109 protein-coding genes (1 of these 109 only partly in view) are annotated in these 112,845 nt (G+C 69.5%); 68 read left to right on the plus strand and 41 right to left on the minus strand.

Translation table 11 applies throughout. From position 1 onward, the window contains the following. Nucleotides 1-490 precede the first annotated feature (490 nt). The 5 genes from AAF430_10430 (at nt 491) to folE (ending at nt 3,313) form a co-directional block, all read left to right on the plus strand. Nucleotides 491-1,117: a hypothetical protein gene (locus AAF430_10430; protein ID MEM7410638.1), complete on the plus strand. Its 627-nt coding sequence runs from the start codon at nt 491-493 to the stop codon at nt 1,115-1,117. Nucleotides 1,118-1,181: 64 nt separating this feature from the next. Then, nucleotides 1,182-1,787: a transcriptional repressor LexA gene (gene lexA, locus AAF430_10435; GenBank protein ID MEM7410639.1), complete on the plus strand. Its 606-nt coding sequence runs from the start codon at nt 1,182-1,184 to the stop codon at nt 1,785-1,787. 103 nt (nt 1,788-1,890) lie between these two features. Beyond that, nucleotides 1,891-2,322: a 6-carboxytetrahydropterin synthase gene (locus AAF430_10440; protein ID MEM7410640.1), complete on the plus strand. Its 432-nt coding sequence runs from the start codon at nt 1,891-1,893 to the stop codon at nt 2,320-2,322. Then, complete coding sequence (locus AAF430_10445) at nt 2,319-2,735, plus strand: 6-carboxytetrahydropterin synthase (GenBank protein MEM7410641.1); 417 nt, start codon at nt 2,319-2,321, stop codon at nt 2,733-2,735. Before AAF430_10440 ends, AAF430_10445 begins: the two co-directional genes overlap by 4 nt. After that, a complete protein-coding gene (folE, locus tag AAF430_10450; protein ID MEM7410642.1) occupies nt 2,732-3,313 on the plus strand; it encodes a GTP cyclohydrolase I FolE in 582 nt (193 codons plus the stop codon). The genes AAF430_10445 and folE overlap by 4 nt, the downstream gene beginning before the upstream one ends. 223 nt (nt 3,314-3,536) lie before the next feature. Here the strand turns inward: folE and AAF430_10455 are convergent, their stop codons facing one another. Further along, nucleotides 3,537-5,045, minus strand: a complete 1,509-nt coding sequence (locus AAF430_10455) for a peptidylprolyl isomerase (GenBank protein MEM7410643.1) — start codon at nt 5,043-5,045, stop codon at nt 3,537-3,539. Nucleotides 5,046-5,409: 364 nt separating this feature from the next. Between AAF430_10455 and AAF430_10460 the strand changes: the two genes are divergently transcribed. The 6 genes from AAF430_10460 to AAF430_10485 are packed head-to-tail and all read left to right on the plus strand — an operon-like array spanning nt 5,410 to nt 11,599. Continuing rightward, nucleotides 5,410-6,447 carry a rod shape-determining protein gene (locus tag AAF430_10460; GenBank protein ID MEM7410644.1) on the plus strand — a complete coding sequence of 346 codons (1,038 nt, stop codon included), beginning with the start codon at nt 5,410-5,412 and terminating at the stop codon, nt 6,445-6,447. Between the two features lie 21 nt (nt 6,448-6,468). Beyond that, nucleotides 6,469-7,365: a rod shape-determining protein MreC gene (mreC, locus tag AAF430_10465; GenBank protein ID MEM7410645.1), complete on the plus strand. Its 897-nt coding sequence runs from the start codon at nt 6,469-6,471 to the stop codon at nt 7,363-7,365. Continuing rightward, on the plus strand, nt 7,362-7,898 hold the full coding sequence (gene mreD / locus AAF430_10470) for a rod shape-determining protein MreD (GenBank protein MEM7410646.1): 537 nt from the start codon (nt 7,362-7,364) through the stop codon (nt 7,896-7,898). Before mreC ends, mreD begins: the two co-directional genes overlap by 4 nt. Continuing rightward, nucleotides 7,895-9,802 (plus strand): penicillin-binding protein 2, encoded by a 1,908-nt coding sequence (mrdA, locus tag AAF430_10475; GenBank protein ID MEM7410647.1) that lies wholly within the window; start codon nt 7,895-7,897, stop codon nt 9,800-9,802. The genes mreD and mrdA overlap by 4 nt, the downstream gene beginning before the upstream one ends. After that, nucleotides 9,789-10,886: a rod shape-determining protein RodA gene (gene rodA, locus AAF430_10480; protein MEM7410648.1), complete on the plus strand. Its 1,098-nt coding sequence runs from the start codon at nt 9,789-9,791 to the stop codon at nt 10,884-10,886. The genes mrdA and rodA overlap by 14 nt, the downstream gene beginning before the upstream one ends. A 23-nt stretch (nt 10,887-10,909) precedes the next feature. Next, the gene (locus tag AAF430_10485) at nt 10,910-11,599 is read left to right on the plus strand and encodes an HAD family hydrolase (protein MEM7410649.1); all 690 of its coding nucleotides are present in this window, start codon (nt 10,910-10,912) and stop codon (nt 11,597-11,599) included. A 7-nt stretch (nt 11,600-11,606) separates the two neighbouring features. On the opposite strand, the gene AAF430_10490 is transcribed toward AAF430_10485, so the two are convergent. Continuing rightward, the gene (locus AAF430_10490) at nt 11,607-13,799 is read right to left on the minus strand and encodes a patatin-like phospholipase family protein (protein MEM7410650.1); all 2,193 of its coding nucleotides are present in this window, start codon (nt 13,797-13,799) and stop codon (nt 11,607-11,609) included. Between the two features lie 198 nt (nt 13,800-13,997). Continuing rightward, nucleotides 13,998-14,324, minus strand: coding sequence for a thioredoxin (trxA, locus tag AAF430_10495; GenBank protein MEM7410651.1), 327 nt, complete (start codon nt 14,322-14,324; stop codon nt 13,998-14,000). A 304-nt stretch (nt 14,325-14,628) separates the two neighbouring features. Between trxA and AAF430_10500 the strand changes: the two genes are divergently transcribed. The 7 genes from AAF430_10500 (at nt 14,629) to AAF430_10530 (ending at nt 20,625) form a co-directional block, all read left to right on the plus strand. Next, a complete protein-coding gene (locus AAF430_10500; protein MEM7410652.1) occupies nt 14,629-15,228 on the plus strand; it encodes an SIS domain-containing protein in 600 nt (199 codons plus the stop codon). Beyond that, nucleotides 15,225-15,779 carry a macro domain-containing protein gene (locus AAF430_10505; protein ID MEM7410653.1) on the plus strand — a complete coding sequence of 185 codons (555 nt, stop codon included), beginning with the start codon at nt 15,225-15,227 and terminating at the stop codon, nt 15,777-15,779. Before AAF430_10500 ends, AAF430_10505 begins: the two co-directional genes overlap by 4 nt. Before the next feature lie 77 nt (nt 15,780-15,856). Next, nucleotides 15,857-16,651, plus strand: coding sequence for a cytochrome c biogenesis protein CcsA (ccsA, locus tag AAF430_10510; protein MEM7410654.1), 795 nt, complete (start codon nt 15,857-15,859; stop codon nt 16,649-16,651). Continuing rightward, nucleotides 16,648-17,976 carry a glutamyl-tRNA reductase gene (gene hemA, locus AAF430_10515; protein ID MEM7410655.1) on the plus strand — a complete coding sequence of 443 codons (1,329 nt, stop codon included), beginning with the start codon at nt 16,648-16,650 and terminating at the stop codon, nt 17,974-17,976. The genes ccsA and hemA overlap by 4 nt, the downstream gene beginning before the upstream one ends. Beyond that, on the plus strand, nt 17,973-18,890 hold the full coding sequence (gene hemC, locus AAF430_10520; protein ID MEM7410656.1) for a hydroxymethylbilane synthase: 918 nt from the start codon (nt 17,973-17,975) through the stop codon (nt 18,888-18,890). Before hemA ends, hemC begins: the two co-directional genes overlap by 4 nt. Then, on the plus strand, nt 18,887-20,422 hold the full coding sequence (gene cobA, locus AAF430_10525) for a uroporphyrinogen-III C-methyltransferase (GenBank protein MEM7410657.1): 1,536 nt from the start codon (nt 18,887-18,889) through the stop codon (nt 20,420-20,422). The genes hemC and cobA overlap by 4 nt, the downstream gene beginning before the upstream one ends. Before the next feature lie 17 nt (nt 20,423-20,439). Beyond that, a complete protein-coding gene (locus AAF430_10530) occupies nt 20,440-20,625 on the plus strand; it encodes a DUF4177 domain-containing protein (protein ID MEM7410658.1) in 186 nt (61 codons plus the stop codon). On the opposite strand, the gene AAF430_10535 is transcribed toward AAF430_10530, so the two are convergent. Beyond that, the gene (locus AAF430_10535; GenBank protein MEM7410659.1) at nt 20,626-21,090 is read right to left on the minus strand and encodes a hypothetical protein; all 465 of its coding nucleotides are present in this window, start codon (nt 21,088-21,090) and stop codon (nt 20,626-20,628) included. A 103-nt stretch (nt 21,091-21,193) separates the two neighbouring features. Between AAF430_10535 and AAF430_10540 the strand changes: the two genes are divergently transcribed. From AAF430_10540 to AAF430_10605, 14 genes are all read left to right on the plus strand, one after another. Then, complete coding sequence (locus AAF430_10540) at nt 21,194-21,610, plus strand: CBS domain-containing protein (protein ID MEM7410660.1); 417 nt, start codon at nt 21,194-21,196, stop codon at nt 21,608-21,610. 150 nt (nt 21,611-21,760) lie between these two features. After that, nucleotides 21,761-23,293 carry an aldehyde dehydrogenase family protein gene (locus AAF430_10545; GenBank protein ID MEM7410661.1) on the plus strand — a complete coding sequence of 511 codons (1,533 nt, stop codon included), beginning with the start codon at nt 21,761-21,763 and terminating at the stop codon, nt 23,291-23,293. Nucleotides 23,294-23,311: 18 nt separating this feature from the next. Then, nucleotides 23,312-24,133 (plus strand): universal stress protein, encoded by an 822-nt coding sequence (locus AAF430_10550; protein ID MEM7410662.1) that lies wholly within the window; start codon nt 23,312-23,314, stop codon nt 24,131-24,133. A gap of 10 nt (nt 24,134-24,143) precedes the next feature. Then, entirely contained in the window at nt 24,144-25,163 is a 1,020-nt protein-coding gene (gene lpxD / locus AAF430_10555; protein MEM7410663.1) for a UDP-3-O-(3-hydroxymyristoyl)glucosamine N-acyltransferase, read from the plus strand. After that, nucleotides 25,160-25,963 (plus strand): ribonuclease HII, encoded by an 804-nt coding sequence (locus AAF430_10560; GenBank protein ID MEM7410664.1) that lies wholly within the window; start codon nt 25,160-25,162, stop codon nt 25,961-25,963. The genes lpxD and AAF430_10560 overlap by 4 nt, the downstream gene beginning before the upstream one ends. Then, on the plus strand, nt 25,960-26,970 hold the full coding sequence (locus AAF430_10565; GenBank protein ID MEM7410665.1) for a tRNA pseudouridine(13) synthase TruD: 1,011 nt from the start codon (nt 25,960-25,962) through the stop codon (nt 26,968-26,970). Before AAF430_10560 ends, AAF430_10565 begins: the two co-directional genes overlap by 4 nt. Nucleotides 26,971-26,994: 24 nt before the next feature. Then, the gene (gene cysK / locus AAF430_10570) at nt 26,995-27,957 is read left to right on the plus strand and encodes a cysteine synthase A (GenBank protein MEM7410666.1); all 963 of its coding nucleotides are present in this window, start codon (nt 26,995-26,997) and stop codon (nt 27,955-27,957) included. Further along, nucleotides 27,947-28,480 (plus strand): gamma carbonic anhydrase family protein, encoded by a 534-nt coding sequence (locus AAF430_10575; GenBank protein ID MEM7410667.1) that lies wholly within the window; start codon nt 27,947-27,949, stop codon nt 28,478-28,480. The genes cysK and AAF430_10575 overlap by 11 nt, the downstream gene beginning before the upstream one ends. Further along, entirely contained in the window at nt 28,477-29,136 is a 660-nt protein-coding gene (locus AAF430_10580; GenBank protein MEM7410668.1) for a TetR/AcrR family transcriptional regulator, read from the plus strand. The genes AAF430_10575 and AAF430_10580 overlap by 4 nt, the downstream gene beginning before the upstream one ends. Nucleotides 29,137-29,388: 252 nt before the next feature. Beyond that, complete coding sequence (gene acpP, locus AAF430_10585; GenBank protein MEM7410669.1) at nt 29,389-29,628, plus strand: acyl carrier protein; 240 nt, start codon at nt 29,389-29,391, stop codon at nt 29,626-29,628. 74 nt (nt 29,629-29,702) lie between these two features. Next, a complete protein-coding gene (gene polA / locus AAF430_10590; protein ID MEM7410670.1) occupies nt 29,703-32,369 on the plus strand; it encodes a DNA polymerase I in 2,667 nt (888 codons plus the stop codon). Between the two features lie 154 nt (nt 32,370-32,523). Beyond that, nucleotides 32,524-33,183: a sigma-70 family RNA polymerase sigma factor gene (locus AAF430_10595; GenBank protein ID MEM7410671.1), complete on the plus strand. Its 660-nt coding sequence runs from the start codon at nt 32,524-32,526 to the stop codon at nt 33,181-33,183. Beyond that, nucleotides 33,180-33,674, plus strand: coding sequence for a hypothetical protein (locus AAF430_10600; protein ID MEM7410672.1), 495 nt, complete (start codon nt 33,180-33,182; stop codon nt 33,672-33,674). Before AAF430_10595 ends, AAF430_10600 begins: the two co-directional genes overlap by 4 nt. After that, entirely contained in the window at nt 33,671-34,150 is a 480-nt protein-coding gene (locus tag AAF430_10605; GenBank protein ID MEM7410673.1) for a hypothetical protein, read from the plus strand. Before AAF430_10600 ends, AAF430_10605 begins: the two co-directional genes overlap by 4 nt. Before the next feature lie 338 nt (nt 34,151-34,488). Here AAF430_10605 and egtD read toward each other — a convergent pair whose 3' ends face one another. Then, nucleotides 34,489-35,484, minus strand: coding sequence for an L-histidine N(alpha)-methyltransferase (egtD, locus tag AAF430_10610; GenBank protein MEM7410674.1), 996 nt, complete (start codon nt 35,482-35,484; stop codon nt 34,489-34,491). A 110-nt stretch (nt 35,485-35,594) separates the two neighbouring features. Between egtD and AAF430_10615 the strand changes: the two genes are divergently transcribed. After that, entirely contained in the window at nt 35,595-36,206 is a 612-nt protein-coding gene (locus AAF430_10615) for a hypothetical protein (protein MEM7410675.1), read from the plus strand. A gap of 12 nt (nt 36,207-36,218) precedes the next feature. Here the strand turns inward: AAF430_10615 and grxD are convergent, their stop codons facing one another. Further along, a complete protein-coding gene (gene grxD, locus AAF430_10620; GenBank protein MEM7410676.1) occupies nt 36,219-36,836 on the minus strand; it encodes a Grx4 family monothiol glutaredoxin in 618 nt (205 codons plus the stop codon). Between the two features lie 88 nt (nt 36,837-36,924). Between grxD and AAF430_10625 the strand changes: the two genes are divergently transcribed. From AAF430_10625 to AAF430_10645, 5 genes are all read left to right on the plus strand, one after another. Continuing rightward, nucleotides 36,925-38,898 (plus strand): ABC-F family ATP-binding cassette domain-containing protein, encoded by a 1,974-nt coding sequence (locus AAF430_10625; protein MEM7410677.1) that lies wholly within the window; start codon nt 36,925-36,927, stop codon nt 38,896-38,898. A gap of 82 nt (nt 38,899-38,980) precedes the next feature. Next, nucleotides 38,981-39,757 (plus strand): enoyl-CoA hydratase-related protein, encoded by a 777-nt coding sequence (locus AAF430_10630; protein ID MEM7410678.1) that lies wholly within the window; start codon nt 38,981-38,983, stop codon nt 39,755-39,757. A gap of 23 nt (nt 39,758-39,780) precedes the next feature. Next, nucleotides 39,781-40,503 carry a spermidine synthase gene (locus tag AAF430_10635; GenBank protein MEM7410679.1) on the plus strand — a complete coding sequence of 241 codons (723 nt, stop codon included), beginning with the start codon at nt 39,781-39,783 and terminating at the stop codon, nt 40,501-40,503. Then, nucleotides 40,466-41,626: a PilZ domain-containing protein gene (locus AAF430_10640; protein ID MEM7410680.1), complete on the plus strand. Its 1,161-nt coding sequence runs from the start codon at nt 40,466-40,468 to the stop codon at nt 41,624-41,626. Before AAF430_10635 ends, AAF430_10640 begins: the two co-directional genes overlap by 38 nt. A 47-nt stretch (nt 41,627-41,673) precedes the next feature. Then, nucleotides 41,674-43,458 carry an EAL domain-containing protein gene (locus AAF430_10645; protein ID MEM7410681.1) on the plus strand — a complete coding sequence of 595 codons (1,785 nt, stop codon included), beginning with the start codon at nt 41,674-41,676 and terminating at the stop codon, nt 43,456-43,458. Here the strand turns inward: AAF430_10645 and AAF430_10650 are convergent. From AAF430_10650 to AAF430_10665, 4 genes are all read right to left on the minus strand, one after another. After that, nucleotides 43,455-44,957, minus strand: a complete 1,503-nt coding sequence (locus AAF430_10650; protein ID MEM7410682.1) for a tetratricopeptide repeat protein — start codon at nt 44,955-44,957, stop codon at nt 43,455-43,457. The two genes, AAF430_10645 and AAF430_10650, sit on opposite strands and share 4 nt — an antisense overlap. After that, the gene (locus tag AAF430_10655) at nt 44,954-45,202 is read right to left on the minus strand and encodes a hypothetical protein (protein MEM7410683.1); all 249 of its coding nucleotides are present in this window, start codon (nt 45,200-45,202) and stop codon (nt 44,954-44,956) included. The genes AAF430_10650 and AAF430_10655 overlap by 4 nt, the downstream gene beginning before the upstream one ends. Before the next feature lie 87 nt (nt 45,203-45,289). Further along, nucleotides 45,290-45,718 (minus strand): hypothetical protein, encoded by a 429-nt coding sequence (locus AAF430_10660; protein MEM7410684.1) that lies wholly within the window; start codon nt 45,716-45,718, stop codon nt 45,290-45,292. 1 nt (nt 45,719) lies between these two features. Then, complete coding sequence (locus tag AAF430_10665; GenBank protein ID MEM7410685.1) at nt 45,720-46,346, minus strand: methyltransferase domain-containing protein; 627 nt, start codon at nt 46,344-46,346, stop codon at nt 45,720-45,722. Between the two features lie 111 nt (nt 46,347-46,457). Between AAF430_10665 and AAF430_10670 the strand changes: the two genes are divergently transcribed. Next, on the plus strand, nt 46,458-47,135 hold the full coding sequence (locus tag AAF430_10670; GenBank protein MEM7410686.1) for a hypothetical protein: 678 nt from the start codon (nt 46,458-46,460) through the stop codon (nt 47,133-47,135). Here the strand turns inward: AAF430_10670 and AAF430_10675 are convergent. After that, on the minus strand, nt 47,129-48,715 hold the full coding sequence (locus tag AAF430_10675) for an alkaline phosphatase (protein ID MEM7410687.1): 1,587 nt from the start codon (nt 48,713-48,715) through the stop codon (nt 47,129-47,131). The genes AAF430_10670 and AAF430_10675 overlap by 7 nt on opposite strands. Beyond that, complete coding sequence (locus AAF430_10680; protein MEM7410688.1) at nt 48,712-49,470, minus strand: uracil-DNA glycosylase family protein; 759 nt, start codon at nt 49,468-49,470, stop codon at nt 48,712-48,714. Before AAF430_10680 ends, AAF430_10675 begins: the two co-directional genes overlap by 4 nt. Nucleotides 49,471-49,738: 268 nt before the next feature. Here AAF430_10680 and AAF430_10685 point away from each other — a divergent pair, with 268 nt between their 5' ends. Genes AAF430_10685 through AAF430_10705 form a run of 5 tightly spaced genes read left to right on the plus strand, consistent with a single transcriptional unit; the run spans nt 49,739 to nt 53,217 of the window. Next, entirely contained in the window at nt 49,739-50,518 is a 780-nt protein-coding gene (locus AAF430_10685; GenBank protein ID MEM7410689.1) for an ATP-binding cassette domain-containing protein, read from the plus strand. Continuing rightward, nucleotides 50,515-51,288: an MlaE family lipid ABC transporter permease subunit gene (locus AAF430_10690; GenBank protein ID MEM7410690.1), complete on the plus strand. Its 774-nt coding sequence runs from the start codon at nt 50,515-50,517 to the stop codon at nt 51,286-51,288. Before AAF430_10685 ends, AAF430_10690 begins: the two co-directional genes overlap by 4 nt. 22 nt (nt 51,289-51,310) lie before the next feature. Continuing rightward, complete coding sequence (gene mlaD / locus AAF430_10695; protein MEM7410691.1) at nt 51,311-51,769, plus strand: outer membrane lipid asymmetry maintenance protein MlaD; 459 nt, start codon at nt 51,311-51,313, stop codon at nt 51,767-51,769. A 40-nt stretch (nt 51,770-51,809) separates the two neighbouring features. Then, nucleotides 51,810-52,631, plus strand: a complete 822-nt coding sequence (locus AAF430_10700; protein ID MEM7410692.1) for a VacJ family lipoprotein — start codon at nt 51,810-51,812, stop codon at nt 52,629-52,631. Continuing rightward, nucleotides 52,624-53,217, plus strand: a complete 594-nt coding sequence (locus tag AAF430_10705; GenBank protein MEM7410693.1) for an ABC transporter substrate-binding protein — start codon at nt 52,624-52,626, stop codon at nt 53,215-53,217. The genes AAF430_10700 and AAF430_10705 overlap by 8 nt, the downstream gene beginning before the upstream one ends. 27 nt (nt 53,218-53,244) lie before the next feature. Here the strand turns inward: AAF430_10705 and AAF430_10710 are convergent, their stop codons facing one another. The 5 genes from AAF430_10710 to rarD all read right to left on the minus strand — a co-directional run bounded on the left by AAF430_10710 (nt 53,245) and on the right by rarD (nt 60,737). Beyond that, the gene (locus tag AAF430_10710) at nt 53,245-54,051 is read right to left on the minus strand and encodes a class I SAM-dependent methyltransferase (GenBank protein MEM7410694.1); all 807 of its coding nucleotides are present in this window, start codon (nt 54,049-54,051) and stop codon (nt 53,245-53,247) included. Nucleotides 54,052-54,183: 132 nt separating this feature from the next. Next, nucleotides 54,184-57,873, minus strand: coding sequence for a methionine synthase (metH, locus tag AAF430_10715; protein MEM7410695.1), 3,690 nt, complete (start codon nt 57,871-57,873; stop codon nt 54,184-54,186). Nucleotides 57,874-58,066: 193 nt separating this feature from the next. Continuing rightward, on the minus strand, nt 58,067-58,696 hold the full coding sequence (locus tag AAF430_10720) for an HAD family phosphatase (protein MEM7410696.1): 630 nt from the start codon (nt 58,694-58,696) through the stop codon (nt 58,067-58,069). Then, on the minus strand, nt 58,693-59,790 hold the full coding sequence (locus AAF430_10725) for an SMP-30/gluconolactonase/LRE family protein (protein MEM7410697.1): 1,098 nt from the start codon (nt 59,788-59,790) through the stop codon (nt 58,693-58,695). Before AAF430_10725 ends, AAF430_10720 begins: the two co-directional genes overlap by 4 nt. After that, a complete protein-coding gene (gene rarD, locus AAF430_10730) occupies nt 59,787-60,737 on the minus strand; it encodes an EamA family transporter RarD (GenBank protein ID MEM7410698.1) in 951 nt (316 codons plus the stop codon). The genes AAF430_10725 and rarD overlap by 4 nt, the downstream gene beginning before the upstream one ends. A gap of 89 nt (nt 60,738-60,826) precedes the next feature. On the opposite strand from rarD, the gene AAF430_10735 reads away from it, so the two are divergent. The 6 genes from AAF430_10735 to AAF430_10760 all read left to right on the plus strand — a co-directional run bounded on the left by AAF430_10735 (nt 60,827) and on the right by AAF430_10760 (nt 67,200). Continuing rightward, nucleotides 60,827-61,759, plus strand: a complete 933-nt coding sequence (locus AAF430_10735) for a lipopolysaccharide kinase InaA family protein (protein ID MEM7410699.1) — start codon at nt 60,827-60,829, stop codon at nt 61,757-61,759. Then, a complete protein-coding gene (locus AAF430_10740) occupies nt 61,756-62,910 on the plus strand; it encodes a glycosyltransferase family 4 protein (GenBank protein ID MEM7410700.1) in 1,155 nt (384 codons plus the stop codon). The genes AAF430_10735 and AAF430_10740 overlap by 4 nt, the downstream gene beginning before the upstream one ends. A gap of 94 nt (nt 62,911-63,004) precedes the next feature. Next, complete coding sequence (locus tag AAF430_10745; protein MEM7410701.1) at nt 63,005-65,185, plus strand: SUMF1/EgtB/PvdO family nonheme iron enzyme; 2,181 nt, start codon at nt 63,005-63,007, stop codon at nt 65,183-65,185. A 24-nt stretch (nt 65,186-65,209) separates the two neighbouring features. Continuing rightward, nucleotides 65,210-65,953 (plus strand): rhomboid family intramembrane serine protease, encoded by a 744-nt coding sequence (locus AAF430_10750; GenBank protein MEM7410702.1) that lies wholly within the window; start codon nt 65,210-65,212, stop codon nt 65,951-65,953. A gap of 48 nt (nt 65,954-66,001) precedes the next feature. Next, a complete protein-coding gene (locus AAF430_10755) occupies nt 66,002-66,292 on the plus strand; it encodes an antibiotic biosynthesis monooxygenase (protein ID MEM7410703.1) in 291 nt (96 codons plus the stop codon). Beyond that, nucleotides 66,289-67,200 (plus strand): PfkB family carbohydrate kinase, encoded by a 912-nt coding sequence (locus AAF430_10760; GenBank protein ID MEM7410704.1) that lies wholly within the window; start codon nt 66,289-66,291, stop codon nt 67,198-67,200. The genes AAF430_10755 and AAF430_10760 overlap by 4 nt, the downstream gene beginning before the upstream one ends. On the opposite strand, the gene AAF430_10765 is transcribed toward AAF430_10760, so the two are convergent. The 3 genes from AAF430_10765 to ahcY all read right to left on the minus strand — a co-directional run bounded on the left by AAF430_10765 (nt 67,184) and on the right by ahcY (nt 71,363). After that, nucleotides 67,184-67,459 (minus strand): BolA/IbaG family iron-sulfur metabolism protein, encoded by a 276-nt coding sequence (locus AAF430_10765; GenBank protein ID MEM7410705.1) that lies wholly within the window; start codon nt 67,457-67,459, stop codon nt 67,184-67,186. The genes AAF430_10760 and AAF430_10765 overlap by 17 nt on opposite strands. 29 nt (nt 67,460-67,488) lie before the next feature. Beyond that, the gene (locus AAF430_10770; protein MEM7410706.1) at nt 67,489-69,489 is read right to left on the minus strand and encodes a S41 family peptidase; all 2,001 of its coding nucleotides are present in this window, start codon (nt 69,487-69,489) and stop codon (nt 67,489-67,491) included. 422 nt (nt 69,490-69,911) lie between these two features. Further along, nucleotides 69,912-71,363, minus strand: coding sequence for an adenosylhomocysteinase (ahcY, locus tag AAF430_10775; protein MEM7410707.1), 1,452 nt, complete (start codon nt 71,361-71,363; stop codon nt 69,912-69,914). Nucleotides 71,364-71,527: 164 nt separating this feature from the next. On the opposite strand from ahcY, the gene AAF430_10780 reads away from it, so the two are divergent. After that, nucleotides 71,528-72,394: an AEC family transporter gene (locus tag AAF430_10780; protein ID MEM7410708.1), complete on the plus strand. Its 867-nt coding sequence runs from the start codon at nt 71,528-71,530 to the stop codon at nt 72,392-72,394. 6 nt (nt 72,395-72,400) lie between these two features. On the opposite strand, the gene apaG is transcribed toward AAF430_10780, so the two are convergent. Next, nucleotides 72,401-72,799, minus strand: a complete 399-nt coding sequence (gene apaG, locus AAF430_10785; protein MEM7410709.1) for a Co2+/Mg2+ efflux protein ApaG — start codon at nt 72,797-72,799, stop codon at nt 72,401-72,403. Next, on the minus strand, nt 72,787-73,683 hold the full coding sequence (locus tag AAF430_10790; protein ID MEM7410710.1) for an SDR family oxidoreductase: 897 nt from the start codon (nt 73,681-73,683) through the stop codon (nt 72,787-72,789). The genes apaG and AAF430_10790 overlap by 13 nt, the downstream gene beginning before the upstream one ends. 47 nt (nt 73,684-73,730) lie before the next feature. Here AAF430_10790 and AAF430_10795 point away from each other — a divergent pair, with 47 nt between their 5' ends. Beyond that, nucleotides 73,731-74,270 carry a gamma-glutamylcyclotransferase gene (locus AAF430_10795; protein MEM7410711.1) on the plus strand — a complete coding sequence of 180 codons (540 nt, stop codon included), beginning with the start codon at nt 73,731-73,733 and terminating at the stop codon, nt 74,268-74,270. A 52-nt stretch (nt 74,271-74,322) separates the two neighbouring features. Further along, entirely contained in the window at nt 74,323-74,751 is a 429-nt protein-coding gene (locus AAF430_10800) for a DUF3617 family protein (GenBank protein MEM7410712.1), read from the plus strand. Between the two features lie 30 nt (nt 74,752-74,781). Here AAF430_10800 and AAF430_10805 read toward each other — a convergent pair whose 3' ends face one another. From AAF430_10805 to AAF430_10830, 6 genes are all read right to left on the minus strand, one after another. Beyond that, complete coding sequence (locus AAF430_10805; GenBank protein ID MEM7410713.1) at nt 74,782-76,017, minus strand: ABC transporter permease; 1,236 nt, start codon at nt 76,015-76,017, stop codon at nt 74,782-74,784. Between the two features lie 4 nt (nt 76,018-76,021). Then, nucleotides 76,022-77,260: an ABC transporter permease gene (locus AAF430_10810; protein ID MEM7410714.1), complete on the minus strand. Its 1,239-nt coding sequence runs from the start codon at nt 77,258-77,260 to the stop codon at nt 76,022-76,024. Beyond that, nucleotides 77,257-77,946 (minus strand): ABC transporter ATP-binding protein, encoded by a 690-nt coding sequence (locus tag AAF430_10815; GenBank protein MEM7410715.1) that lies wholly within the window; start codon nt 77,944-77,946, stop codon nt 77,257-77,259. The genes AAF430_10810 and AAF430_10815 overlap by 4 nt, the downstream gene beginning before the upstream one ends. After that, the gene (locus AAF430_10820; protein MEM7410716.1) at nt 77,943-79,001 is read right to left on the minus strand and encodes an efflux RND transporter periplasmic adaptor subunit; all 1,059 of its coding nucleotides are present in this window, start codon (nt 78,999-79,001) and stop codon (nt 77,943-77,945) included. The genes AAF430_10815 and AAF430_10820 overlap by 4 nt, the downstream gene beginning before the upstream one ends. A 129-nt stretch (nt 79,002-79,130) precedes the next feature. Beyond that, entirely contained in the window at nt 79,131-79,298 is a 168-nt protein-coding gene (locus tag AAF430_10825; protein ID MEM7410717.1) for a hypothetical protein, read from the minus strand. Nucleotides 79,299-79,484: 186 nt separating this feature from the next. Then, nucleotides 79,485-80,420: a TIGR03560 family F420-dependent LLM class oxidoreductase gene (locus tag AAF430_10830; GenBank protein ID MEM7410718.1), complete on the minus strand. Its 936-nt coding sequence runs from the start codon at nt 80,418-80,420 to the stop codon at nt 79,485-79,487. 88 nt (nt 80,421-80,508) lie between these two features. Between AAF430_10830 and AAF430_10835 the strand changes: the two genes are divergently transcribed. The 4 genes from AAF430_10835 to AAF430_10850 are packed head-to-tail and all read left to right on the plus strand — an operon-like array spanning nt 80,509 to nt 83,575. After that, nucleotides 80,509-81,336, plus strand: a complete 828-nt coding sequence (locus tag AAF430_10835; protein ID MEM7410719.1) for an RNA methyltransferase — start codon at nt 80,509-80,511, stop codon at nt 81,334-81,336. After that, nucleotides 81,333-82,058, plus strand: a complete 726-nt coding sequence (locus tag AAF430_10840; protein MEM7410720.1) for a glutamine amidotransferase — start codon at nt 81,333-81,335, stop codon at nt 82,056-82,058. The genes AAF430_10835 and AAF430_10840 overlap by 4 nt, the downstream gene beginning before the upstream one ends. After that, nucleotides 82,055-83,071: a ketol-acid reductoisomerase gene (gene ilvC / locus AAF430_10845; protein MEM7410721.1), complete on the plus strand. Its 1,017-nt coding sequence runs from the start codon at nt 82,055-82,057 to the stop codon at nt 83,069-83,071. Before AAF430_10840 ends, ilvC begins: the two co-directional genes overlap by 4 nt. 33 nt (nt 83,072-83,104) lie before the next feature. Further along, nucleotides 83,105-83,575 carry a DCC1-like thiol-disulfide oxidoreductase family protein gene (locus tag AAF430_10850; GenBank protein MEM7410722.1) on the plus strand — a complete coding sequence of 157 codons (471 nt, stop codon included), beginning with the start codon at nt 83,105-83,107 and terminating at the stop codon, nt 83,573-83,575. 10 nt (nt 83,576-83,585) lie between these two features. Here AAF430_10850 and AAF430_10855 read toward each other — a convergent pair whose 3' ends face one another. The 3 genes from AAF430_10855 to AAF430_10865 form a co-directional block, all read right to left on the minus strand. After that, on the minus strand, nt 83,586-83,849 hold the full coding sequence (locus tag AAF430_10855) for a hypothetical protein (protein MEM7410723.1): 264 nt from the start codon (nt 83,847-83,849) through the stop codon (nt 83,586-83,588). A 116-nt stretch (nt 83,850-83,965) separates the two neighbouring features. Next, entirely contained in the window at nt 83,966-84,721 is a 756-nt protein-coding gene (locus AAF430_10860; GenBank protein MEM7410724.1) for a lysophospholipid acyltransferase family protein, read from the minus strand. Nucleotides 84,722-84,727: 6 nt separating this feature from the next. Then, a complete protein-coding gene (locus AAF430_10865; protein ID MEM7410725.1) occupies nt 84,728-85,462 on the minus strand; it encodes a gamma-glutamyl-gamma-aminobutyrate hydrolase family protein in 735 nt (244 codons plus the stop codon). A 44-nt stretch (nt 85,463-85,506) separates the two neighbouring features. Between AAF430_10865 and AAF430_10870 the strand changes: the two genes are divergently transcribed. Together AAF430_10870 and AAF430_10875 are read left to right on the plus strand one after the other, a co-directional pair. Further along, nucleotides 85,507-86,370, plus strand: a complete 864-nt coding sequence (locus AAF430_10870; protein MEM7410726.1) for an SDR family oxidoreductase — start codon at nt 85,507-85,509, stop codon at nt 86,368-86,370. Continuing rightward, nucleotides 86,367-87,518, plus strand: coding sequence for a pyridoxal phosphate-dependent aminotransferase (locus AAF430_10875; protein MEM7410727.1), 1,152 nt, complete (start codon nt 86,367-86,369; stop codon nt 87,516-87,518). Before AAF430_10870 ends, AAF430_10875 begins: the two co-directional genes overlap by 4 nt. Here the strand turns inward: AAF430_10875 and AAF430_10880 are convergent. Continuing rightward, on the minus strand, nt 87,515-88,033 hold the full coding sequence (locus AAF430_10880) for a gamma-glutamylcyclotransferase family protein (protein ID MEM7410728.1): 519 nt from the start codon (nt 88,031-88,033) through the stop codon (nt 87,515-87,517). The genes AAF430_10875 and AAF430_10880 overlap by 4 nt on opposite strands. Nucleotides 88,034-88,071: 38 nt before the next feature. Between AAF430_10880 and AAF430_10885 the strand changes: the two genes are divergently transcribed. Further along, nucleotides 88,072-88,761, plus strand: coding sequence for a peptidylprolyl isomerase (locus AAF430_10885; protein MEM7410729.1), 690 nt, complete (start codon nt 88,072-88,074; stop codon nt 88,759-88,761). A 16-nt stretch (nt 88,762-88,777) separates the two neighbouring features. Here the strand turns inward: AAF430_10885 and AAF430_10890 are convergent, their stop codons facing one another. The 7 genes from AAF430_10890 to AAF430_10920 all read right to left on the minus strand — a co-directional run bounded on the left by AAF430_10890 (nt 88,778) and on the right by AAF430_10920 (nt 96,150). Next, the gene (locus AAF430_10890; protein MEM7410730.1) at nt 88,778-89,326 is read right to left on the minus strand and encodes a hypothetical protein; all 549 of its coding nucleotides are present in this window, start codon (nt 89,324-89,326) and stop codon (nt 88,778-88,780) included. An 11-nt stretch (nt 89,327-89,337) separates the two neighbouring features. Continuing rightward, nucleotides 89,338-90,396 (minus strand): hypothetical protein, encoded by a 1,059-nt coding sequence (locus tag AAF430_10895; GenBank protein ID MEM7410731.1) that lies wholly within the window; start codon nt 90,394-90,396, stop codon nt 89,338-89,340. Between the two features lie 108 nt (nt 90,397-90,504). Next, nucleotides 90,505-91,953, minus strand: coding sequence for a hypothetical protein (locus AAF430_10900; protein MEM7410732.1), 1,449 nt, complete (start codon nt 91,951-91,953; stop codon nt 90,505-90,507). Between the two features lie 2 nt (nt 91,954-91,955). Next, a complete protein-coding gene (locus tag AAF430_10905) occupies nt 91,956-94,574 on the minus strand; it encodes a LysM domain-containing protein (protein ID MEM7410733.1) in 2,619 nt (872 codons plus the stop codon). 149 nt (nt 94,575-94,723) lie between these two features. Then, on the minus strand, nt 94,724-95,287 hold the full coding sequence (locus AAF430_10910; protein MEM7410734.1) for a hypothetical protein: 564 nt from the start codon (nt 95,285-95,287) through the stop codon (nt 94,724-94,726). A 56-nt stretch (nt 95,288-95,343) separates the two neighbouring features. Continuing rightward, the gene (bfr, locus tag AAF430_10915) at nt 95,344-95,814 is read right to left on the minus strand and encodes a bacterioferritin (protein MEM7410735.1); all 471 of its coding nucleotides are present in this window, start codon (nt 95,812-95,814) and stop codon (nt 95,344-95,346) included. Nucleotides 95,815-95,949: 135 nt separating this feature from the next. Continuing rightward, entirely contained in the window at nt 95,950-96,150 is a 201-nt protein-coding gene (locus AAF430_10920; protein ID MEM7410736.1) for a (2Fe-2S)-binding protein, read from the minus strand. Nucleotides 96,151-96,305: 155 nt separating this feature from the next. On the opposite strand from AAF430_10920, the gene AAF430_10925 reads away from it, so the two are divergent. From AAF430_10925 to asnS, 8 genes are all read left to right on the plus strand, one after another. Beyond that, entirely contained in the window at nt 96,306-99,554 is a 3,249-nt protein-coding gene (locus tag AAF430_10925; GenBank protein ID MEM7410737.1) for a PD-(D/E)XK nuclease family protein, read from the plus strand. After that, on the plus strand, nt 99,551-103,069 hold the full coding sequence (locus tag AAF430_10930) for a UvrD-helicase domain-containing protein (protein MEM7410738.1): 3,519 nt from the start codon (nt 99,551-99,553) through the stop codon (nt 103,067-103,069). The genes AAF430_10925 and AAF430_10930 overlap by 4 nt, the downstream gene beginning before the upstream one ends. A 146-nt stretch (nt 103,070-103,215) precedes the next feature. Next, nucleotides 103,216-104,862 carry an acetolactate synthase large subunit gene (locus tag AAF430_10935; GenBank protein ID MEM7410739.1) on the plus strand — a complete coding sequence of 549 codons (1,647 nt, stop codon included), beginning with the start codon at nt 103,216-103,218 and terminating at the stop codon, nt 104,860-104,862. 62 nt (nt 104,863-104,924) lie between these two features. After that, nucleotides 104,925-106,355: an aldehyde dehydrogenase family protein gene (locus AAF430_10940; GenBank protein MEM7410740.1), complete on the plus strand. Its 1,431-nt coding sequence runs from the start codon at nt 104,925-104,927 to the stop codon at nt 106,353-106,355. 279 nt (nt 106,356-106,634) lie between these two features. Continuing rightward, a complete protein-coding gene (locus tag AAF430_10945) occupies nt 106,635-107,888 on the plus strand; it encodes a VCBS repeat-containing protein (protein ID MEM7410741.1) in 1,254 nt (417 codons plus the stop codon). Between the two features lie 119 nt (nt 107,889-108,007). Beyond that, the gene (locus tag AAF430_10950) at nt 108,008-108,541 is read left to right on the plus strand and encodes an archaeosortase/exosortase family protein (GenBank protein MEM7410742.1); all 534 of its coding nucleotides are present in this window, start codon (nt 108,008-108,010) and stop codon (nt 108,539-108,541) included. Next, nucleotides 108,513-108,980, plus strand: a complete 468-nt coding sequence (locus AAF430_10955; protein ID MEM7410743.1) for a hypothetical protein — start codon at nt 108,513-108,515, stop codon at nt 108,978-108,980. The genes AAF430_10950 and AAF430_10955 overlap by 29 nt, the downstream gene beginning before the upstream one ends. Before the next feature lie 50 nt (nt 108,981-109,030). Further along, nucleotides 109,031-110,422 (plus strand): asparagine--tRNA ligase, encoded by a 1,392-nt coding sequence (gene asnS / locus AAF430_10960; protein ID MEM7410744.1) that lies wholly within the window; start codon nt 109,031-109,033, stop codon nt 110,420-110,422. Nucleotides 110,423-110,534: 112 nt separating this feature from the next. Here the strand turns inward: asnS and AAF430_10965 are convergent, their stop codons facing one another. Together AAF430_10965 and AAF430_10970 are read right to left on the minus strand one after the other, a co-directional pair. Beyond that, nucleotides 110,535-111,548 carry a glycosyltransferase family 2 protein gene (locus AAF430_10965; protein ID MEM7410745.1) on the minus strand — a complete coding sequence of 338 codons (1,014 nt, stop codon included), beginning with the start codon at nt 111,546-111,548 and terminating at the stop codon, nt 110,535-110,537. After that, on the minus strand, nt 111,545-112,845 hold the 3' portion of the coding sequence (locus tag AAF430_10970) for a CehA/McbA family metallohydrolase (GenBank protein ID MEM7410746.1). 709 nt of this gene lie beyond the right edge of the window; the window shows 1,301 of its 2,010 coding nt (coding positions 710-2,010); its start codon lies beyond the right edge, outside the window; it ends in the stop codon at nt 111,545-111,547. Before AAF430_10970 ends, AAF430_10965 begins: the two co-directional genes overlap by 4 nt.

A 112,845-nucleotide genomic window follows, 5' to 3' on the forward strand; every position in this document is an offset into this window, starting at 1 on the left:
ACGGCCACCACCTTGCCCTCCGAGGGCTTCTCCTTCGCCGTGTCGGGAATGATGATCCCGCCCTTCGTCGTCTCTTCCTCGTCGATCCGCTTGACGAGAATCCGGTCCTGCAACGGACGGATCTTCATGGGATTGCTCCTTTTGTTGTGGTCAGTGATGGGATCCCAGCCGCTCCGGCGGTCTGGGCAAATCGTTCGAACGAGCGCCGGCGCGAGGCGGCGTTGGGGGCGTTCGGGAGGCTCCTGCGCGGCAAGCTGGGCACGCGTTGCGTCCGCGCAAGCGAGGCAGCCAGGGGCTGCAAGCTTCTTGGCACTCGCACCGCGCGAGTGCCAAAAACGGAGCCGCAATGTAGCCCTGGCCCATTCCCCCGCAACCAAACCAGGTTCCGGCCGGCCGCGGGTCCCGGCTATGCCCCGGGGGCGTCCACCCGACGGGCCGCCGGGCCGATGGGTCAGACTCCTGGAGAGACCCGAATCCCGGGGAGGCCCCGATGCCGCGCAGCCCGTCCCGCTCCCGCACCCAGCCGCCGCGCCGCTCGCGGCGCCGCGTGGGGGCGCTCGCCGAGGCCATCGCAGCGGTCCAGGGGGAGCTGGCCGCGATCTACCGCCTCGAACTCCCGATGCGGGCGGAGCGTTTCCTGGTCTCGGCTGCGGAGGCGCAGCGGCACCTCGCGGCCTCGGGTGCGTCGACGGGGCCCCGCACGGGCGTCGTGGCGGTCGAAGACAGGGAGGCGCTGTGGCTCGGTCTCTACTTCGCCCCGGAAGACCGGTCGGACCCGGCCGCGATCCTGGAAGAGACGAGCCATTGGATGGCCCTGGTGTGGCACGCAGCCCAGGACCGTCGGGTCCGACCCCTCGAGCTCGAGTTCCAGGCCGAGGTCGATCGGTACGCAGTGGCCCGGAGCCGGGGGCGCGCCGCGCTCTCGCACTTCGGGGCGGCCCGCTGGCGTCCCGACCTGGCCCCGGAAGAGCTCGATCGCTACCGCACCGCGCATCACGCGGCGGCGCGCTACTGCGAGCAGCTCGAGCGCCGTTTTCCCCGGCGCGCGGATCTGCCAGGCTGGCTCGCCGAGCTGCGCCGCTTCTACCGCGCAGGGCCCGAGCGGCTCCGCGCCTGAACGAAGCACACGCAACCCCTCGCTTCGCTTGACTTTCGCTTCGGTTTCGCCGAACCTCCGCCCCATGGCGCTGACCCGTCGACAGAAAGAGGTGTACGACTTCATCCGGGGCTTCGTGGCCGATCACGGCTACTCCCCCAGTCTCGAGGAGATCGGAGCCGCCTTCGGGCTCTCCTCGGTCGCCACGGTGCACAAGCACGTGCAGCACCTGGTGGAGAAGGGGTACCTGAAAAAGGCCTGGAACCGCTCCCGTTCCGTCGAGCCCGTGGCCGACGAGGGGCCCGCGCGGACGATCGCGCTGCCACTGCTCGGCACCGTCGCCGCCGGCCTGCCGATCGAGGCCGTCGAGGTCGAGGAGCGCTTCGACGTCCCGGCCGACCTGGTGCCCTCGGGCCGGCCCTGCTTCGCGCTGCGCGTGCGGGGCGATTCGATGATCGACGACCAGATCCTCGACGGCGACGTCGTGGTGGTCGAGTCCCGGCCCGAGGCGAGGGACGGAGAGACCGTCGTCGCGCTGGTCCGGGGTCAGGACGCCACCCTGAAGCGCCTGTACCGGCGGGGGCGCGAGGTGCGCCTGCAGCCGGCGAACCCGACGATGGGGCCGATCGATCTCCCCGCCGAGGATGTCGAGGTCCGTGGGGTCGTGCGCGGTCTGGTCCGCCGCTACTGAGCCCCGGATCCCTCGGTTTCGGGCCCTGGCGGGCCCTGGCGGGCGCGCTGGGCGTCGGCAGGCGATCGGTTAGCCTGATCGAAACCCCCGCCCCGAGCCTCCCTTGACCGACGTTCGACTCACCCGCGCCATCGAGTTCTCCACGTCCCTGCGCTACGCGCTGCCGGGGCTGTCCGAGGCCGAGAACCAGGCCCGCTTCGGCCCGAAGGCGCGCCAGCACGGGCACAACTACCGGCTCGAGGTGACCCTCGCCGGTGAGCCCGATGCCGTCACCGGCATGGTGATCGATCTCAAGGACCTCCAGGACGTGCTCGACCGCGAGGTGATGGCGCGCTTCGACCACAGGGATCTCAACCTCGATACCGACTTCTTCGAGAAGGCCCCGCCGACCCCCGAGCACCTGGCCCAGGTGATCGTCGAGCTCTTGCGCGAGGCGCTGCCCGAGGGGCTGCTCCATCGGGTCCGGCTCTACGAGAACGCGGACACCTTCGTCGAGATCCAGGTCGGAGTGGCGCCGGCCGGAGCCGCAGGATGATCTCGCTCACCCGCCGCTACCGCTTTCCCGCGGCCCACGTGCTGCGCCACGCGAGCTTCAGCGACGCCGAGAATCGCGCCGTCTACGGGAAGTGCGCGAACCCGTCCGGGCATGGGCACAACTACGGACTCGAGGTCACCGTGGCCGGCGAGATCGACTTCGCGACCGGGCAGGTCTTCTCGCGGGAGACCCTCGATCGGCTGGTCACCGAGAAGGTGCTCGATCGCTTCGGCCACGCGATGTTGAACCAGGATCCTGCGTTCGCCGACCGCGTGCCGACGGCCGAGAACATCGCTCTCGTGGTCGAGGAGGAGCTGGCGGATCCGATCGCCGCCGAAGGCGCGGCCCGCCTGGTGCGCGTTCGTCTCGAGGAGACGCGCAAGAACAGCTTCGAAACAGGAGAACTCCGGTGAACGACGAACACGACCCGATCCAACCCCTGATCTCCACGATGCTCAAAGAGCTCGGCGAGGATCCGGGCCGAGACGGTCTCGAGCGCACGCCGCTCCGCGTCGCGAAGTCGATGCGCTTCCTGACCTCGGGCTACTCGCAGAACCCGACGGAGATCCTCAACAACGCGCTCTTCGATGTCTCCTATGACGAGATGGTGATCGTGAAGGACATCGAGTTCTACAGCCTCTGCGAGCACCACCTGCTGCCCTTCTTCGGGCGGGCGCACGTGGCCTACGTCCCGAACGGTCGGGTCGTCGGGCTGTCGAAGATCCCGCGTCTGGTGGAGATGTTCGCGCGCCGGCTTCAGGTGCAGGAACGCATGACCACCGAGGTCGCCACGATCCTCGAGGACGTCCTCGCGCCGAAGGGCGTGGCCGTTGTCACCGAGGCGATCCATCTCTGCATGATGATGCGGGGCGTGTCCCAGCAGAACTCTTCGACGGTCACCAGCTCGATGCGCGGTGAGTTCGAGGCCGACGAGAAGACCCGCGCCGAGTTCATGCAGCTGATCCGCACGCCCAAAGCGTCCTTCGCCTAACCCACCTCACACGTCGTCGGTCGTGAACGGGCGGCGTGCCGCGCGAGTACCACGGGGGGCGCGCCGCGGGCGGGTTTCCGCAGCGAAACTCAGCGCAGCCCGAGAGCACGCAGCTCGGCGCCTCCGCGTTTCCCCTGCCTCGTGGGCGGCGACGCGAACCCGCACGCAGCGAGCCATTTCGCGGAGGAAAGCCCGCCAGCGGCGAGCCTGCTCCGACGTTCTGCTACCGCTGCAGCGCCGCCAGATTCACGACCAGCTCCCCCGCATCCATGAGGCGACTGCGTCGCGCTTCGAGCCAGGCCGACGTGCGGTTGTTGCGCTTCGCCTCGAGCATCTGCTCGCGTCGCTCCGGCAGCAGCCGATCCACGGAGACGGCGTCGGCGTCGCGCTGCTCGAGCTGCTGCACCAGCACCAGCGCGTTCTCGACCTCGAAGATCTGGGACGAACTCTCGCCGGGCTCGAGGGCAAAGGCCGCCGCCAGGAGCTCGGGCGCCGGGCCGAGGCCGGGCACGAAGCCCGCGCCGCGCCGCTGAAGCCAACCGCTGCGATCGAGGTCCAGCTCGACCGCACGGGCCGCGTCTTCGAGGGACGCGCCGCCGCGGACCGCCTCGGCGAGGGACTCGGCCTCGGTGCGCAGGCTCTTCCGGGCCTCGTCGCGCCGCAGCAGCTCGCGAGCGAGCTCCTGCCCGACATCGTCCAGTGGTACCGAGCGCTCTTCCTGCCGCTCTTCGAGGCGGATCAGGTGAATTCCGAAGTTGCTGCGGGCGATGGCGACGCCGCCGGGCTCTAGCCCGAAGGCCGCGTTCTCGAACTCGGGCACCATCTGGCCGCGGGCAAAGAACCCCAGGTCGCCGCCGTTCGACGCGGATCCCGGGTCCTGGGACAGCTCGCCGGCCACGGTGGCGAAATCCTCGCCGGCCTCGATGCGGGACTTCGCCGCCTCGATCGTCCCCTGGGCGGCCGCCACGTCGGTCTCGGGGGCATCCTGGGCCACTGTGCGCAGGATGTGGCGGGCCCGGACCCGCTCGGGCCGGTCGTACTCGTCTCCCCGCTCGGCGTAGAGGGCGGCGATCTCGTCACCGCGCTCGACCACGACCTGGGAGAGGGTCTCGTCGGCGACCTCCGGGAGCTCACCGCCTTCGGCGCTGTCGAAGGAGACCGTCGCGATGCGGACCTCCTCGAGCTCGCGCTCCAGGGCGTCGCGCGCTTCGCCTTCCGAGACTTCGGCCTGGCCCGTCAGCAGCCGCAGCATCTTCAGAGAGAGCAGGGCGAGCCGGCGGTCCTCGAGAAAGGCCCGCTGGCTGCCGAACTGGTACTCGGCGTAGTCCTCGAAACGGTCGCGATCGAAGCGCCCGCCCTCGTCGCGGAAGCCCGGGTCGGCCAGTACCAGGCGCTCCACCTCCCGCTTGGAGACGGTCAGACCCATCTCCTCCGCAGCGATCGCCAGGAGCGCCGTCTCCACCAGCTCCCGGGCGGCCAAGGAGTCCAGGGTGTCGCTCATCGCGCGTGCGTCGAACTGGCCGCCGAGCTGCTCCTCGAAGAGGGCCTGGCGTCGCGCTCGGACGCGCTCGAACTCGTTCAAGCCGAATCGGTAATCGCCCACCTTGACGATCTCGGTGCCGGTCCCCGAGAGGTTCAGCGGCCCCTGCAGGCCCAGGAACACCGCGAACACGCCGCCCACGAAGATCACGACCAGGAGGGCCAGCCAGCGGCGTTGGAACATTTGAATCATGGATTTCCCTGCGTCGGCGGTGGTGGTTCGAGCCCGCTCCGGATCCTGCCCCGACCCCGAGCCGAAGCCCGCGCATCGAAGTAGAGACGGTGCTCAGCTCGGCGTGGTTGCCGGTCGATGAGCACCCCGGAGGCGCGGCCGGATCCTACGAAGCGGGGCGATTCCGGGCAAGCAGAACGGTCGCCTCGGGCGCTTCTTGCTTGAAGCCCCGCGGGTCGGCTGATAGCATCGGGACGTGCGCGTGGGGTGGGTAAACGGCGTTCAAAACCGCCTACTTAGACGCGTGCTCCCGGGCAGGGCGAAGTCCCTGCAACCCCCCGTCGCGCTGCTGCAACGGACCAATTGAGGAGTGACAGGAGAGACGATGATCCTCGATCCCATTCTCGGTTGGTTCTCCAGTGATCTCGCCATCGACCTCGGCACCGCCAACACCGTGGTGTACGCGAAGGGCCAGGGCATCGTCGTGTCCGAGCCTTCGGTCGTGGCGGTGGCACGCGATGGACGCGGCATCGACAAGGTGCGCGCGGTCGGCAAGGCGGCGAAGGAGATGCTGGGTCGCACGCCCGGCAACATCGTCGCGATCCGCCCGATGAAGGACGGCGTGATCGCCGACTTCGAAATCACCGAAGCCATGCTTCGCTACTTCATCCGGCGCGTGCACGATCGCAAGCGCATGGTGCGACCGCGCATCGTGATCGCCGTACCGTCGGGGATTACCTCCGTCGAGAAACGCGCGGTGCGCGAGTCGGCGATGTCGGCGGGCGCGCGCGAGGTCTACTTGATCGACGAGCCGATGGCCGCCGCGATCGGCGCCGGTCTGCCGGTGACCGAACCGTCGGGCAACATGATCATCGACATCGGAGGTGGCACCACCGAGGTCGCGGTGATCTCGCTCTCGGGAATCGTCTACTCGAACTCGGCGCGCGTCGGCGGCGACAAGATGGACGAAGCGATCATCAACTACGTCAAGCGCAAGTACAACTTGCTGGTGGGCGAGCGCACGGCCGAGCTGATCAAGATCAACATCGGCTCCGCATGTCTCACCGATGACAACGCATCGATGGAGGTGAAGGGGCGCGACCTCGTGGCCGGCGTTCCGAAGATCCTCGAAATCAAATCCGAAGAGGTCCGCGAGGCTCTCTCGGAACCCGTCAACGCGGTCGTCGAGGCCGCGAAGATCGCTCTCGAGCGGACCCCCCCGGAGCTGGCTGCGGACATCGTCGACAAGGGCATCGTCCTCGTCGGCGGCGGCTCGCAGCTGCGCAATCTCGACGTTCTACTCCGGGAGGCAACGGGCCTCCCTGTCATGCTGGCAGAGGATCCCCTCACCGCTGTCGCCATCGGGACCGGGCGAACGCTGGACGAACTCCCGCTGCTCAGGGAAGTCGCGCATCGTTCCTGACGCCGGTCCGGCGCAGGTGTCATGATCGAGATCCGTAGTCGCGTGTGGCTGGCTGGCCTGGTGGCCGTGCTGGTCGGAGTCGCGCTGATCAACATGGTGGTCGACCGGCGGTCCCTGGCGGACGGCGGGCGCGAGTACTCGTGGTGGAGCGGACTCGTCCTGGACGTGGCGGTGCCCGTCCAGAAGATGGTCGCGCTGCCCTTCGAGTTCACCCGGAACACCTGGCAGGAGTACCTCTCCCTGGTCGAAGTCGGCAGGGAAAACGAGGACTTACGGACGCGTCTGGCCGCTGCCGAGGAAGAGAACCTGCAGCTGCGCGAGGCCCTGGTGGCCGGCGGGCGGCTCCAGCGGATCGCCGAGATGCGGGACGAGTTCGAGGTCCCGATGCTCCCCACCGAGCTCGTGGGGCTGGATGCCTCGAGCTGGTTCCGCTCGGCGCTCCTCGACCGGGGTCGCAGTGACGGGATCCTCTCGGGGATGCCCCTGATCTCCGAGGACGGCCTGGTCGGTCTCGTGACCGCCACCTCGAACCACGCAGCCAAGGGCATGCTGCTCCTCGACCGCCAGAGCGCGGTCGACGCCGTCGTCCAGCGCTCCCGAGCCCGCGGGGTCGTGCGCGGGGCCGGTGACGAGCTGGTCTTCGAGTTCGTGGGCCGCGAGTCGGACGTCGCGGCCGGGGACGTGCTGATCACCTCGGGCCTGGGCGGTGTCTATCCCAAGGGGCTGCGGATCGGAACCATCACCGAGGTCGACGCGGCGGGCGCCCAGCTCTTGCGCGAAGCGCGGGTCGGTTCGGCCGTCGACTTCGGTCGACTCGAGCAGGTGTTCGTGATGCTGCGCCGCGGTCCGACCATGGACCTCCTCTACGTCACCCGGGGTGGTGATCTCGCCGAACCGGGACTCGAGGACGATTCGTGAAACGCGGAGCGGCCCTGGCCGTTCTCGTCTTCCTGCTTCCCGTGCTCCAGACCGGCCTGGCGCTCTTCGTGCCCGACGCCCTGCGACCCGACTTGAGCCTGCTCACGGTGCTGGGGCTGGCCCTGTGCTGGCGCAACACCGCGACCGGTCTGGTGATGACGGCCGCGGTCGGTTTCACCGTCGATCTCTTCTCGGGCGGACTGCTGGGGCAGCACGCACTGCTCTACCTGGTCGCGTTCCTGGCGGCGCGCACCCTCTCGCTCCACGTGAATCTGGTCGGAGCGATCCCGCAGATGTGCTTCGCCGCCGGGCTGACCGTCGTCACCATGCTCGGCCTGATCGGTCTGACCTCGTTCTTCACGGCGGGGTCGGCGGGATCCTGGCAACTCGATGCACTCGGCCTGCACGCCCTGGTCAACGCGTTCGCGGCGCCCTTCGTGACCGCGATCGTGGGTGTCATGACGGCTTGGATCGGCGGTGAGGAAGGCGCGCGCCGCACGCTCCGGCTCGAGCCGCGGGGGTGGGCGGCGTGATCGGTGGCGACGGTCGACTCGGGAGCGGCGGGGACGTCGAGATCGGGCGTCGCATCCCGCTCATCGCGACGTTCATGATCCTGGTCTTCGGCGTCTTCTTCGCCCGCCTCTTTCAGCTCCAGGTGATCCAGACCGACGATCTGCGTTTGCGGTCGGAACGCAACTCGGTCCGTACGCTGCGCCTCGAAGCGCCGCGCGGCGACATCCTGGACCGCGACGGTCGTGTCCTCGCAACCACGCGCCCCGCATTCGGCGTGCAGGTGATTCCGCACGACGTACACGAGCCCGACGTCGTGTATCCCGTGATCGCACGTCTCCTCGATCGCACCGAATCCGAAGTGCGCGACGTCGTCGGTCAGCCGCGTGGGCGCAAGCGCTTCCAACCCGTTCGGCTTGCCGGTGATCTCTCCTACGACGAGCTCGCGCGGGTCGAGTCGCATCTCTATGCGCTGTCGGGCGTCGTGACCGATCTGCGGCCGCGGCGCGACTACGTCGGGCAGCATCTGGCCGCTCACCTGATGGGCTACATCGGCGAGATCCAAGGCTCCCAGCTCGCCACCCGCGACTTCGCCGACTACCGCCAGGGCGAAGTGATCGGGCAGTCGGGCGTCGAGCGCACCCAGCAGGCGGCGCTCCGCGGTCGTGCCGGGGGCCGCAATCAGATCGTCGACGTCGCCGGGCGCGTGGTCGGGATCATCGATGAGATCGAGCCGGTGCCGGGCGGCAGTGTCCAGCTCACCCTCGACCTCGACCTGCAACAGGCGGCCGAGGCCGCGTTCCTGCCCGACGTCCTGGGCGAGCCCGACAAGATCGGAGCGGTCGTCGCTATGGACGTCCACAGCGGTGACGTGCTCGCGATGGTGTCGAAGCCGTCCTTCGACCCGAACGCGTTCGCCGGCGGCATCGACGCCGAGAGCTGGAAGCACCTGACGACGGACCGCTGGAAGCCGCTCCAGAACCGGGCGATCTCCGGCCAGTACCCGCCGGGCTCCACCTACAAGGCGTTCGTGGTGGCGGCCGGTCTCGAAGAAGGCCTGATCGAGCCGAAGCGGAAGGTGTTCTGTCCGGGCTCCTTCCGGATGCACGGTCGCACCTACCGCTGCTGGAAGCGGGCCGGACACGGTTGGGTCGACATGCGCGACGCTCTCGCGAAGTCGTGCGACGTCTACTTCTACAACCTGGGCGTCGAACTCGGCGTGGATCGTCTGGCCTTCTTCGCGCGGGGCTTCAATCTCGGCCGCAAGACGGGGATGCGCTTGCCTCAGGAGATGCCGGGCCTCGTCCCCACGAGCGCCTGGAAGGAGCGGCGCTTCAAGGAGCGCTGGGTGCCGGGTGAGACCGTCTCGACGTCCATCGGGCAGGGCTTCAACCTGACGACGCCGCTCCAGGTGGCCGTCTCCTACGCGGCCATCGCCAACGGCGGGAAGCTGGTGCGCCCGCGCTTGATCCTGCGCGTCGCCGACAGCGACGGACGCCTCGTGGATGGTCCGTCGCCCGAAGCGACGGGCACGGTCCCGGTCGCGCCCGAATACCTGGCGCTCGTCCGCGACGCGCTGACCGCGGTGGTCGAAGAGCCGGGCGGCACGGGCGGGCGCGCGCGCGTGGCCGGCGTAAAGGTGGCTGGGAAGACCGGGACTTCACAGGTGGTCGGCCTGAAGCACACCGAGGGGCTCGAAGAGGACGAGATCGCCTTCGAGCTCCGCGACCACGCCTGGTTCGTGGGCTTTGCGCCCGCCGACGCCCCGGAGATCGTCGTCTCGGCGATCGTCGAGCACGGCGGATCCGGCGGGACGGCGGCCGGGCCGGTCGTCCAGAAGGTGTTGGCGCGCTACTTCGAGAAGCGCGCGGTGCAGCAGGTGCCCGCCGAGGTGGCCTGGTTCGAGGTGCCCCATGCTGGGCATTGATCGACGCTCGGTCCAGAACTTCGACTGGACGCTGCTCTTTCTGATCGGCCTCTTGACCCTCGCCGGCATGGTCAACCTCGCCTCGGCCACGGCCGGGGGCGAGGTCATGTCGAGCGAGTTCCGCCGCCAGCTCTTCTCGCTGGGGCTCGGCGCGAGCGTTGCCATCGCGTTCGCGACCATCGACTACCGGCACTTCGAGCGGTTGGCCTTGCCGGCGTTCGCGGTGGCTGCCGGGGCGCTCGTCCTCACGCTCGTGATCGCCGAGGTGACGCGCGGCTCCCAGAGTTGGCTCTTCGGCGGGCGCGTGCAGCCGTCCGAGTTGGCGAAGGTGGCGCTGGTGCTGGCCCTCGCTCGCTACTTCCAGCGCTACCCGCCCGGGCAGACCACGCGACTGCGCGATCTCTTGTGGCCGGCCGCGATCATCGCGGTACCGGTGGGGTTGATCGTGGCCCAGCGCGACATGGGCGTGGCGCTGCTGACGCTCCTGATCGGGAGTACCTACCTCTTCCTCGTGAAGATCCCCTGGCGCGCGTGGCTCGGCGTCGGCGCGCTCGCGATCGCCGCGTTGGCCGCGCTCTGGAGCTTCGGTCTGGCCGACTATCAGAAGGAGCGGATCCTGGGCGTCGTCGATCCGGGTCGCGACCGGCTCGGTTCGGGCTACCAGGTCAGTCAGTCACGCATCGCGATCGGCTCCGGAGGACTCTTCGGCGCGGGCTACCAGGAGGGGACGCAGACCCAGCTCCGCTTCCTGCCCACCCAGCACACCGACTTCGCCTTCTCGGTGTTGGCCGAAGAGTGGGGCTTCCTGGGCAGCTGTCTGACCCTCGGGCTCTACCTGAGTCTGTTGATCTGGGGGCTCGTGGTCGCGCGGAACTCGAAAGACGACTTCGGTTCGCTATTGGCCATTGGAGTGGTGGGCTGTCTCTTCTGGCCAGCGGCGCTAAATGTCGCGATGGTGCTCGGGCTCGCACCCGTGATCGGCGTACCCTTGCCACTGTTCTCCTACGGCGGGTCGGCACTCGTCGTGACCTTCGCACTCCTGGGCTTGCTCATGAACGTGTCGATGCGTCGCTACGTCTTCTAGGCGCGCTGGCCTACCCTTTGCGCATGGCAGCGGATCGTGACCGTCGGCGCCCGAAGGTGGGCGCCTTCTTCGACATGGACAAAACGCTGATCGCCGAGAACTCGGGGACGCTGTTCATGAAGCGTCGCTACGAGAAGGGCGAGATCACCCGCATCGATCTCTTGAAGGGGCTCGGCGTCTATCTGCAGTACAAACTCGGCGTACTCGATCTGCGCGCCTGGTCGAGTCAGATGATGCTGCAGTTCAAGGGCGAGAGCGAAGCCGCGCTCGCCGCGGAAGCGCTCGAGTGGTTCGAAGACGCGGTCGCGCCCACGCTCTACCCGGAAGCCGAAGATCTGGTGCGAAAGCACCAGGAGGCGGGACACGTCGTGGCCATCGTCTCGGGCGCCACGAAGTTCGTCGTAGGGCCGCTGGCCGAGCGGCTCGGCATCGCGCACCTCATCTATACGCGACTCGAGGTCGAGGACGGCATCTTCACGGGACGCGTGATCGAGCCCATCTGTTTCGAAGAGGGCAAGGTCTACTGGGTCCAGCAGCTGATCGAGTCCGAGGGCATCGACCTGGCGAAGTCCTACTTCTATACGGACTCGATCACGGACCGCCCCTTGATGGACCTGGTGGCCCACCCGGTCGCCGTGAACCCGGACCCGATGCTCTATCGCGAGGCGCGCCGCCGCTCCTGGCCCGTGCGCATCTTCACGCCCCCGGCCTGATCCGCGCTCAGAAGGTGGCGCCCAGGAACAGGTACACCGCGCCGTTGCCGCCCTCGGCCTGACCGTACGCGAGATAGAGTGGACCCAGCGGCGTGTCGGCTCCCGCGAAGACACTGCCCGCCAGGATCGGCTGGTTCCCGAACTCGCCGCGCCGATCCCAGACCCCGCCCGCTTCGAGCGACCCGCCCAGATAGAGCGGAAAGGTGAAGCTCAGCACGCCTGGGGCGGCGACCTTCCGGTAGGCGAGCACCGCAGCGGATGCCCGGTGCTGACCGACGAGTTCGCTGCGGGCAAAGCCGCTGAGGTCGAGGAAGCCGCCGAGGGTGAACTGGTCGGGGATGGGAAGCGGTTCGTCGAGCGTCGTTCCTACCTCGACGAGCCCGCCGATGGTGTTCTTCCCCCAGGTCTGGAAGAAGCCGGCGGTGCCCTCGAAGGATTCGTACTCCGTGTCCGAGCCGAGGTGATCGCGCTCGAGTCGGAACACCCCGTTGGCGAACACCCCGTTCTCGGGGAAGTAGGGCAGATCGAGGGTGTCGATGCTGAGCTCGGCCAGGTACGCGCCCCGGTCGAGGTCGAAGGTCCGGAACCCCAGAGCGCCGGATTCGCGGTGGATCTGTGCCAGGCCCCGGACGATGCCGACTCGCAGCTCCGCCCAGTTGCCCAGGTTGCGACCGACGTCGAGCCGCGCCTCCCCGCCGGTGATGCGCACCTCACCGATCTGCCGACCGGAGGCGAACACGTTCCGGGGCGTTCGCTCGAAGGCGGCGCGTGGTGCCACGAACCAGCGCCCGGCCCAATCGAGGGGCTGGTAGAACTCGCTCGTCACGCTCTGGGTGCTGCCGACCTGCCCCTGGTTGCGCCACTCGCCACCCAGGCGGTTCAGCGGGTTCCAGGTGTGGTTCAGCGCGATGTTCCAGGCGGTGGAGGTGTCGAAGTCTTCCTCGAGGTTGACGCCCGCGCGCACGTAGTGCGGCCCCGAATGCCGGGGCTCGGCGTCGATCACGAGCACGGCGCCGTCGCCGCGGGGCTCGAGGTGGAAGGTGACGCGCTCGAAGGTCTCCATGCCGTAGAGCAGGGCGAGGTCGCGTTCGAGCGGCCCGAGCGCGAGGGGAGCGCCGACCTCGGCGTGGATGCGCGCAGCGATGACCTCGTCGGCGATCGGTGAGGTGTTCTCGATGCGGATCGCATCGATGCGCGGGGGAGGGGTGGGCTCGCGCCGTTGCCGCGTAAGGTACGCGCGCCAGGTCTCGTCGCCGACCGAGAGCCGCGCAAGCGCAGCCCGCTGTGCTTCGGCCGCGGCGAGCCCGCGCGCGATGCCCTCCTCGCCGCGCTCGAAGTCGACCGTCGCGAACCCTTCGAGGTCGGGACGGATGAACACGTCGTCGTCGCCCAGCAGCGCGATCTGCTCGTCGGTGTTGCGACGCGTGAGGATGTTCACCACCTGGTCGGCGATCCCGAAGAGATCCTCGGGGGCCACGTCGGGATCGATCGGTGTGCCGACGTCGACGGCGATCACCACGTCGACGTCCGCGTCCCGAACAGGGGCGACGGGGAGATTCATCGCCACGAGGCCATCGACGAGGACCCGCTGGTCGACGTCCACCGGCTCGAAGACGCCGGGAATCGCCATGCTCGCTCGGATCGCACGGGGCAGGTCGCCTTCGCGCAGGATGACGACCTCGCCCGAGGCGATGTCGGTCGCTACCGCGCGGAACGGAATGCGCAGCGCGTCGAAGTCGCGCTCGGTCACGTGCAGGGTGAGGATGCGCAGGAGCAGGTTGAGCTTCTGTCCCTCGAGCAGTCCGCGCGGGAAGGCGATCTCGCCGTCGCGGATTCCCAGTCGCGCCTTCGCGAGAAAGTTCCGGTCGTCCTGCTTCCGGCGAAACGTGAGGTGCTGTCGGCGGGTGGAGTCTTCGAAGACGTCGGCCCAGTCGGTTTCGAGCACGGCGCTTCGCAGCTCGGCCGGCGAGAGTCCGGACGCGTACAGCCCGCCCACGACCGCACCCATGCTGGTTCCCGCAATGAAGTCGATCGGGATCTGCAGCGACTCGAGGGTTTCGATGACCCCGATGTGGGCGAGCCCGCGGGCCCCGCCGCCGCCGAGCACCAGACCGATCCGAGGGCGCTCCTCGGCGCTGGCTGCCCCCGCGAGCGCCACCATCGCGAGGATGCACGCAGCCGTTCGGCCGCCGTGGACCATGCGTCTTCCCCCATCCATCCAGGTCGCGTCGCACGCGATGGTGCGCGACGGCCGGGGGTTTCGCGAGGAGAATCCGCTTCGGCCCGAACCGCGCCGATCCTGGCTGAGTGGACGAGAAGGCGGCGCCGGCGGACGAAAGACAAAGAGCCGGGCGTCGCATCGGCAACGCCCGGCTCCGTGTGTCTGGCGAATCGCGCGCTAGGCGATCAGCTCTTCCACCATCTTCTGGAAGTCGGCCTTCGGCCGGGCTCCCTGCACCTGCTGGACGACCTGGCCGTCCTTGAAGGCGAGGATGGTCGGAATCGCCCGCACGTTGAAGCTGCCGGGCGTGTTCGGGTTGGCGTCGATGTCCATCTTGACGATCTTCACCTTGTCCCCGTACTCGGCGGCGAGCTCGGAAATGATCGGAGCGATCTGACGACACGGCGCGCACCACTCGGCCCAGAAGTCGATGATCGCGGGCTTGTCGGAATTCAAGACCTCCGCTTCGAACGTCTGGTCGGTGATCTCTTGAACGTTGGCCATGATGAGTCGCTCTCCTTTTCCCTGTGTCGGGATTCCCTGGGTCGGCCCCGCTGCGCCCGCTCTGCTTTCGAACGCGCACCGCGGGAATGGGATGTGCTTCGGATGCCGGCTCCCCTTGCCGGGTTACGCCGGTCACGAAAACTAGCCGATCCCCTCGCTTCGAGGATCCTCCCCGAGGGCGCTGGCCTGGGGTGGCCCCGCTGGCCGGTTTCCGCACGATGCGCCACCGTCTTCCGCAGGCCAGGGGGGAGGCCGGCGCCGGATCTCGCCGGATCCCGGTCCGGTGTGGAGGAGCAAGGGTCGGATGAGTTCGAGCGAGTCACGCCTGGCGCTGCTGCGCGGAGCGTTCGAATCCAGCGCGGAGACGAAGCGCGCCACCCTGGCGTCGTGTGAGGAGGCCCTCGTCGCCGCCGCAGATCGCGTGGTCGGGACGTTTCGCCACGGCCGCCGTCTCTGGGCGTTCGGCAACGGCGGCTCCGCCTCGGACGCCCAGCACCTGTGTGCCGAGCTCGCCGGTCGTTACGTCCGCGAGCGCCCGGCCCTCCCGGCGACCGCACTGACCGCGAACACCTCGGATCTCACCGCGATCGGCAACGACTACGGCTTCGATCAGGTCTTTGCGCGGCTGGTCGAAGCCCATGTCGGCGAGGGCGACGTCGTGATCGCGATCTCCACTTCGGGGAACTCGCCGAACGTGCTCGCGGGGGTGGAAGCCGCCCGTGCGCGCGGCGCCAGCAGCATCGGGTTGCTCGGAAAGGGCGGTGGCAAGCTCGCCCCCCGCGTGGACGTCCCGGTGATCGTGCCCTCCGACGTCACTGCCCGGATCCAGGAAGTGCACATCACGATCGCCCACGCGCTCTGCGAGCTCGTCGACGCCGAGCTGTTCCCGGAGGCCGGCGCTTGAGCGGCCGCCTGACCCTGTGTGAGGGCGACATCACCGCCCAGGACGTCGACGCGATCGTGAACGCCGCCAACAGCGCACTCCAGCTCGGCAGCGGAGTGGCGGGTGCGATTCGCGAGCGGGGCGGTCCGTCCATTCAAGAGGAGTGCGACCGCCACGGACCGATCGAAGTCGGCGAGGCCGCGCTCACAGGTGCCGGCGAGCTGCCGGCGCGTCACGTGATCCATGCGGCCGGGATGCCGCCGGGTGGGGCGGCGGACGAGGACTCGGTGCGGGCCTGCGCACGCGCCAGCTTCCAGCTCGCGGCTGCGCAGGGCCTCCGCAGCCTGGCGGTGCCTGCGATCGGTGCGGGCGTCGGCGGGTTCGCGCCCCAGCGCTGTGCCGAGGTGCTCCTCGAAGAGGCGCGCGCGCACCTGGCCGGGGAGACCTCCGTCGAGGAGATCCGCTTCGTTCTCTTCGGAGAGCCGATGTACCGCGTCTTCGAGGGCGCCAAGGACGCCATCGCGGTGCGGGAGCAGATGGCCCGCATGCGGGCCCGCGCGGGCAAGAGCTAGGCTTTCCCGCTGGCGTCGGCCTCCGCTCGCGCCACCGCCCTGCCGATACCGGGGATCGAGGAGCATCCAGCGACCGGATGGTGGTCACGCTCCAATATTTGACTGCGGCTCTCTACGCGGCGGCTGGCCTCGTGGGCTGGGCCGGGTTCGCGCGTAGCCAGGAGCGCCTCGCCCACGTCGCGGTCGCGGCCCTTGGGTTCGGGGCCGTCTGCCACGGGCTGAGCTTCTCGCTGCTCCACACGCTCGACCCACCCCCGCCACTGACCCATCTGCCCAGTGCCCTGTCCTTCATGGCCTGGGTAGGGACCGTGGGCTTCCTGTGGCTGGTCTGGAGGGCCCGTCTGGCGGGTCTGGTGGTCCTGGTCGCCCCCATGTCCTGGGTCGGGGTGTTGCCGGTCCTGCTGGCGGGTCCAGTCGGGGAGGGCGCGGCGGTCACCAGCAGCGGTTCGCTGCCCCACCTGCACGTGCTGCTCTCGAGCGCCGGGCTGGCGCTGCTCGGCTTGTCGGGCCTGGCGGGGGTGCTCTTCTTGCTGGAGCACGGTCGCTTGAAGCGGAAGCGGCCCGTTGCGCATCAGTCGCCGTGGCCGTCCCTCGAGGCCCTCGATCGTGCGGGGGCCGTAGCGGTGGCGGCCGGGTTCCCCGTGCTCACGGCCGGGGTGGTGACCGGCGCGCTGTGGCTGCACGCCGACCGGTCCGTCTACTTCAGCGGCAGCCCCCACGAAGTCTTCTGCCTGATCGGCTGGGCGCTGTTCGGGGTGCTGGCGTCTCTGCGGTTCGGCGTCCGCATCCCGGCGCGCCAGTGCGCCCGCGTGGCGGTCGCCTGCTTCGCCTGCCTGTGCTGCGCCGTGGTAGGCACGGAGCTCTTCGCATGAAGTTGCTCCTGCTCGGAATGAACCACCGCAGTGCGCCGCTCGAAGTGCGTGAGCGCGTGGCGGTCGAGGATCCGGCGCCGCTCCTGCGCAAGCTGGTGACGAGCGACGAGATCGACGAGGCCGTGCTGCTCTCGACCTGCAACCGTCTCGAGCTCGTGGTGCTGACCCGCGATCTCGAGTCGGCCCGCCTCAGGCTGCGCTCCTTCCTGCGCCGCGACCTGGGCGACGCGGGCCCGAGCGAGGCCGAGCTCGACGACCACTGCTACGAGTACCAGAACGCCGACGCCATGCGGCACGTGTTTCGGGTGGCCTCCGCCCTCGATTCGATGGTCGTGGGCGAGCCCCAGATCCTCGGGCAGACGAAGGAGGCGTACCGCGCGGCCGTCGACGCCGGGGCTTCCGGCCCGGTCCTCGGTCGCTTGTTCGAACGCGCCTTCGCGACGGCGAAGCGGGTGCGAACCGAGACTGGGGTCGCCGAACGGCCGGTGTCCGTGGCGCGGGTGGCGGTGGACCTCGCCCGCCACATCTTCGAGGACTTCTCGGACAAGCGGGCGCTCCTGGTCGGGGCCGGCGAGATGATCGAGCAGGCGCTCCACGCCCTGCGCGACGCGGGTCTCGAGCACGTCGCGGTGGCGAACCGCACGCCCGAACGCGCCGCCCGTCTCGCGACCCACCTCGGTGCAAGCGCCCATGCCCTGGACGAGCTCCCGCGGCTGCTGGCCGACAGTGATGTCGTGTTGACCTCGATCGGCGGGAACCGCCCCTGGTTGGATCCGGCGCTCGCCGAGCGCGCGCTGGTCCGCCGGCAGGGGCGGCCGGTGTTCGTGATCGACATCGGGGTTCCCCGAAACGTCGACCCGGCGATCGATCGCCTGGACGACGTCTACCGCTACGACATCGATGATCTCGCGGCCGTCGCCGACGAGAACGCGGCCGAACGCCGCAAGGAGCAGGCCCGCGCCGAACAGATCGTCGAGACCGAGGGCGACCGCTTCGACGGTTGGTTCGCCGCGCTGCGTGCGGTGCCGACCATCAAGCACCTGCGGGCACGCGTGGAAGCGATCCGCGTGCGCGAGGTCGAGCGGGCCCTGGCGCGACTGCCCGTCGACGATGAGGCGAGGGGCGCGGTCGAGGCGCTGACGCGCGGGATCGTGAACAAGATCCTTCACGCGCCGCTCCAGCGCCTGCGCGAGGCAGCCGAACGCGACGCGGGAATGGCGCATCTGGAGACCGCGCGGCTGCTCTTCGATCTGGATCGCGACGCCCCCGAAGACTCCGAGGACACCGCCGATCCGAACAGCGACCGAGAGCCGGAGTCGCGATGAGCCCGGTTCGGATCGCCACGCGCGAGAGCGATCTGGCGCTGTGGCAGGCACGCCACGTCGCGCGGCTGATCGAAGCCGAGCTCGGCGAGGCCACCGAGCTGGTCCCGCTGACGACCACGGGCGATCGCCTTCAGGAGGTCTCCCTGGCCAAGGTCGGCGGGAAGGGCTTGTTCGTCAAAGAGATCGAAGCCGCGCTCCTGGATCGACGCGCCGATGTCGCGGTTCACAGCACGAAGGATCTCCCCGGTGAGAGTCCCGAGTTGCTGGGCTTCGCCGCATTCCCCGCGCGCGCCGACCCCCGCGACGCGTTGGTCAGCGAACGTGTGGACCGCCTCGCTGCCTTGCCCGAGGGCGCGCGCGTCGGGACGGGGAGCGTTCGGCGCCGCGCACAGCTGCTGCGGCTGCGTCCGGACCTCGAGATCGTCCCGCTGCGCGGGAACGTGCCGACGCGCTTGCGACGCCTGAACGAACTCGAACTCGATGCGGTGATCCTCGCCTGCGCCGGTCTCGACCGGTTGGAACTGTCCGACCACATCCGCGAGCGCATCGAGCCCGAGCAGTTGCTGCCCGCTGTCGGCCAGGGGGCGCTCGCGGTACAGAGTCGACGCGACGATCCGCTCTCCGAGCGGTTGCGCGTGCTCCACGATCGCCGATCCGGGGCGCCGCTTGCGGCCGAGCGCGCCTGCCAGGCCGCCTTGGGCGCGGATTGCCACGTGCCCCTCGGCGTTCACGGCGTCTGGAAGGGTGACGCCCTTTGGGTCCGCGCTCGCTTGCTCTCGCCCGACGGGAAGGAAGCGATCGAACGCGACATCGAGGGGGCGGCCACGGACGCGGAGCGCCTGGGCGCCCGGCTCGCGGACGCGCTCGTCGACGCAGGTGGCAAGGCACTGCTCGAAGCGGGGCGCGAGACGTGAAGACCGGCAAGGTCCTTCTCGTCGGCGCCGGGCCGGGTGCGCCCGACCTGATCACCCTGCGCGGCGCCCAGGCCCTGCGCAACGCCGACGCTGTGGTCTATGACGCACTCGCTTCACCGCGACTGCTCGAGCTCGCGCCCGCCGACGCCGTGAAGATCGACGTGGGCAAACGCGGCCACGATGCCCCCACGCGAACCCAGGCCGAGACGACGGCCTTGCTGCTCGAACTCGCACGGGAGGGGCGCACCGTGGTGCGCCTGAAGGGCGGAGATCCCTATGTGTTCGGGCGCGGTGGCGAGGAAGCGGGCGCGTGCGCCGAGGCGGGCATTCCCTTCGAGGTGATTCCCGGCGTTTCCTCGATCTTCGGGGCGCTCGCCTATGCGGGCATTCCGATCACCGATCGGCGCCACGCGGCCTCCTTCGCCGTGGTGACCGGGCACAAGGATCCGACGAAGGTCGCCGAGGAGACCCGCTGGGATCTCCTGGCGCATGCTGCGGACACCCTGCTCATCCTGATGGGCATGCGCAACCTGGCGACGCTGGTCGCGCGACTGCTCGAAGCGGGTCGCGATCCCGAGACTCCCGCCGCGGCGGTGATGTCCGGGACCTTGCCGCAGCAGCGCGTGGTCGAGGCGCCGCTCGGCGAACTGGTGGGCGCCGTCGACGCCGCCGGCTTGGGGGCGCCCTCGATCATCGCCGTGGGTTCGGTCGTGTCGCTGCGCGAGGCGTTGTCCTGGTGGGAACGGCAACCGCTCTTCGGGAGTCGCGTGCTGGTCACGCGTTCGCCGGATCAGGCGGGACCGCTGCTGGTGGCGCTCGAGAGCGCGGGAGCGGAGCCCGTCTCGATTCCGATGCTGGCGCTTCGGGCCGTGGCCGACCCGGCGCCCCTCGACGCCGCGCTGGCACGGCTCGATGACTTCGACGCAGTGGTGTTCACGAGCGCGAACGCGGTGCGCTTCACCGCCGAACGGCATCGCGAACGCTTCGGGGCCTGGCCCCCGCATGCGGTGCGCGTGATCTGCATCGGCCCGAAGACGGCCGATGCGGCGCTCGCAGCCGGGTTGCCCGTGCATGCGGTCCCGGCGTCGCGCTTCGACGCAGAGAGTGTGGTCGCCGCCCTCGTCTCCCAGGACGAGGTGGCCGGCCGGCGCTTCCTCTTGCCCGGATCCGATCTCGCGCGACCCCAGCTGCGCGAGGGTCTCGCCGCCGCCGGCGGGGAGGCGCTCGCGGTGGTGGCCTACCAGAACCGGCCCGCCGCCGTCGACGTGGCTGCGCTGCGCGCAGACCTATTGGCCGAGCGCTTCGATGCGCTGACCTTCGCGAGTCCGTCTGCGGTGCATCACTTCTGGTCCCACCTCGACGACGAGGTGCGCGCCGCCGCGGCCCGGGTTCGCGTGGGAGCGATCGGGCCCGCAACGGCGTCGGCGGTCGTCGAGGTCGGTCTCGCGGCACCCATCGTGGCGCAGGTCTCGACCGCCGAAGGGTTGGTCGACGCACTGGCCCACGCCTGGCATCGCGACCGTTCGGACTGAAGGAGAAGGGGGAGGCGATGGGGACGCAGTACAAGGTCGTCGAGACGAGCTCGGTCACCGACGAGGACCTCGAACGGATCTTCAACGAGTGGACCCAGCGCGGCTGGCACCTCGACGGCGTGCGATTCGCGATGAGCGACGCGTCGCGGCGTCCGACGATGGCGTTCGTCACCTTCACCCGTGAGGCCGACGACGCCGGCTGATCAGTCGTCGTCGGCCAGCTTCACCTGCAGCGTGGGGCTGCCCGCGTCGTCCTTCTCTCCCAGGCGGATCTCGGCGTTCACCTGGAGCGTGCGTCCCTCGAGCAGCGTGGTGATCACCGCCGCCCAGTCGATCGCCTCGACGGCGCGTCCCATCTCCGAACTCAGCCGATCGATGAACTCGTTGCGCGCGCGTGAGCTCTGCTCTGACGCGAAATCCGCCCACTCCTGAGGAACGGAATCGCCGAGCGCCTCGCGTAGGGTTTCTCCCGTCAGGAAGAAGCCCGAGAAGCCCGCGCTGAGCGCACGCCGAACGAACTCGGGCACCGCGCCCGGGGCGTTTCCACGACGCCCGGGACGCTTCTCCTCACGATCCGAGCCGTCGTCGCTTCCTGCTCGGGAACCCGAGGCGCGCGCATCCGCGGCGTCGCTGGTGCCGCCGCTTTCTTTCCATCGGTCCGAAGCCATGGAGTAGAATCCGCCCCCGAATCGTGAGCCTATCTTTCGAAGGAAGCCGTCGCACCCGCTGCGGGTAGCCCCTTTCCCGCACCGCGTCTCGCATCACACCCCTATGGGCGAAACCCGCGTTCGCGACATCATGTCCGACCAGCTCGTCACGATCAGTGGAGACGACTCGCTCTCGACGGTCGAGGACATCATGACGCTCGGTGGGGTGCGGCACATGCCCGTCGTCCGGGGGGGCACGCTCGTGGGCGTCGTGTCCGAGCGCGACCTGCTTCGCGCGTCGCTTTCGAACCTCACCGAATTCGGCACCGAGCAGCGCCGGGCCTTCCTGCAGGTGGTCGAGATCAAGCGGGTCATGTCGTCTCCGCCGGTGGTCATCTCCCCGGACGCCTCGGTCGAGGAGGCCGCCCTCGTGATGGCCGAGCGCAAGATCGGGTGCCTCCCGGTCGTGGACGGCGACCGGCTCCTCGGGATGCTCACCGAGACGGACGTGCTCCGGTACTTCGCGGGCGTCGTTCCCTGAGCCCCTCGACGGAGCGGGCCGTGCGATTCGATTGACATGTCCCGCGGGGGTCCCGTACCCTCGAACGATCCTGAGGGGGCTGCCGGGCTGGAACCTTGCCGGCACGTGCGTCGGCGGTGGGCTCGCCTTCAGGGGCGTCGGGAGATGGACATGGCAGTGGTCGAGCGAGTGGAGGCCGTACCCGGCGCCCGGCGACGGCTCCGACTCGCGAACCCCGCGACACTCGAGCCGATCGGCGAAGTCGAGGTCGACGGTCCCCTCGAGGTGGCCGCGGCCGTCGGCGCTGCGCGCAAGGCGCAGGCCGACTGGTCCGCGCTGTCATTCAGCGAGCGCGGGCGCGTACTCGAGCAGGCGGTTCGCGTCCTGGTCGACGCCCAGGACGAATTCGTCGAGCGCATCATCGCCGAAACCGGGAAGCCCCGCGGTGAAGTGCTGGCCTCCGAGATCGTCACGGCCTGCGACGCCCTGCAGTTCTATGCGAAGCGCGCTCGGCACATCCTGCGCGATCGCGCCGTGCCGCTGCATCTGATGAAGACGAAGCGGTTGCGGGTGGTGCACCGTCCGGTCGGTGTCGTCGGGATCATCACCCCCTGGAACTTTCCCTTCCTGCTCGCGCTCAACCCGACGGCACAAGCATTGATGGCGGGCAACGCCGTCGTGCTCAAGCCGTCGGAGGTGACGCCGGACTCGGGTCGGCTCGTGGCAGAGCTATGGAGCCGCGCCGGATTGCCCGAGGGACTCTTCGGGCTGGTGCAAGGCGATGGCGAAACGGGGAGCACGCTCCTCGAAGCGGGTATCGACAAGGTGTCGTTCACGGGGAGCGTCGCGACCGGCCGTCGGGTGGCCGAGACCTGTGGGCGTCAGCTGATTCCGTGCACGCTGGAGCTCGGGGGCAAGGACCCGATGATCGTCTGCGGCGATGCGGACCTCGATCGCGCGGCGCGCGGCGCGGTGTACGGCGCCTTCGCGAACTCCGGGCAGGTCTGCACCTCCACGGAGCGGGTCTACGTCGTCGACGAAGTGGCCGACACCTTCACGCGAAAGGTGCTCGAGCACACGGCCGAGTTGCGCCAGGGCGCGAGCGGCGAGTTCGACATCGGTTCGATGATCCGTCCCGAGCAGTTGGAGATCGTGGCTTCCCACGTGCGCGACGCCGTCGACAAGGGCGCCCGGGTGCTGGCGGGCGGACGTCGCAATCCGGACCACGACGGGTTCTTCTTCGAGCCGACGGTCCTCGACGACGTGACCCACGACATGGACGTCATGCGCGAGGAGACCTTCGGTCCGGTGTTGCCGATCATGCGGGTGCGCGACGAGGACGAAGCTCTCGCATTCGCGAACGACTCGGTGTTCGGGCTGAACGCCAACGTCTGGACGAAGAACAAGCGTCACGGCACGCGGCTCGCGAAAGCGATCGAATCGGGTTGCGTGGTGGTGAACGACTGCATGATCACCTACGGCGTTCCCGAATCTCCTTTCGGGGGCACGAAGCAGAGTGGTATCGGCCGGGTGAACGGGGAAATGGGACTGCGTGGCATGTGTCACACCCAATCGATCTTGATCGACCGGGTGGGCGCGAAGAACGAATGGCTCTGGTTTCCCCACTCGGCACGCAAGGCAGGCGTTCTGCGTCGCGCCTTGCGTTGGGTCTGGGGAACTTCGCTCGGGCGTTGGCTCGCCTAGGGCAATGCGGAGAACGGGATGATCTCGACGATCCTGATCGCAACGGACGGATCCGAAGCCGCGGCTGACGCCGAGCGCTTCGGAGTGGAGCTGGCGTCTCGAATGAAGGCGCGCTCGATCGGACTCTCGGTGGTGGAGGATCGCTTCGCGCGGGGCTTCCGAGAAGACGGGCTCGGCGTGGCCCCGCCGTCTCCCGAGCCGGTGGCCGGCTACCTGCGCCAGCGCGCGGAAGCCGCCTGTCGGCGCCTCGCCGATGCGGCGAGCGCCGCCGGTGTCGAGCACAGCGGAGAGCCGGTGCCGGGCATCGCCGACGATCGCATCGTCGAGCGCGGCCAGCAGGCCGATCTCACCGTGCTCGGCCGCGACGGACAGGCGGTCGACTATCGCACGGCGATGATCGGCTCGACGGTGGCCGGTGTGATTCGCAAGACCGCGCGCCCCTCGCTGGTGGTTCCGGCCGGCGCACAGCTCTCCGGCCCGATCGTGCTCGCCTTCGACGGCTCGCCGGGGTCGCGGATCGGGGCGAACCTCGCGGTCCAGGTCGCGACGCGTCTCGGCGAACCGATTCACGTCTTCGTCGACTCGAAGGACAAGGGTCGTGCGGTCGCCCGCTTCGACGAGGTGCGCGGCATCGTGGGAACGCTCCCGGTGCCGGTGCGCGAAATCTCCTCCACCCTGGGTCGACCCGACGTCAAGATCGTCGACTCGGCACGCGAAGTGAAGGCCGGGCTGGTCGTGATGGGTGCCTACGGTCGCAACCGCATCACCGACTACTTCCTCGGGAGCAACGCGGCCGCCGTCGCGCGAACCTCGCCGGTGGCGGTGCTGCTCGCGCGCTGACGTGTCTCGATTGAAGCTCCGTCTCGGCGATCTCGCGGCCGAGCTGGCGCTACCTCTGGAGGGCGATCCCGACCGCACGGTCACGGGGGTCGCTTCGCTGGAGGAGGCGGGCCCGGACGATCTCGTGTTCGCGCGCACCTCCGCGATGAACGAAGCGCTGGCGGTCTGCCCGGCGCAGGCGGTGGTGGCGGGTGAGGACGTCGATGTCGGGGATCGGACGGCCCTGCGTTCCGATGATCCCGGACGCGACTTCTTTCACGCCGCGGGTCTGCTGCTGCCCGACCCCCGTCCGCCGGCGGGCGTCGATTCGAATGCCACGGTTCACCCCGAGGCCGAGGTCGATCCGAGCGCTGCGATCGGGCCCCACTGTGCGGTCGGGGCCGGCGCGCGGGTCGGTGCGCGCAGCGTGCTTCACCCGGGTGTCGTGCTCTACGACAACGTCGAAATCGGTGACGACTGCGTTCTCCACGCGCGCTGCGTCGTGGCCGGGGGCTCCCGTGTCGGGGATCGCGTGATCCTCCAGCCCGGCGTCGTGGTGGGCGGCGACGGCTTTGGCTACGTCGGCGGGTCCGATGGCGGCCTCCAGAAGATGCCCCACGTCGGTCGGGTCCGGATCGAGGATGATGTCGAGGTCGGCGCGGGTTCCACGATCGATCGGGGAACCCTCGACGATACGGTGATCGGCCGCGGTACGAAGATCGACAATCTCGTGCAGATCGCGCACAACGTGCGCATCGGCGAGCGGTGTGTCGTCGTCTCCCAGGCGGGCATCGCCGGCTCGACCCAGCTCGGCAACGGTGTCGTGGTGCTCGCACAGGCGGGACTGGTCGGGCACATCGAGGTCGGCGACAACGCATTCATCGGACCCCAGTCCGGAGTGCACAAGGACGTGTCCGAGGGCGCGCGCATCCTGGGGTCGCCGCAACGGGCCGAGCGTCGTTTCCATCGAGAGATGGCGGCGCTCGGGCGTTTGCCCGAGCTCTTCCGACGCGTGCGGAACCTCGAGCGGGGCGACTCGGAGGACTCGTGAGCGACGGCGGATCCGACCGTCGTCCGCCGAGCCTGGCCGAGTTGCGCGCGAAGCTCGCGGTGGGGCTTTCGCCGCGCGAGGAAGGGCGCTGGCTCGTGCGCCTGGCCGAAGACCCGCGGCGGGGGGCGCAGCAGCTGGCGGCCACGCTGGAGCGGAGACGCGCTGCGCGCCGACGGGAGGCGCGGCGGGTTGCGCGTCTGTTCGCGCGACGTCGCGCGCTCTTCGCCGAAGGGGCGCGCCACGTGGCGGGCGTCGACGAGGTGGGGGTGGGTCCGTTGGCGGGCCCCGTGGTTGCGGCGGCCGTGGTCCTGCCCGCACGGGTCGTGCTCCCGGGTCTGAACGATTCGAAGCGGTTGCAGGCGCCGGATCGCGAACGGCTCGATCACGCCATCCGGGCGCAGGCGCTCTCGGTCTCGGTCGCGGAAGTCGAACCCGAGGAGATCGATCGGCGGAACATCCTGCAGGCCACCCTCGAAGCGATGCGGCGTGCCGTATGCGAACTCGACATCGAACCCGATCACGTCCTGGTCGACGCGCGCATCATTCCCGGTGTGCTCGCTCCCCAGACGCCCCTCGTCGGCGGGGACGGGCGCGACGGGTCGATCGCGGCCGCGTCGATCGTGGCGAAGGTATATCGCGACGCGAGGATGCAAGAGCTCGACGCCCGCTATCCGGGCTACGGCTTCGCCCAGCACAAGGGCTACGGCACTGCGGCCCACCTCGAGGCGCTGGCGCGTCACGGTGCGTCGCCGATTCACCGCCGCAGCTTTGCGCCGGTCGCGGAGCGGAGTCGGCCTTGATCCGGCTCCGCACCGAGCCCGAGGACTTCCGCGTCGAGGAGGAGCCGCTCTACCCGCCGAGCGGGGAGGGCACCCACACCTTCGTGCGCGTCGAGAAGCGACTGCGCACGACCGAAGCCGTCGCGCGGGAGCTCGCTCGCTGCGCAGAGGTTCCGGCGCGCGACGTCGGCTACGCGGGGCGGAAGGACCGGGCCGCCGTCACGACCCAGTGGTTCTCGGTGCCGGGTCTCGATCCGGAGGCCGCGATCGACCTGTCGCTGACGGGAGCGCGGGTGCTCGAGGCCGTGCGCCATCCCCACAAGCTCCGCACCGGCCAGCTGCGCGGGAATCGATTCGTGCTTCGCCTCCGCGATGGCACGCCGGCCGATTGGGCGCGCGGCGAAGCGAATCTGCAGGCGCTCCTCGTCGAGGGGCTGCCCAACCGCTTCGGAGCCCAGCGCTTCGGCCGCGATTCCGACAATGCGGAGCGCGCGCGTCGCTACTGCGCCGGGGAACTCCGCGTGCGGGACCGTCGCGAGGCGCGGTTCCTGGTCTCGGCCTGGCAGTCCGAAGTGTTCAATGCGGTGCTCGCCGCCCGACCCGGTCCGCTCGGTCTGCTCGAGGTGGGAGACCTCGCCATGCGTCACGACTCCGGGGCCGCCTTCCTGGTCGAGGATGCGGCCCGGGAGCAGCCGCGCGCCGATCGCTTCGAGATCAGTCCCACCGGCCCGATCTTCGGCCCGCGGATGACCTGGCCCGGTGGAGCCGTGCTCGAACGCGAGCGGGCGCTGCTGCGAGATCAGGGCCTCGACCCCGACGCGCTCGCGCTCCCGGGCGTCCGCGCGCGCGGCGCCCGACGGGCCCCGCGCGTGCAGCCCGAGGGTCTCACGCTCCAGGTGCAGAGCGACAGCGAAGCGGAGCTTTCGTTCGGGTTGCCCGCCGGCAGCTACGCGACCGTGCTCGTCGAGAGCCTGTTCGGGCCGACGGAGGACGCTTCCGCCCATGACAGGCCCCGCCCTCGCGCGTAGACTGGCCGCACGGGGAGTGCAGCCTTGAAGATCGCACGTGACGCCACCGAGCTCATCGGTTCGACGCCGTTGGTTCAACTCAATCGCGTCGTCGCCGGGGTGAGACCTCGGATCGTCGCCAAGCTCGAGAGCGCGAACCCGGGCAATAGTGTGAAGGATCGGATCGGCCTCGCGATGATCGAGGCCGCCGAGCGCGACGGGCTGCTCGAGCCGGGCGTCAGCGTGATCGTCGAGCCGACCAGCGGCAACACGGGGATCGCGTTGGCCTTCGTCGCGGCGGTCAAGGGCTACGACTGCATCCTGACCATGCCCGAGTCGATGAGCCCGGAACGCAGGGCCGTGTTGCGCGCGCTCGGGGCGCGCCTCGTCCTCACCGATCCTTCGAAGGGAATGCCGGCCGCCGTCGAGAAGGCCGCCGAGATCTGCGAGCAGGTCCCGAACGCCTACATGCCCCAGCAGTTCCGCAACCCCGCCAACCCGGAAGTCCACCGGCGCACCACGGCCGAAGAGATCTGGGCGGATACCGACGGTCGCGTCGACGCGTTGGTCGGCGGCGTCGGTACGGGCGGGACGATCACCGGTGTGGCCTCTGCGCTGAAGGAGCGAAAGCCGTCGTTCAAGGCGATCGCCGTCGAACCCGCGGGCAGTCCGGTGCTCTCGGGCGGCTCTCCCGGTTTGCATCCGATCCAGGGGATCGGCGCGGGCTTCGTCCCGGACGTGCTCGATCAAGGACTGATCGACCGGGTGATCGCCGTGTCGAACGACGCTTCCTTCGAGATGGCGCGCCGGCTCGCCCGCGAGGAGGGTCTTCTGTGTGGGATCTCCTCCGGCGCCGCCGTCGTGGCGGCGATCGACTACGCCGCCGCCGAGGGCGCGGACGACGACATCATCGTCGTCGTGATCCCGAGTTTCGGAGAGCGTTACATCCAGACGATGCTCTTCGATCCCTACCGCTACGAGGGTAGTGACGACGTCGGTGTCCGCTGAATCCGCACACGTCCTCGCGCTCCACGGCACCGCGCCGCGGATCGATCCCAGCGCCTGGGTGGCACCGGGAGCCGTCGTGGTGGGCGATGTCGCACTCGGAGCCGACAGCTCGGTGTGGTACGGCGCCGTCCTCCGAGGCGACATCAACCGGATCCGCATCGGCGACCGGACGAACCTCCAGGACCACAGCGTCTTTCACGTCAGCGCCGATCATCCCTGCGAAGTCGGTAGCGAGGTCACCGTCGGCCATCGCGCGGTCGTGCACGGTTGTGTGGTCGAAGACGGGGCCCTGATCGGGATCGGCGCCGTGGTGCTCGATGGGGCTCGCGTCGAGCAGGGAGCGTGGGTCGCGGCCGGAGCCCTCGTGCCCGCAGGCGCGGTGGTTCCTGCCGGTACCCTCGCCGTGGGCATGCCCGCCCGCTCGAAGCGCAGCCTCGAGGCGAGCGAGATCGCGAAGCAGCGCGAACGCACCCTGCGCTACGTGGACAACGCGCGCTTTCACGCGAAGGCGGAGCCGGCATGAGCGCGGACGACGCGGTCGCACGCCGCGAGGCGAAGAAGGCGCAGTCGCGGGGCCGCATCCTGGACGCCGCGCGCGAGATCTTCTTCCGCGACGGCTTCATGGAAGCGAATCTAGACGACGTCGCGCGCGGGGCAGGCGTCGCGAAGGGCACGCTGTACCGCTACTTCGAGAACAAGGCCGAGCTCTACGTGGCCGTTCTCGCGATGAACGGGGAGTTCTTCGAACAAAAGCTGCGCGAGTCCGGCAGCGACGCATCCGTGAGTGCGCCCGAGCGCGTCCGTCGCATCGCGCGCTTCTACCTCGAGCACTGGACGCAGAATCACGAGTACTTCCAGATCTTCTGGGCCGTCGAGAACCAGCCCGTGATCGGTGAGCTGCCCGCCGGCGTGATCGCCGAGGTGACGCGCCTCTGGGAGAGCTGTCTGCGCACCCTGGCCGACGTGGTCGAGGCCGGAGTCGCGGAAGGTGCCTTCCGACCCTGCGACACCGACGAGATCGCCCAGATCCTGTGGACGCTCGCCAACGGTTTGATCCAGAGCGAGTCGAGCCCGCCCCACCAGCGGATCCGGCAACGGCCCCTCGACGAGACCTTCATGGCCGCGATCGACCTCGCTCTGGCGGGTCTCGCGGCAGGCGTGCCCTCCGCCAACGGGTGAGCCGGTGGAAGCGCACCGTCGGAGCTTGACAGCTCCCGGGGCCTGAGGGATCTTGCCCAGCGCGGGGTGACTCGGAGTCAGACGGACGCGATCGGGAACCAAACCCGGTTCGCACCGTCGGAAGACGGCCGAGCAGCAAGAGATCGATTTCTTCAGCGTGTTCGCGCGCCAGTCCTGGCGTCACAACGCGGTGGCCATTTCCGACCGGCTCACGCCGGAACGCATCGTCCGAGGAACACGAAGAGGCCCATCATGAGCGACGCCATCGAAGCGCAGGTCCGCACCATTCTCGCCCAGCAGCTCGGCTTGGAGCTGGCAGAGGTGATCCCGGAAGCCAACATCCTCGATGACCTGGGTGCTGATTCCCTCGACGTGGTCGAGATGGTCATGAGTCTCGAGGAAGCCTTCGACATCGAAGTACCCGACGACCAGATCGAGGGCATGCGTACGATCGCCGATGTCGAGCGCTACGTCGTCGACGCGATGGCCTAGCCAGGCGATCTCTCCCTTCGTTCGAGCGATTCCCAAGGGCCGCCGACGGCCGCGGGCGGGGCTACGCTGTCGCCGTGGCTGAGACCTCCCGAGCCGTTTTCGTCGACGGCACCAACGCCTTGTACCGCGCGTTCTTTGCGCCCATGCCCGACCTGCGCGCGCCCGACGGCACGCCGACCAAGGCCGTCCTCGTCTTCACCAACATGTTGTTGAAGACGCTGCGCGAGGAGGCGCCCGACTACTGCGCGGTGGTCTTCGACGCGCGCGGCAAGACCTTTCGTCACAAGCTCTACGACGACTACAAGGCCGGGCGCGACGCCCAGCCCGAGGATCTCTCGGCCCAGATGCCGCTGGCCCACGAGGTGGTGCGCGCCCTGGCACTGCCCGTCCTCGAGGTGCCCGACGTCGAGGCCGATGACGTCATCGCCACGCTGGTTCGCAGCGCGCCGAAGGATACGCAGGTGTCGGTGGTCTCGACCGACCGCGACCTGATGCAGCTCGTGAGCGAACGCGTGCAGCTGCTGGATGGCATTCGCGACCGCCGCTACGGCCCCGAGGAGGTCGAGGCGCGCTTCGGCGTTCCGCCCGAGCAGGTCCTCGACGTGCGCGCGCTGGTCGGGGACAAGAGCGACAACATCCCCGGGGTCAAGGGGATCGGCGAGAAGGGCGCCGCCCAGCTGATCCAGACCTACGGCGACCTCGAGAACCTGATCGCCCATGCGGACGAGATCAAGGCGAAGCGCGCACGGGAGGCGCTGCAGAACCTCGCCGATGACGCGCGGCTGTCGAAGCGACTCGCCACGCTCAAGGAAGACGTTGCGCTTCCCGAGTCCTTCGAGGCCTTGCGCCGGGGGGATCCCGATCGCGACACGCTGCGCGCGCTCTACGAGCGGCTCGGCTTCGTGCGGCTGCTCGAGAGCCTGGACGCCGACGGCGGCGCGCCGGCGGCACCCGACAAGACCGACGTCGCGGTCGAGACCCTCCGCGATGCAAAGGCGGTCGCGGGGCTGGCGAAGCAGGTTGCCCAGTGGCCACAGGCTGCGCTCGTGGCGGTCGACAGCGGCGGCAGCGCCGTGGCGGGCGAGCTCTTCGGCGTCGCACTGGCGAAGGACGCCGACCAGGCGTGGTACGTCCCCGTCGGTGGAGGCGGCCCGGACTTCGAGTCGCTCGCGACCGCACTCGAGCCCGTTCTGGCGGGGAAGGTGGGCTGGGTCTCGAATGACACCAAGCGGCTCCAGTGCCTGTTCGCGGAACAGGGCCGCCCGCTCCCCGCCCCGCATTTCGACGTCGGTATCGCGGGCCAGCTCCTCGACGCATCGGGACCCCAGGGCGTGGAGCCCCTCGCGAAGGCCGTGCTCGGACGCACCGTGCGCAGCTGGGAAGACCTCGCGGGCCGTGGCGCGAAAGCGACGCCGGCGGCCGAGCTCCCGATCGAAGCGCTCTCGGGCTGGACCGGCGAGCAGGCGGCGGCGGTCGCCGCTCTGGTCGCGCCGCTCTCCGAGCGTCTCGAGGGGCTCGGCCTCTGGTCGCTCTTCGAAGACGTGGAGCTGCCGCTCACCCGCGTGCTGGCCGGGATGGAGCGTCACGGCGTGCGCGTCGACGAGGCCGTCCTGGCCCAGCTCTCGACCGAGTACGCGGGGCAGCTCGCGTCGATCGAGAAGGACATCTACGCCTCCGCCGAGGAGGAGTTTCTGATCTCGTCTCCGAAGCAGCTCCAGCGCATCCTCTTCGAGAAGCTGAAGCTGCCGGTGATCAAGAAGACGAAGACCGGTTACTCGACCGACGAAGGAGTGCTCGAGCAACTCGCCGAGCAGCACCCGCTGCCTGCCCAGATCCTCGCCTACCGACGGCTGTCGAAGCTGGTGAGCACCTACGTCGATGCGCTGCCACCGCTGATCGATGCGGGAACGGGTCGGGTGCACCCGACGTTCCACCAGCTGGGCGCCGCGACCGGACGTCTGTCGGCGACCCAGCCCAATGTGCAGAACATCCCGATCCGGACGGAGGAGGGCGTGCGGATCCGCGAAGCCTTCGTGCCGGCGGAGGGCTGCGTCCTGGCCTCGGCCGACTACTCCCAGGTCGAGCTGCGGATCCTGGCCCACTTTTCGAAGGACCCCAGCCTGATCGCAGCTTTCGAGCGCGGCGACGACATCCATCGGCAGACGGCGTCCGAAGTCTGGGAGGTCACCCCCGAAGAGGTGTCCTCGGACCAGCGTGCGCGCGCGAAAGCGGTGAACTTCGGCATCATCTACGGGCTGTCGTCCTTCGGCCTCGCCAACCAACTCGGGATCGCGAACGCGGAAGCCCAGGAGACGATCGACACCTACTTCGCACGCTATCCCGGCGTGCGCCGCTTCATCGACGAGACCATCGACCAGGCGAAGCACGATGGCGCGGTGCGCACCCTGCTCGGGCGACGCCGCGCACTTCCCGACCTGGGTTCGAGGAATCGCGCCCTGCGGCAGGCCGCCGAACGCATGGCGGTGAACACGGTGATCCAGGGGACCGCGGCCGATCTCATCAAACGGGCGATGCTCGATGTCGAAGCCCGTCTCTTCGAGATGGACAGTCGCGCTCGGCTGATCCTCCAGGTCCACGACGAACTCGTCCTCGAGGTGCCCGAGGCCGAGGCCGACGGTGTGTCCGGCGCAGTACGTGAAGTGATGGAGGCCGGCCTGCCGTTCGCCGTTCCGCTGCTGGTGGAGGTCGGGGTCGGCTCGAACTGGCGCGAGGCCCACTGAGGCGATCCGCCGGTTGCTCGGGACACGTTGCGCTCGGGCCGGCCTGATGCACCATGGCCCTTCCCGCGGAGCCAGCCCGGCTCTCCCGCGGGGATCGCGACCCGAATCCGAGGATCCAGGGGCGCGTCCCAGGGCCCTGAGGAGAACTCGACCGTTGGCGAAGCGCGCTCCGGGCCCCCCCACCGACGATCGTCCCCAGGAGAACTGGACCGACGAGGAAGCGATCGCCGGCGCGCGCGAGGGCGATCATCGGGCGTTCAAGGTGCTCGTCCAGCGCTACCAGGGCCGGGCCTACGGGCTGGCGCTGCGCATCCTGGGCGACCCGGACCGGGCCCGGGATGCGGTTCAGGAGTCCTTCCTGAAGGCCTATTCGGCCCTCGACCGCTTCGAGGGGCGCTCCGCCTTCTACACCTGGCTCTACCGGTTGGTCTTCAATCAGTGCATCGACATGAAGCGGCGCGACAAGACGGCGGGCCACCTGGAGTGGGACGACGAGGTCGCCCGCCAGGTGGTGCCGAGCTTCGAGGTCGGGCCCGGGGTCTCGGGCCTGGCGGACCCGGCCCACGAGGTCCACCGGGTCCAATTGCGTGAGGCTTTGGCGAAGGCGATCGAATCCCTGCCCGACGACGCGCGTCGTACGCTCGTCATGCGCGAAGTGGATGGTCTCTCCTACGCCGAAATCGCCAAAGCGCTCGAGATCCCGAAGGGGACCGTCATGAGCCGCCTCCACCACGCGCGACGCAGGGTCCGCAAGGCCCTGATCGAAGCCGGCGTCGTGGAAGGGGAACCCGAGAAGAGCGGAGACGCGGCATGAGCGAGCGCATTCCCGATTCCGTCCGCCTCCGGATCGAGGCCTACCACGACGAGGAGCTGTCCCGGTTCGGCCGCTGGCGCTTCGAGCGGGCGATGCGCCGCGATCCCGAGTTGCGCGTGGAGTTGCACCACCTGCGCAATCAGCGCCTCGCCCTCCAGAACCAGCTGCAGACCGAGGCCTTCGACATCTGGGACGAGATCGAGGAGCGCCTGCCGCCGGCAGCGCCGGCTCCCGTGGTCGAGGAGGCCCCGGGCTGGGATTGGGGGCTCGGCCGCTTCGGCTGGCCCGGCGCGGCCGTTGCCGCCACTGCCGTGGTCGCCGCGGTGTTCGCCTTCGGGGGGGCCGAGCCCGAGGCGCCGCCGGGGGGTATCGTCTCGTGGATCGACACCGGGGGCCACGACGTCATGCTGCTGCAGGGGGCGCCCGATACGACGATCATCTGGGTGGTCGGCGGGCCGACGACCCAGACTCCCACCGGAGGCACGCGATGATCCTGGGTGCGCCCACGCAGACCCGCCGTTTCCACCCGCTCCGCGGCTGGGCCCTTCTGCTCGTGTGCGCTCTGGCCGGGTTCGGCGCGGTCGCATCGGCCGAGGATGCTGAAGAGGTGCCGGTCAACGTAATCGTCGTCCACACCTCCGACGAGGCCGGCGGAGTCGATCCCCGGGCGAAGGACCTCGACGCGAAGCTGAAGGGCCAGCTCCGCTACAACCGCATGAAGGTGCTCCGCGAAGAGCGCGTGAACCTCAAGATGGACCAGGTGGGGACGATCCCGCTGCCCGATGGCCGCGCGGTGCGCGTTCAGCCCCTGCACAAGGGAAAGCAGGGCGTGCTGATGGCGGTCGACGTCGAGGACACCGTGAAGCTCGACGCGCGCGCCCCGAACCACCACAAGGTCGTGATCGGCGCGGGCGAGTACGAGGACGGGAACCTCGCCATCTCCATCGAACCCGACTACGCCGAGTAGACCCGGTTCGCGCCCATCCGCCGCCGGCGAGGCCCGGCCGCCACCCCGGCAAAGTGCCCCTCGCCGCCAAGGCCCGGAAAGAGCGGCCAAGCCACGTCGGGGCCGGTCCTTCTTGGGTCCAAACGCCCCCATTCTCGTTGGTGCGCGGGGCGGGCTCGAAACTTTTCGCACTCTCTTTGACACCTACTGGCGCAGAGAGCCACATCCCTATCAGACAGCAAAATATCCCCTTCCCAGGGAGGCCCGGGGTTCCACCTCGGGCCGTTCCTGTTTCTGGGGCCCGCTGTCGATCCGGCTGCGCCGGGGGGGCGACCGCCTCGAGGGCGCTGGAACGCGCGTCAGGCGAGCGAGAGCAGGTTGAGGCTGTAGCGGCCCTTCGTGTCGAGCCAACGCTCGGACAGGACGAGCCCGGCGCGCCCCGCCAGGTCCACGACTTCGCCCTCCGAGTACTTCGTAGAGTCCTCGGTGTGGATGAAGTCGCCCGCTTCGAATCGGTAGCCGCGGTCGAGGGCTTCGATGCGAACCTCACTCGAGCGTTCGCAGAGAAGGCCGAGCTCCACGCGGCCACCGTTGTCGATCACGCGCGCGCGGTGTCGCCAGGCGTCGAGCTCGAAGTCGCCTCCGAGCTCCCGATTGATCCGCGTGAGCAGGTTCTTGTTGAAACGCGCCGTGACGCCCTGCGGGTCGTCGTAAGCGTCCTCGAGGGTCGCGGTGTCCTTGCGGAGGTCGATCCCCAGCAGCAGGCGATCGTCTTCGGACATCTGCGCGCGCATGCCGCTCACGAACTGCAGCGCTTGCTCCCGCGTGAAGTTGCCAATGTTCGAGCCGAGCCAGGCGATCAGCTTGGGTTGGCGGGTTTCGCGGCCGACATGATGCAGGCCTTCGCGATACTCCCCGGCGATCGCCAGGATCTCGAGGGCCCCGTAGTCGGCGAGTAGCGCCTTCGCCGAGTCGTCGAGCATGGTGCGCGAGATGTCGACGGGGACGTAGCGAAGCCGACCCTGGCGGCGCAGGAACGCTTCGATCAGCAGGCGCGTCTTCGTGGAGCTCCCGCTCCCGAGTTCGGCCAGGGTGGAAGGGGTCGGGCAGGCGGCCACGATGGCGTCCGCGTGCTGCTCGAGGATCTCGTGCTCGGCGCGGGTGAGGTAGTACTCGGGAAGCTCGCAGATCTCCTCGAAGAGCTCGGATCCGAGCTCGTCGTAGAGAAAGCGGCAGGGGAGGGTACGTGGCTCTTTCCCGAGCCCGTCGGCGACGGCGCTGGCGAAGGAGTCCTGCGCTTCGGTGACCTCACCCTCGATCCATTCGTAGCGCGGCGATCGCTGCGCTCTCGGCATCTCACCTCCGGAGCGCGGGATCATGCACCTCTCGGCCACCGGACGCAAGCAGCCCCCGTGCTCCGTCGGAGCGGTAGCATGAAGCGGCGCGCCGCGTGCCCCGAGGCTCGATGAATACCCCTGCCCACGTCCTGGTGAACCTCGCGGTGCTCGACCGCTGGGCACCGCCGATGGTCCGTCGCTGGATCGCTGCCGGGGCCGTGCTGCCCGACCTGCCGATGTTCTTCTTCTACGCGTGGCAGCGCGTGCTCGGGCGACCCGACCGCGAAATCTGGGGCAGCCTCTACTTCGAAGCGGGTTGGCAACACTTCTTCGACGCCTTCAACTCGGTCCCGATCTTCCTCGCGTTGGCGATCGGGGCGTACACGACGAAGCGCTGGGGTGTCTGGTGGCTCTCGTTGAGCGTGCTCTTGCATTGTCTCGGCGACGCCTTCCTCCACCGCGAAGACGGACACCGGCATCTGTGGCCGCTCTCCGACGCGCGCTTCATGAGCCCGGTCTCGTATTGGGACCCGGCCCATCACGGAGTCTGGGGGAACGGCTTCGAGACCTTCGCGCTGCTGGCGTCGGTGTGGCTGCTGTGGCCCCGCTTCGGCGTGCGCGGGCGCGCGCTGCTCGGTCTCTTTGCCAGCGTCTCGATCGCGATCTGGCTCGGCTTCTACGTGCTCGGCGTGTTCGGGCCCGAGGTCGGCGCATGCCCCGACGGGCAGCCCACCTGCTGACGCGCGTGGGGCCTAGCCGGCCGGCGCATGCGGCAGCAGCACCTTCAGGGCCATGCCGCGCCGGGTCGACTCGGCGTCGATTTTCGCGTCCTGGGCACGGGCCGCGGTGAGCGGGTCGACGTGGAGCGTGACGTCCCCGCTGTGGACGACGAAGTCGCTGGGGTCGGAAGGCGAGATCACGAGTCGTGCCTGGTGGCGGGCGTCGACCAGGAGGCGCAGCACCTGATCCGGGGGCGCTTGAGACAGGCCCTGGACGAGCGCACCGGTGGCGGTCTCGCTGATCTCGATCGTGGGCGCCGTCGCATTCTCGGTGTCGAGGCCGAAGAGCGTGTGCAGCTCTCGACTGTCGTAGAGCTCGGTGATGATGTCGCAGCCTCCGACGAACTCGCCCTTCACGTAGAGCTGGGGGATCGTCGGCCATTCACTGAACTCCTTGATGCCGGCACGGAGTTCCGGATCCGAGAGCACGTCGCGCGTCTCGTAGTCGGCGACCAGCTGGTCGAGGAGCTGCACCACGGTGGCGGAGAATCCGCATTGGGGTGCTCCGCGCTCGCCCTTCATGAAGAGCAGTACGGGGTGGTTGTCGACGAGCTCTTGAATGCGCTGACGGGTGGCTTCTTCCAACGGCATCGCGCAAGGGTAACGCGACGGGTCGAGGCCCGCCGATCCGCCCCGAGCGCGGGGCCGGGCCACGCTCCGTGGGCGCTACCGTCCCGGCATGCTGCTGCGGCTCGAGGGGATCGGACGTCATTTCGGAGCGCGGGAGCTCTTCCGCGAGGCCGACCTGCACGTGGCGGCGGGGGATCGGATCGGGCTGATCGGTCGCAACGGGGTCGGGAAGACGAGCCTGCTGCGGATCGCGGCCGGCGAGGACGAGGCGGACGCAGGCCGGGTGATCCGGTCGCGCGGGGTGCGGGTCGGCCTGCTCCGGCAGGAGATCGATCCCGCGGCCGAGCGCAGCGTCCGTGAGGAAGCGGCGACCGCCACCCTTCACCTCGATGCCCTCGAGGCCGAGATTCGCGATCTCGAGAGCGAGATGGCGCAGCTGGGCGAACGCGGCGAGGAAGTGCACGATGCGCTCGCCGAGACCTACGATCGCCAGCGCAACGCCTTCGCGTTCGCGGGCGGTTTCGAGAGGGACGCCCAGCTCGAACGCGTCTTGGCGGGGCTCGGCTTCGCGGAGCGTGACTTCGACCAGCCGCTCTCGGCCTTCAGCGGCGGTTGGCTGATGCGGGTCGAGCTGGCGAAGCTCCTGCTCGGTGCCCCGGACATCCTGCTCCTCGACGAGCCCACGAATCATCTCGACCTGCCCTCGATCCAGTGGTTCGAGGAGACGCTGCGCGACTACCGTGGTGGCGTCATCGTGATCTCCCACGATCGCGCGTTCCTGCGTCGGCACGCGACGCGCATGGCCGAGCTCGAGCGCGGCGGGTTGATCGTGTTCGAGGGCGGCTATGACCGCTATCTCGAAGCGCGGGCCGCCCGTGAAGAAGAGTTGCGGGCCCGCGCGAAGAACCAGCAGCGGGAGATCGCCGAGACCGAGCGCTTCGTCGAGCGGTTTCGCTACAAGGCGTCGAAGGCGCGCCAGGTCCAGAGTCGGATCAAGGCGCTCGAGAAGCTCGATCGCATCGAGTCTCCCGAAGCCGGTGGGCGGACGCTGCGCCTCCGCATCCCGGAACCGAGGCGCTCCGGCGATTCCGTCGTCCAGCTGGAAGCGGCGACGAAGGCCTACGGAGACCAGGTCGTGTACGCCGGCGTCGATTTCGCACTGCGGCGCGGGGAACGCGTGGCACTGGTCGGCCCGAACGGCGCGGGGAAGTCGACGCTGCTCCGGATGGTCGCGGGCGTGCTGGCCATGGACGGGGGCGACCGCGCGCTGGGGCACCACGTCGACCTCGCCTTCTACGCCCAGCATCAGCTCGAGTCGCTCGATCCGAGTCGCACGGTCTACGAGGAGCTCGAGCGAGACGCGGTGTCCGACGACATTGCGCGGCTGCGCGGTCACCTGGGGGCGTTCCTGTTCTCGGGCGATGACGTCGAGAAGCGGGTGAGCGTGCTCTCGGGTGGCGAGAAGGCGCGTCTGGCTCTGGCGAAGCTGCTCCTGCGGCCGACGAACTTCCTGATTCTCGACGAGCCCACCAACCATCTGGACGTCGAGTCGTGTGAAGTGCTCGAGGGGGCGCTCTCCGACTACGCGGGCACGCTGCTCTTCATCTCCCACGATCGGGACTTCATCGACGCTCTGGCGACCCGTGTGGTCGACGTCCGCGACGGACAGCTCGAATCGTTTCCCGGGAACTACGACGACTACCAGCGCGGGCGCGCGAAGCGGGTCGCGACGGGCGAGGCCGAGACGACCACCCGGCGCACGGAGGCGACTGCCGCCCCGTCGAAGCAGGAGCGCATCGCCGCCCGCGAGCGGGAGAAGGCCCGCCAGCGCGCGCTCCAGCGAGAGAAGAAGCGCCTGGCCCAGCTCGAAGAGGAGATCCTCGCGCGCGAGGAGCGCTGCGAGGAACTCACCGGGGAGCTGGCCGCTCCCGACGTCTACTCGGACGCCGATTTCGTGCGGGCGACCGTCGCGGCGCGGGACGAGGTGCGGCAGGGGATCGACGCCCTGTACGTCGACTGGGAGGCCGCGGCCGCCGAGATCGAGCGCCTGGAAGGCGAGGCCGAGGCGCCGTCGGACGCCTGACCCGCGCGTGGTCGCGTTTCGCGTATGCTGCTGCCCCAGCGAGCGCCCAGGCGCGCTCGCCTACGCCAGCGAGGAGATTCCGTTGCCCGAATTCTGCACCGTCGAACGCGAGGGGCCGCTCTACATCGTCACGATGAACCGGCCCGAGGTCATGAACGCCCTGCATCCGCCGGCCAACTTCGAGCTGGCGGAAGCGTTCGATGCCTTCGTCGCCGATCCCGAGCTGTGGGTGGCCATCATCACCGGCGCCGGCGACCGCGCCTTCAGCGCGGGGAACGACCTGAAGTACACGGCGCAGAACGCAGGGAAGATGGGCGGCCCGGAGACGGGCTTCGCCGGCCTCACCTCGCGCTTCGACAACCCGAAGCCCGTGATCGCCGCCGTCGACGGCGTGGCCATGGGAGGTGGCTTCGAGATCGCGCTGGCCTGTGATCTGATCATCGCTGGTGATCGTTCGGTCTTCGCCTTGCCCGAGCCGCGCGTCGGTCTCGCCGCGCTGGCCGGCGGTATGCATCGTCTGCCCCGGGCGATCCCCCTGAAGCACGCGATGGGCATGCTCCTGACGGGCCGTCGCGTGAGCGCCGAAGAAGGCGAGCGCCTCGGGTTCGTGAACGAGGTGGTGCCCGCCGGGCAGGCGCTCGAGGGAGCGCGTCGCTGGGCCGCACAGATCCTCGAATGTGCGCCGCTCTCGGTGCGGGCTTCGAAGCAGTCGGCCTACGAGGGCCTCGATGCTCCGAGCCTCGAAGCCGCGTGCGGCGGATCCTACGAGCAGGTGCGCGCCATGGTGAAGAGCGAGGACTTCAAGGAGGGGCCCCGCGCTTTCGCCGAGAAGCGCGATCCGGTCTGGAAGGGGAAGTAGCCACGGCGAAACCCTGGACCGAGTTGGGACGGATCGCCTCACCCGGGGGCGAACTCGTCCTGCGCCAGCGCGGAGAGCGGGACTTCCTGATCACGGTCGACGGGCGCGTGCTGATGACGAGCACGGCGCATCGTTCCGAGTGCGATCTGGCGGCGTGGGTGTGCTCGGATCTCGAGCCGCCGCGGCCGCGGGTGCTGATCGGCGGACTCGGCATGGGGTACACCCTGCGCGCGGCCCTGGACGTTCTGCCCCCAGGTGCCCGGGTGTGCGCGGCCGAGCTCGAAACCGGCGTCGTCGACTGGTGCCGGGGGCCACTGGCACCGCTGACGGGGAACGCGATCGGGGATTCCCGGGTCGAGATCCGCGTCGGCGACGTGATGGAAGTCGTGCGCGAAGCCGCCGAGGGGCGACGTCCCGCCTTCGATGCGATCGCCATCGATCTCTTCGAGGGACCGCGGGGCGATCGGCGCGAGGAGACCCACCCGCTCTATGGCTCGGGAGCCTTGGGACTCTTCCAGGCGGCTCTCACCGAACGGGGCTGGCTCGGGGTGTGGTCCGAGGCGCCCGCCCAGGGCTTCGTCAAGCGCCTCGGGCGCCTGGGTTACGAGACCGAAACCCGACGCGCGGGCCGGGGCGGCCGGCACCATACGCTCTTTCGCGCGCGTCCCGCGCGTCAAGCCGCCCCCGGGTTCGGCCGAAACGCCGACCATGGACGCGCCCGCGGTTCTCATCGTCGACGACGGTGAGCTCGACGAGATCGAAGCCATCCTGACGGACCTCGGAGCCGCCGGCGAGCGCTGCTCCGACGGTTCGTTGGACCCGCTCCCGCGCCCCCGGGCCCTGCTCGTGACGTCGGGACCCCGGGCGATGGAGATGCCCCCTCTCATGGGCGAGGCCGAGCCGATCTGGGTGTGCCTCTACGGCCCGGACTTTCTGCCCCTGCGCGAACATTTGAAGGACAAGGGAGTTCACTACCTGGTCTCGGCGGAGCTTCCGCGCCGGGGATTGGCCCTGTTCCTGAACCAGCTCCTCCACGGCGGCTCGGACGAGCGCGGCGTGCGCCGGATCCCGCTCTCCTGTGCGCTCACCCTGGAGGTGGGCTTCGAGAAGCGGGCGGCCCAGCTGATCGAGCTGTCTCGCGAGAGCTGCGTGATCGCGACCGGAGAAGAGATCCCGGACGGGCCGCGCTTGAAGGTGTGTCTGCCGGCCGAGCTCACGGGCGATCAGAACCTCGAGCTCGAAGGCCAGTGGGTGCGCTCCGAGCGCGACGAGCGACCCGGCGAGGTCCCCCAGGTCCACTCGGTGATCCGCTTCCCGTCCTTGGGCGCCGACGACATGGCCCGGATTCACGATCTGCTCACCGGCCACGCGCCCGGCGCGCAGGTGACTCCGCTCGTGGCCGAGCCCGACACGGTCTCCGAGGATTCGCGCGCGGACTGGCTCTCCGACGATCTCCCCCCCGACTTCCAGGAGACCGCGGGCTGGAATCAGGAGCACGGAGAACGGCGACGCGATCCGCGCGTTCCCTACGACCGCCAGGTCGACGCGCTGCGCTGGCCGGGGCACGCGGGGTTGCGCACCGGGTTGGGACACGACCTGTCGCGTTCGGGTGTGCGCATCATCGCGGCGGCGCCGCCGCCGCTGGGCACGTCGCTCACGCTCGCCCTCTACGGCAGCAAGCGCGAGGAGCCCGTACTCGTCGACGCTGAAGTGGTGCGAGCCGGGGAGGGCGACGTCGGTCTCCGCTTCCTGCGGCTCGACCCGGGCCAGCGGCGCGGGATCGATCGCCTGATCGAGGCCGCTCCCCAGCTGGAGGATCTCGAGGCCGACCGCTCGCCCCTGCACATCGCGGAGATGATCCGCGACTAGATCGCGGACGGCGTGATGCGGTACACGATCCAGACCCCGAGCGCGCGATGAGTCAGACGAGTCGCGACGAGTCCGTCCAGCGACACGGCGGTGTGACGCCCCCGTTCCGGACGCTGCTGCTCTCCGCCGACCCGGACTGTCGCGCACAGGTCGAGCACGCATTGTTGCGCGGGCAGGACGAGGAAGAGTTCGCGCTCTTCTCGACCCATGACGTCGAGGAGGCGATCGCGCAGCTGGGTGCCGAGTCCTTCGAGGCACTCTTGATCGACCTCTCGGGTTTCGCCGGCGAGCGTCTGGCCCATCTGGAGCGGGTGCGGCGAGCCGGCGTGCGACTGCCGGTCCTGATCCTCTCCGACGAGGACGATCAGGACGAAGCGCTCGCGGCCCTGCGTACCGGCGCCCAGGACTACGTGGCGTTCCCCGCGGAAGGAGGGCGACGCCTCGTCCGCAGCCTGCGGCACGCGATGGAGCGTCATCGCCTGATCGACGAGCTCGAGGCGGCGCGCCACAGCGCGCTGCACGCGGCGACTCACGACGCGCTCACCCAGCTCCCGAACCGCTACCTGCTCGAACAGCAGATGCAGCGCGTGCTTCCGCAGGCCGCGCGTTCCCGCACCAGCGCGGCGATCCTCTACCTGGACCTCGATCGCTTCAAGTCGATCAACGACACCCTTGGCCACAGCGCAGGTGATGCGGTGCTGACCCAGGTGTCCCAGCGGCTCGCGCGCTGCACCCGCCTCGGCGACGTCGTGGCAAGGGTGGGCGGAGACGAGTTCCTCATCCTGCTGTCGGAGATCGGCGGCGATCACGCGCCCTCGGCTGTCGCCAACAAGATCCACGCCGAGATGCGCGAGCCTTTCCGGCTGAACGGCCGCGAGTTCTGGATCGGCGTCAGCATCGGGATCTCGGTGTTCCCGCGCGACGGTTCGAACCCCGAAGCACTGATCCGGAGCGCGGACCTGGCGCTCTACCAGGCGAAGTCGAACGGGCGTTCCCAGTCCCACTTCTACAACGAGGATCTGAATTCGGCGGCGCGTTCTCGACATGCCCGGGAACAGGGCCTTCGCAAGGCGCTCGAGTCGGGCGGATTGCGCATCGTCTACCAGCCGATCGTCGACGCCGGCTCGCTCGAAGTGGTGGGCGCCGAGGCGCTCCTGCGCTGGAACGATCCGACCCTGGGCGTCGTATCGCCGGCCGAGTTCATCCCGGTGGCCGAGGAGATCGGGTTGATCGTTCCGCTGGGCGACGCGGTGATCCGGACCGCCTGCGAGCAGCTCGCCCAGTGGAAGCGCGAAGGGCACCGACTGCGCATGATGGTCAACGTCTCGGCGCACCAGATCGCCGAGGAGCGGCTGCGCCGCACGGTCGTGCAGGCACTCTGGGATTCGGACATCGCGCCGGGCGAGCTCGAGCTGGAGGTGACCGAGAGCGCGTTGATGCGCGACGAGGACGAGGCGATCCGCACCTTTCGCGCCCTGAAGCGCATGGGCGTCGGAATCTCCCTGGACGACTTCGGGACGGGCTTCTCCTCGCTCAACTACCTCAAGCGCTTCCCGGTCGACACGGTGAAGATCGACCGTTCCTTCGTGCGTGATCTGGCCTTCGACGCCGACGACGCGGCCATCGTGGCGGCAATCCTCTCGATCGCGCGCCAGCTGGATCTGCGCGTCGTTGCCGAGGGTGTCGAGACCGAGGAGCAGCGCAGCTTCCTCTCGGAGCGCCGCTGCGACTGGCTCCAGGGCTTCCTCCTGAGTCCGCCGCTCCCCCCCGACGCGTTCAGGGAGCTCCTGCGGACAGGCATCGCACTGAAGAGCGACGACGGCGAGAGCTAGGAGCGCGTCGCCGGCTCCCCCAGTGCCTCGAGCCGACGGCGGGCCTCCTCGCGGAGGCCGGGGTACCAGTTCCCGTCGATGACCGTTCGAAGCAGGCGGCGCGCCTCTTCCTCGCGACCGGCATCGACATGGATCCGCGCCAGTCCGAGCAAGAGCTGGCCGTCCTCGGGATACCGTGTGAGCGCTCGCTCCACGATCTCTCGGCGCGTCTCGAGATCGTCGCCCGGGAGGCCCGCACCAAAGGTGCGGGCAATGCGCCACTCGAGACCGGGCGTGGTGGATCCCAGCCGTCGCGACCTCTCGTAGCGCGTCCGGGCTTCGCGCAAGCGCTCCCGGTCGACCTGCTTCTCGTTGACTGCCAGGCGGTACGCCACGTCGCCCGCCAGCTGCAGGACGGCGGGATCGTCCGGCGCCGAGGCCAGCGCGACGTCGACGGCACGGGATGCGCGATCCGTCACACCGAGGGTGGCTTCGGCAAGGCCGAACACGGCGTTCGCGCGCGGCGCCTCCGGGTCCCGGTACCACGGTGCGACGAGAGCCAGCGCGGCGGCGGCTCGGTAGTGCCCGAACTGGATCGTGGCCTCGGCGAGTTGCGCTGCCACGACCTCGGGCGCGAGCGTCCGGACTTCCATCTCGGGTTCGTCTTCCGGGATCGGTTCCTCGAAGTCGATCAGCCGATAGCGGGTCTTCAGGAACTCGAGGTGCGCCTCGACTTCCTCGTCGAAGGCCGCGAGCGACGTCCCGAAGGCGGTCTCGAAGGCGCTCCGCCAGGGCTCGCCCACCGCCAGGCGCTCGAGGTAGTCGACACCGGCGTCGAGAGGGGATTCACCGCTCGGGCGCCGCCCGGTGTGCAGGTAGTGGACGACGAGCCATGCGTTCGCGTAGTACGCGTGGAGGTCTTCGTGCGGGGAATGCGTCGGGTCCAGCAGTTGCCAGACCGGGATCCGCCCGCGCGCCGCGAGCGCCATCGCCCGCATCGTCTCCGGCCGGCCGATGGTCGCCAGATCGTGGCGAACCTGGGTCGATTCCAGGAACTCGGCGAGTCCCTCCGTGTACCAGGTCGGATAGCGGATCCGCTGCTGCGCCATCAGCTCGTGGACGATCTCGTGGGAGAGGGTCGCCCGGGTGTCGTCGACGTTCTGGATCGGGGCGACGATCAGGCCACCCGAGTGGATGTTCGCGCGAACACCCCGGGCGAAGTCCGGGAGCACGGCGGCGAGAACCTTCGGGTCCGCGATGGCGTAAACCGTGGCTCGTTCCGTCGGGACCACCTGGGTGGCCCGCGAGAGGAGTCCCGCGAAGCGCTCGAGCTCCGTTGCCGCCACCCGCGCTGCCTCGGGAGGGGCGTCCGATCGCACCCGGAACGTCGGGGTCTCGACCTCGATCCAATCGCGCGCGGACAGGTCGATGGGCGGGTAGTAGGGGCGTGCGACGCGTCCCGAGCTGCAAGCGCAGACGAGCGTGAGGGCGATGACCAAGAACAGGGAAATCGGCTTCATGGTTCGAAGGACAGCAACGGGTGAAACGCGAGCTGCACACCTTCGCGCGTGTGCTCGGGGTCGGTCAACAGGCGGTCGGCCGGGCGGGCGGCGTCGCGGTGGGGGCGGTTGTCCTCGGTGATGCTGCCTTCGCGCAGACGCACCTTCACTTCACTCGTCTTGAGGCGAAACGTGATGTCGAGCCCGCCGATGCCGTGAAAGACCCTTCGGCCATCGCGGTCATAGGCCTGGACGAGCAGCGACATGACCGGCCACTGGCCCCCGCGGAGGGAGCCTCCGGCGCCGTGCACGCCACCGACGGTCCTGCGCACTCCATCCCAGCGCAGGGAGGTTCAGGCCGGGTGAGCCGTGCGTACGACCAGGTCGCTCATCAAAACGACGTCGAAGTCGCCGTAGCGCGAAAGCTGCTCGAAGAGTTTCGCTGCCGCGGGCTGGGGCAGCGGAGGGAACGGGCGCCTTCGGGAGGGCTTGGTGAACTCGACGTTCTTCGTGGCCTGGCTCCAGGCACGGCGGTAGCGAAACGGCGTCGTCTCGACCTGGGTCTTCCCGTGCTCGTCGAGATACGCCTTGATCATCTCGAAGGTGTAGTCGCGACCGTCCTGGAGCTCGGGCGCGACGCTACCCATGGCATTGATCGGGGCCAGGAAGACTCCCGTGAGCTCCGGCGCGCCCTCGTAGCCGGGTTCGATCGTGTAGGGGTGACGGGGCACGGTGCCGCACGCGATCCAGGCCACACAGACGATCACGAAGGCCCACCGCATCTCATCCCCCCTTCGTCGGAGCGAAGATCTGAAAGCTCTGGCGCTCCAGGATCGCATGGTCCGCGACGCGGACGTAGCCCGCGGCTTCCATCTCCCGGACGATCGCATCGGGCTCGCTGTAGTGGCCGAAGGTGCGCGGGAACCAGCTGCGGTCGTCGAGTTCGACGATGGCGACGCGACCCCGCGGTGAGAGGTCGCCGAGCACCCCGCGGAAGTAGTCCGGGCGGTCCTGGATGTGATGGTAGGTATTCGAGAGGAACACCAGATCGATCTCGCCGTCGGGAAGCTGCGGATCCTCGAACGCGCCTCGGACCACCTCGACGTTGGTCCGGCCTTCGTCCGCGACACGACCCGTGAGGTACTCGAGCATGTCGTCGTCGACGTCCACGGCGAAGACACGACCCTCGGCTCCCACGGCGTCGGCGAACCGGAAGCTGAAGTAGCCACCGCCGGCGCCGATGTCGGCGACGCGATCGCCCGGGGAGATCTCCAGGAGGCGAAGGACCTGGTCGGGCTGCTGCCAGCCGTCCCGTGAGAAACCCTCGTAGCCGAAGCGCTTCCAGGCGCCGCAGCCGAGCGCGAGGCAGGCGCAGAGCAGGCAGAGCAAGGCCGGGAAACGTCGGGGCATGGCGTTCTCCGTCGGGCGCCCCGCCAGCTTGCCAGAATCGGCGGCCGGCCTGAACCCCGCAGGGCGCGGCTCGGCTTGCCAGGGCCTGCCCGAACTTGCTTTGCTCCCGGGGTGAACGCCCCCGCACCCCGTTCTCGTTGGCTCGCCGCCGCCCTGTTCCTGGCCCTGGCCGGGGGGTCCGTGCCGGCAGCAAGTCAGCTTGCGTTCGGCGACGACGACCGCGTTCCGCTGGGCGCCCTCCTCGAGGTGATCGTCGAGGGCGAGGAGCTCTTCGCCTTCGACGCCCAGACCGGCGGCACCTCGGTGGAGCGACTTCGCGTCGGTGAAACCGTCCTGTGGAGCGACAGTCGCGGACTCCTGGCGGTCGTGATCACCGACCAGCGCATCCTCGCCATCGCGACTCGGTCGTCACGTTGGCAGAGCGTCGACTACGAGCGGAGGGAGCCGCCGCCCCGTTCGGCCCTGCTCGGAGACCGTGTGGCGCTGGTGCCGCTCGCGCGCCGTGTGCTCGGGTTCCTGGGGACGACCAGTCGCTTCTCGGAGGAGCGGCTCGGACCGCATCAAGAGCTGCGCGCGACGCGCGTGGGCGCCAACGTCGGGATCGTGGTGACCGATCGCGAAGCGCTCGGGCTGTCTCCCAGCGCGGGCGGCTTCTTTCCGATTCGGCTCCAGCTCAAGGAGAAGATCCGCGCCGTCGAGGCGGCTTCGAACCTGGCCACCGTTCGCACGAGTCAGCGGATTCTCGTCTTTCGCTCTCCGAGTGGCACCTGGGCCGAGCGCCGTCACTGAGGCTTCGGTTCGTTCCAACCCAGCGCGGCGTGGATCGCGTGATACACGTAGCTCTGCTCGCGGACTCCATGGAAGAGTGCCGCGCCCGGGCCGTCGGCGTAGAGCGGAACGTCTTCCCCGGCGTGGGTCTCCGCGATCAGCGGCACCGCGCTCTCCTGGAGGTAGCGCGGGTGCATCGTGTCCACCTCGCCGAGGTCGGGCCGCCCCTTCGTCACACCCTCGGCCTTGCGCGGGAAGTGGGGCAGCTGCTTCGGCCCCTCGGGTTGGGAATCGGAAGCGCCCGGGTAGCCGGGCCCGTTGGCATAGCCCAGGGTCGTGTAGGGAAGTCCGCTCGCGTCCTTCGCCGGTTCGGTCTGGGGCTCGCCGTGCACGTCGTTGCCGTGCACGAGGCCGAGGATCGGATTTCCGCGCGTCGGGTAGCCGGCGACCGTGAAGACGTGGCTGTGGTCGGCGGTCACGACGATCAGGGTCTCCGACAGGTCGACGCGCTGGACCGCCGTCGCCACCGCATTCGAGAAGGCGATCGTGTCGTGGAGGGCGAGGAACGCGCTCGAGGCGTGGTGCCCGTGGTCGATGCGGCCCGCCTCCACGAGCAGCACGTAGCCTTCGTCACCCTGGGCGAGGCGCTCGATCGCGACGCCGGTCATCTCTGCGAGGGAGGGCTCGCCGGCGCCGTCGCGCGGGCGCTGGGCCTCGAACTGCATGTGGGACGGCTCGAAGAGACCGAAGAGCGCACCGGGTTCGGTCGGCGAGAGCGTCGTCAGCTGCTCCCGATTCCAGACGAAGTGGCGGTCCTTGCCCCCGGCGCGCCAGCTCTCGATCAGATTCTCGCCGTCCTTTCGAGCGCCTTTCTTCTCGGGGTACTCGGGATCGGCGGTGGTATTCGGCAGGAACTGGGCGCGGCCGCCCCCGAGGATGACGTCGAGGCCGGACCCGTTGGCGAACTCGACGAGCTGGCGCGCAATGTCGCGGACGCCCGCCGCCTGCGCCTCGTCGCTGAGGTCCGCGTCGGACTCCCAGTCGCGTTCGCTCGTGTGAGCGTAGGCGGCCGCGGGGGTGGCGTGGGTGATGCGCGCCGTGCTCACGATTCCGGTGCCGACGCCCCGCGCCTTCGCCTCTTCGAAGAGGGTCCGCAGGCGCAGCGCTGCGTCGGCCGGTCGCCCGCGCGGTGCGGAGGGCGACAGGTTGATCACGCCCGCGCGTGTCTTCACGCCGGTGAGCATGGCCGTCGCCGTCCCCGCCGAGTCGGCCACCTGCTGGTTCGTGTTGTAGGTCTTGACCAGTGCGACGTGGGGCAAACGCTCGAAGGCCAGCGTGTTCTCCTCGCCGGGCTGGCCCCGCAGCTGTCCTTCGAAGATCCGGGCTGCGGTCACCGTGCTCACGCCCATGCCGTCGCCGATGAACAGGATCACGTTGCGGGCGGGCCGGGAGAGTGGGGAGCGGTCGAGTGCGCGCTGGACCGCGGCCTGGCCCTGTCGGCGCCAGGCGTCCGCGCTCGGGTCCGCCCGGCCCGGGACGGGGTTCGCGAACAGGACCCAGGCGCCGAGAGCGAGAGCGGAGAGGGGTGCGAATCGCTTCATTTCGAGGCTCCTGCGCGTGCAGGACGGGCGCGGCGGCACACCCCCTGCTGTTCGAGTTCGCGTCGTGCCTGCCCAGCCCAGTCCTTCTGGGCCCGGGGGTTGGCGGGGCTGGGGTGCAGGATCCGCGCGTGTCTCACGCGGTCGCCGAGCACGGTCTGCGCGCGCTCGCTGGCAAACGCCCCGATGCCGACGACCCAGCTGGGTTCGAGCACGGTGACCACGCGCCGCAGGTGGCGGTCGCAGGCGACGTAGAGCGCCTCGCGCTCCGCCACGGGCAGCTTGTCGGGGGTGCGGTTGCGTCCGCTCGCTTCCATGAAGAGGAGAGGGCAGTAGTTCGCGATGAAGAACTGGCGGAAGAACCGCCCCGGGGTTCCGAACTCGCTGCGAATCGCGCCCCACACGCGGGTGCCACTCACCTCGCTGCGCTCGCAGCCGAAACCCTGAATCGGTCGCTTCGGATGCTCGCGCTCGGGCCGACCCACCGCCGCTTCCAGTCCGAGGAAGTCGCGCACGAAGCCGACCTCGCCGAAGGGAACGCCTGTCTGGGCCATGCCGAACGGGCCGGGGTTCATGCCGAGAAACACCACCCGCTTCCGCGCTTTCGCGTACGTCTCGAGGTAGCGGTCGTGGGGCTTCCGCGCGTAGTCGAGCGGGTCGTAGACGTGACTCACGGGCGCGGCGAACGAGAGCTCGCGCAGCTCGCGGCTGAGTCGCCGGGCGGCCTGGCGGAGGGCGCCGGCTGTGGTGGGGGGCATGGGATCCTCCGGAGCGAGTGCGTACCGAACCGGGGGCGGCGGTGCGAGGCCGGTTCGAGCGCGGCGGCCGAGGCGGACGTTGGGTCTCAAGGGAGGCCTTCGACCTGTCGAATTGCTATGTCACGGGTCCGGAGCGAATCCGGGGCCACGCGGCAAAGGACTCCAGAAAGTGCGTATTCCCGCCGATTTGCGAGGTTCGCTGCGGATCGCGGAAGAGCGGTCCCGAGGGTGGTCCCCTCGGGCTAGTCTACGCGGCCGAGGGGGGTCGATGAGCGCAGGGCAGGGGGTCGAGACCCGGGTTCGCCTGGAAGGGGTGGAGCTGGCTTTCGGCGAGCGCGCGATCTTCCGCGGTCTGGACTGCGAGTTTCCTCGCGGACAGATCTCGATGCTCCTGGGCGGGAGCGGCGCGGGCAAGAGCACCTTGCTCCGCACCGTGGCCGGCCTCGCGCGGCCGCAGCGCGGTCGCGTGGAAGTGGCTGGCGAAGACATCACTGCGATGTCCGAGCGCGATCTCTTCGGCGTGCGCCAGCACATCGGCATGCTCTTCCAGCACGGGGCGCTGCTCGATGCGATGAGCGTGTTCGACAACGTGGCGCTTCCGCTGCGCGAGCACACGAAGCTCTCCGAGCAGGACGTGGCCCAGGAGGTCGAACGTCGCCTCGTCGCGGTGGGGCTTCCCGATACGGGACATCTCTTCCCGCGCGAACTCTCGGGCGGCATGCTGCGACGCGCGGCCCTGGCGCGCGCGATCGTCACCGACCCGGAGATCGTGCTGTGTGACGAGCCCTTCTCCGGTCTCGATCCCGTGAACGTGCGCCGCATCGAGAAGCTCTTCACGACATTGAACGAGCGACTGGGCCTCACCCTGTTGATCACCTCGCACCACATTCCCTCGTCGCTGCGGATGGGTCACCAGATCGTGTTCCTGCAGGACGGGAAAGCGGTGCGGGGCGCACCCGAGGCGATCCGGTACCACGACGATCCCCGCGTCGCCGGCTTCTTCGCGGCCGAGCTCGATGCAGATGCCGAGCCCGAGGAAGAGCTGTGAAACCGCTTCGCGATCTCGGCTATCGCACGGTGTCCTTCGTCGGGCATCTGGGTCGCATCGCGACCTTCGTGGGTGAGATCTCGCTTCACGTGTGGCGGCCGCCGTGGCGGCTGCGACGATTGATCGCCGAGCTCTACGACGTCGGCGTGCTCTCCCTGGCGATCGTCTGCCTCTCCGGAGTGACCGTTGGCGCGGTCCTGGGCCTCCAGGGCTATACGACCCTCGCGCGCTTCGGCGCCGAGAGCAGCCTCGGCGCCGTCGTCGGCCTGACGCTGGTGCGCGAGCTCGGGCCGGTGCTCACCGCGCTGCTCGTGACCGGTCGCGCCGGCTCCGCGATGGCGGCAGAGATCGCCTCGATGGTGCAGACCGAGCAGCTCGATGGCTTGCGGATGATGTCGATCGATCCGGTCGACTTCGTCGTGACCCCGAAAGCACTGGCGATGCTGCTGGTGATGCCGATGCTGAATGCGCTGTTCATCGCGTTCGCGCTCTTCGGAGGCTACGTCGTCGGCGTGGAGCTGCTCGGGCTCGAAGGCGGCACCTACGTGTCGAGCATGGAAAGCTCGATCACTTTCGAGAACGACATCGCCGGTACCCTACTGAAGTCGGTCATCTTCGGCGGCCTGATCGGCGCCATCGCCACCTATCGCGGCTTCATCAGCGAGCCGACGTCCGCCGGCGTGTCCGCTGCGACGACGGGGACCGTGGTCACCGGGTCGGTCGCCGTGCTCCTCTTCGACTACGTCATCACCGCGCTCTGGGGCGTCTAGCCCAGTCCTGGGAGGTTCCCGCATGCAACCGTCCGCCACCCGCGATCTCATCGTCGGCCTCTTCGTCGCCGCTGGCCTCGCCACCATCGCGTATCTCTCGATCCAGGTGGGTGGGGTGAGCTACGCCGGACGCGGCGGGCTCGAGCTCTACGCCACCTTCGACGAGATCGGTGGCCTGAAGGCGCGCGCTCCCGTCGCGATCGCCGGCGTCACGGTCGGCCAGGTGCGCTCGATCGATCTCGACGAGCTCTTGCGCGCGCGGGTGACCCTCGAGGTCGACGCGGACCTCGAGCTGCCGATCGACTCCTCGGCGGGCATCCGGACCCAGGGCCTGCTCGGTGACCAGTTCATCGCGTTGGAACCCGGCGGCGAGGACGCGCTGCTCCAGAGCGGCGAGGAGATCGAGTTCACCGAGAGCGCCCTCTCGATCGAGCGACTGATCGGCCGCTTCGTGCAAGACTCGGGCATCGATTCGGACTGAGGGCTCGCGCCCGGCCCACCGAAAGGAAGGCGCTCTGCTCATGCACCGATCTGCCCGGTTCCTCGCCCTCGCGCTGCTCGCGGGGGCCATCGGGTCGCTGCCCTTGTCGTCCCTGGGTGAAGAAACGGACGTGGAAAACGTCGAAACCGCGGATCCGGTGCCGAGCTCCGGCGTTCACGACCCCTGGGAGCCGCTCAATCGCGCGACCTTCGCCTTCAACGACACCACCGATCGCTGGTTCCTCGAGCCCGTGGCGATCGGATGGGACACAGTCGTGCCACATCGGGCACAGCAGGGGATCTCCGACTTCTTCGCCAACCTGGCTTTTCCACGGCAGTTCGTGAACGCGGCCCTGCAAGGGAACGGCGAAGCAGCTGGCCACGAGTTCGGACGCTTCGTGATGAACACGCTCTTCGGGCTGGGCGGACTCCTCGACCCGGCGACCGCCGTCGGCATCCCGAACCCGTCCGAGGACTTCGGTCAGACCCTGGGCGTCTGGGGCGTACCGGCCGGGCCCTATCTCGTGATCCCCTTCCTCGGACCCTCGAACCCGCGCGACGCGGTCGGGCTCATCGTGGACAACTTTCTCGCCGTCGAGCGCTGGTTCGTGCCCGCCACCGTTAGCTACGTCGCCACCGCGACCGAGATCGTGAATCTGCGAGCGCTGTCGATCGAGACGATCCGGGCCGAGCGCGCATCGGCCTTCGATTTCTACGCGGCGGTCCGCAGTGCCTCCGTGCAGTTCCGCGCGAATCAGGTGCGCGACCGCGAGGAGGCGCCCGACGCGTCCGACGCGGACGAGGATCTCTACTATTTCGACGATGAAGAGGAGTACGACGATGCGCTTGAAGCCGATGAGTAGGGCTTGGCTGGCTGCGGCTCTGGTGGTCACCTGGACGCTCCCCGCGCAGGCCAGTGAGGGCGGGGCGACGGCCCTGATCGAGGAAACCGTCGCGCAGGTGATCGACGTTCTCAAGGACGACGCGAAGTCGACCGCCGAGCGTCGCAAGGAGCTCGAGGCGATCGCCCATGCGCGCTTCGACTTCCGCACGATGTCCCGGCTCGTACTGGGGCGGAACTGGAAGCGACTCGACGATGGCCAGCGCAGCGAGTTCGTCGAGGCCTTCACCACCTACCTCGCCAACGACTATGGCAGTCGCCTCGACCGCTACGAGCAGGAAGAGGTCGCCGTGACCGGCGAGGAGCCGAAGCCGCGTGGCGACGTCGTGGTGAAGACACAGATCGTCGGCGGGGAGAACGACGGCGCCCAGGTCGACTACCGGATGCGCCACCGCAACGACAAGTGGCGGATCATCGACGTCGTGATCGAAGGCATCAGCCTGGTGGCCAACTTCCGGGACCAGTTCTCCGAGGTGATCGGAAATCAGGGCCCGGAGGGGCTGCTCCGCAAGCTGAAAGAGAAGAACGCCCAGAACGCGACTGCCTGAGCCGTCCGTCCGCACGACCCGCGGGAGCTATTTGACGGCGATGATGTGGGCGACCCAGGCCGGATCGCCCTCGGCGCGCTCCCGGCGGGAGAACACGTCGTTGCCCTCGCCGGTCTTGCGGTCGGTGCCTTCCCAGTAGACGTGGGCGTCGGAGAAGCCCGCCTCGGCGAGCAGCTCGCGGAGTTCGGGGATCGTCCAGATCCGCCAGTCGTAGCTGAAGGCCCGGCGCATCTCGCTGCCGTCCGGGAACTTGAAGTGGATCCGGTTCTCGCCCCGATGGGAGATCGGGTCGAAGGACTTCTGCTCCCAGACGTAGATGAAGTCGTCGAACTCGGTCTCTTCGACGAGGGCCTCCATCGCCTGGCCACCCCCGTACACGTCCAGAAAGAGCAGGCCATCGCTCTTCAGCGTCGCGCGCGCGGCCTCGAAGTAGCGGACCAGCTCGGGGCGCGTGTCGAAGAGGAAGTAGGAGAAGTTGTAGGCGACCGTGACGTCGACGGGTTCGTGGCCCACCGTGCGTACGTCGCCCTCGATCAGCTTCACCCGCGACTGTTGATCGGGAGTGAGCGCCGCGACGTTGTTCCCGCGACCCCAGTCGAGGGGCTCCGGGTCGAGGTCTATCGCGAAGGCGGTGTTCTCGCGGTGTCGGGCCACCCAGGCGCAGGAGAAGGCCGACGTGCCCGCGAAGTCCTCACGCATGCTGCGCGCCGGTCGCCCGCGCGTCTTCTTGAAGGTGCGGTCGAGGAAGGCGACGTCCACCTCGGGTTCTTGCACGCTGCGCTGGTAGTAGACGTACTTGTCCGCGCGCTGGGCGAGGGTTCGGCGTCGAGCCATGCGAAAGAGTTCCTTGGAACGCGTGGAGGCGCGATCGGGTACGAGGGAAGGAGTTCGCGAGCCGGATGCTGACGCAACCGGGCGCTTCCCACAATGGTTGGCGCGGAACGAACCCACGCCGCGTGTGCCGGCTCAGGCTTCGGGGTCGTAGCCCAGGTTCGGCGCGAGCCAGCGCTCCACCTCTTCGAGGGTCATGCCCGTACGCTGGGCGTAGTCCTCGGCTTGATCGCGGTCGATCCGGCCCACGGTGAAGTACTTCGCGTCCGGGTGGGCGAAGTAGAGCCCGGACACGCTGGCTCCCGGCATCATCGCGTAGCTCTCGGTCAGCTCGATCCCGACGGCGGGTGCGTCGAGGAGCCGGAAGAGGTCTCCCTTGCGGGTGTGGTCGGGGCACGCCGGGTATCCGAACGCCGGTCGGATGCCGCGATAGCGCTCGGCGATCAGGTCCTGGTTCGAGAACGACTCGCCCTCGCCGTAGCCCCAGTCGCGACGCGCCTGGGCGTGCAGGTACTCCGCGAAGGCCTCGGCGAAGCGGTCGGCCAGGGCCTTCACCATGATCGCGTTGTAGTCGTCGAGGTCCTTCTCGAAGTGGCGCGCCAGGTCCTCGGCTTCGACACCGGAGGTCACGGCGAAGGCGCCCACCGTATCGCGCGGTCCCCCATCCGACGCAGCGACGAAATCCGAAAGCGCGTAGTGGGGCTTGCCGTCGGCCTGGGGCGACTGCTGGCGCAGCATCGGGAAGCGCGCGAGCTCGCCGTCGCCCTCGGGCGCGTAGAGCACGAGGTCGTCGCCCTCGCGGGCCGCGGGCCAGAAGCCGTAGACGCCGCGGGGCGTCAGCTGGCGCTCGCGCTTCATCTGCGCGAGCAGCTCCTGGGCGTTCTCGAAGAGCTCGCGTGCCGCGGCGCCCCTCTCGGGATGGTCGAGGATCTTCGGGTACTTCCCCTTGATCTCCCAGGCCGCAAAGAAAAAGGTCCAGTCGATGTAGGGCTCGAGATCCTCGAGGGTGACGCCCTCGACCTCGCGCCGGCCGAGGAAGGCGGGCTCCTGGGGGGCGGCCGCGAGCTCCGGTCGCTTCGTGCGCGCATCGGCCAGCGACACGAGGGGGCGCTGGTTGCGTCCCTCGTAGACGTAGCGGAGGTTCTCCTGGACCTGGCGGTTCTCGGTGTCGAAGGTGCGCTTGCGCCCGGCGTCGAGCAGCGAGGACACCACACCCACGGCGCGCGAAGCATCGTTCACGTGGACGACGCTCTCGTTGTAGCGCGGAGCGATCTTCACCGCGGTGTGCTGACGACTGGTCGTCGCGCCGCCGATCAGGAGCGGCAGCTTCATGCCGCGACGTTCCATCTCGGCCGCCACGTGGCTCATCTCGTCGAGGCTGGGCGTGATCAGCCCTGACAGCCCGACGATATGCGCGCCCTCCGATTCCGCGGCATCGAGGATCTGGTCGGCCGGCACCATCACCCCGAGATCCACGATCTCGTAGTTGTTGCAGCCGAGCACCACGCCCACGATGTTCTTGCCGATGTCGTGGACGTCGCCCTTGACGGTGGCCATCACGATCTTGCCCTGGCTCTGGGAAACGTCGCCGCTGGCGCGCTTCTCGGCCTCCATGAACGGCGTCAGGTAGGCGACGGCACGCTTCATGGCGCGCGCGCTCTTCACCACCTGGGGCAGGAACATCTTCCCGGCGCCGAACAGGTCGCCGACGATCTTCATGCCGTCCATGAGGGGTCCTTCGATCACGTGGAGCGGGCGATCGAACTGTTGGCGCGCCTCTTCGGTGTCCTCTTCGATGAAATCGACGATGCCGTTCACGAGGGCGTGGGAAAGACGCTCGGCGACGGATGCTTCGCGCCAGGAGAGGTCGACCTCGCGCTTCTTGCCGCTGCCCTTCACGGTCTCGGCAAGCTCGATCATGCGCTCGGTGGCGTCGGGGCGGCGGGCGAACAGGATGTCCTCGACGTGCTCGAGGAGTTCCGGCGGGATCTCCTGATAGACGCCGAGCTGGCCCGCATTGACGATGCCCATGTCCATGCCGGCCTGGACGGCGTGGTAGAGGAAGGCCGTGTGGATGGCTTCGCGGACGAGGTCGTTGCCGCGGAACGAGAACGAGAGGTTCGAGACTCCGCCACTCACCTTTGCGCCCGGGCAGCGCTCTTTGATCAGCCGGGTCGCCTCGATGAAGTTGATGGCGTAGCGGTCGTGTTCCTCGATCCCCGTCGCGATCGCGAGGATGTTCGGGTCGAAGATGATCGCCTTCGGGTCGAAGCCGACCTCGTCGACGAGCAGCCGGTAGGCGCGCTCGCAGATCTCGATCTTCCGCTCGGTGGTGTCGGCCTGGCCCACCTCGTCGAAGGCCATGACGACGACGCCTGCTCCGTAGCCCTGGACCTTGCGGGCCTTGTCCAGGAAGTCGGCTTCGCCTTCCTTCAAGCTGATCGAGTTCACGATGCCGCGACCCTGGACGCACTTCAGGCCGGCCTCGATCACGCTCCACTTCGAGCTGTCGATCATGATCGGCACCCGCGCCACTTCCGGCTCGGTCGCGATCAGATTCAAGAAGGTGGTCATGGCCCGCTCGGAGTCGAGCATGCCCTCGTCCATGTTGACGTCGATGATGTTGGCCCCGCCGCGCACCTGGTCGAGCGCGACCTCCACGGCGGTCGTGTAGTCGTCCTTCTTGATCAGGTTGGCGAAGCGGCGCGAACCGGTGACGTTGGTGCGCTCGCCGATCATCAGGAAGTTCGATTCCGGCCGGATGGCCAGCGGCTCGAGCCCGCTGTAGAAGGCGATCTCGGCCGGCTCGGCCGGCACTTCGCGCGGCACCATTCCGTCCACCGCCTGGGCGATGGCCGCGATGTGGCCGTCGGTGGTGCCGCAGCAGCCGCCGACACCATTCACGAGGCCGCTCTCGGCGAATTCGCGCAGGAAACCGGCGGTGGTTTCGGGGGTTTCGTCGTAGCCGCCGAAGGCATTCGGCAGGCCGGCGTTGGGATAGACGGTGACCGGGATCGGCGCGACTGCGGCGAGTTCGGCGAGGAACGGGCGCATCTCGGTGGCGCCGAGCGCGCAGTTGATCCCGACCGACATCGGGTTCGCGTGGCGCACGGAGGTCCAGAAGGCTTCGACGGTCTGACCCGAGAGGGTGCGCCCGCTCTTGTCGGTGATCGTGACCGACAAGAGGATCGGCAGCTCGACGCCCTTCTCCTCGAAGACGTCTTGGGTCGCGAGGATGGCGGCCTTCGCGTTCAGCGTATCGAAGATCGTCTCGATCAGGATCACGTGGACGCCGCCCTCGATCAGGCCGGCGACCTGCTCGGCGTAGGCGGTGCGCAGGGTGTCGAAGTCGATGTCGCGGAACGCGGCGTCGTTCACGTCGGGTGAGATCGACAGTGTCTTGTTGGTCGGGCCGACGGCCCCCGCCGCGATGCGCGGCTTGTCGGGCGTGCGCTCGGTCCAGGCGGTCGCCGCTTCCACGGCGAGACGCCCGGCTTCGCGGTTCAGCTCGTGGACCACCGACTCGGTGCCGTAGTCGGCCTGGGCGATGGAGGTGCCGCTGAAGGTGTTGGTCTCGATCAGGTCGGCGCCGGCGGCGAGGTAGGCGTCGTGGATGTCGCGAATGACGTCTGGCCGGGTGAGCACCAGCAGGTCGTTGTTGCCCTGCAGGTCCTGGGAGTGATCGCGAAAGCGCTCGCCCCGGAAGTCGGCTTCGCCCAGGTCGCGGCCCTGGATCATCGTGCCCATCGCCCCGTCGAAGACGAGAATGCGTTCGGCGAAGATCGCTTCGAGGGTCTTCCGCGCGTCTTCCGGCTGTAGCGCCACCTTGGCTCCTCCTGGACGTGCCGACTGGGATCGGCGCATGGCGAGCGTCGCACCTCGCGGCCCGATTGGCGTGGCCCGACAGGGCACTCGCTGCCAGCCCCTGCATCGCGGGACCTGGCCGCGGAGTTTAGATCAATATCAGCCTATCTCAATTCCCTGATGCACGGTGATCCCCCCAGGGGAAGATGTGTGATCAGGCCTGGAGCGAGAAGCCGAGGACGCTCTCGAGCTCGCCCAGGGCCTGGCCGGGCTGGTCGACCTTGATCGTCGTCATGCCGAGCTGCCGGGCGGTCTTCAGGTTCCGCCCGATGTCGTCCAGGAACACGGCGGCCGCCGGGGCGACGCCCAGCTCCTGACAGGCGTGTTGGTAGATCGCGGGGTCCGGCTTCTGGAGACCCAGCACGCTCGACTCGAAGAAGGCGTCGAAGTGCGAGCGCAGGGCCCGCGTCCCGTCGTCGCGCTCTTCGGACGCCCAGTTGTTGGTGAGCGCCGCGGCGCGCAGGCCGTTCGACCGGATCCGTGCGATCGCATCGAGCATGGCCTCGCGCGGCTTCGAAGCTTCCGCCATGCGTTCCATCATCGTGCGCGCGTCGATCCGTTCACCCGCGGCGGCGCAATCGGATTCGAAGGCGGGGATGAACGCCTCGAGCGAGAGCTTGCCGCGTTCGAGACGTCCCCAGGCGCCTTCGGCTCCCGTGTCCACGACCACGCGATTCACGAAGCCGGCAGGCAACCCCGTCTCGGTCTCGTAGGCGGCGATCGCGTGGAGCGGCGAGCCGAGGACCACGCCGCCCAGATCGAAGATCACGACTTCGATCGTCACGGCGCGCTCGGCGCTGCGTCGCGATCGACGCGCAGGATGCGATCGCCGGCGAAGGTGCCGACCAGGATGTCGCCGCCGGGGACCCAGAGTCCGACCGTGCCGGCGCCGCCGGGCGTGGTGTCGTCGCTGACATAGAGGTTTTCGGTCTGCAGGGTCTCCGGGTCGATGGCGACGATCGCGAAGGCGAGAGGGCATGCACCGTCGGTGATCTCGTCGCAGGCGAGGGTGTCGGTCACCGACTCGGGTCGCAGCGAGGCCACCCAGAGGCGGCCGTCGGGACCCCAGGTGAGGTTGTCCGGCGTGGGCACCTCGGCATGGCCTTCGACTTCGCCGCTCTCGAGATTCACGCGCGCGACCTGGCCGCCCAGCGAAGCGTTCACGAACAGGTGCCGGCCGTCGGGCGAGACCTCGACGCCATTCGGGAAGCCCGCGTCGGTGCCCGGGACGGCCCGAAACCCGTTGCTCGGCGTCCATTCCCATACGTGACCGGTGTCGGCGCCGAAGAGCGCCCCGCTCACCATCGCGAAGAACCGTCCCGCGCTTCCCTTGGGCATCATGTGGCTGGCGAAGAAGCTCCCGTCGGGTCGCCCCACCACCTCGTTGAGCCAGCTGCCCTCGGGCGGTTCCACGCAGCCGCGCCAGGCGACCTGCCACTCGCCCGCGGCGTCGCGTCCGACTTCGAAGAACTCGACCGACTCTCGCTGATGGTGCTGGACGACGAGCAGCTGCAGCCGTCCGTCACTGCGCTCCGACAGGTCTAGGCCATGGGGCGTGAGCGCCTCGAGCGGGCCTTCGCAGGCGGGGTCGCCCCAGCGCGCCTCGCCGTTTCCGCCGCCCGCGTAGAGCGGGTGGCGCTCTCCCGTCTCGAGGTCGAGGCGGCTGAGCAAACCCTGGTGCTCGCCATCCATCCCCCCGTACTCGCTGACCAGGACACTGCGTCCGTCGGGCAGGAGCGCCAGGTCTTCCGGGTTCTGGTAGCCGCACAGCGGGGTCACGTCGCCGACCGGATCGCAGCCGGTGATGGGCTCGACGCTGGCGCAGCCGAATGAGATCAGTCCTGCCGCGAGGGCGGCGAGCGCGGAGGTTCGGTTCATGCCGATTCCTGGGTGGCCGGGCTCGCTGGAGGGCCCGGTGAACGCCGCAGCGTCCGGAACGAGTCGAAAGTGAAGATCGCCAGCGCGATCCAGACGCACACGAAGGTACCGGCGTGCTTCCAGGTGAAGGGCTCTGCGTACGCGAGCACGGCGAGCAGCAGTGCGAGGGTCGGAGCGATGTACTGGAATACGCCGATCATGACGAGCGGAAGCCGCCGGGCGGCGTTCGCGAAGAGCACGAGGGGTGCGGCGGTCACGACGCCCGAGAGGGCGATCCAAACCGACGTTCCCCAGGTGTCTGCGGGGAATACCCACGGGCCCTCGGGTACCCACCAGAGGTACGCGATCGCGACGGGCGCGAGGCACAGCATCTCCCCGGCGAAGCCGACGATCGGCGGCACCGACGCCAGCCGTTGGACGAGTCCGTACAGCGCGAAGGAGCCGGCGAGGGCGGCGGAGATCCAGGGCAGGCCCCCGAGCTGCCAGGTCCACCAGAGGACGCCCGCGGTCGCGATCGCAACCGCGACACTCTGGGCCGGACGCAGGCGCTCGCCGAGCAACAGGAAGCCCAGCGCGACGCTCATCAGCGGGTTCACGTAGTAGCCGAGGCTCGTGTGACTGACACGGTCGGTCTCGACCGAGTAGAGGAACACCAGCCAGTTGATCGAGATCAACAGCGCAGCGCCGGCGATGGGCAGCACCGTCTTCGGCGTGCGGAGGGCGCGCCCGAGTTCGCGAAGCTGTCCGAAGGCCACGACCAGGAGCAGCCCGACCCCGACCGAGAAGAGCGCCCGCCAGGCCGTCAGCTCCCAGGCGCCCAGATGGCTGAGCGGTTTCCAGAAGGCGGGGGTGACCCCCCAGATGAGATAGGCGCCGATGGCGTAGAGCGCGCCTTCGGCGCGCGGGGAGGGGGTCGGGCCGGGATCGTTTCGGGGCGCGGGGGACACGGCGAGCGGAGCATACCGACCTCGGCGGCGGGCGGGTGGGTCCGGGCCGGGGCAGGGCGAACGCTATCGTCCCCGGCATGGAGGGGACGGTGCGTTTCGTTCGGTCGCCAGCCGCGGGCCTGGTGATCCGACACCGGCCCGAGCTCACGGCGCGTCAGGTGCTGGCGGCGATCGATGCCCATCGCGAGAACGCGGGCCGCGGGCGCGAACACTGCGAGCACTGGGGCCCGGCGAGCTCCGTGAGTCGGATCCTGCTGACCAGCGGCAGCACGGCCTGGGATCTCGCGGTCAAGTGGAACCATCCGCGCGGAGCGCGCGCTGCGTTCGCCGAGCGCTGGCGGGGTTCGCGAGCGGCGCGAGCGGTGGCCGGAGCGCGACGGCTGGCTTCGCTCGGGATCGCCCATCCCGAGACCTGGGCGATCGCCGAGCGCCGGCCCTGGGGTCGCGTCGAGGAGAGCTTTCTGCTGACCGGGTTCCTGCCCGGTTCGTTGCCCCTGCCCGCGGCGATGCCCGAGCTGCTGCGCGACGCCTCGCGCCGGCGCCGGGTCGCGGACGCCCTCGGGCGTGCCCTCGGGCGACTCCACGCCGCCGATCTGGACCATGGCGACTTGAAGCACTCGAACCTGCTGGTCACCGCCGACGACGACATCGCGCTGCTCGACCTCGACTCGCTGGACCCCCCGAAGGCGCCCACCTGGCGGCGGCGCGTGCGCGCCCTCGGCCAGCTCGAAGCCTACACACGCGACCTCTATCCCGAGCTGCCGCGGAGCGATCGCGCGCGGGTGCTGCGCGCGTACTTCCGCGAGGACCCGCGCTGCGCGGGACGTCGCGAGGCGTTGCTGAGCGACGTCGAAGCGTGGGTCGCCGAGCGCTTGCGCCGCTGGGAGGGCCGAGACCGACAGCTCCACATCTACTACCCGCTGGCGCCGCGCCCGGCGCTGCCCCCGACCCGGGTCGACGTGTCGCCGGGCTCCGAGGCCGCTGTGACCACCGAGGAGGGCAGGCGCTGCGCATCGCACTGACCCATCCGCGGGCCAGCGATGTCGGCGGCGTCGAACGCCAGGCGCACAGCATCGCCGTGGCCCTGCTCGACGCGGGCCACGAGGTCCATTTCTTTTGTCAGCGGGCCGATGCTGGCATCGACCCGCGCCTTCGGATCCACCGACTCTCCAACCCCCTGCGGCCGCTCCGTTGGTTCAAGGTCTGGTGGTTCGATCGCGCGAGCGAGCGTGCCGTGCGCGATGCCGGGCCCTTCGATCTGGTGCAGGGGTTCGGAAAGACCTCCCGCCAGGACGTGTACTTCGACGGCAGCGGCTGTCTCGCCGACTTCCAGCGCTGGTCGGTGGACGCCACGATCGACGCGGAATGGCGGCGCGCGCTGCGTCGGGCCAGTCCGCACCAGCGCGTCGTCGCCCGGATCGAGGGCAACCGGTACACGCCCGGGAACTACCGGCGCATCCTCGCGATCTCGGACCTCGTCCGCGATCAGATCCTCGCGCGCTACGGCTTGCCCTCTGAGGACGTCGAGACGCTCTACCCCGGCGTCGATCTCGAACGCTTCCGGCCCGACGCCGCGCGCGCAGCCGAGGCGCGCCGCAGCCTCGGCCTCTCCGAAGCCACGCCCCTGCTCGCGTTCCTCGGGTCCGACTACCGGCGCAAGGGGCTCCCGGTCTTTCTCGAGACCCTCGCGCGTCTCGAGGGTGTGCACGGTTTCGTGATCGGAAACGAGCGCGCCGAGCGTGTCCGCGCCTTTCAGGAAGACGCGCGGCAGCTCGGCGTGGGAGACCGGGTGCATTGGCTCGGGGTCCAGCCCGAACCTGAGGCCTGGCTCGCGGCGGCGGACGCCTTCCTGTTCCCCACCCACTTCGACGCGTTCGGGAGCGCGGTGCTGGAGGCCCTGGCGTGCGGAGTGCCGGCGATCGTCAGTCGCGAAGCAGGCGCTGCCGAGTTGGTAGAGCCCGGCAGGACCGGGGACACCCTCGAGCGTACGGCGCCCGTCGCGGCGTGGGCCGAAGCCGCGGCGGAGTGGCTCGTCCGCGAGGGACGCGATCAACGCTGCGCAGATGCGCGGGCCGCCGCCGAGGCCCATCCCTGGAGCCGACACGTGGGCCGGATTCTCGAGCTGTATCAGGAGCTTGGGAAGTCACCCCCCGTGGTTCCCCACGGGGGATAGCGCCTCCCGAGGGCCCGTCCCATACTTCCAGGGCATCACCCGCCCGGGCATCCCCCTCGAAGGCCCGGACCGCAGAAGGGAACGGCTGCCTTCGATGGAGCTGGCTCGGGCCTTCGACACACTGGGTCTCGACCCCGGCGCATCCGTGCAGGAAGTCGAGGCGGCATACCGCCGCCTCTGCGACGACTTCGACGCGCGGATTGGCCGCGTGACGAGTCTCGCCCTGCGAGACCGCTATGCGGCGGCGCGCGCAGAGCTCGAAGCGGCACGCGCGGCCGCGATCCAGGTGGCGGGCCAGACCGTCAGAGCCTCCGGGCAGGAGGATCCCCACACCCGCTCCTGGGACGTGCTCGGCCTCCAGGCCGGAGCCTCGCCCCTCGAAGTGGCGTCGGCCTACGTCTCCCTGTGTGAGGAGCTCGACCGCGAGCTGGATTCGGCACCGACCGAGGCGCTGCGGCGCCGCTGCCTGGAAGCGCGCGCCGAGATCGACGCCGCCTATCAACTCTGCGCTGCCGCTCCGCTCGCCGAGTCGGGCGAAGCCCAGACCCCGCCCTCGGGCTACGAGACCCAGATGGCGCCGGCCGCGTTCGAGGCCCGGCAGCCCGAGCCGCCGCCGGAACCTGCGCCGGCGGCGATCGAGATCGTCACCGATCCGGCCCCGGTCCCGACACGACGCCGGAGGCGTCGGCCGCTGCGCCGCTTCGGCGCCTTCGCCTTCACGCTGTTGATCGCCTGCGCCGCGACCCTCGGCTACGGCTGGACGACCAAGGCCGAGTGGTTCCAGTTGGTGAAGCGGGTCCTGCCCTTGCCGCCGGCTCCGGCCCTCGTCGAGGCCCAGAGCGCCGCCGAGTACCTGCGCCGACGAGTGGTCGAGGAGCGCCGCGACATCGAGCAGCGCGCCGATGTGGCGTCCCAGCGCGTGGATCAGCTCCAGGCCGCTTCCTACGCCGAGACCGAGCCCGAAGCGCGACACCGGGCCGAGGTCGCCCTCGAACAGGCCCAGTCGCGCACGAACCTCGCGAGCCGCTTGCGCGATCTCACAGAACGACACGTCTTCTCGAGCAGCGCGCTCGCCGAGGCCTACGGTCGCATGGAACTCGGGGCCGAGCTGGCCGAGGCTGGCGAGCCCGACCGCGCGATCGCGGCCTATTCGGAAGCGCGCTCTCACCTCGAAGCCACGCTCGAGAGTCTCGACGAAGCCGAGTCGGCGCTCGGTGTGCGCTCGGAAGCCCTGGCCGCGCGCGATGCCTGGATCGCGCTCGCCGCCTCGGCGGGCCTCGAGCCCGGTGCGGCGATCCGCGACGGTGGGACGCGCCTGGAAGCCGGCGATCGACTCCTGGAAGAGGGCAATTTCGCCGGGGCGACGCCCGAGCTCCGTTCCGCCTCTCAGCACTTCCGCACCGCTCTCGACGAGGGACGACGCATCCTCGCCGAAGAGCGCGAGCGCGCCGAGGCCGAGGCGCGCAACGCGCCGCCCGAAGAAGAGGCGGAACAGCTCGCCAGCAACGGCAGCCCGCCGGAGACGAACGGGAGCCACGGCGGCCGCGAGGCGGTGCTGGCTTCGGTGTCTCCCGGTGAGCGGGCCGACGTGAAGCTGGTCGCCATTCCGGCCGGCGCCTTTCTCTACGGTTGCAACGGCCTGGTCGAGCAGGACTGCGCCGACTCGGAACCGGCCGGCCGGCGCACCCAGGTAGACGCCTTCCGCATCGATCGCACGGAGGTCCGCGTCTCCGAGTACAAGCATTGCGTCGATGCCGGCGTGTGCGCGGCCCCCGCGACGGGCGGCGGCTGCAACTGGGAGAACCCGGGGCGTGGCGACCACCCGGTGAACTGCATCGCCTGGGAGCAGGCCTCGGCCTACTGCGGCTGGGTCGGGAAGCGCCTGCCCACGGAGCAGGAGTGGGAGAAGGCGGCGCGCGGCACCGACGGCCGGACCTATCCCTGGGGCAACGTGCGCGCGAGCTGTGAAGTCGCCGTGATGAGCGAAGGGGGCAGCGGCGGCTGCGGACGCTCGTCGACGGCGCCCGTCGGCAGCCTCGAGCGCGGACGAAGTCCCTACGGCCTCTTCGACATGGCTGGGAACGTCCTCGAGTGGACGGTCAGCCTGCACGAATCGGGCTCGGGAGCGCGCGTGCTGCGCGGCGGCTCCTGGCAGAACGGAGCGGGCTTCATGCGGTCGTCGCACCGAGAGGGGGCGTCGCCGAAGCTCCGCCACGAGAGCGTCGGTCTCCGCTGCGCCGAGGGCGCCGTCGTCGCCGAGAACGGCGCCTCCTGAGCCGGCTGCGCGCCGCGGAAGACGATGTTCCCGCTCCGCGATGACAATCCCACCCTCTCCGGGTCCTGGGTGACCTTCGCCTTCATCGGCCTGAACGCCCTGGCCTGGTTCCTGGTGCAAGGGTTCGGCGGCGATCCGGCGTTCAGTGAGTCGATCTGTTCGCTTGGTGCGATCCCGGCGGCGGTGCTCGGCACGCTGGGTCCCGGCAGCGAAGTGCCGCTCGGACCACAGCACGTCTGCACCATCGGTGGGAGTACGACCTACACGGTCGTCACCTCGATGTTCATGCACGGGGGCTGGTTCCACATCCTGGGCAACCTGTGGTTCCTCTACGTCTTCGGCGACAACGTCGAAGACGCGATGGGACCCGTGCGCTTCGCGGTGTTCTACCTGGTGTGCGGGATCGCCGCGACGGCCGCGCACATTGCTTCGAGCCCCGAGAGCGCCGTGCCCGTCGTCGGTGCATCCGGGGCGATCGGCGGCGTGATGGGCGCCTATGCGTTCCTGTATCCCCGCGTGTCCGTGCACTTGCTGATCACCCTCGGCTTCTACGTCACGACCACCGTGGTGCCGGCCTGGATGATGCTCGGGTACTGGTTCGTCATTCAGGTCGTTGGTGGCCTTCCCGCTCTCGCGGGCAGCGGCGGAGGCGTGGCGTTCTGGGCACACGTGGGCGGGTTCCTCGCGGGCGTTGCGTTGCTGCCGCTCTTCCGTGTACCGGCGCGCGTCGAGGCCCATCGGCGTCACGTCGGTCGCGACCGTTTCTGAGCCCGCCTATGCTCCCGGCCGCCGCCGTCGTCGGAGGCTGGAGGAACCGTGGTCACGATCGGAATGAACTACTTCGTCTTGCCGGGGAAGGAGCAGGTGTTCGAGGACGCCTGCGCCCGGGTCGTCGACACGATGAACGGGATCGACGGGCACGACGACTCGCACCTCTACAAGCAGATCGACGGCGACCGCCCGGTCTACCTGATCGTCTCGCGTTGGCAGAGCGAGGACGCGTTTCAGGCCTTCGTGGCTTCCGACGCGTTCAAGAAGGTCACGAACTGGGGGGCCGAGAACATCCTGACTGGCCCGCCCCGGCACACGACCTACCAGGAGGGGTGAGCGCCAAGCGGGCGACCGTCGTCGGCCTCGGCCTGTGCGTGATCGATCACCTCTACCTGGTCGAGGCGCAGGACCCACGGGCCGAGCGACAGAACTACCGCGACCGCCGCGTGTCGGTTGGCGGCATGGTGACGAACGCGCTGGCCCAGGTGGCCCGGCTCGGGGCCCGCGCCGAACTGGTCACCCAGCTCGGCGACGATCCCGACGGGGTGCGTGCGCGACGGGAGCTGCGCACCCTCGGGATCGGAACGCGCAGCGTGCAGGTCTCGCGCGCCATGCCCACCACCGTCGCGGTCGTCTTCGTCGACCCGGCGACCGGGGAGCGACGCTTCCTCACCGCTCCGCGCGCGAAGCTCGAAGCGCGCGTGCGCGGTCTGGACCTCGCCGCGATTCGTCCGGGCCGGGTGTTGCTCGTCGACGGTCACTTCCCGAGCCAGCTGCGTCGGGCCGCTCGCCGGGCCCGCAAGCACGGGGTCCCCGTGGTGGGCGATCTGAGTGATGCCCGTCCGGCCTACGTCGCACTGCTTCCCTACCTCGATCGGCCGGTCCTACCCGAGGGCTTCGTGCGCGCATGGCATCGGGGAACGCCCTCCGATGCGATTCGCCGACTTCACGACGAGTTCGGGGCGGAAGCGGTGGTGACCCAGGGGAGCCGGGGCGGGCTCTACTGGAACGACGGACGGGTCGCGCGCTATCGCTCGCCGCGCGTGACCGTCCGCGATACCACGGGTGCCGGCGACGCCTTTCACGGGGCCTTCGCGGTCGGTCTGGCCGAAGGGCTGCCGCTCGCCGACAACGTCGCGCGCGCGGCGCGCGCGGGCGCCACGGCCTGCACCCGCGTGGGTGCGACGGCGAAGTTGCTCGGGCGCAGTGCCTGGGAGCGAGTCCGCGCTACGGCGTCTCGGTGATCAGCCGGTCGATCGCATGGACCGGCGCCGCGTCGCCCGCCATCAGGTGGGCGATCGCGCCGTAGACCCGCTGCTGCTGCTTCACCCGATTCTGATCGGCGAAGCTCGCGCACACCACGCGCACCGAGAAGTGGCCCGGGCTGTTCGCCGTCACCTCGACGGTCGCCGCGTCCGGGAACACCTCGCGCACCGCCTTCTCGAGCTGCGGGACCAGGTCTTCGGGCGGATCGCTGGGCGACGAGAGGATCTGCAGGGGCACGGGGGTCTCCAGGGGCGCGAGCAGCGCGGTCAGGATTCCTTGGCGGTCCGGGTCACGTTCGGGCGGGTCGACGTCAGCGCGACGAGATCGGCCAAGACCTCGAGGGCTTCCTCGACCTGCACGTCGAGCTCGTCGTCTTCCTCGCCTTCGCTCGATTCGCTGGTGCCGTTCTCTTCCTCGGCCTTCGCCTCTTCGCGCGCCTTCAGGATGTCGGCCAGCTTGATCAGGCCCTCGTTCTCCTCGGCTTCGCGGAGCTTCTCACGCACCTCCTCGAAGTCCTTGCTCGAGGTGACGCGGGCGGACGAACTCGCGACCAGCTGAGCGACGGTGCTGGCGGGGACGCGGCTGCCGCGGTCCGCGGGGCCGAGCGCGTTGGCGTGGCTCCCGAAGAAGGGCGAGATGCGCTCGCCGGCGAGGGCGTAGCGCTGGAAGCGCTCGCCGAAGTCGTCGGTTGCGAGCAGGGACGGGATCACGACGTCGGCCGAGACGCCGTCGTTCTGGGTCGAGCGTCCGCCGGGCCGGAAGAAGCGCGCGGTCGTGATCTTGAGGGCGCCGAGGCCCGGGGGCAGAGGAGTCACGGTCTGGACCGTTCCCTTGCCGAAGGTGTGGTCGTCGCCGGTGATCACCGCGCGTCGATAGTCCTTCAGGGCACCGGCCAGGATCTCCGAGGCCGAGGCGGACACGCGCGAGACGTGGACCACCATCGGGCCCGAGTAGAGGATGCGCTCGTCCCGATCGCTCAGCACCGAGAGCTGGCCGCGCGCGTTCTGCACGCCGACGACCTCGCCCTTGCGGATGAAGAAGCCCGAGATCTTGACCGCGTGCTCGAGCAGGCCACCGCCGTTGCGGGACAGGTCGAGGAGCAGGCCGTCGGCCTTCGCCTCCTCGACTTCCCGGAGCAGCTTCTCGACGTCGTCCGTGCACTGACGCTCGTCGGGATCCGAATCTCCGTAGAAGGAGGGGAGATCGATGATCGCGAGCTTGTAGGGCTTGCCCTCGCGCTCGCGCATCTCGAAGCGCAGGCTCGCCGCCTGCTCGGCGAGGTCGATCTTGTCGCGCACGATCGTCAGGGGGAAGCGCAGGGTGTCTTCGCCCTGACGCAGCACGGTCAACGTGACCTTCGTGCCCTTCTTGCCGCGGATCAGACTCACGGCCTCGCGGAGGGGCATGTCGATGATGTTGACCGCGTCCTTCCCCTCTTCGGCGACCGCGATGATCTTGTCCTTCGGCACCAGGCCTTCTTCGAGCGAGTCGGCTGCGCCGCCGGGGATGATCCGCTCGACCACCGAGTAGCCGTCGCGTTCCGAGAGCGCGACGCCGATGCCCTCGAGCGAGAGCGACATCGAGATGCGGAAGTCCTCGACGGCCTGGGGCGACAGATAGTTCGAGTGGGGATCGAGGGCGTTCGCGAAGGAATCGAGGAACACCGCGAAGATCTCGGACTCGTCGAGCTCCTGGAAGCGCTTCGTGCGCAGCTCGTAGCGCTTCGCGATCAGGCGTTTCGCCTCTCCGAGCGACTCGCCGGCGCCCAGGTAGTTGGACATCTGGAAGTGCACCAGGCGCCGCCACAGTTCGTTGCGGGCGTCCTCGGTGGCCGGGTAGCCACGATCGTCCGGGTCGAGGCGGATCTGGACGCTCTCGTCGATCGCGAAGTCTTCCTTGCCGACGAGTTCCTTGGTGTAGTCCTCGGCGGCCTTCAGGCGCTGCACGAGGCGGTCCTGCACGGCGCTCGGCTGGGCGCAGTCGCCGTTCTGCAGACGTTCGAAGACGCCCTGCAGCTCGGCGCGAAGCTCGTTCACCTCCGAGTCGAGGAGCAGGCTCCGCGACGTGTCGAGGCGCCGCAGGTAGGTGTCGATGGCGCGCGATTCGATCTCGGAGCCCAGGGCGTCCACGCTGACGTGGTGCCGCACGAACTCGCGCGCGAGCTGCGCGATGTTCGGACACGCCAGCGCTTCCACCGGGGTGGGAGAGCAGGCGAGTCCGGCCAGCGCGACCGAGAGAGCGAAAAAACCGCGGTAGATCGAGGTCATGGGGCGGTTATCGGAAGACGGCGGACGAGACGGGAGCCCATCTTGCGTACTCTAGCGGCTCCAGACGCTCAGACGCAGGCGTGGTTTGCGGGGCGGCGCGAAGGCTCCGCTGTCATGGCAGGGGGAGTCCGGCAGAAGCGGCGCGACCCTGGGCCGGAGCGCCCCAATGGGGCGCTCCCCACACACGGGCAGGGCCTGAAACGCGCGCGCGGAGCGGGCCCGGGGCCCGCTCCGCGGCGGTGTGGGTTTCGGCACACCGAGGCCGGGCCCCGGTGCGGCGACATGCCTGGTTGCCGTCGCGGCTGTCGCCGCTCGGCGTCTAGGCGGGCCGCCAAGACTTCGTCTTGGCACATCCGCCCAGTTGCGTTCGCCGCCTGTCGGCGGCTCGGCGCAGCCCCAAGCCAGAGGCTTGGGGCTCCCGCCTAGTAGCGGTAGTGGTCCGGCTTGTACGGGCCCTCGACCGGTACGCCCAGGTACTCGGCCTGGTCAGCGCTGAGCTGGGTGAGCTTCACGCCGAGCTGTTCGAGGTGGAGCCGCGCGACCTCTTCATCGAGCGCCTTCGGCAGCACGTAGACCTTGTTCTCGTAGTTCGCCCGGTTCTGCTTCAGCTCGAGCTGTGCGAGCACCTGGTTGGTGAACGACGCACTCATCACGAAGCTCGGATGGCCGGTCGCGCAGCCCAGGTTGAGCAGACGGCCCTCGGCCAGGATCAGCACCGAGTGGCCATCCGGGAAGATCCACTCGTCGTACTGGGGCTTGATGTTCTCGTGCTGGATGCCCGGGATCTTCTTCAGGCCGGCCATGTCGATCTCGTTGTCGAAGTGGCCGATGTTGCCGACGATCGCCTTGTCCTTCATCCGCGCCATGTGATCGGCGGTGATGATGTCGAAGTTGCCCGTCGTAGTGACGAAGATGTCGGCGGTCTCGACCACGTCTTCGACGGTCTTGACCTCGTAGCCCTCCATGGCCGCCTGGAGCGCGCAGATCGGATCGATCTCGGTCACGATCACGCGGCAGCCCTGGCCCCGGAGCGACTGCGCCGAGCCCTTGCCGACCTCACCGAATCCGCACACGACGGCGACCTTGCCGCCGAGCATGACGTCGGTGGCGCGCATCAGACCGTCGGGCAGCGAGTGGCGGCAGCCGTAGATGTTGTCGAACTTGCTCTTGGTGACCGAGTCGTTGACGTTGATCGCCGGGAAGAGCAGGGTGCCGTTCTTCTCCATCTGGTAGAGGCGCAGCACGCCGGTCGTCGTCTCCTCGGACACGCCCTGCATGTTCTCGTTGAGGCGGTGCCAGCGTCGCGGGTCGTCCTTCTGGCGCTTGCGCAGCAGCTCGAGGATCACGCCCCACTCTTCCGGATCCGTCTCCGGGTTGAAGTCGGGCACCTTCTCGGCCTTCTCGAACTCGAGGCCCTTGTGCAGGAGCAGGGTCGCGTCGCCGCCGTCATCGACGAGCTGGTCCGGGCCCGAGCCGTCCGGCCACTCCATCGCGACGTCGGTGCACCACCAGTACTCGTCGAGGGTCTCGCCCTTCCAGGCGAAGACCGGCGTGCCCTTCGGGTCGTCGGGCGTGCCATCGCGGCCGACGACGACGGCAGCGGCCGCTTCGTCCTGGGTGGAGAAGATGTTGCACGACACCCAGCGCACGTCGGCACCGAGTTCGGTCAGGGTCTCGATCAGCACGGCGGTCTGCACCGTCATGTGCAGGCTGCCCATGATCTTGGTGCCGGCCAGCGGCTTCTGCTTGCCGTAGCGCTCGCGAAGGGCCATCAGGCCCGGCATCTCCTGCTCGGCGAGGCGGAGCTGCTTGCGGCCTTCTTGGGCGCGCGAGAGGTCGGCGACCTTGTAGGCAGGACGATCAGCGGCGGACATGCGGACTCCTTCTGAGGCGCTCGGCGGCGCCCGATATATTTGTTTATGCGGATGAAGTGTTGCAAAGGTCTCGGCTTCTGCAAGCCGGGGCCGGGGCGGGGGCGCCGCGAAGTCCCCAAAAGTCCCGTGGTTTCGGGCAGCTAGCGGACTACCTTGCGGCCGGGATGCCGGTCGTCTGGAACACCATCGTGCCGATCGCGGCGATCGTCGTCGTGGGCTACTGGCTGGCTGGCCGCCAGAACGTCCACACCGGGACTTTCGCCGAACTGGCGCTCTGGGTGACCTCGCCGGCCCTCCTCTTCAGTGTGCTCGCCGATACGACCCTCGACGCCGAGCGCTTCCTCGGCCTGGCCGGCGGCACCCTCGCCGTGGCCGCGGGCACCGGCCTGGTCGCGGCGGTCTGGCAGCGCTGGACCGGGGCGGGGCGCGGCTTCCTGCTGGCATCGATCTTCTTCAATGGCGGCAACATGGGCCTGGCGAGTGCGCGGCTGGCCTTCGGCGAAGCGGGACTCGAAGCGGGCGCCGTGGTGTTCGTGTCGATTGCCCTGTGCACGTCCCTGGCCGGCATCTGGATCGCCAAGGGCGAGAACGGTCTCGGCGAAGCGCTGCGCCATCCCATGCTCTGGGGCAGTGCCGGCGGCCTGTTGATGGCGGGCACCGGCACCGAGCTGCCGAAGATGGTGATGGAGCCCATCCACATGCTCGGTGCGATGGCGATCCCGCTGATGCTCTTGAACCTCGGTGGGCAGCTGCGGCGGCTCCGCGTCGATGACGTGGGACATTCCTTCGTCGCGGTCGGTATCCGCATGGGCGGCGGCTTCGCGATCGCCTGGGGCTTCATCAGCCTCGTCGGGATCACAGGGGTCGATCGTCAGGTTCTCCTCTTGATGTCGGCGATGCCGGCCGCCGTGATCAACGCCGTGCTCGCCGAGCAGTACGGTACCGACGAGGGCATCGTGGCGTCGGCGATCTTGATCGGGACGGTCTTGAGCCTCGTGGTGATCCCGGTGGTGCTGCTCGTCGTGACCTGAGCGCGCTCAGTGCACCGCGCGCGGCTCGCGGAGCTCGAAGCGCGCGATCGCGACGTCGAACTCCTGGCCCCCGGCGCCCACCATCTGATAGCTGCCTTCCATCGAGCCGAAGGGCGTGTCGAGCGGGCAGCCCGACGTGTACTCGAAGCTGTTGCCCGGCTCGAGCACGGGTTGCTCACCGACGACGCCCGGGCCGCGGACCTCCTCGAGGTTGCCCGTCGCGTTGCGAATCTCCCAATGCCGGGAGATCAGCTGACACGCCTCGCCACCCTCGTTGGTGAGTCGAATCGTGTAGAGGAAGAACCACTCGCTGTGGGCCGGATCCGAGTGCTCCGGCGAGAACCGCGCCTCGACCTCCACGCGCACGCCCTCGGTGACCGCCTCGGAGCGCGTCACGTGCTCCACGTCGTATCTCCGTCTTCGCCTACCCAAGCGCAGCTCTCGCGCCAGAGGCGATCGGCGGCCTCCGCATCGAGGGCGTGAGGGGTGGGTGCCTTCGGCCGAGAGTCGGCGAAGTAGCCGCCGCTCTGGCCGGCGAGGCTCGCGTCGGTCGCGCAGTAGAGCGAGGTCGCGGCGCCTTCGGTGGGGCTCAGGAAGAACGGGCGCAGCGCCAGGGTCGTCACCTTTCCCAGCAGCCCGTTGTTCTGGCCGAGTCGCGTCGCGACGGCCCCCGGGTGCAGTGCGTGGGTGGTGATGCCCGTCCCTTCGAGCCGTCGCGCCAGTGCGGTGTTGAACAGCAGGTTCGCCAGTTTCGACTGGCCGTACACGCGCATCCCGGTCACGAAGCTCGGAAACCCGAATTTGTGCTCGGACATGGGGTCGTCGAAGTCGAAGGCGCCGGCGAAGCGATGCGCCTCGGACGAAACGTTGACGATCCGCGCGTTCCCCGCGCGCAGCGGGCGTTCGAGGGAGCGGGTCAGAACGAAGGGCGCGAGGTGATTGACGCCGAGCGTGGTCTCGTGCCCATCGCGGGTCAGCGTCCGCTCGGTCATGACGACGCCTGCGTTGTTGATCAGCAGATGGATCGCTTCGTGGGCCTTGGTGAGCTCTTCGCCGAGATGGCGCACCGCCTCTAGCGAGGCAAAGTCGGCGAGGGCGACGCTGATGCGTTCGCTCCCCGACCGTGCGATCACGTCGGCGCGCGCGGCTTCGGCCCGCGAGGGGTCGCGTCCGATGAGGACGACATCGGCGCCGCGGGCGGCGAGCCCGACGGCCGTCTCCTGACCGATACCCGATGTCGCGCCGGTCACGACGGCGCAGCGACCGGAGAGGGATTCGTCTCTTTGCATGGGGAGAGTCTACGAGGGCGGCGAGGCTCTCCGCTACGCTGCCGCGCGTGGGCGAACCGCTTCCGTGGATCTTCGGGTACGGCTCCTTGATCTGGCGCCCGGCCTTCGCCTTCGAGGAGCGGCGCCCGGCGCGGATTCCCGACTACGCCCGGCGCTTCTGGCAGGGGTCGCCGGATCACCGGGGGACGCGCGCCGCACCCGGTCGCGTGGTGACCCTCGCGGCGGAAGCCGGCGCCTGGTGTGGCGGCATGGCCTACCGCGTCTCCGCCCCTGCCTGGGACGCGGTGCTCGCCCAGCTCGATGACCGGGAGAGCGGCGGCTTCGAGCGCGTGGGGGTGCCCGTCGTCTTCGATGACGCGCCAGCCGTGGCCGGTCTCACCTACGTGGCGCCCGAGGCGAACGGGAATTTTCTCGGACCCGCCGAGCCCGAGGAGATCGCGACCCAGGTGTGTCGCAGTCGCGGGATGAGCGGCACGAACACGGAGTATGTTCTGCGGCTGGCCGAAGCGCTGCGGGATCTCGGCGAACGGGACGCCCACGTCGAAACGGTCGCTGCCCTGGTCGAACGCTATGGCGGGACGTCGTAGCGCTCGCGACTTTCCCGGATCACCACCCCTCGACACGCGGAGGTCTTCTTCCATGCGCCTTGCCCTCTCTGGATTCGCCATGCTCCTGCTCCTGGTTCTCTTCCTGCCGGCGTCGATGGCCGCCGAGGGGCTGAAGATCCGCCCCGGGAAGTGGGTGACCGAGAGCACGATGACGAACTCGATGATGCCGCAGCCCCGGGTCACGACCCGGACGGAGTGCGTGACCGAAGACGAGTGGAACGCCGAGGACCTGATGGATTCGGTCGAGGGGTGCACCTGGAAGGATGTCGTCGCGACGGCGACCACCCTCGATTGGAAGGTCGAGTGCACGAACCCCGGCGGCCGTATGCAAGGTGATGCGTCCTACCGCTCGGAGGGCGACCGCGGGTCGGGGCAGATGAACATGGCCATGCAGGTGAACGGCATGAACATGACCATGAAGGTCGTCTGGAAGGGCGAGCGCGTCGGCGATTGCGACTAGTCACTTCCCCGCGCGCGCGGTCCCCGCTGACTAGAAGCTGCGCAATGCCTCGGCCGGGAGCGTCTGGGCCGCCCGGATCGCGGGGACCACCCCGGCGACGATGCCGACCCCGATCAGCGCGACGGTGAACGCACCGGTCGTGATCGGGTCGAGCACCGGCGGGCTCTGGTAGGCCGTGCCTTCGGGTAGGAGCAGCGAGATGCCCTGCACGAGGGCGATGCCCGCGGCGGCCCCCGTCACCCCCGAGACCGCCGAGACGGCGGTCGCCTCCGCGAGGAACTGGACGAAGATCTCGCGTGACGTGGCGCCGACGGCCTTGCGTACGCCGATCTCCTGGACGCGCTCGCCGACGACGACGAGCATGATGTTCATCACGCCGATCGCGCCCACGAAGAGGGTCACGAGGCCAGCCCCCAGCATGAAGATGCGGATCCCGAGGAACATTCCCTCGATCATCTGCAGCGGCTCCTGGATGTTGAACGCCCACATCGCCGTTTCGATCGAGGGGTCGTAGCCCTCGCGGAGGGCGACGATCTCGCGCACGCGCCGGATCGCTTCCCAGCTCGCCTCCTTCGTGACGGGCGCGAGGATCAGCTGCTGCACCTCGTCGTTCCGGGCGATCCAGCGCTGGGCGGTCGTGTAGGGGATCACCACCTTGAGGTCGTCCCGATCGTTGCTGTTCATCAGCTGCTCGCCCTTCGCGACGAGCGTGCCGATCACGCGGTAGCGCAGGCCGTCGACGAGGATCGTCCCGCCGATGGGATCGCGTCGACCGAAGAGGCGCTCGCTCGCCTCGGCGCCGAGGACCGCCACGCGCGCGCCGCGCGCCACGTCGAGGGGCGAGAGGTAGCGACCGCGTTCCATCTCGAAGTTCCGGATGATGTCGGAGCCCGCGTCGAGGCCGGACACCCGGAGCAGCTTCGAGCGCCGTCCCTGGCGCACCGGCAGCGCCCAGCGGCCGATCTCGGGCGACGCTTCCTCGACCGAGACGAGTTGCTCGGCGCGGTCGGCGTCCTCGGCCTCCAGCTCGACGACCCGGGCGCCGCGGTCTCCCACCCGGTCCTTCAGGATGGACCCCGGACCCATGAAGACGATGCGCGGACCGAGCTCCTCGAATTCGGCGACGAAGTGGCGCGAGAAGCCCTCCAGGTTCGAAGACAGGAAGGTCAGCATGAAGGCGCCCCAAGCGATGCCGAGGGAGGTGAGCCCGAAGCGGACCCGGTGCGCCACGATGCTGCGCCAGGTGTCGATGACGAGTTCACGCATGCCGCTACTCCGCCCGCAGGGTCAGGGCCGGGTCGATCTGCGCGGCCCGCCAGGCCGGTACGACCCCGGCGATGAGTCCGACCCCTCCCATCACGCCCAGGGCCATGGCGATCACCCGCCACGACAAGACCGGCACGGGGACCACGTCGGGGAGCGTGAGGGACGCCAGGAACAGGCAGCCGCCCGCGCCGATGGCAGCGCCGGTGAGCCCGCCGAGGCTCACGATCGTGAACGTCTCCAGGAAGAACTGGGCGATGATCTCACGCCGGGTCGCGCCGACGGCGAGCCGCAGGCCGATCTCACGGCGACGTTCGCGCACGGCGTCGAGCATCATGTTCAGGACGCCGATCCCGCCGATGATCAGCGTGGTGGCGGCGAGCACGAAGAGCATTCCCGACTGCCGATCCAGGGGCAGCGTCCGCAGCAGGGTCACCGGGCTCCAGACCATGATGGCCTCCCGGTCGGTCGGGCTCACGCCGAGGCGATCGGCGAGCAGCCGGCGGATCTCGCGCTCGGTTTCGTCGGCGAGGTGCCGACCGGGCATCCGGTAGAGCAGATGCTGGACGACGTTGTCGGTGGTCCAGTCGTCGGGCCAGCTCGCGAAGTGGGTGGAGAGCGGGATCCAGGCCTGTTCGTCGATCTCGTCGCCGTCGCGGCCGAACTGGGTACCGATTGGTTCGAGGAAACCGATCACTTCGAACGCGCGTCCGCCAATCCGGATCCGGCTCCCGATCTCGCCACCGGGGCCGAGGATGCGCTCGCGCGCTGTCTGTCCGAGCACGACGACGCGTCGGCGGTGGTCGAGGTCGGTCGGTTGGATCTGACGCCCGGCCGCGACCACGACGTTGCGAATCTCGATGCCCACCGGTTCCACGCCGCGCACTTCCATGTTGAGCGCGCGCTGTCCCGCAGCCACGGGGAGGTAGTGGCGCCGCTCGGCGCTGACGCGCTCGGCGATGCGGGCACGCCGGCGCACGGCGAGCACATCCTCCCAGCTGAACCAGAGCTGGCGTCGATCGACGGCCGGCGTGAAGTCCTCTCCGATCCGGCCGGCCCAGGCCTGGCCCAGGTTCTTGCCGGTCTTGTCGAAGTTCCGGTCGAGCATCACCCGCAGCCCTTCGCCCCAACCGACGAGGAAGATCACCGCGGCGGTTCCCCAGACGAGCCCGAAGAGGGTGAGGAGCGAGCGCAGCTTGTGCGCCCAGACGAGGCGGAGCGCCTGTGCGGCGGCTTCGCGGATCACGACCGACGCTCGTCGTCGTCGACCCGGCCGTCGCGGATCGTCAGGCAGCGGGGGGCCCGCGCGCCGATCTCGGGATCGTGGGTGACGATCACCAGGGTGTTCCCCGCCGCGTGCACCGCGTCGAAGAGCTCGAGCACCTCCTGACCCGTCCGGGTATCGAGGTTCCCCGTCGGCTCGTCGGCCAGCACCAGCGATGGACGGTTCACGAGCGCGCGCGCCACGGCGACCCGTTGGCGTTCGCCTCCCGAGATCTCCGCCGGCAGGTGCTCCGCACGTTGCGCCAGGCCCACTCTTTCGAGCGCCTCCTGCGCGCGCTCGCGGCGTTCGCGCCGTGGAGTCCCCGCGTAGGAGAGGGGAAGCTCCACGTTCTCCACCACCGAAAGGCGGGGCAGAAGGTTGAAGCTCTGGAATACGAAGCCGATCTGGCGGCCGCGCAGACGGGCGACCGCGTCGGCTTCCATCGCGTCCACCGGCGCGCCGTCGAGTCGGTAGTGGCCTTCGGTCGGACGGGACAGGCAGCCGAGCACCTCGAGCAGCGTCGTCTTCCCTGAACCCGAGGGCCCCATCACGGTCACGTACTCACCGTGGTCGACGCGCAGGTCGATCCCGCGGAGCGCGTGCACGTCGAGACGGCCGGTGCGGTAGTGCTTGTGCACTCCGGCGAGCGTGATGACCGGCTCGCTCACTGGAGCCGCACCGACTCGCCCGCTTCGAGGCCGGACAAGATCTGAACCTTCGCGCCGTCGATCAAGCCGATCTCGATGGCACGCTGCTCGGCGCTGCCGTCGCCGTTGCCCACTTCGACGTAGATCTCCTCGCCTCGGTAGCGGAGCGCCGTCTCGGGCACGAACACCGCGTCTCGCACGACCTCGGTGACGATCTCGGCATCGCCCGACATCCGGGGCCGCAAGAGGGACGCGTCGGCGTCGGTGACTTCGATCTTCACCTCGAAGTAGGTCACGTTCTGGACGCGCTGGCCGAGGGGGGCGATCTCACGTACGACGCCTTCGAAGACCCGATCAGCGAAGGCCTCGGTCTGGATGCGCGCGGTCTGGCCGATCTCGACGCGCGCCACCTCGTTCTCGTCGACGAGTCCCTCGAGGTGCAGGCGTTCGTTGCCGGCCAGGGTCAGCAGCAGCGTGCCTCCGTTCACCGACGTGACGGGCGACACAGCGTCCCCGGCCTCGATATGGACCTCGAGCACGCGGCCCGCCAGGGGCGAGCGCACGTCGGCGTAGCCGAGCTGGGTGGACAGTGTGTCGAGGGCTGCGCGCGCCCGAGCGCGGGCGGCTTTGGCGCGCTCGAATCGGGCCTCGGCGTCGTCGCGCTTCTGGTCCGAAGAGGCCCCGCTCTTGTTCATCTCGAGCATGCGGTCGACGGCGATCTTCGCGAAGCGACGCTCGACTTCGGCCTCCCGCAGCGCGGCCCGCGCCTCGCGTACCCGGGATTCGAGCAGCTCGCGTTCGATCTCGACGAGCACCGTGCCGGGCTCGATGCGGTCGCCCTCCTGGCTGGCGATGCGTTGCACGATGCCGGCGATGCGCGGACGGATCTCGACCTCGACCCGCGGCTCGATCGTGCCGGTGGCGATCACCAGCCGCTCGAGGGTGCCGCGCTCGACCTCGGCCTGGGGGACGTTCTCGGGCGCCTCGCCACCGCAGCCGACGATCGCCAGCCACAGGCATGCGCAGAGGGTGCTGGGCCAGCGCGCGTGGTTTCGACGCGTTCGTTCGATTCGCATTGCTTTGCTCCTGGATCCAGGGAGAGACCGCTCTCGGCGGTCCGGGTCCGGAAGGCCTCTTCGAACGAAAACGGCCTTCCGAGTGGGACACCCGGAAGGCCGTGACGAGACTGATGGGATTCACGTCCTCTAGGGTGTTGGGTCTCCGCGCATGGCGCCCGCCGCACGCGCGCTGCCATTCGGCGGCAGCTGCGACGCGTTCTGCGGCTGCATCGCGATCCCGTCGAACCGGGTGATCGCGTGAGCAGCGAGGGGCGCGGGATGTCCGTGCGCCGCGCGGGAGCTGAACCACTTCATCTGTGCTCCTCCCTCGCTGGGAACGTGATGACGCGACCGTACCCTGGCCCGTCGCGCAGCGTCAAGCAGAAGCTGGGAGGGGAGGGCAGAAGACCGGCCTGGGCGCCGGGGCGGATTCCGCCCGCGATCCCGCGCCCCGCGTCGCGACGGAGCCGTCTCGCTGCGGTGTTGGCCCGCCGCGTCGGCTCAGCCGAAGGCCGGAGCGACCTTCTCGGCGAACAGCCGCGCGGGCTCCCGGGTGTCCCGGCCGAAGAACTCGATCACGAAGAAGCTCACGCCGAGCTCCCGGTGGCGCTCGATGCGCTCGATGACGGCGTCGGGCGAGCCCCAGATGCCGTGCTCTTCGAGGGCACCTCCCATATGGCCGCCGTAGATCTTCTTCGCCTTGTCGAGGGCCGCCTGGGCGGCGGTGTCGTCTTCGGCGAGCACGACGACGCACTGCTGGGAGATCTCGATCGATGAGAAGTCGCGGCCCACCTCGTCGCAACGCCGCTTCAGGGCTTCGACCTTCTGCCCCAGCTCGGCCTGGAACACCGCCATGTTGTTCCAGATGTCGGCGTGACGGGCCGCGATGCCCATCAGGACCTTCTCGCCACCGCCTCCGATCAGGATCTCCGGCGGCGTCTCTGGCTTCGGCTCGCAGATCGCATCCTGCACCGAGAAGTGCTGTCCCGAGAAGCTGGCCTTCTCCTCGGTCCACATGCGCTTCATGATCTCGGTCATCTCGTCGAGGGCCCGCAGACGCTCTCGCGTGCTCGGGAAGTCGCAGCCGGTCTGTTCGAACTCGGGCTGGAACCAACCCGCACCGAGGCCCGCGATCACGCGCCCGCCCGAGATGTGATCGAGCGTGGCGATCTGCTTCGCGAGGATCGCGGGGTTGCGGAAGAAGGGCGGCGTCACGAGCGTGCCGAGCTTCGCGCGTTCGGTGACCGCCGCGACCGACGAGAGCAGGGTCCACGCCTCGAGGATCGGCAGCTGGGGCAGGGGGACGCCGTAGACGTGATCGCAGACCCAGAGCGAGTCGTAGCCCATGGCGTCGAGATCGATGGCGCAGCGCCGGGTTTCCTCCCAGGTGCGCTTGATCTGGGGAAGGGTGACGCCAAAACGAACGGGACGGTCCATGGGGGGCTCCTCGAGGGCGCGTGCGCGCGCCCGGCATTCTACGCGACGCCGCGCTCCGGTGGCACCGTGCTGGGATACCCTTCGCCGCGTGCATCTCGAGGCGATCTCCACGCTCGACGATCCGCGCGTCGCGGCCTACCGCAACGTGCGCGACGCCGACCTGCGGGCCGGGCAGGGCGGCTTCCTCGCCGAGGGGCGCCTGAACGTCAAGCGGCTGATCCAGGCGCCTCGCTTTCGCGCGCGCTCGGTGTTCGCGACCCGCGCGGCGGTGGAAGCGCTCACCCCGACGCTCGCCGCGCTCGACGAGGAGACGCCCATCTACTGTGCCGAGGCCGCGCTGTTGAAGCGCGTGGTCGGCTACAACCTGCACCGCGGTTGCCTGGCCGAGGGTGATCGCGGCGTGTGCTCGTCCCCGGACGCGCTGTTGTCGGGTCTGTCGACCGAGCGGCCGGTGACGGTGCTGGTGCTCGAGGACCTTACCAACCCCGACAACGTGGGCGGGGTGTTCCGCAACGCCCTCGCTTTCGGGGTGGATGCCGTCCTGTTGACCCAGCGCTGCGCGGATCCGCTTTACCGCAAGGCGATCCGCGTCTCGATGGGCGCGTCCTTCGCGATCGATTTCACGCGCGGCGTCGACGCAGCCGCGCTCCACGCCGCGCTCGAGACGGCCGGCTTCGAGAGCGTCGCGCTCGCGACCGGCCCGGATGCGCGGCCGGTGTCGCGCTGGCTTGGCCTGCCGTCCCGGCTCGCCCTGTGGTGCGGGAGCGAAGGCGAGGGGCTGTCTTCCGCAGCGCTCGCTTTAGCGCGGGAGCGGATCGAGATCCCGATGGTCGACCGCATCGACTCGCTCAACGTGGCGACGGCCAGCGGCATCGCGCTGCACCAGGTGCGGACCCTGCGCGAGGCCAGCGCGTGAGTCGGACCTGCATCATCAAGACGGGGACCACGCTCGCGTCGCTGCGTCCGACCCACGGTGACTACGACGCCTGGATCGCGGCGGGGCTCGGCTGCGCTCCCGAGACCGTCGACGTCGTCGACGTCCAGGCGGGCGAGACGTTGCCCGATCCGGCATCGCCCGCCGCGGTCGTCGTCACCGGCTCCGCGGCGAAGGTGAGCGATCGAGAGGGCTGGAGCGAGCTCACCGCGGACTGGCTACGCGAAGTGGTGGCCGGCGGGGTGCCCACCCTGGGGATCTGCTACGGCCATCAGCTGCTGGCCCACGCCCTCGGCGGCAGGGTTGGAGCGAACCCGCGCGGGCGTGAGATCGGTACGGTCGAGGTGCGCTTCGAGCCCGCGGCAGCGCTCGATCCGCTGTTCTCGGTGCTGCCGCGCCCGACCCGCTTTCACGCCACCCATGTCGAGACCGTGCTCGCGCTCCCCGACGGCGCGGAACGCTTCGCCGAGAGCGATCTCGACGCCTGCCAGGCGTTCCGGGTGGGTGAGGCGTCGTGGGGCGTCCAGTTCCATCCCGAGTTCGACGCGACCGCGATTCGCACCTATCTCGACGAGCGCCGTGCGATCCTCGCCGACGAGGGCCTCGACGCGGACGCCTTGCTGGCCCGGGTGGTGGAGACCCCTTCCGGGCCACGACTCTTGGAACGTTTCGCCGAGCTGATCGACGCACAGGAGACTTCATGACCACGATCTATCACGACGCCGATGCGGATCTCGCGGCCCTCGACGGCCAGACCGTCGCGGTGGTGGGCTACGGAAACCAAGGGCGCTCCCAGGCGTTGAACCTGCGCGACTCCGGTGTCTCGGTGGTGATCGGGAACATCCGCGACGCGGCCCACGAGGCCGCGGAAGCGGACGGGTTCCCGGTGCAACCCATCGGCGACGCCTGTGCCAGCGCCGACGTCGTGATGCTCCTGATACCGGACGAGGTGATGCCCGAGGTGTATCGCGAGCAGATCGCGCCGCGCCTGCGTGAGGGCGCCCTGGTCGTGTTCGCTTCGGGCTACAACGTCGCGTTCGGACAGCTCGAGGTCGACCCGCATCTCGACGTGGCGTTGATCGCGCCGCGCATGATCGGCGTGGGCGTCCGCGACGCCTTCGTGGCCGGTCGCGGCTACCCGGCGTTCGTCGGCGTGCACCAGGACGCGTCGGGAAGTGCGAAGCCCCGCATGCTGGCCCTGTGCAAGGGGCTGGGCGCCACGCGCGGCGGCTGTATCGAGATGACCCTGCACGACGAGGCGAGCCTCGACCTCTTCACCGAGCAGGGCTTCGGCCCCGCCTGGGGTCGGGTGCTGATGAGCGCCGCCGAGCTGCTCGTGGAAGCGGGTTACCCGCCCGAAGCCGTGTTGGTGGAGCTCTACCTCTCGGGTGAGCTCGCCTACACCCTCGAGAAGATCCGCGAGGTCGGCATGACCCGGCAGATGGACTTCCACTCGCGCACGAGCCAGTACGGCAGCATCACGCGCGGGGCGCGCTACCTGGGGCTGGACCCGGCCCTGAAGGAGAAAATGGGCGAGGTGCTCGGGGAGATTCGCGACGGCACGTTCGCGAAGGAATGGTCCGAGCAGCAGGAACAGGCGAGCGCGATCTTCGAGCAGATCCGCGCGGTGCGGGACGAGCTGCCCTTCACGAAGTGGGAGGCGTCCGCCCGAACGGCCTTCGGGATCGGTTCGTCGGAGCCCGACGGCTCGGCCTGAGAGGGGCGCCCGCGAGGCGCTACCTTGGATGCCATGGTCGAAGCCCCCGCCCCGCAAGTCGCCCCCGAGGTGTTGCCGGTGGATGCGGGCGCACTCCCCGAGCGCCTCGTCCTCTACGACGGGGTCTGTGGCTTCTGCGATGGTGCCGTCCAGTGGCTCCTCGCGCGCGACCGCGAGGCGCGCCTGTGCTTCGCGCCGCTCCAGGGAACCACCGCCGAGGTCCTGCGCGCGCGTCATGCGGAGATCCCCGAGGACCTCGAGACCTTCGTCGTGGTGGAACGCGATGCGCGAGGCGAACGCGTCCACCTGCGCTCGGACGCGTTGCTCGCCGTCCTGGGCCAGCTTCCGACGCCCTGGCCCTGGCTGACGATCGTGCGCTGGGTCCCGCGCGCCGTTCGCGACGCCGCGTACACGGCCTTCGCGACACGCCGCTACCGCTGGTTCGGGACGCTCGATGCCTGCGCCGTTCCGTCGCCGGACGTGCGCGCGCGCTTCCTCGACTAGGCCCGCGGAGCTAGGCGCTCCTCGGCAACCGCTCCCAGATCGAGCGCCACTCGGCTGCGGCGGTCTGGGCCGCTTCGATCGCCGACTCGCCAACCGCGAAGATCAGCCGTCCGCGCTCGCCTTCGAAGGCGGGCGTGCGCACGACGGCGACCCAGGCGCCTTTACGGCCCGGGCGCGGGGGGGTGCGATACAGCTCGCCGTCGACCGAGCGCAGCCAGGCGACCGCTTCGTCGGGCGTGAGGGCGAGGGAATCGAGGGGGGACACGTCTTCCACGGGACACTCCGTTGCTTCGGGAGTGCCGGTGCCACCACACGGGGTGACGCGTGCAGGACGTCGCCGACCGGCAAGACGTCGGCAGTCGCGCGCGGAAGCAGGCGAGGTCGCGGGGCCTAGGGCCGTTCCGCCGCCGCTGGCGTCGGTTCCTTCTCGTCGATCGCCTCGAGAATGCGCTGACGGACGCGTTGGGTGAGTTCTTCGACGCTGTCGCCCGCGAAGCCCGCGTAGGGGATCGGGTCGAGCACGGTGACGCGAATCGGATGCCGACCCTGCAGGACCACGCCGCGTTTCGGCAGCGCTTCGGCCGTGCCTTCGATGGCGATCGGCAGGATCGGGCGCTTCGCGGTGAGTGCGATCTCGAAGGCCCCGGGCTTGAAGGCCCGCATCTGCCCGGTCGCCGAGCGGGTGCCTTCGGGAAACATCATGATCGAGTTGCCCTCGGACAGGGCCTCGAGCGAGGCGCGGATCATCTGGACGACGCTCGCCCGGTCGCCGCGTCGCAAGGCGATGTACCGGTTGAGCCGCATGTTCCAACCGATGAACGGGATCCGGAAGTTCTCGAGCTTCGACACCCACTTGTAGTGCACGAACAGCCGAAAGAGCACGAGGATGTCGAGGAGCGAGAGATGGTTGGCGACCATCACGTACGCCTCGGACCGATCGATCTTTTCGCGCCCCACCACCTTCACGGGCCAGGCCGGGTTGAACCAGGTGTAGAGGGAGGCCCAGAAGCAGGTGAACTGGTGGAGCAGGCGAAGCTGCGGATCGAAGAGACGCGTGGTCGCCCAGAGCGCGACAGCGACCGGGAAGAGGGCAACCGAGGTGGCGGTCAGAAAGACCCAGAAGAGCGTCGAGAACAACACCCGCATCGCGCTCTAGTATCCCGTGCTTCGCGCTCCGCCACCAGCCGGCGCTTCCCCGCGACAAGCCGCGACGAACGCACCGAAGAGTGCGCGCCGATGCGCGGGCTCGAGGGTCTCCGGGTGCCACTGGACGCCGAGTGCGAAGCGCGCCTCCGCGACTTCGATCGCCTCGACGACACCATCGTCCGCGCGCGCCGAGATCCGGGCACTGCCCGGCTCGGCCACGGCCTGATGGTGTCGGCTGTTCACCGCGGTGGCTGCGCGGCCAAGCAGTGCGCCGAGCGCGGTGCCGGGCTCCACTGCGATCTCGTGACGCTGCTCCGGCGAATCGAACTGATGGGGCCCGCTGCTCGGCTGGTCGGTCGCGAGGTCGTAGTGGAGCGATCCCCCGCAGTGTAGGGCGAGGAGCTGCATCCCGTAGCAGATCCCCAGCACGGGAAGGGGCCGGGCGAGGGCCGCCGCGAGCAGTGCGCGATCGAAGTCGACCTGACGGCGGGGGGCCAGCTCGAAGGCGACCTCGGGCGGGTAGGGCGTCGGGGGCGCGAAGTCGTCGCCACCCGGGACGAGCAGGCCGTCCAGACGCTGGACCGCGGCCGCGGGATCGGCGGCTTCCGGCAGATAGAGCGGGATTCCGCCGGCCTCGTGGATCGCGCGGGCGTAGGACGCGTCGATGTAGTGGTACTCGCGACCGGGCCGCCAGCGGCCGCTCTCGTCGAGGCACGGCGGAATGCCGATGAGCGGGCGCATCGCGCGAAGTATACCCTCCGGCCCGGAGCTGTTCCGGGGAGGACATGGCGCGTATCTTGATCGCCGGCTGTGGCTACGTGGGGAACGCCCTGGCCACGATGCGCGTGTCCCGGGGCGACGACGTGTGGGGGTTGCGACGACACCCCGTCGATCTCGCGTCCGGTGTGCAGGCCATCGCCGCGGATCTCGCGGTGGCCCGTTCGCTCGAGGACCTGCCCGCCGACCTCGAGGTGGTGGTCTACGCGGCCTCGCCCGGCGGACGCGATGATGCGTTCTACCGCACGACCTACGTCGACGGGCTGCGGAACCTGCTCGGAGCCCTCGAGAAGCAGGGCCAGCGTCCGCGCCGGGTGATCTTCGTTTCGAGCACGGCGGTCTACGGTCAGACGAAGGGGGAGTGGGTCGATGAGGACTCCCCGACCGAGCCCACCCACTTTTCGGGGCAGCGCCTGCTCGAGGCCGAGCAGGTGCTGCGCGACGGACCCTTCCCCGGCGTCGTGCTGCGGCTCGCCGGCATCTACGGCCCGCGGCGCACGCGGCTGATCGATCAGGTGCGGCAGGGGCGGGCCACGCTGTCGAAGGGGAAGCGCTACACCAACCGCATTCACCGAGACGACTGTGCCGGTATCCTGGACCGGCTGATCGACGTCGGCGAGACCGACCCCTGCTACGTCGGGGTGGATCACGCTCCCGAAGAAGAGCGCGTGGTCCTCGATTGGATGGCAGGCATCCTGGGCGCGCCTCCGCCCCGGGTAGAGCGGGTGGACCAGCGCAAGACACCGCGGGGCGGGAACAAGCGCTGCCGCAACACGCGCATCCTCGACGCAGGCTACCGCTTCATCTATCCGACCTACCGCGAGGGCTATACGGCGGTCCTTTCCGGACGGGCCCCCGAGCCCAGCGCGTGAGCGAGAAGCCGCCGCTCGCCGGTCCGGCTCTGGCGATGCCGGGGGCCGTGTTCTCGCCCATCGCCGATCGCCTGCGCAGTGCGCCGCAGGGGGTGTGCCCCCTGCACGTCGGGGACACCTGGCTCGAGCCCTTCGACGGCGCGCGCATGCAGGATCTCGCCGTCGACAGCCACGCGGGCCTGCACCGTTACTGCGAGACGCGCGGCGTGCCGGAGCTCGTCGAGGCGCTGACGGCGAAGCTGCGCGAGCGCAACGGGCTCGATGCCGATCCGACCCGCGTGCTGGTCACGGCCGGCGCCACGGGCGCGCTCTCCTCCGCGTTCGGCGCGATCGCGTCGCCGGGAAGCGAAGTCCTGGTGCTGACGCCGTACTGGCCGCTGATCCGGGGCATGATCCAGGCCTTCCACGCGACCCCCATCGAGGTGCCCTTCTACGATCGGGTGACGAGCGCCGAGGAAGCGGTGGCGGCCGTCTCCGCGCGACGCAGCGCCCGTACGGTCGCCCTCTACGTTTCGTCTCCCTCGAATCCGACCGGACGCGTGATTCCCGGGGCGTGGCTCGAAGCGCTGGCAGCCTGGGCGCGGCGGGAGAATCTCTGGCTGTTCTCGGACGAGGTCTACGAGGATCACGTCTACCGGGGCGACCACGTCTCGCCCGGTCGCTTCGCCCCGGAACGCACACTCTCGGTCTATTCCTTTTCGAAGGCCTACGGCATGGCGGGGAACCGCACCGGCTACCTGACCGGCCCCGCCGCGCTCGTGGAGCAGGCGTTGAAGGTCTCGACCCACACCGCCTACCACGCACCCACCGCGGGCCAGGTGGCGGCGATCCGGGCGCTCGCGTCGGGTGCCGCTTGGCTCGGCGAAGCCCGGGCGCAGTACCAGCGGGTCGGCGATCGCGTGGCCGAGCGTCTCGGTGTCCCCGCACCCGAGGGTTCGACCTTCCTCTTCCTCGACGTCGCCCCGCAGCTGGACGATCGGGGGCTCTGGGGCTTCCTCGCCGACTGCGTCGACGATGGGGTCGCGCTCACCCCTGGACCGTCTTGCGGTGCGGAGTACGAGAGCTGGGTACGGCTCTGCTACACCGCCGCGCCACCGGACGAGGTGCTCGCTGCGGTGGATCGCCTGGCCGCGCGGTTGGGACGCTAGCCAGAGCCCGGCGGATCGGGGCGCACCGGCAGCGCCGCGAGCATCGCGCACCAGGCAGGGGGCAGGGCGTGCTCGCGCGCGCCCTCGGTCATCCAGGCGCGGTAGCGTTCGGTGGCGACGCGATCCTGCGTCTCCAGCGCCGAGAGGTAGGTCTCCGCGGTCGGCCCCGGCGTCTCGGGGGCCGACGCCCATTCCAGGCGCACCGAGACCCGCTGGTAGCCCCCCTCGTAGCGGTCGAGCTCGGTCCACGCTTCGGGGGCGAGCCGGAACACCACGCCCCACACCTCGGCACCCGCGTCGGGCCGAATATTCGCTTTCGCGGAGCCGTCTCTGCCGGGCTTGTCCAGATGGAACGCGTAGTTCCGCAGGCGGGCCGCGCCGAGCGGCTGGGCCGAGGCCACGCGCTCCTGGAGACGCCGGGTCGAAAGGTTCGATCCGTAGGCGAAATACAGGTCCCCCGCGGCGCCCGCGGCCGGCTTGAGTGCCGGAGCGGCGGCGTTACCTTCCGAGACCACGAACGACCGTTTGAGAGAGTGGGGAGGTTTCTTCGACCATGTCGATCTCGCAGATTTCGCGCCCGCAGGGCTTCGTGCACAGGGCTTCGATCGTCGCCGCCGCGCTGTGCGTCGTGCTCGCATGGGCCGTTCCCGCGGCCAGCAAGGGCAAGCCCGACGCGATGGCGGCCCTCGAGAGTTTCATTTCGATGCAGGGCATCGACAAGAGCAAGCCGGGCTGGAAGTCGAACCTGCCCGAGCCGATCGAAGCCGACTTCAGCGGCCAGAAGGTCACCTGGAAGCTGCGCACGAACCTCGGCCCGATCGAGGTGAAGCTGATGCCCGACGTGGCGCCGAAGCACGTGACCAGCACGGTCTACCTCACCACCCTCGGCTTCTACGACAACACGCGCTTCCACCGCGTGATCCCGGGCTTCATGGCCCAGGGCGGCGATCCGACCGGGACCGGTCGTGGCGGGCCGGGCTACCAGTACTCGGGCGAGTTCGATCCGGAGGTGAAGCACGACAAGGGTGGCCTGCTCAGCATGGCCAACGCGGGTCCGGGTACCGACGGGAGCCAGTTCTTCCTGACCTTCGTGGCTACCCCGTGGCTCAACAACAAGCACACGATCTTCGGTGAGGTCGTCTCGGGGATGGACGTCCTGAAGAAGATGGAAGAAAAGGGCACGCGCAGCGGCCGACCGACCGCCGAACTCAAGATCGAGAAGGCGACGATCCAGTTCGACTGAGCTCGCTTCCGCGCCGCTAGCCGTCGATCGCGACGAGCTCGTAGGGGCCGCCGAGGATCACGTCCTCGAGGCCGCAGCTGCCCGAGTTGAGATCCGCCACGTGGGCTTCTCCTGATCCGGCGACGGTCGGGAAGCTCCGTGCGTGGCTCTCCCGCGGCAGCACCACCTTGACCTGGGCGCCGGGGACGGCTTCCCCCGTGCCATCGTCGACGACACGGAACGTCACCCAGTGGCGCTGGGGCGGAGCCGCTTCCTCGGTATCGGACTCTTCCGGCGGCGGCGCCGCGCGCGTGGGCTCCTGGGGGACCGGTCGCGCTTCGACCGGCCACATGCGCAGCGCTCCCCGCTGCACTCGCGCCGAGATCCGTCGGATCACGTCGGCGTTGTCGCGGCGGGCGTAACCCCCACCGTCCAACGTCACGAGCTGGCGCATGGCCGAGGGTTCCCATTGGCAGCGCCGCAGGATCCGCTCGGCGGCTGCCGGCTCCAGGGGCGCGTGGTCACCGGCCTCGGCGGCGGGGGCGATCTGGTAGGTCCTGCCCGCGATGCGAAGGGTGCGCAGCATCGGACGCTCCTCTAGTTCCCGCGCCCGACCGCGATCGGCGTCGGGGCTGGATCTGCGGCAGCCTGGGCACGGAACTCGCCGAGGTGCGCACGGAGGTCGACGGGAATCGGCTCGCCGGCGTCGAAGCGGACTTCGAGGCCGGTCTCCGTGTAGCTCAGCCGGGCCCCGGGGAACCCCTCCTCGTGCGCGCGCTCGAGCACCGTGGCCGCGCCGAAGGTCCACTGCTCCCAATCGCGGCGGAGGTATCGGCCCGCGAGCGCGCGGCCCCCGTTCTCGACACTCAGGACGAGATAGTCGTTGGCCACGGTGCCGGCCTCGTTCTGGGTCACGTCGATCAGACCGACCAGAGCCGCGTCGGCAGGGAAGGACAGTTCGTCCACCCGGGCGAGTTCCTGCGCGGCGGTGTAGGGCGGCGGGTCGGCCACTTCGAGGACGCGGAGCTTGCCGGCTTCGACGCTCGCGACCCGGTGGCGCAGCTTCTGCGGGGGCCAGTAGTGCAGCAGTCGGGCCTCGGCGGGTCTATCGCGTGAGGCGAGCTCCGCAATCACCGAGGGGAACTCGGGGTAGAGGCTCGACACGAAGACGAGGCGAGGTGTCGGGGAATCGACGAGGACGAGCTGCTGTGTGCGCGGGGCGCCGCTCGCCGGGTGCTCGATGGCGTCGACGGTCCGCTGTTCGAGGGCGGCGACGGCAAAGGGCACCGGTTCCGAGGCGGTTCCGTCGGGCAGCAGCAGCCGCGCTGAGCACGGCCCGGACGGGAGCGGGCGAAACGCGTCGAGGGTCTCGAACTCCCCTTCATGGATTCCGCCCGCGTCCAGGGCGAGGGGCTCCGGGTCGTCGCGTCCCTTGTTGCGTCGCGCCTTCGCGCGCTGCTCGATCGTGAGCGGGTGATCCAGGGTGCGGGTCTGGTGCGTCGTCCCGTCGGGACCCGCGATGGCGAGCTGAACCCGGCGAAGATCCGGGATCGTGTAGGTCGTCTCCGAATCGTTCACGATGCGGAAGCGCACGGTGAACGGACGATACGGGTCCAGCGGGGTCGCCGGTTCGATCGCCACGATGCTCGCGTTCACGCCGTCTCTCTCCTCGTCTCGCTCCCGGGCCCCGGATCCGAGCCCACAGGCGACGACACCCAGGAGAATCCACACGCCGGCGACCGCCCGGGTCGCTCGCGCCACCGACTAGACCCTCACGGCGCGCAGCGAAGCGCCGACGTCGTCACCGACGCCCGGCACGAAACGGTAGCCCCGCTGACGCGTCCAGAAGCCGAGCATCGGTGTTTCGATTTCGGGCTCTCCCACCAAGATGCGCGGATGGTAGCGACGCTCCCCCTGCGACAGCTCGTGCACCCGCTCAGCACCGTCGCGGAAACGAAGCCGATCGTCTGCCGTCACCCAGAGCGCGACCGGGCCGCCGCGCAGATCGAGGCGGAAGTCCAGCTCGCGAACGACATCGTCCGATGCCTCCAGCGCCAGTGTGACGGCGCGCACGGCGGGGGCCGGGCCGCGATACGGGGCGAAGCCCGTTTCCACGAGCCCCAGCGCATCGTTCTTCTGCCATGCCGCCCGCACCACGCCCTCGGCGAGGTTGGCGTAGAGGTGGCACGGAGTGCCTTCACTCGAGTGGAGCGCACGGGTCTGGACCTCCGTGCCGTCGTGGTCGTACAGCGTGTGCGTCAGCTCTGTGCCGGACTCGAGCACGTGGATGAGGTCGGGGCCTCCGCACACCGCGAGCGGTGCGGGTTCGGGCCCGAGACGGTGGTCCAGGCAAGCTTCTGGGGCCCCCTCCGCGGGGAGGCGGAACCCGCAGAGGTGTCGTTCGCCCGGGTCGCCCGTGACGCAAAAGACGAACACCGCTTCCTCCGCGGTCCGAAACGCGAAGGGCAGGAGCGGCGTGGGATTCGGAAGCCGAATCTCGCGCACCGGGGCGTCGCTGCGCCCTGAAAGCGTGCGATGCACCCGGAGCCTCCCTTCGCCGCAATCCTGGACGAGGACCTTGGTGAGACCCTGCTCCATGTCTTCCGGGTCCCAGAACGCCGCGACGGCGGGTACCCAGCGCCCGGCTTCGGGGGCTTCGATCGAGCGGTCGAAGAACGCGGCGCGGGGTTGGTTCAGCCCCAACCAACGGAGCCGCGTCGCCGCCGATCCGTTCGCATCCGTGGCCCGACAGAGTTGGGACTGGGTGCCGAAGATCGGGTTCTCGTACCAGACCTGCACTTCGTCGATCTCGACGGCACGACAGCGCAGCGACACCGGGGCATCGCCCGGTCGGGCCGGTTCGTCCGGCGCAATCGTCACCGATCCGAGTTCGTAGTCGCCGCTGGCAAGCGGGTAGTAGTACTGGGCGAGGTCGAAGACGAGCTCGACGGATTCGCCCGCCGGGATCTGGACGGGTTGGGGAGGCTCGGCGAGCCCGCGGCTGTAGAGCAGGCGCGCGCGCAGGGACTCGTCGATCGTCAGCACGCACTCGCCCGCAGCGTCGCGGAGCTCCAGCGCGCAGCGGTGCGTCGCGTGGTCGATCACCACCGGCTCGATGCCCGTGTTGCCTACCTCTACCGTGACGACCGCGGTCTCGATCGTCGAGAGCTCGGTGCTCGGGGCCACCCCAGTGATCCGCGACGTGAGCGCCATGCTCAAGAGCTCGCCGGCAATGCGGCGTTGCCGACCTGCCAACCGCGCAGGCGCAGGTTGCACTTGCCACAGAAGAGCGGGTTGAACTCTCCCAGCGTCGTGTCCTCCGCGAAGCTGAGGTAGCTCATGATGCAGTTGTGGTCGGCTCCGTCGTGGTGCTCGGGCGTCTCGGACACCCTGGGAGGGGGTTCGGGGTCGTTGCTGACTTCATGGTGATAGAGGAAGTGGTGATGGCCGAACTCGTGGGCGAGGACGAAACCGCGTCGATCTCCGTCGCCGAGGTCATAGGTGACGATGCCGTCGGCGAGGCCCATGCTCAGGAACGAGGCGCGATAGTTGGCGGTGTCGACCTCACCCCGGCGGATCAGGCCTGGCGCCTTGTAGACCGTGACGGGTTCATGAGGCCGGAACGCGACGACGATGTGACCCATCGGGTGCCGGGCGCGGAGCTTTCGGCTCAGCAACGCCGCCATCGGCTCGGAGAGCTTCGAGACGAAGCCGCGGCTGTTGTCGTAGAAGAGGGAGCGGAGGGCCGCCTTGTACTCGTTCCCCCCGAGGCGTTTCTGAGCGGGCACATCGCGGCCGAAGAACGCGTCCTTAGTCAGTGAGAACTTGTCGAAGAACCCGAGTGTCTTGCCCGGCTTCGCGTCTCCCACCACGCGGTTCGCGTCACTCGAGGAGAGTCCTCTCCGTTTGAGCCTGCGCTGAAGTCCTTCCGGGCTCCAGCCGGCAACGAGGGTCCGGTATTCCTGCTCGCTGATGACGTCGGTGATGTCCTCGATTGCACCGCCGCCCGGTACGTCGAACTTCACGTAGCACTGCTCGAAGTAGGTGCGGACCCTCTGCAGCTGGTACTGGCCCGCGGGCACTCCGGGCCACGACACGATCTTCGACCACGGCTGGGCGCGCCAGATCGTGAAGGTGCCGGTCTCGACCTTGCCCGCATCGCGCCCCTCGGCGTTTGCGCCGTGCCAATCCTTGAGATCGTCCTCATTGGGGAGGCCCGAGAAGTCGAGGTCGGCGATCACCTGGTACGAGTCACCCCCGATCTTCGACGGGACGAAGTTCGCGCCGGTGTACCCGAAGAGCTTGTCGTTTCCGCTGTCGACCGAAGCCTCGGAGCAGGGGATCTGATTGCGTTCGACCAGGGGGAACCCCTTCCACGACAAGAAGAGGTCGGTGAGCTGATCCTTGCCGCCGAAGGTGCCCGGGCAGTTCTTCACGAAGGCGGTGCCGTCGCTATAGGTGTATCCCGCTCCCTGGATGTGGTTCTGCACCGCTTGCATGTACGCCAGGCGCTGGGTGTCTCGGCTGGCGGCATCCGCGGCGCGGTAGCGCACGTCTTCCTGGTAGCGGGCGTTCATGCCGGGTTCGGCCGGGTCCACGACGCGCCATCCGACCCGCGCCTTGCCCACCCCCATCGGCGAATGCACGTCCCGGTCCTGGTGGTCCCGCAGGTAGACCTTCACCTTGATCGGGACGAACGGGTCGTTCACGCGCGCGGCATCCTGGTCGTAGCGGACCTCGCCCGCGAGCTGGAAGTCGTCTCCCTTGGCGTAGTAGACCAGTGGCACCACGAAGCGCGCGTCCTGCCCGGGGGCGGGGAGGGCGTTCAGGTTCTCGCTCCCATCGCGACGGTTGTGATCGGCAGCGAGCCGCGTGCGCAGCAGGCCGCCGAACTGTCCGGCCGCGTCGTCGAGGAAGTCGAAGTACGCGGTGCCGTCGGGGTCGGCCTCGACCTGGGCGCCGTGGTCGTCGACGACGCGGCGTAGGAACTCGCCGTCGTGGCATTTGTACAGCTTGATGGCGCGCTCGCGGCATCCGCGCTGGTACGCCGTTTCCGCCCCGTCGTCGGTGAAGGGGCCGCCGAAATAGCCCAGCTCGTTCAGCTTCCAGCGGTCCCAGTCGTCGGTGTCCGCGGGAGGCGTGGTTTCGTCGGCGAGCCAGGCGCCCTTGCTGAGCTCGAGCTTGCCGTAGAGCACCTTGAACTCGCGCTCGTCCTTGAGGCCTCCTGCGGCTTCGATGGTCAACTTGTAGGGGGAGTAGAGCGGGCTCAGGCAGAGGTCCTGGAGGTCGCCTGCGGCGCAGGTGGTCTCCCCCTGCCAGGCGAAGGCCTTTGCGCGTCCCTTGCGCTTCTGTTCGTCGTCGAGCTCGTGCTCGAAGATCACGCCGTCGGCGTAGTGGTCGCTGGTCACGCGGATCGTGACCTGCTCTCCTTCCAGGTAGCCGATCGAGAAATGCAGCCCCGCGTCTTCGGCGCCGGACGCGAAATGGTCGTGGAGCGCGGTGATGCGCAGGAACGGCTTCGGCTCGATCGCTTTGACCCGAACCGTGTAGGTCTTGTCCACCGCCATGCCGGACTGCGGTTGAAAGAGGCCGGGTATCTCGAGGGTGCCGGGCGACTCGGTTCCGTCGAACTCGAAGTTCACCCCGTCGGCCGCGAGCGTCCGACAGCCGACGTAGGTGTAGAGGCACTCGTTGATCTCCCAGGGGCTCGAAACGCCCCAGTTGAAGATCGCGAGCTGCTCGACGCTGAGGCCGGCTCCGGTCGCGAGACTCTGGAGGGTCTCACCGGCCTGGACCTTGTGGGTCTGTGCCTGCGCACGCGGTTTGAAGAGCATCGAACGACTCGCCGGCCGGTGACGACGCTCATCCTAGCAGGATGGGCCACCCGCCCATGCGGGTGAGTCGCGGTCGCGCGCAGAGCCAATACACCCGGGCTTCGCTGCGCTCGGCGTGGCTCCCGCGATGAGCGAGCGTGCGCGATCGCCTACGCGAAGGGCTTCTCGAGCGCCTGAATCACCCGCTCTTCGGCGTCGGAGATCGAGCCGAGCCCGAGGAAGCCGCCGGCGGCATCCGCGACGCTGCGGGCCTTGCCGACGATGGCGTCGCGCAGGGCGCGCTTCTCCGCGGCGTCGAGCGCGGCGACCAGCTCGACGGTGTAGCCGCCCCAGCTCGCGAAGAGCTCGGCGTCGGGGCGCGTCGAGAGCCAGCTCTCGAGCAGCTGGTGGCTCTCGCTGCCGGCCTGGATGCCCTGGTCGGCGGCGGCGCGCAGGATCGCGTCGCGTTCCTTCGACTGGATCTCGCCATCGGCCCAGGCCACTTCGACCAGGGGGACCAACGACAGGGCCGCCCAGGTCGCCCCATCGAGACCCATGTCGACGAGCCGCTCGAGCAGCGCCGTGTTCTTGATGTGGGAGGTCGCCGCGAGCGCCTCGACCGCGGCGGCCTTCTCCCGCTTCTCGCGGAGCTGGTCGATCAGGTGCTGGTTCTGCTTCGCGAAGAAGGACTCTTCCAGCGCCTTCTTGCGGTTCCCGAGAATCTCTTCCGACATCGGATCTCCTGGAGACGAGCACAGCGGGCGCACCGGCGGAAGCGCCGGCTATCGGCTCACTCGTGAATCTGCTCCGCGAGATACCGCTCTTTGCCGATTTCGTCCACGATGTGGAGCTGGGCCTCGAGCCAGTCGGCGCCGCCTTCCTCGCCCTTGAGGATGCTCTCGAGGAGCTCCCGGCTGCCGTTGTCGCCCTTTTCGACGCAGACCGCGATGCCCTTGTTGAGGCGCTCGATGGCCTCGGTCTCGACGGCGAGGTCGAGCTTGTGCTGCTCGACGGCGTCCTCGCCGACCCGCACCGGGTTGAGGCGCTGCATGTTGGGCACGCCGTCCAGGTAGAGGATTCGCTCGATGACGGCGTCGGCGTCCTTCATCTCCCCGATGGATTCTTCGTACTTCTTCTTCGAGAGGCGCTCGTAGCCCCAGTTCTCGCACATCTTGTGGTGGATGAAGTACTGATTGATCGCGGTGAGTTCCGCAGTCAACACCTCGTTCAAGACTTCGATCACTGCCGGATCACCGCGCATCGCCAAACCCCCTGATGTCTTTGCCGCCGTCGTTTCGTCGACGCGGGCCGAAATCAGGGCAAGGCTATCCGCCCGCCAGGGTGGTTCCAGCTAAACGAAATTGAAAATGGAAGTCTGGAGAACGTGGCGCCGCGGTCAGCTGGCGGCGGCGAGATCGGCGCTTCCAGCGCGCCGGGTCCCTTCGTGCTCGATGAGTTCGCGGACCACGGGCACGCAGCCCCCGCACTCGCGGCCTGCCTGACAGGCCATGGCCACCTTGCGCGGTGAGGTGGCACCGCCGCGAACGGCTTCGCGGATGGTGCGGTCACAGATGGCTTTGCAGTGGCAAACGATCACGTCGAGCTCCCAACGGGATGCAGTCTACGCGTTTTGAAAATGAAGTTCAATATCGTTTCCATCGGCCACTCGAGGACGTCGCTGAAGATCCGAAAAGCGTTTTAATTTCAAATATTTGCGGTTTGTGACCGGATTCGTCCCCGGCCCGTTCTAGGATGCGCAGCGAGGGGGCGATGGGGGACGGCAGCGAGGACACCGGAGGCCACGGCGTCGAGGGCGCCGGGAGCGAAGCGGGCGGTCTGGAGTCCGGGTCGTTGCTCGCCGGAGTGGGCCGCCGCGAGCGCAAGCCGACGCCGGCACGCGGCGACGGCACTCCCGCCGCGCTGTCGTCAGCGCCAGTCGTGGAGCCAGGACCGGCCTCGGATCCGGGACCGGTTTTGACGCCGGGGCCAATCTGGGAGGCGGGGCCGCGCGCTCTCGAGGCCCAGTTGCTCGACGACCTGGGCCAGGCCTTGGACGAGGCTCGGCGCGCAGGCGCCTGGGCGCGCCCGATCCGCGTGCTCGTGCCTTCGGGCAGCCTGCGCGACCACCTGACACGCGCCCTCGTGGCCCGTGCGGGCCGCGCCCTGCTCGGGTTGCGCGTCCAAACGATGGAGTCGGCGGTCGCCGAGGTCATCGCGTCGGGCGAAGCGACGCTCGGTCCGCCCGCGCTCTTCGGCGCCCGGGTGCGTGAGGTCTCCGGTCGCGATGCCGTCCTGTCGCGGACCTTGTCCGGGTTGGACGACGGCTTCGGCGCCGTGGTCGGGGTCGTCGACGACCTCCTCGACGCGGGTTTCATGGGCGCGCACGCCGAAGTGCTGGCCGAGCGGCTGGACGAGCTCGGTGGCGGGGCCGCCCAGGCTCGCGCGGCCGCGTTGCTGCGCGTGGCGAGCACCGTCGAGGCGCAGTTGGCCGACGGGACGCTCGGGCACCGGTCGGCGCGCCTCGCGATGGCGAGCGAGCAGGTCCACGCGTCGCCCGAATGCTGGCCGACCCAGGCGCTGTTCCTGCACGGCTTCGCCGACGCCACCGGAGCCCAGCTGGATTTCCTCGAGGCGCTGATGCGCGCGTTTCCGTCCCGCATCTACCTCGACGCGTCGCGACTCGGTGCGTTCGGGGCCCGCCTGCGGACACGCCTGGCGCCCGGCGCCGCACCTCCCCTGTCGGCCTCTCCAGCGCACGTCGCGTCGGTCGAGGTGCACCGCGACCCCGAGGCCGAAGCGCGCGCCGCGGCTCTGTGGGCGCGCGAACGACTCGCCGCGGGCGCGGTGCCCGAGCGTGTCGCCATCGTGGTGCGGGATCTCGAGAGTCACCGTCTGGCGCTGCGGCGTCAGCTGCGGCGCACCGGCGTCCCGTTCTCGGGAGCCGGCGAGGCCGGGGGGGCGGGGCGTGATGCGGCGCGCGTGCAGTCGCTCCTCACGCTGCTGCGGGATGGCGGACGCATGCCGTACGAGCGCTGGCTCACCCTGCATCCCGAGCTCGTCGCGAGCCCTTCGCGTCTCGCCGACGCGCGCGACGCCGGTCACGTGCTGGGTTGGGTCGCGCTGGCCGACGCCGCGAATGCACCCGCGGTCCGCGCTGCGGTGCCGCTGCCCGCGCGCCTGGGGCTGGAGGCGAACGAGCCCGGTGTCGTGGCGCGACGCCAGCTCGCCGCACGCGATGCCGAGGGCTGGGCGAGTCGCGCCCGGGCCAGCCTGGCGGCGTGGCACGCCTGGTCGGCGCGCTGCGGGTTCGACGAGGCGCGGCATCGCCTCGAAACGATCTGGGAGGCCGTCGGCTGGTCACACGACGAGCCCCTGCGCGTCGCGCTCGAGGCTGCACTTCCCACACCGGTGAGCGTCGGACCGTCGAAGGTCGAAACGGCGGACTGGATTCGGCTGCTGGAACGCTCCTTCTCCGAGGTCGGGTTCGAAGCGCTCGGCGGGGCTGGCGGCGGCGTGCAGGTGCTCGGCGTGATGGAAGCCCGGGCGCGCAGCTTCGATGCCCTGCGTGTCCTCGGGTTGAATCGCGGACAGTTTCCGCGGGCCATCCAGGAAGATGCGCTCCTGTCCGACGCGGTGCGCGCGGCGCTCCGCGTCGTGTTGCCCGATCTGCCCATCAAGCGCGAAGGGCACGACGAGGAGCGATTCCTCTTCGAGCAGCTGTTGGGGGCCGCATCCCAGGTCGTCCTCTCCTATGCCGAAGTGCGGGCCGATGGTCGTCCGGCATCCGTCTCACCGCTCCTCGAGCGGGTGATCTCCGAGCAGCGGGGCGCCCCCTCGGCGCTGGAGGCGGGCGCACCGCCACCCCACGTCGATTGGCTCGCGGCGCTACACGCGCGCACGACTCGCGAGCGGCGCGCGCTCGGCCTGCCGGCTCTCTCCGACGCGGCGTTGCGCGGCCGCGCGGCCGCGATCGCGGCCCTGGAGTTCCGCGGGCCGCGACGGCAGACGGCGGAGTTGCCGGCATCGTTGGGAGCGGTCGGCCCGGCCGTCCTCGCTGAGGACCCGCGTCAGGACGCTCCGTTCGTGACCTTCCTCGAGCAGCTCGCAAAGTGTCCCTGGCAGGCGTTCCTGCGCCGCGTTCTACGGCTCGAGCCCGTACCGGACGCGCGGGGTACGTTGCCGGGGGGGCGCGACGCCCGACTGCTCGGCAACGTGGTACACCGCACCCTCGAGGTGAGCTGCGCGCCCGATGCCGCGACCTCCTGGCCCACGTCGGTCGATCGCAAGGTCCTGCACGAGTCGGCGCGGCGCGAGCTCCAGCGCGCAGGGGTGGCGCTGCCCGGCTATGAGCGCGCGCTCGCGGCCCGCGCCGCCGCGTTCGTGGACGTCGCGCGTCGACTCGACGCTGGCGACCCGGCCCTGGTGCGCGCGGTCGAGCCCGAGCGGACGGCCGAGGTGCCGGTGGGCGACGCGACGCGCACGCTGCGCTTCCGGGCGGATCGCGAAGACGCGCTGTCGACCTCGGACGGCTCGAGCGAAGCGCCCCGCGTGCGCTTCACCGACTGGAAGACCGGGCGCGCGCCCGCGCAGCAGACCCGCGCCGAGTCGCGCCGCGAGGAACACCGGCGCCGCCTGCTGCGCGGCGAGCTCCTGCAGGCCCACGCCTACGCGCAGCACGGCGAAGGGCGCTTCGTCTACCTCGACCCGGATCTCGACGACGCGCTCCGGGTGCTCGCGGCGGAGCCCGAGGGCGCACAGCGCGAGGCCTTCGAGCAGAGCGTTGCCACGCTCTTCGGGGCGTTCGAGCGCGGTGTGTTCTTTCCCCGGCTGCGTCTCCCGGATCGCGACGAAGAACCCGGAGCGTGTCGTTTCTGCGACTACAAGCAGGCCTGCGTGCGCGGCGACAGCGGCGCGCGTGCGCAGCTCCAGCGCTGGGCCGAAGCGAGCGGCTCGACCGAGGGCGCTGCGCTCTGGGCGCTCGCCGCCGCGGACCGCACGTGAGTCGCGTCGTCGAGCGGCGCAACGAAGACGCCGCGTGCCGCGCTCTCGCCACCCGCGAGTTCCTGCGTCCCCTGGTGGTCGAGGCCGGTGCGGGTACGGGAAAGACTGCGACGCTGGTGGCGCGCATCCTGTCCTGGTGTCTCGGCCCGGGTTGGGAACGCGCCGCTGCCTCCGAGCCCGACGCGACGGCCGAAGCCCTCGGCGAACGCGTGCTGCGCGGCGTCGTCGCCATCACCTTCACCGAAGCGGCGGCCGCGGAAATGGACGCGCGGACCGACGCCGCTCTCGCCTTGCTCGCCAAGGGGGAGTCTCCCATCGGCTTCGAGGGCGACGCGCCGCCCGAGCGCATCGTGGCGTTGCGCGCCGGCCTGGATCACCTCTCGATCCAGACCATCCACGGCTATTGCCGCCGGTTGCTGGCGGGCCACCCGCTCGAGGCCGGACTCCACCCCCGCTTCGAGGTCGATGCCGACGGCCGCGCCCTGGCCACCGTCGCGCGCGAGGTGCTTCGCGAAGCGGCCTCGCGTGCCTATGCCGCCGATGACGCGGACTGGCTGTTTCTCGCCGAGCGCGGCATCGGTCCCCAGGAACTCGAGGCCGAGGTCGTGCGGCTGCGCAGCGCCGGCGTCGACCCGGGCGCACTCGCGGCGGATCCGCTGGCGCCCGACCGCGTGGGGAGCCTCACGGAGCGGATCGCCGCTGCCCGCGGCGATCTGCGCGCAGCCCTCGGTGACCTCGACGCGTCGGGGGGGCGACTGCGCAAGGCGCGCGCGGTGGTCGAGGCCCTGGCGGTGGATCCGACTCCGCTGGGTGCAGCGGGCGCAGGCCTGTCCGAAGGGCTCGACGAGATCGCATCGCTCTGGTCTGCCTCCGCGCGCAATGCGGTGACCGACTGGTCGCGCGGGCGCTTCAGTGCAGCCGAGCGTGAGGCCCTGGGGAGCCGCTGCCCAGAGGTTCAGGCGGCGGCGCGCGGTTTCGCCGCGTTGCTCAAGCACGTCGAGCGTCTCGATCCGCCCATGCTCGTGCACGCCGGCCGCGTTCTGTCGGGCCTCCTGACGCGGGTGGACGCGGAGCTGCATCGCACCGGGCGTCTCGGCTTCGAAGACCTGCTGACGCGCACCGCCGCCTTGTTGAGGGATTCGCCCGGCGTCGCCGCGCGTCTGCGCACGGGAATCGATCAGCTGCTGGTCGACGAGTTCCAGGACACGGATCCGCGTCAATGCGCCATCGTCGAAGCACTCGCGCTGTCGGGACCGGCGGGTGACCGACCCGGTCTGTTCCTGGTCGGCGATCCGAAGCAGTCGATCTACGGGTGGCGCAGCGCGGACCTCGCCGCATACGAGGCGATGCTCGCGAAGGTCGACGCGTCGAGCGGCTTGCGTGGCCGGTTGAGCGTGAACTTCCGCTCGGTGCCGGCGGTGCTCGACGAAGTCGAATGCGTCATGGAGCCGCGTATGCAGCGCGAGCCCGGCGTCCAGCCTGGGTTCGAAGGGCTGGCACCGCGACCCGGAGCCGAAGCGGCACCGGGCTTCACCACGCCCGACCACGCACCGATCGAGTACTGGGTCACGGCTGGCAGAGACGCCGAAGGAGGCCTGGCACGGATCCGTGCGACCGATGCCGCGCGTATCGAGGCGGATGCACTGGCTGCCGACCTGCGCGCGCTGCACGACGAACACGGCGTCGCCTGGCGCGACGTCGGCGTGCTGTTCCGCAGCCGCGGCGAGTGGGACGTGTACCTGGGAGCGCTGCGAGCGGCGGGGGTGCCGTTCCGTGTGGAAGGGGACCGCACCTACTACCGACGCCGCGAGGTCATCGACGCGAGCGCGCTGGTGGCGGCGGTGCTCGACCCGAACGACGGCATCGCGGCGGTAGCCACCCTGCGCTCTTCGCTCGCTGCGGTGCCCGATGCGGCGTGGTTGCCGCTGTGGGCGGGCCGCTTTCCGGCGCTGTGGGCACGGCTCGGCGAGGATCCCGAGGCGCTCAGCGACGCGCGCGATCTGGTACGACGGGTGGGCGCCGAAACGTCGTCCGGGTCCGCATGGGCGGCGGCGGCGGAAGCGCTGCTCGAGACGTTGGCCGCGCTGCGCCGGTCGCTCGCCGTCGAGGCGGGGGACGTGTTCGTGGAGCGGCTGCGCTCGGCCACCGGCTTCGAGTGCAGCGAGGCTGCGCGCTTCCTCGGGCATTGGCGGGTCGCGAACCTCGAACACTTCTTCGACGGGCTCGCGTCTCGGCTCGCCGATCCGACCACGACGCTCGCGGACGTGCTCCGTGAACTGCGTCGCGGTGTTGCCGAGGAAGAGAGCCCGAGCGTGGAGCCTGCGCCGCTCGACACCCGCGACGCCGTGAGTGTCGTGACCCTGCACGGAGCGAAAGGGCTCGATTGGGACCACGTCTATCTGATGCAGCTTCACAAGGGCGAAGCCTCGGCCGCGAACGCGACGGAGATCGGGCGCGTCGACGACGCGCTGGAGGCCTGCTGGTTCGACGCGCCCACCCTAGGCTACGACCGGCTGATCGAGCGTCGCCGACGTGTGACCGAAGCGGAACGGGTCCGAACGCTCTACGTCGGCATGACCCGCGCGCGGGAGCGGTTGGTTCTGTGCGGCGCCTGGCCCGAGACCCTCCAGCGGAGTGCGCCCTCGTCGCACGTGGCCCTGCTCGAGGGACGGCCGCCGGGGGCGCTCGCCTTCGCCGATGCGATGCGCGAGGCCACAGCCGGGGAGGGGTTCCTCGACGCCGGAGGCGCTCGCTGGCGATTCCTCGTGGCGGGTGAGGTCACCGCGCTGCAGAGCACGAACGCCCCGGAAGCGACGCTCTTCGACCCCGAGCCGGCGCCGTGTGCCGTCTCGCCCGCGCGCGCGGAGCGGAAGGCGCGGATCGGTGTCACGGAAATGGCAGCTCGACGCGCCGGCGTGGTTCCCCTCGTGTCTTCCGAGGCCCAGGAAACGCCGGGGGTCGCGCTGGGCATTGCGGTCCACGCCGCGTTGGCGGAGCTGACGCTGGATGCCGAGAACCGCAGCGACTGGTCGGCGGAATGGTCGACGCGAGGCGAGACGGTGACCCGGATCCTGCGTCAGCGCGGGCGCAGTCAGGAGGAGGAGCGCGCGGGTGCCGCATTCTGGGATGCCCTGGGCGAGGGACCGCTCGCGGATCGCTTGTTCGAACGACGGTCCCAGGTGGCCGCCCGTGAACTCTCGTTGATGCTCCCGGCCGAGGGCGACCCCGCCGACGTCGCCGTGGGCAGCATCGACCTGCTGCTCGACGACCCGGACGTGGGTCTCGTCGTCGTCGACTACAAGACGGATCGCGCGGATTCCCAGGGCATCCCTGCGCGCTATCGGGAGCAGCTGCGACTCTACGGGGCCGCGGTCCACGAGGCGCTCGGGCTCGCACAGCCGCCGCGCCTGGAGATCTGGTGGCTCGGCACGGGGGAGATCGACCGCCTGGACCCTGCGGGCGCGGACGACCGCGCGCCGCTTCCCGCACAGCTCTCGCTCCTACCCACCGCCTGAGCGCGGACGCGTGTGACCGACCCAGCGCGGGTGCATCCAACCCACCTTGGATCCCCCCGGCTCCGTCTCGACACGCAACCCGCGCGTCGAGGCGACCGATCCGCGGCGCCCTCGGCGGACGTCGCTTTGCGTAGGAGGCGACCCGCATGAAGGCATCGGATCTGTTCGTTCGCTGTTTGGAAGCGGAGGGCGTCACGCAGATCTTCGGTGTGCCCGGTGAGGAGAACGCGGATCTGATGTTGTCGCTCGAGGATTCTCCGATCGAGTTCGTTCTCACGCGTCACGAGCAGGGCGCGGCATTCATGGCCGAGGTGCACGGGCGCCTGACCGGTGAGCCCGGCGTCTGCCTGGGGACGCTCGGACCCGGTGCGACGAATCTCATGACGGGGGTGGCCGACGGCAACATGGATCGCGCACCGCTCGTGGTGATCACCGGGCAGGCGGATCTGGAGCGCCAGCACAAGGAGAGTCACCAGCACATGGATGTGGTGGCGATGATGCGGCCGGTCACCAAGTGGGCACAGACGATTTCGCACCCGAACAACATTCCCGAGGTCGTGCGCAAGGCGTTCAAGCTGGCGCGCGCCGAGAAGCCGGGGGCCACGCACATCGAACTGCCCGAAGACATCGCGAAGCTGGAGGCGAGTGAAACACCGATCCCGGCCGAGCCGGTTCGGCGCGCCGTGCCCGACGACAAGATCGTCGATCGCGCCTTCGAGCTCCTGCGCGCCGCGCGTCGCCCGGTGATTCTCGCGGGAAACGGGACGATTCGGAAGCGGGCGAGCCGTCAGCTGCGCCGATTCGCGGCGGCGACGGGGATCGGCGTCATCAATACGTTCATGGCCAAGGGCTCCGTCGACCGGGACGATCCCCAGTGTCTGTTCACGATCGGCCTTCAGGCGAAGGACCTCGTGGCGTGCGCGATCGACGCCGCGGACCTCGTGATCAGCCTCGGCTACGACATGGTCGAGTATCCCCCGAGTCTCTGGAATCCCAGGCGCGACAAGCGGATCCTCCACATCGACTTTCTGCCCGCCGAAGTCGACGGGCACTACCGCGCCGAGGTCGAAGTGGTGGGAGATCTCGCGCACACGCTCTGGATGCTCAACGAGCGGGTGGCCGCCCATCCCGTGTCGTTCGATGCGACCGAGCAGGCCGCGGTGCGTCGCGACATGCTCGCCGACTTCGCGATCCACAAGGAGGACGACACCCGCGGAACGATTCGTCCGCAGAAGGCGCTCTGGGACGCACGCGAGGTGCTCGGGCCCGAGGACGTCCTGCTCTCGGACGTCGGCGCGCACAAGATGTGGATCGCGCGTTACTACCAGTGCCACGAACCGAATACCTGCCTGATCCCGAACGGCTTCTGTTCCATGGGGTTCGCGCTGCCCGGCGCGATCGCCGCCGCCCGCGCGCGTCCCGGCCGCCGCGTGCTCGGCATCAGCGGGGATGCGGGCTTCCTGATGAACGTGCAAGAGATGGAGACCGCGAAGCGGCTGAACAGCCCGATCGCGCTGTTCGTCTGGGAGGATCACGCCTATGGGCTCATCGCGTGGAAGCAGGAGACCCAGTTCGGACGCCACACGGATCTGTCCTTCGGCAACCCCGACTTCGTGGCACTCGCCGAGGCCTTCGGCTGGCACGGGCATCGCGTCGAGAACAGCGCCGAACTCCGGGGGACGCTCGAGACGGCGCTCGCCGAAGAGGGCCCGAGTCTCGTCGTGGTGCCGATCGACTACCGAGAGAACGCGTTGTTGACCGAGCGTCTGGGCCAGATCGCCTGTCCGATCTGACGCGCACGGGCGATCCGGTTCGGCGCCGATACCGGCTCCGCGCGCAGCGAAGGGAGAACGTCATGCTTGCGGATTCCTACCCGCTCTATCTGGGAGGCGAGGCGGTCGCGCCCAACCGCGACCTGGTCGTCACCGACAAGTACACGGGCGAAGCGGCGACCCGGGTCGCGCTCGCCGATGCGGCCTGTATCGACCGCGCGATCGAGCTCGCTGCGGTCGCCGTTCCCGCGTTCGCGGCCTGGCCAGCCTACGAGCGCCAGCGCGTATTGCATCACTGCGTGCGGCGCTTCGAGGAGCGCTTCGACGAGTTCGCCTTCGCGCTTTGCGTCGAGGCGGGGAAGCCGATCCGAGACGCGCGCGGCGAGGTGACACGGCTCATCGACACCTTCCGGGTGGCAGCCGAAGAGGCGGTTCGGATGACGGGAGAGGTGCTGCCGCTCGACATCAGCCCGCGCGCCCGCGACTACCGTGGCATGTGGAAGCGCGTCCCGATCGGTGCCTGCTCGTTCATCTCCCCGTTCAATTTCCCGCTGAACCTCGCGGCACACAAGGTCGCGCCCGCGCTCGCCGTGGGCTGCCCTTTCGTGCTGAAGCCGGCGAGCCTCACGCCGGTCGGCGCGCTGCTGATCGGCGAGGTGCTGGCGGAGACCGATTTGCCCCCCGGTGCGTTCTCGATCCTGCCGGCGCGCCGCGACGGGGCAGACCTGTTCACCACCGACGAGCGCCTGAAGCTCCTGTCTTTCACCGGGTCGCCGGGGGTCGGCTGGGATCTCAAGGCGCGCGCGGGAAAGAAGAAGGTGGTGCTCGAGCTCGGTGGGAACGCCGCCGTGATCATCGATGCGGACACCGACCTCGACGACGCGGTGGAGCGGGTCGTGTTCGGGGCGTTCTACCAGTCGGGCCAGAGCTGCATCGGAGTGCAGCGCATTCTGGTGCATGCCGACATCTACGACGCCTTCCGCGAGCGCATGGTCGAAGCGACGCGGGCCCTGCGTTCGGGGGACCCGAAGGACGAAGACACCTTCATCGGGCCGATGATCTCGGAGCGGGAGGCCCAACGGCTCGAGGAATGGATTCGCGCCGCTGAGGCTGCGGGCGGCACGCTCCTGTGTGGAGGTACGCGGGATGGGGCGATGCTGGACGCCACCCTGCTCGAAGACGTTCCCGCAGGCCAGGACGTGGTGCGCCTCGAAGCCTTTGGTCCCGTGGCCGTACTCTCCAGGTTCGAGGATTTCGATCGCGCCCTCGAGTCGGTCAACGACAGCGCGTTCGGACTGCAGGCTGGGATCTTCACCCGCGACCTCTACAAGGCTCAGGCAGCCTGGGACACGCTCGAGGTGGGCGGCGTGGTGATCGGCGACGTGCCGTCGTGGCGCGTCGATCACATGCCCTACGGAGGCGTGAAGGACTCGGGGCTGGGCCGCGAGGGGATCCGTTTCGCCATGGAAGACATGACCGAGATCCGGCTGCTGGTCGTACGCACGCCCCAATAGGCCCCGCACGGAAAGGCCCCGCTACGGAAGGCGCCCGCGCGCGTCCGGCGCAGCAAACGCCGTTCGGAAGTGCCGCGAAGCCGCGGCTTCACCGAAAAGACATCGCGGTTCGTGACGGCCGTCACCAGCACGGAGCGCACGATGCTCTAGCGTGCGCCTCGCCCACACCCGCTCTGGCTCTCGCGTCCTGGTGACGCTGCTGCTTCTGATCACGGTCCTGGAACACGGCGGCGTGTACCCCCGATACATGCCGGAACAGAACAGCGGGTGGGAGGTTTCATGCGTATGCCGTGCGGGCGCTGGGGGCGCTTGCGCGACCGGATCCTTGTGGCTTCGGTCGGTTTCTGGGCGGGGATCATCGCGACGTCGGTCGAAGCGGCCGTCGAGTATCGCACCGGCGTGGACGCCGTGTCGTTCGCTTGGGACGAAGCCAGCGGGGAGCCCGATGGCTACCTCGTCTCGGTGTCGCGCAACGATGCCACGCCGCTTCGCGAGTCGTTCAGCACGACGCCGAGCGTGACGATTCCCGTCGTACCGGGCGAGCGCATCGCCGTTTCCGTCCAGGCGTTTCGCTACGAACCGAACGGGACGTTCAGCGTGGGGCCCGAGTCGGTGCTTTCCGACCAGCTGGTGATCCTGGCTGCGCCGCAGTTCGATGCCGGCGGCAGCTGGCTGCTCTACTGCTGGACGTGCGCAGGGCTGGAACGGCGACCCGTGGCGCGCGCGGATACCGTCGCGACTTCGGTCACGGTCCCGGCGCCGCCCTGGTGGCCGATCGGTCGCGCGGATCTGGGGCCGGGCGGGGAGCATCTCGTCTGGCGCAACCTCGCGACGGGCGAGTTCGACGTCTGGGACGCGAACAGCCTCGAGCCCGTGCCGGGCGGACGAGCCTCGGGGCCGGTCGATGCACGCTTCGGCGGCGCGGCGGACGTCGATGGCGATGGTCGCGACGAACTCTTCTGGCAGGATCTCTCCGCGGGCCGCGTCGAGGTGTGGGGATGGGAGCAGGGTCGGCTCGTCCGCGAAGCGACCTGGCCCGCGGCGTACAACGCCTTGCTCGAAGCGGTCGTGGACCTCACGGGAGATGGCGTCGCCGAGCTCGTCTGGTTCGATCGCTACGGCAATCGACGCCGCATCACGGCGTGGGAGCTCGACGGTCTCGACGGGCCGCGGAGCGGTTTCGTGATCACGGCGGGGTTCGACTCGGCCTGGACCCTGCCCGACGTCGCGGACTACGACGGAGATGGCGATCCGGACCTGCTGCTCGAGCGCGCCGGGGGGCTCTGGGTGGCGTTCCTGCGAGCCGGGCGCGCCGAGGCCTACCGCGCGCTTCCCGCCTCTCCCGGAGACGAAGACCGGCAGGTCGTCGGGTCGATGGACCTGCTCGGAGGGCCAGGGGTCGAGATCGTGCTCCAAGACCCCACCTCGAGTGAGATCCAGGTGCTGTTGCCCGAGGTGATGGACGCTCCCGCCCGGGTCTCCGTCCTGCACCCCGGGCCGGCCTGGCAGGTGATCGACGTCCAACCCTTCTGATCCTCCCAGCGCGCGAGAGCGCTGCGTTCGGGCGCCTGGCGGCCCGTTCGCGGCGGCTCGCGATCCGTCTCCGCGCCCCGGACCGGGACCGGTATGCTGTTCCCGTGCTGGAAAGGTCGTTGGAACGTCTGCGCGAATCCTGGGGGGCGCCGCGCGTGGCCCTGGCAGGCTTCGTGTTGCGCTTCCTGTTCTTCCTCTGGGTCTTCTCCACGGCCGTGCTGCGCATTCCCGACGCGGTGCACCTGAAGCTCCAGGAAGGCACGGCGATCCTGGAGTACGGGTTGATGTCGCTCTTCACCGACCGGGTGACCCGCCACTCGAACGTCTTGATCTATGACGGGTTCGGCGTCGAGATCGTGGCGGAGTGCTTCGGGCTGCTCGAGATGGCGATCTACTCGGCCGCGGTGCTCGCCTTCGCCACTACCTGGCGGAAACGCGCGATCGGTATCGGCGTTGGCGTTCCCATCATCTTCTTCTTCAACTTCACCCGCATCCTGATGCTCGTGATCGTGGGCCGCTACTCGCGCGCGCTCTTCGACTTCGCGCACCTGTACTTCTGGCAGGCCACCCTGATCGTGGTGATCACGGCACTCTGGCTGCTCTGGGTTCGCTACGTGGTGCGCGATGAAACGGGCCCTGTGGTTCACGCTTAAGTTCCTGGCCATCACGATCCCCATGACCTGGCTGTGGTGGATCGGCGGCAAGGAGTACTACGGGCGCTTCTTCAGCCTGACGGCGAATTGGATCTACGAGGGCGTCGGCCTCGAGAGCATTCGCGGAGTCGCGCGCGAGCGGTACATCAACTACGTGCCGTTCATCGCGCTGATGATTCTCACGCCCGGCTTGGAGCTCGCGCGGCGCTGGGGACGGCTCGGCCTGGGCGTGGTGCTGATCTACGTCTCGCACCTGGTGGTAAACGCGTTGGGGCCGAGGCAGGGGCCCGACTGGAGCCTGCCCACGAGTCTCGCGATCGTCTGCGACGCGCTGCCCTTCGTGCTGTGGGCGATTCTCGCGCGCGAGTTCGTGGGGAACGCCGTGCTGCGCGCCTTGGGGGAAACCCCGGAGGAGCCCGAGGCGCCTGACTCGGCCTGATCTCGCCTCGCCTCGGCACGGCGGATATGCTGGCGCGAGGGGGACGAGAGTTGAGCGAAGTCGTTTCGGTGAAAGGGGTGCTGGGACGCGAGGCCGCTGGCGGCACCGTTCGTGTGCAGGGCTGGCTCCGCACAACCCGCCACTCGAAGGGAGTGTCGTTCCTGGAAGTGAACGACGGCTCGTGCATGGCCGGGCTCCAGGTGGTGGCCGAACCCGGCCTCGCCAACTACGAGAGCGAAGTGCGCACGCTCGGCACTGGCTGCGCCGTCGAAGTCGAGGGAGAGGTCGTCGACTCCCCGGGAAAGGGGCAGCGCTTCGAGCTCCACGCCCGCGAGGTGCGGCTCGTCGGAGCGGTCGAAGACGGCTATCCGCTCCAGAAGAAACGGCATTCCTTCGAGTTCCTGCGGACGATCGCCCACCTCCGCCCGCGCACGAACACCCTGGGAGCGGTACTGCGCGTACGCAACGCCGTCTCTCACGCGATTCATGGCTTCTTCCAGGAGCGCGACTTCGTCTACCTCCACACGCCGATCGTCACCACCTCGGATGCGGAAGGGGCCGGCGAGCTGTTTCGCGTGTCGACGCTCGATGCGAAGAACCCGCCGCGCGACGACGCCGGAGACGTCGATTGGTCCGAGGATTTCTTCGGGCGACAGGCGTTTCTCACGGTGTCGGGTCAGCTCGAAGCCGAGATCGGCGCGCTGGCCCTGAGCCGCGTCTACACCTTTGGTCCGACCTTTCGCGCCGAGAACTCGAACACGAGCCGGCACCTCGCCGAGTTCTGGATGGTCGAGCCCGAGATGGCTTTCTGCGATCTCCAGGGCGACATGGACCTCGCCGAGGCGTTCCTGAAGCACGTTCTCGCGGAAACCCTCGATCGCTGCGCGGAGGACTTCGCCTTCTTCAACCAGCGCATCGACGACACGGTGCTGCCGACGCTCGAGCACATCATCGACTCGCCCTTCGAGCGCATGACCTACACCGAGGCGATCGACGTCCTCGAGCGATCAGGGAAGGACTTCGAGTTCCCGGTGAAGTGGGGTGTCGATCTCCAGAGCGAGCACGAACGCTATCTGGCCGAGGAGCACGTCGGACGGCCACTAATCGTCACCGACTATCCGGCGAGCATCAAGGCGTTCTACATGTACCGGAACGACGACGAGAAGACGGTGCGGGCGATGGACGTGCTGGTGCCCAAGGTGGGCGAGATCATCGGCGGCTCGCAGCGGGAGCACCGAACCGACGTCTTGCGTGATCGCATCGTCGCGTCCGGGCTCGATCCGGCGGACTACGGCTGGTACCTGGATCTGCGTCGTTACGGAAGCGTGCCCCACGCGGGTTTCGGGCTCGGCTTCGAGCGCGTCGTCCAGTTCATGACGGGGATGAAGAACATCCGCGATGTGATTCCGTTCCCGCGCGTTCCGGGCTACGCCGAGTTCTGAGCTAGCAGGTTGCTGAAGAATCCTGGACCGAGCCACGCGAGCGTGTTCCGGGAACGAAGAAGGCGGCCGGAAGACGCCGCGTGTCGGCGGGAATGGGTCCTTCGCCAGTCGGCTAGGCGGCGCAAACGAAGTCCGCGCCCTCCCGCCACCCGGCGCGCGCCAGGAAGGCGCGAATCCGGGCACGCGCCTCGGCTCCAGCGACCGAAACGATCAGGGGCAGGCGCCCTGGCGGGCCCAACCGCGCGGGAGCCACGACCGGCGCGTCTGCGATGCGTTGACCCAGGCGCCTGGGGTGGATGTCGACGATGCGTTCCGGGCGCCGCCCGCATTCCGCGAGTGCGCGGGCGAGGTCGCGACCGGTTCCGCCATACCCCCACAAGAGGTAGGTCTGGCCGCGCGCGAGGAAGCCGTCGGCGAGGAAGCGGGCCTTGCAGGCCGTGAAGCGCGCCGCCGTGTAGCGGACGTCGGTCTGCGACAAGCGCTCTGGACCGTGGCGCCAGCCGAGCAGTCGTCGCGGCACGATGCCGAGGGTGTGCCCCGCTGCCAGCAGGCGGAGCACGAGGTCGTAGTCTTCCGGCCAGCCGCGGTCGCGGTAGCCGAAGTCGCGCAGCAGCCCGGTGCGCAACAGCAGACTCGGATGGGGCAGGGGGCACTCGACGGTGGATTCGCGGCGCACGTCTTCGGGCGTGCAAATCGCCGAAAGCCATTCCTCGTAGGCGCGCATCCCGGGGCCGAGCGCGCGGCGCGGGAACAATCGGACGTGGCAGCCGACGCCCGCCCAGCCTGGCGCCCCGTCGAGGGTGTCGCATTGGAGGCGCAGGCGCGCGCGGTGCATCCAGTCGTCGGCGTCCAGGCGCGCGACGAGGGGGGCACGGCAGGCGTCGAGCCCCCGATTGAGCGCCGGCGTGATGCCCTCGCGAGGGCCGCGCAGCGACCGGATCCGGGGATCGCTCCGCGCGAAGTCGGCGACGATGTCGGCACTGGCGTCGCTGCTGCCGTCATCGACCACGACGCATTCCCAGTTGGCTTCGGTCTGGCGCTGCACGCTTCGCAAGCAGCTTCCGAGGGTCGGGGCCGCGTCGCGCACCGGAATCAGCACCGACACCCGCGGCGTGCTCGCGGTCACGAGGCGTCGACGAAGATCGGGCTCGACCAGGCCGCGCCGCCGTCGACCTGCACGACGCGCACGTAGAGGTACTCCCCTTCGCGCAGCCCTTCGAGGGGTCGGTGGACACGGGCCTCGCGCTCGCCTTCCGGCAGGTCGAGGCGGTCGTACACCACGCCACTGCGAATGAGATCGATGTGCTCGAGCGGGGCGGTCCCGATCACTTCGACGTAGAGCGATGCCTCGGTTCCCAAGCGACCGAGGGAATGGGTTCTGCCCATGCCCGTCCCGCCGAGTGCGGCGCGCAGGACGATGCGCGGCCCATTCGTGGCGTAGACGCGCCGCTCGCGCAGGGCCCGCAGGACCGACGGGCGCGTGCGTTCCTCGGCGAGGATCGCGGCGACACCGCCGTTCACCGGGTCGCGCTCGAAGGTCCCCGGGTGGCCGTCGTGGCGATCGCCGCTGCCGACGAAGCCGAGCCGGTAGCCCCGATCGAGGGCGTCCCGCGCGAAGTGTCCCTCGCGGGCGTTGCGGATCAGGCCGGGGCTGTCCGCGGCTTCGCTGCTGCCGTGGACCGAAACGATCTCGACCAGGGTCTCGAAGCGCGGGTCCGGCGGAATCGTCCAGTCGATCGGGACGGGCCCGCCCGCCGGGTGGTGCGCCACCGTCATGGTGGTTTCGGGATCGAGCGCCTCCCAGAGTTCTCCCGGCTCGTCGGTCTTCTCGTCGACCGAGTCGACCAGAAAGCCGGTGTCTTCGAAGAACAACACGTGACGGTGCCCGAAGATCCAGTTGGTCCACTCGAAGCCGAGCAGGGTCACGAAGCGGCCGGGGTCGTGGAACCGCTTCGTTTGGGCCTGGATCTCCTGCCAGTGATCCGGCGACTCGACCAGCGGCTCCATGCCCCAGTGGTCGTGGTCGGTGAGCGAGACGACATCGAGGCCAGACACGTCCCGGGCGTAGCGGAAGTACTCGTCGGGTCGGCCCGTGCCGTCGGAGAAGTTCGAGTGTCCGTGGAGGTCGCCCCAGAGAATGCGCGGGCCGCTCTCCGCGACGATCAGCGGGTTGCTCCAGGCTTCGATCTCTTCGAAGCGGACGTGGAGGCGGTAGGTGCCCGCCGTGCGAGCGCGGCCCTCCACGCGCACCACGCCCCGATCCGCGTCGCGGAACACCGCGCGTTCCGGCAGCTCGAGGCCCGTCGGCGTCGTGACGAAGTGCACCGGCCCGCTCGCTTCGACGCCCGCGTTGTCCGCGCCATCGAGCAACGCCAACCGGACGGGAAACGCTTCGCCCGGGCGCACGACCGAAGGCACCGTCA

The sequence above is a fragment of the Myxococcota bacterium genome, from assembly GCA_039030075.1.
In the GTDB taxonomy this organism is placed as follows: Bacteria; Myxococcota_A; UBA9160; order UBA9160; family SMWR01; genus JAHEJV01.

What these genes read in the sequence shown, in the direction of transcription:
- AAF430_10430 (MEM7410638.1), top strand. Translation starts at nt 491, where the DNA reads ATGCCGCGCAGCCCGTCCCGCTCCCGCACCCAGCCGCCGCGCCGCTCG.
- lexA (MEM7410639.1), top strand. Translation starts at nt 1,182, where the DNA reads ATGGCGCTGACCCGTCGACAGAAAGAGGTGTACGACTTCATCCGGGGC.
- AAF430_10445 (MEM7410641.1), top strand. Translation starts at nt 2,319, where the DNA reads ATGATCTCGCTCACCCGCCGCTACCGCTTTCCCGCGGCCCACGTGCTG.
- AAF430_10455 (MEM7410643.1), bottom strand. Translation starts at nt 5,045, where the DNA reads ATGATTCAAATGTTCCAACGCCGCTGGCTGGCCCTCCTGGTCGTGATC.
- AAF430_10460 (MEM7410644.1), top strand. Translation starts at nt 5,410, where the DNA reads ATGATCCTCGATCCCATTCTCGGTTGGTTCTCCAGTGATCTCGCCATC.
- mreC (MEM7410645.1), top strand. Translation starts at nt 6,469, where the DNA reads ATGATCGAGATCCGTAGTCGCGTGTGGCTGGCTGGCCTGGTGGCCGTG.
- rodA (MEM7410648.1), top strand. Translation starts at nt 9,789, where the DNA reads ATGCTGGGCATTGATCGACGCTCGGTCCAGAACTTCGACTGGACGCTG.
- AAF430_10485 (MEM7410649.1), top strand. Translation starts at nt 10,910, where the DNA reads ATGGCAGCGGATCGTGACCGTCGGCGCCCGAAGGTGGGCGCCTTCTTC.
- AAF430_10490 (MEM7410650.1), bottom strand. Translation starts at nt 13,799, where the DNA reads ATGGTCCACGGCGGCCGAACGGCTGCGTGCATCCTCGCGATGGTGGCG.
- trxA (MEM7410651.1), bottom strand. Translation starts at nt 14,324, where the DNA reads ATGGCCAACGTTCAAGAGATCACCGACCAGACGTTCGAAGCGGAGGTC.
- AAF430_10500 (MEM7410652.1), top strand. Translation starts at nt 14,629, where the DNA reads ATGAGTTCGAGCGAGTCACGCCTGGCGCTGCTGCGCGGAGCGTTCGAA.
- ccsA (MEM7410654.1), top strand. Translation starts at nt 15,857, where the DNA reads ATGGTGGTCACGCTCCAATATTTGACTGCGGCTCTCTACGCGGCGGCT.
- hemA (MEM7410655.1), top strand. Translation starts at nt 16,648, where the DNA reads ATGAAGTTGCTCCTGCTCGGAATGAACCACCGCAGTGCGCCGCTCGAA.
- hemC (MEM7410656.1), top strand. Translation starts at nt 17,973, where the DNA reads ATGAGCCCGGTTCGGATCGCCACGCGCGAGAGCGATCTGGCGCTGTGG.
- AAF430_10530 (MEM7410658.1), top strand. Translation starts at nt 20,440, where the DNA reads ATGGGGACGCAGTACAAGGTCGTCGAGACGAGCTCGGTCACCGACGAG.
- AAF430_10535 (MEM7410659.1), bottom strand. Translation starts at nt 21,090, where the DNA reads ATGGCTTCGGACCGATGGAAAGAAAGCGGCGGCACCAGCGACGCCGCG.
- AAF430_10540 (MEM7410660.1), top strand. Translation starts at nt 21,194, where the DNA reads ATGGGCGAAACCCGCGTTCGCGACATCATGTCCGACCAGCTCGTCACG.
- AAF430_10545 (MEM7410661.1), top strand. Translation starts at nt 21,761, where the DNA reads ATGGCAGTGGTCGAGCGAGTGGAGGCCGTACCCGGCGCCCGGCGACGG.
- AAF430_10550 (MEM7410662.1), top strand. Translation starts at nt 23,312, where the DNA reads ATGATCTCGACGATCCTGATCGCAACGGACGGATCCGAAGCCGCGGCT.
- AAF430_10580 (MEM7410668.1), top strand. Translation starts at nt 28,477, where the DNA reads ATGAGCGCGGACGACGCGGTCGCACGCCGCGAGGCGAAGAAGGCGCAG.
- acpP (MEM7410669.1), top strand. Translation starts at nt 29,389, where the DNA reads ATGAGCGACGCCATCGAAGCGCAGGTCCGCACCATTCTCGCCCAGCAG.
- AAF430_10600 (MEM7410672.1), top strand. Translation starts at nt 33,180, where the DNA reads ATGAGCGAGCGCATTCCCGATTCCGTCCGCCTCCGGATCGAGGCCTAC.
- AAF430_10605 (MEM7410673.1), top strand. Translation starts at nt 33,671, where the DNA reads ATGATCCTGGGTGCGCCCACGCAGACCCGCCGTTTCCACCCGCTCCGC.
- egtD (MEM7410674.1), bottom strand. Translation starts at nt 35,484, where the DNA reads ATGCCGAGAGCGCAGCGATCGCCGCGCTACGAATGGATCGAGGGTGAG.
- AAF430_10615 (MEM7410675.1), top strand. Translation starts at nt 35,595, where the DNA reads ATGAATACCCCTGCCCACGTCCTGGTGAACCTCGCGGTGCTCGACCGC.
- grxD (MEM7410676.1), bottom strand. Translation starts at nt 36,836, where the DNA reads ATGCCGTTGGAAGAAGCCACCCGTCAGCGCATTCAAGAGCTCGTCGAC.
- AAF430_10625 (MEM7410677.1), top strand. Translation starts at nt 36,925, where the DNA reads ATGCTGCTGCGGCTCGAGGGGATCGGACGTCATTTCGGAGCGCGGGAG.
- AAF430_10640 (MEM7410680.1), top strand. Translation starts at nt 40,466, where the DNA reads ATGGACGCGCCCGCGGTTCTCATCGTCGACGACGGTGAGCTCGACGAG.
- AAF430_10645 (MEM7410681.1), top strand. Translation starts at nt 41,674, where the DNA reads ATGAGTCAGACGAGTCGCGACGAGTCCGTCCAGCGACACGGCGGTGTG.
- AAF430_10650 (MEM7410682.1), bottom strand. Translation starts at nt 44,957, where the DNA reads ATGAAGCCGATTTCCCTGTTCTTGGTCATCGCCCTCACGCTCGTCTGC.
- AAF430_10655 (MEM7410683.1), bottom strand. Translation starts at nt 45,202, where the DNA reads ATGTCGCTGCTCGTCCAGGCCTATGACCGCGATGGCCGAAGGGTCTTT.
- AAF430_10660 (MEM7410684.1), bottom strand. Translation starts at nt 45,718, where the DNA reads ATGCGGTGGGCCTTCGTGATCGTCTGTGTGGCCTGGATCGCGTGCGGC.
- AAF430_10665 (MEM7410685.1), bottom strand. Translation starts at nt 46,346, where the DNA reads ATGCCCCGACGTTTCCCGGCCTTGCTCTGCCTGCTCTGCGCCTGCCTC.
- AAF430_10675 (MEM7410687.1), bottom strand. Translation starts at nt 48,715, where the DNA reads ATGAAGCGATTCGCACCCCTCTCCGCTCTCGCTCTCGGCGCCTGGGTC.
- AAF430_10680 (MEM7410688.1), bottom strand. Translation starts at nt 49,470, where the DNA reads ATGCCCCCCACCACAGCCGGCGCCCTCCGCCAGGCCGCCCGGCGACTC.
- AAF430_10685 (MEM7410689.1), top strand. Translation starts at nt 49,739, where the DNA reads ATGAGCGCAGGGCAGGGGGTCGAGACCCGGGTTCGCCTGGAAGGGGTG.
- mlaD (MEM7410691.1), top strand. Translation starts at nt 51,311, where the DNA reads ATGCAACCGTCCGCCACCCGCGATCTCATCGTCGGCCTCTTCGTCGCC.
- AAF430_10700 (MEM7410692.1), top strand. Translation starts at nt 51,810, where the DNA reads ATGCACCGATCTGCCCGGTTCCTCGCCCTCGCGCTGCTCGCGGGGGCC.
- AAF430_10705 (MEM7410693.1), top strand. Translation starts at nt 52,624, where the DNA reads ATGAGTAGGGCTTGGCTGGCTGCGGCTCTGGTGGTCACCTGGACGCTC.
- AAF430_10710 (MEM7410694.1), bottom strand. Translation starts at nt 54,051, where the DNA reads ATGGCTCGACGCCGAACCCTCGCCCAGCGCGCGGACAAGTACGTCTAC.
- AAF430_10725 (MEM7410697.1), bottom strand. Translation starts at nt 59,790, where the DNA reads ATGAACCGAACCTCCGCGCTCGCCGCCCTCGCGGCAGGACTGATCTCA.
- AAF430_10745 (MEM7410701.1), top strand. Translation starts at nt 63,005, where the DNA reads ATGGAGCTGGCTCGGGCCTTCGACACACTGGGTCTCGACCCCGGCGCA.
- AAF430_10750 (MEM7410702.1), top strand. Translation starts at nt 65,210, where the DNA reads ATGTTCCCGCTCCGCGATGACAATCCCACCCTCTCCGGGTCCTGGGTG.
- AAF430_10770 (MEM7410706.1), bottom strand. Translation starts at nt 69,489, where the DNA reads ATGACCTCGATCTACCGCGGTTTTTTCGCTCTCTCGGTCGCGCTGGCC.
- ahcY (MEM7410707.1), bottom strand. Translation starts at nt 71,363, where the DNA reads ATGTCCGCCGCTGATCGTCCTGCCTACAAGGTCGCCGACCTCTCGCGC.
- AAF430_10780 (MEM7410708.1), top strand. Translation starts at nt 71,528, where the DNA reads ATGCCGGTCGTCTGGAACACCATCGTGCCGATCGCGGCGATCGTCGTC.
- AAF430_10790 (MEM7410710.1), bottom strand. Translation starts at nt 73,683, where the DNA reads ATGCAAAGAGACGAATCCCTCTCCGGTCGCTGCGCCGTCGTGACCGGC.
- AAF430_10800 (MEM7410712.1), top strand. Translation starts at nt 74,323, where the DNA reads ATGCGCCTTGCCCTCTCTGGATTCGCCATGCTCCTGCTCCTGGTTCTC.
- AAF430_10805 (MEM7410713.1), bottom strand. Translation starts at nt 76,017, where the DNA reads ATGCGTGAACTCGTCATCGACACCTGGCGCAGCATCGTGGCGCACCGG.
- AAF430_10820 (MEM7410716.1), bottom strand. Translation starts at nt 79,001, where the DNA reads ATGCGAATCGAACGAACGCGTCGAAACCACGCGCGCTGGCCCAGCACC.
- AAF430_10825 (MEM7410717.1), bottom strand. Translation starts at nt 79,298, where the DNA reads ATGAAGTGGTTCAGCTCCCGCGCGGCGCACGGACATCCCGCGCCCCTC.
- AAF430_10830 (MEM7410718.1), bottom strand. Translation starts at nt 80,420, where the DNA reads ATGGACCGTCCCGTTCGTTTTGGCGTCACCCTTCCCCAGATCAAGCGC.
- ilvC (MEM7410721.1), top strand. Translation starts at nt 82,055, where the DNA reads ATGACCACGATCTATCACGACGCCGATGCGGATCTCGCGGCCCTCGAC.
- AAF430_10850 (MEM7410722.1), top strand. Translation starts at nt 83,105, where the DNA reads ATGGTCGAAGCCCCCGCCCCGCAAGTCGCCCCCGAGGTGTTGCCGGTG.
- AAF430_10860 (MEM7410724.1), bottom strand. Translation starts at nt 84,721, where the DNA reads ATGCGGGTGTTGTTCTCGACGCTCTTCTGGGTCTTTCTGACCGCCACC.
- AAF430_10865 (MEM7410725.1), bottom strand. Translation starts at nt 85,462, where the DNA reads ATGCGCCCGCTCATCGGCATTCCGCCGTGCCTCGACGAGAGCGGCCGC.
- AAF430_10870 (MEM7410726.1), top strand. Translation starts at nt 85,507, where the DNA reads ATGGCGCGTATCTTGATCGCCGGCTGTGGCTACGTGGGGAACGCCCTG.
- AAF430_10885 (MEM7410729.1), top strand. Translation starts at nt 88,072, where the DNA reads ATGTCGATCTCGCAGATTTCGCGCCCGCAGGGCTTCGTGCACAGGGCT.
- AAF430_10890 (MEM7410730.1), bottom strand. Translation starts at nt 89,326, where the DNA reads ATGCTGCGCACCCTTCGCATCGCGGGCAGGACCTACCAGATCGCCCCC.
- AAF430_10900 (MEM7410732.1), bottom strand. Translation starts at nt 91,953, where the DNA reads ATGGCGCTCACGTCGCGGATCACTGGGGTGGCCCCGAGCACCGAGCTC.
- AAF430_10905 (MEM7410733.1), bottom strand. Translation starts at nt 94,574, where the DNA reads ATGCTCTTCAAACCGCGTGCGCAGGCACAGACCCACAAGGTCCAGGCC.
- AAF430_10910 (MEM7410734.1), bottom strand. Translation starts at nt 95,287, where the DNA reads ATGTCGGAAGAGATTCTCGGGAACCGCAAGAAGGCGCTGGAAGAGTCC.
- bfr (MEM7410735.1), bottom strand. Translation starts at nt 95,814, where the DNA reads ATGCGCGGTGATCCGGCAGTGATCGAAGTCTTGAACGAGGTGTTGACT.
- AAF430_10925 (MEM7410737.1), top strand. Translation starts at nt 96,306, where the DNA reads ATGCGCAGCGAGGGGGCGATGGGGGACGGCAGCGAGGACACCGGAGGC.
- AAF430_10935 (MEM7410739.1), top strand. Translation starts at nt 103,216, where the DNA reads ATGAAGGCATCGGATCTGTTCGTTCGCTGTTTGGAAGCGGAGGGCGTC.
- AAF430_10940 (MEM7410740.1), top strand. Translation starts at nt 104,925, where the DNA reads ATGCTTGCGGATTCCTACCCGCTCTATCTGGGAGGCGAGGCGGTCGCG.
- AAF430_10945 (MEM7410741.1), top strand. Translation starts at nt 106,635, where the DNA reads ATGCGTATGCCGTGCGGGCGCTGGGGGCGCTTGCGCGACCGGATCCTT.
- AAF430_10955 (MEM7410743.1), top strand. Translation starts at nt 108,513, where the DNA reads ATGAAACGGGCCCTGTGGTTCACGCTTAAGTTCCTGGCCATCACGATC.